At 66.6% G+C, this 115343-nt stretch carries 99 protein-coding genes and 1 tRNA gene (2 of these 100 cut by a window edge); 57 read left to right on the top strand and 43 right to left on the bottom strand.

Translation table 11 applies throughout. The annotated features are described in order from the left end of the window. Window positions 1–821, top strand: the 3' portion of a protein-coding gene (locus tag DIE22_RS00800) for a glycosyltransferase family 4 protein (RefSeq protein WP_124495643.1). It extends 304 nt beyond the left edge of the window; only the last 821 of its 1125 coding nucleotides appear in the window; its start codon lies beyond the left edge, outside the window; it ends in the stop codon at window positions 819–821. A 144-nt stretch (window positions 822–965) separates the two neighbouring features. Here the strand turns inward: DIE22_RS00800 and DIE22_RS00795 are convergent, their stop codons facing one another. Beyond that, window positions 966–2201: an MFS transporter gene (locus DIE22_RS00795; RefSeq protein ID WP_124495641.1), complete on the bottom strand. Its 1236-nt coding sequence runs from the start codon at window positions 2199–2201 to the stop codon at window positions 966–968. Window positions 2202–2352: 151 nt separating this feature from the next. Here DIE22_RS00795 and DIE22_RS00790 point away from each other — a divergent pair, with 151 nt between their 5' ends. Further along, window positions 2353–2823 carry a winged helix-turn-helix transcriptional regulator gene (locus DIE22_RS00790; RefSeq protein WP_124495639.1) on the top strand — a complete coding sequence of 157 codons (471 nt, stop codon included), beginning with the start codon at window positions 2353–2355 and terminating at the stop codon, window positions 2821–2823. Window positions 2824–3089: 266 nt separating this feature from the next. Here the strand turns inward: DIE22_RS00790 and DIE22_RS00785 are convergent, their stop codons facing one another. Together DIE22_RS00785 and DIE22_RS00780 are read right to left on the bottom strand one after the other, a co-directional pair. Further along, window positions 3090–3857 carry an AraC family transcriptional regulator gene (locus DIE22_RS00785; protein WP_124495637.1) on the bottom strand — a complete coding sequence of 256 codons (768 nt, stop codon included), beginning with the start codon at window positions 3855–3857 and terminating at the stop codon, window positions 3090–3092. A 25-nt stretch (window positions 3858–3882) separates the two neighbouring features. Next, on the bottom strand, window positions 3883–4224 hold the full coding sequence (locus tag DIE22_RS00780) for an FKBP-type peptidyl-prolyl cis-trans isomerase (protein ID WP_044846591.1): 342 nt from the start codon (window positions 4222–4224) through the stop codon (window positions 3883–3885). A 581-nt stretch (window positions 4225–4805) separates the two neighbouring features. Between DIE22_RS00780 and DIE22_RS00775 the strand changes: the two genes are divergently transcribed. The 3 genes from DIE22_RS00775 to DIE22_RS00765 all read left to right on the top strand — a co-directional run bounded on the left by DIE22_RS00775 (window position 4806) and on the right by DIE22_RS00765 (window position 8170). After that, window positions 4806–5723, top strand: a complete 918-nt coding sequence (locus tag DIE22_RS00775; RefSeq protein ID WP_124495635.1) for a metal-dependent hydrolase — start codon at window positions 4806–4808, stop codon at window positions 5721–5723. Window positions 5724–6162: 439 nt separating this feature from the next. Next, entirely contained in the window at window positions 6163–7635 is a 1473-nt protein-coding gene (locus DIE22_RS00770; RefSeq protein WP_124495633.1) for a sigma-54 dependent transcriptional regulator, read from the top strand. Between the two features lie 61 nt (window positions 7636–7696). Further along, window positions 7697–8170: a hypothetical protein gene (locus tag DIE22_RS00765; RefSeq protein ID WP_124495631.1), complete on the top strand. Its 474-nt coding sequence runs from the start codon at window positions 7697–7699 to the stop codon at window positions 8168–8170. Between the two features lie 442 nt (window positions 8171–8612). On the opposite strand, the gene DIE22_RS00755 is transcribed toward DIE22_RS00765, so the two are convergent. Then, on the bottom strand, window positions 8613–9395 hold the full coding sequence (locus DIE22_RS00755) for an ABC transporter substrate-binding protein (RefSeq protein ID WP_124495629.1): 783 nt from the start codon (window positions 9393–9395) through the stop codon (window positions 8613–8615). A 235-nt stretch (window positions 9396–9630) separates the two neighbouring features. Between DIE22_RS00755 and DIE22_RS00750 the strand changes: the two genes are divergently transcribed. Further along, window positions 9631–10050 carry an MbcA/ParS/Xre antitoxin family protein gene (locus DIE22_RS00750; RefSeq protein ID WP_124495627.1) on the top strand — a complete coding sequence of 140 codons (420 nt, stop codon included), beginning with the start codon at window positions 9631–9633 and terminating at the stop codon, window positions 10048–10050. Between the two features lie 2 nt (window positions 10051–10052). After that, window positions 10053–10748, top strand: coding sequence for an RES family NAD+ phosphorylase (locus DIE22_RS00745; protein WP_124495625.1), 696 nt, complete (start codon window positions 10053–10055; stop codon window positions 10746–10748). A gap of 60 nt (window positions 10749–10808) precedes the next feature. Here the strand turns inward: DIE22_RS00745 and DIE22_RS00740 are convergent, their stop codons facing one another. Further along, a complete protein-coding gene (locus DIE22_RS00740) occupies window positions 10809–11534 on the bottom strand; it encodes a metallophosphoesterase (RefSeq protein ID WP_124495623.1) in 726 nt (241 codons plus the stop codon). 136 nt (window positions 11535–11670) lie between these two features. Between DIE22_RS00740 and DIE22_RS00735 the strand changes: the two genes are divergently transcribed. Continuing rightward, window positions 11671–12324 (top strand): DUF1345 domain-containing protein, encoded by a 654-nt coding sequence (locus tag DIE22_RS00735; RefSeq protein WP_124495621.1) that lies wholly within the window; start codon window positions 11671–11673, stop codon window positions 12322–12324. Window positions 12325–12330: 6 nt separating this feature from the next. Here DIE22_RS00735 and DIE22_RS00730 read toward each other — a convergent pair whose 3' ends face one another. Both DIE22_RS00730 and DIE22_RS00725 read right to left on the bottom strand, forming a co-directional pair. Next, a complete protein-coding gene (locus DIE22_RS00730; protein ID WP_124604097.1) occupies window positions 12331–12999 on the bottom strand; it encodes a glutathione S-transferase family protein in 669 nt (222 codons plus the stop codon). A 133-nt stretch (window positions 13000–13132) separates the two neighbouring features. Next, a complete protein-coding gene (locus tag DIE22_RS00725; protein WP_124604095.1) occupies window positions 13133–13843 on the bottom strand; it encodes a class I SAM-dependent methyltransferase in 711 nt (236 codons plus the stop codon). Between the two features lie 295 nt (window positions 13844–14138). On the opposite strand from DIE22_RS00725, the gene DIE22_RS00720 reads away from it, so the two are divergent. Continuing rightward, the gene (locus DIE22_RS00720; protein WP_124495615.1) at window positions 14139–15788 is read left to right on the top strand and encodes a DUF3459 domain-containing protein; all 1650 of its coding nucleotides are present in this window, start codon (window positions 14139–14141) and stop codon (window positions 15786–15788) included. A 37-nt stretch (window positions 15789–15825) separates the two neighbouring features. Here the strand turns inward: DIE22_RS00720 and DIE22_RS00715 are convergent, their stop codons facing one another. From DIE22_RS00715 to DIE22_RS00695, 5 genes are all read right to left on the bottom strand, one after another. Continuing rightward, a complete protein-coding gene (locus tag DIE22_RS00715; RefSeq protein ID WP_124604093.1) occupies window positions 15826–16410 on the bottom strand; it encodes a thiamine phosphate synthase in 585 nt (194 codons plus the stop codon). Window positions 16411–16432: 22 nt separating this feature from the next. Continuing rightward, the gene (locus DIE22_RS00710) at window positions 16433–17776 is read right to left on the bottom strand and encodes a hemolysin family protein (protein ID WP_124495612.1); all 1344 of its coding nucleotides are present in this window, start codon (window positions 17774–17776) and stop codon (window positions 16433–16435) included. Between the two features lie 76 nt (window positions 17777–17852). Continuing rightward, complete coding sequence (locus tag DIE22_RS00705) at window positions 17853–18632, bottom strand: sensor histidine kinase (protein WP_124495610.1); 780 nt, start codon at window positions 18630–18632, stop codon at window positions 17853–17855. Between the two features lie 67 nt (window positions 18633–18699). Beyond that, the gene (locus DIE22_RS00700; protein WP_124495608.1) at window positions 18700–19623 is read right to left on the bottom strand and encodes a DMT family transporter; all 924 of its coding nucleotides are present in this window, start codon (window positions 19621–19623) and stop codon (window positions 18700–18702) included. 41 nt (window positions 19624–19664) lie between these two features. Continuing rightward, entirely contained in the window at window positions 19665–20522 is an 858-nt protein-coding gene (locus DIE22_RS00695; protein WP_124495606.1) for a LysR family transcriptional regulator, read from the bottom strand. A gap of 109 nt (window positions 20523–20631) precedes the next feature. Here DIE22_RS00695 and DIE22_RS00690 point away from each other — a divergent pair, with 109 nt between their 5' ends. The 3 genes from DIE22_RS00690 (at window position 20632) to DIE22_RS00680 (ending at window position 23675) form a co-directional block, all read left to right on the top strand. Further along, entirely contained in the window at window positions 20632–21015 is a 384-nt protein-coding gene (locus DIE22_RS00690; RefSeq protein ID WP_124604091.1) for a tautomerase family protein, read from the top strand. Between the two features lie 138 nt (window positions 21016–21153). Beyond that, window positions 21154–22779 (top strand): CHAD domain-containing protein, encoded by a 1626-nt coding sequence (locus DIE22_RS00685; RefSeq protein ID WP_124604089.1) that lies wholly within the window; start codon window positions 21154–21156, stop codon window positions 22777–22779. Window positions 22780–22835: 56 nt separating this feature from the next. Beyond that, window positions 22836–23675: a TOBE domain-containing protein gene (locus tag DIE22_RS00680; RefSeq protein ID WP_124495600.1), complete on the top strand. Its 840-nt coding sequence runs from the start codon at window positions 22836–22838 to the stop codon at window positions 23673–23675. A gap of 192 nt (window positions 23676–23867) precedes the next feature. Here DIE22_RS00680 and DIE22_RS00675 read toward each other — a convergent pair whose 3' ends face one another. The 4 genes from DIE22_RS00675 to DIE22_RS00660 form a co-directional block, all read right to left on the bottom strand. Then, window positions 23868–24569, bottom strand: a complete 702-nt coding sequence (locus DIE22_RS00675) for a sulfate/molybdate ABC transporter ATP-binding protein (RefSeq protein WP_124495598.1) — start codon at window positions 24567–24569, stop codon at window positions 23868–23870. Between the two features lie 106 nt (window positions 24570–24675). Further along, window positions 24676–25353, bottom strand: coding sequence for a molybdate ABC transporter permease subunit (modB, locus tag DIE22_RS00670; protein ID WP_124495949.1), 678 nt, complete (start codon window positions 25351–25353; stop codon window positions 24676–24678). Window positions 25354–25363: 10 nt separating this feature from the next. After that, complete coding sequence (gene modA / locus DIE22_RS00665; RefSeq protein ID WP_124495596.1) at window positions 25364–26161, bottom strand: molybdate ABC transporter substrate-binding protein; 798 nt, start codon at window positions 26159–26161, stop codon at window positions 25364–25366. A gap of 136 nt (window positions 26162–26297) precedes the next feature. Then, window positions 26298–26996 carry a phosphatase PAP2 family protein gene (locus DIE22_RS00660; RefSeq protein WP_124495594.1) on the bottom strand — a complete coding sequence of 233 codons (699 nt, stop codon included), beginning with the start codon at window positions 26994–26996 and terminating at the stop codon, window positions 26298–26300. Window positions 26997–27243: 247 nt separating this feature from the next. Here DIE22_RS00660 and DIE22_RS00655 point away from each other — a divergent pair, with 247 nt between their 5' ends. Further along, a complete protein-coding gene (locus tag DIE22_RS00655; protein WP_124495592.1) occupies window positions 27244–28353 on the top strand; it encodes a PHB depolymerase family esterase in 1110 nt (369 codons plus the stop codon). A gap of 81 nt (window positions 28354–28434) precedes the next feature. After that, entirely contained in the window at window positions 28435–28611 is a 177-nt protein-coding gene (locus DIE22_RS00650; protein ID WP_006753395.1) for a DUF3563 family protein, read from the top strand. A 118-nt stretch (window positions 28612–28729) separates the two neighbouring features. On the opposite strand, the gene DIE22_RS00645 is transcribed toward DIE22_RS00650, so the two are convergent. The 5 genes from DIE22_RS00645 to DIE22_RS00625 form a co-directional block, all read right to left on the bottom strand. Continuing rightward, complete coding sequence (locus tag DIE22_RS00645) at window positions 28730–29149, bottom strand: organic hydroperoxide resistance protein (protein ID WP_011658280.1); 420 nt, start codon at window positions 29147–29149, stop codon at window positions 28730–28732. 167 nt (window positions 29150–29316) lie between these two features. Beyond that, a complete protein-coding gene (locus DIE22_RS00640; RefSeq protein ID WP_124495590.1) occupies window positions 29317–29769 on the bottom strand; it encodes a MarR family winged helix-turn-helix transcriptional regulator in 453 nt (150 codons plus the stop codon). A gap of 180 nt (window positions 29770–29949) precedes the next feature. After that, window positions 29950–30759 carry a BPSS1780 family membrane protein gene (locus DIE22_RS00635; RefSeq protein WP_124604087.1) on the bottom strand — a complete coding sequence of 270 codons (810 nt, stop codon included), beginning with the start codon at window positions 30757–30759 and terminating at the stop codon, window positions 29950–29952. Further along, window positions 30750–31748 carry a homoserine kinase gene (locus tag DIE22_RS00630; RefSeq protein ID WP_124495586.1) on the bottom strand — a complete coding sequence of 333 codons (999 nt, stop codon included), beginning with the start codon at window positions 31746–31748 and terminating at the stop codon, window positions 30750–30752. The genes DIE22_RS00635 and DIE22_RS00630 overlap by 10 nt, the downstream gene beginning before the upstream one ends. A gap of 106 nt (window positions 31749–31854) precedes the next feature. Further along, window positions 31855–32262 (bottom strand): hypothetical protein, encoded by a 408-nt coding sequence (locus tag DIE22_RS00625; protein WP_124495584.1) that lies wholly within the window; start codon window positions 32260–32262, stop codon window positions 31855–31857. Window positions 32263–32402: 140 nt separating this feature from the next. Here DIE22_RS00625 and DIE22_RS00620 point away from each other — a divergent pair, with 140 nt between their 5' ends. Beyond that, the gene (locus tag DIE22_RS00620) at window positions 32403–33929 is read left to right on the top strand and encodes an AMP nucleosidase (protein WP_124495582.1); all 1527 of its coding nucleotides are present in this window, start codon (window positions 32403–32405) and stop codon (window positions 33927–33929) included. A 27-nt stretch (window positions 33930–33956) separates the two neighbouring features. On the opposite strand, the gene DIE22_RS00615 is transcribed toward DIE22_RS00620, so the two are convergent. The 4 genes from DIE22_RS00615 to DIE22_RS00600 all read right to left on the bottom strand — a co-directional run bounded on the left by DIE22_RS00615 (window position 33957) and on the right by DIE22_RS00600 (window position 37365). Continuing rightward, window positions 33957–34520, bottom strand: coding sequence for a tautomerase family protein (locus tag DIE22_RS00615; RefSeq protein ID WP_124604085.1), 564 nt, complete (start codon window positions 34518–34520; stop codon window positions 33957–33959). A gap of 148 nt (window positions 34521–34668) precedes the next feature. Beyond that, window positions 34669–35661 carry a GlxA family transcriptional regulator gene (locus DIE22_RS00610; RefSeq protein ID WP_124495578.1) on the bottom strand — a complete coding sequence of 331 codons (993 nt, stop codon included), beginning with the start codon at window positions 35659–35661 and terminating at the stop codon, window positions 34669–34671. 274 nt (window positions 35662–35935) lie between these two features. After that, the gene (locus tag DIE22_RS00605; protein WP_124495576.1) at window positions 35936–36232 is read right to left on the bottom strand and encodes a hypothetical protein; all 297 of its coding nucleotides are present in this window, start codon (window positions 36230–36232) and stop codon (window positions 35936–35938) included. Between the two features lie 374 nt (window positions 36233–36606). Continuing rightward, entirely contained in the window at window positions 36607–37365 is a 759-nt protein-coding gene (locus tag DIE22_RS00600) for a TIGR00730 family Rossman fold protein (protein WP_124495574.1), read from the bottom strand. Between the two features lies 1 nt (window position 37366). Between DIE22_RS00600 and polA the strand changes: the two genes are divergently transcribed. The 3 genes from polA (at window position 37367) to DIE22_RS00585 (ending at window position 43010) form a co-directional block, all read left to right on the top strand. Next, window positions 37367–40120: a DNA polymerase I gene (polA, locus tag DIE22_RS00595; RefSeq protein ID WP_124604083.1), complete on the top strand. Its 2754-nt coding sequence runs from the start codon at window positions 37367–37369 to the stop codon at window positions 40118–40120. 280 nt (window positions 40121–40400) lie between these two features. Further along, the gene (locus tag DIE22_RS00590; RefSeq protein WP_124495570.1) at window positions 40401–41735 is read left to right on the top strand and encodes an NAD(P)/FAD-dependent oxidoreductase; all 1335 of its coding nucleotides are present in this window, start codon (window positions 40401–40403) and stop codon (window positions 41733–41735) included. Between the two features lie 399 nt (window positions 41736–42134). Continuing rightward, the gene (locus DIE22_RS00585; RefSeq protein WP_124495568.1) at window positions 42135–43010 is read left to right on the top strand and encodes a dienelactone hydrolase family protein; all 876 of its coding nucleotides are present in this window, start codon (window positions 42135–42137) and stop codon (window positions 43008–43010) included. A gap of 52 nt (window positions 43011–43062) precedes the next feature. Here DIE22_RS00585 and DIE22_RS00580 read toward each other — a convergent pair whose 3' ends face one another. Both DIE22_RS00580 and DIE22_RS00575 read right to left on the bottom strand, forming a co-directional pair. Further along, window positions 43063–43932, bottom strand: coding sequence for a sulfurtransferase (locus DIE22_RS00580; RefSeq protein ID WP_124495566.1), 870 nt, complete (start codon window positions 43930–43932; stop codon window positions 43063–43065). A 115-nt stretch (window positions 43933–44047) separates the two neighbouring features. After that, complete coding sequence (locus DIE22_RS00575; protein ID WP_124495564.1) at window positions 44048–45154, bottom strand: aromatic ring-hydroxylating dioxygenase subunit alpha; 1107 nt, start codon at window positions 45152–45154, stop codon at window positions 44048–44050. A 271-nt stretch (window positions 45155–45425) separates the two neighbouring features. Between DIE22_RS00575 and DIE22_RS00570 the strand changes: the two genes are divergently transcribed. The 4 genes from DIE22_RS00570 to folE2 all read left to right on the top strand — a co-directional run bounded on the left by DIE22_RS00570 (window position 45426) and on the right by folE2 (window position 49549). Further along, window positions 45426–45719 (top strand): exodeoxyribonuclease VII small subunit, encoded by a 294-nt coding sequence (locus DIE22_RS00570; protein WP_040139363.1) that lies wholly within the window; start codon window positions 45426–45428, stop codon window positions 45717–45719. Beyond that, window positions 45716–46600 (top strand): polyprenyl synthetase family protein, encoded by an 885-nt coding sequence (locus DIE22_RS00565; protein WP_124495562.1) that lies wholly within the window; start codon window positions 45716–45718, stop codon window positions 46598–46600. The genes DIE22_RS00570 and DIE22_RS00565 overlap by 4 nt, the downstream gene beginning before the upstream one ends. An 80-nt stretch (window positions 46601–46680) precedes the next feature. Next, window positions 46681–48585 (top strand): 1-deoxy-D-xylulose-5-phosphate synthase, encoded by a 1905-nt coding sequence (gene dxs, locus DIE22_RS00560; protein ID WP_124495560.1) that lies wholly within the window; start codon window positions 46681–46683, stop codon window positions 48583–48585. 154 nt (window positions 48586–48739) lie between these two features. After that, window positions 48740–49549 carry a GTP cyclohydrolase FolE2 gene (gene folE2, locus DIE22_RS00555; RefSeq protein ID WP_124495558.1) on the top strand — a complete coding sequence of 270 codons (810 nt, stop codon included), beginning with the start codon at window positions 48740–48742 and terminating at the stop codon, window positions 49547–49549. Between the two features lie 109 nt (window positions 49550–49658). On the opposite strand, the gene tsaD is transcribed toward folE2, so the two are convergent. Beyond that, window positions 49659–50699, bottom strand: a complete 1041-nt coding sequence (gene tsaD / locus DIE22_RS00550; RefSeq protein ID WP_124495556.1) for a tRNA (adenosine(37)-N6)-threonylcarbamoyltransferase complex transferase subunit TsaD — start codon at window positions 50697–50699, stop codon at window positions 49659–49661. Between the two features lie 122 nt (window positions 50700–50821). Here tsaD and DIE22_RS00545 point away from each other — a divergent pair, with 122 nt between their 5' ends. From DIE22_RS00545 to DIE22_RS00500, 10 genes are all read left to right on the top strand, one after another. After that, window positions 50822–52051 carry an NAD(P)/FAD-dependent oxidoreductase gene (locus DIE22_RS00545; RefSeq protein WP_260426591.1) on the top strand — a complete coding sequence of 410 codons (1230 nt, stop codon included), beginning with the start codon at window positions 50822–50824 and terminating at the stop codon, window positions 52049–52051. A 105-nt stretch (window positions 52052–52156) separates the two neighbouring features. Then, on the top strand, window positions 52157–52369 hold the full coding sequence (gene rpsU / locus DIE22_RS00540) for a 30S ribosomal protein S21 (protein WP_006479415.1): 213 nt from the start codon (window positions 52157–52159) through the stop codon (window positions 52367–52369). Window positions 52370–52554: 185 nt separating this feature from the next. Then, window positions 52555–53001, top strand: a complete 447-nt coding sequence (locus tag DIE22_RS00535; protein ID WP_124495552.1) for a GatB/YqeY domain-containing protein — start codon at window positions 52555–52557, stop codon at window positions 52999–53001. Window positions 53002–53073: 72 nt separating this feature from the next. Continuing rightward, entirely contained in the window at window positions 53074–54936 is a 1863-nt protein-coding gene (dnaG, locus tag DIE22_RS00530; protein ID WP_124604081.1) for a DNA primase, read from the top strand. An 88-nt stretch (window positions 54937–55024) separates the two neighbouring features. Then, window positions 55025–57442, top strand: a complete 2418-nt coding sequence (gene rpoD, locus DIE22_RS00525) for an RNA polymerase sigma factor RpoD (RefSeq protein ID WP_124604079.1) — start codon at window positions 55025–55027, stop codon at window positions 57440–57442. Between the two features lie 138 nt (window positions 57443–57580). After that, window positions 57581–57659, top strand: a tRNA-Ile gene (locus DIE22_RS00520). A 319-nt stretch (window positions 57660–57978) separates the two neighbouring features. Beyond that, a complete protein-coding gene (locus DIE22_RS38010; RefSeq protein WP_185640518.1) occupies window positions 57979–58329 on the top strand; it encodes a hypothetical protein in 351 nt (116 codons plus the stop codon). 397 nt (window positions 58330–58726) lie between these two features. Continuing rightward, window positions 58727–65326: a DUF3320 domain-containing protein gene (locus DIE22_RS00510; protein ID WP_124495547.1), complete on the top strand. Its 6600-nt coding sequence runs from the start codon at window positions 58727–58729 to the stop codon at window positions 65324–65326. Window positions 65327–65632: 306 nt separating this feature from the next. Further along, a complete protein-coding gene (locus DIE22_RS00505) occupies window positions 65633–67345 on the top strand; it encodes a DUF4236 domain-containing protein (protein WP_124604077.1) in 1713 nt (570 codons plus the stop codon). 57 nt (window positions 67346–67402) lie between these two features. Then, complete coding sequence (locus DIE22_RS00500) at window positions 67403–68953, top strand: phospholipase D family protein (RefSeq protein ID WP_124604075.1); 1551 nt, start codon at window positions 67403–67405, stop codon at window positions 68951–68953. A 148-nt stretch (window positions 68954–69101) separates the two neighbouring features. Here DIE22_RS00500 and DIE22_RS00495 read toward each other — a convergent pair whose 3' ends face one another. The 5 genes from DIE22_RS00495 to DIE22_RS00475 all read right to left on the bottom strand — a co-directional run bounded on the left by DIE22_RS00495 (window position 69102) and on the right by DIE22_RS00475 (window position 75879). Next, window positions 69102–70934: a protease pro-enzyme activation domain-containing protein gene (locus DIE22_RS00495; RefSeq protein ID WP_124604073.1), complete on the bottom strand. Its 1833-nt coding sequence runs from the start codon at window positions 70932–70934 to the stop codon at window positions 69102–69104. Between the two features lie 267 nt (window positions 70935–71201). Then, entirely contained in the window at window positions 71202–71612 is a 411-nt protein-coding gene (locus DIE22_RS00490) for a hypothetical protein (RefSeq protein WP_124495541.1), read from the bottom strand. Window positions 71613–71680: 68 nt separating this feature from the next. After that, the gene (locus DIE22_RS00485; protein ID WP_124495539.1) at window positions 71681–73168 is read right to left on the bottom strand and encodes an efflux transporter outer membrane subunit; all 1488 of its coding nucleotides are present in this window, start codon (window positions 73166–73168) and stop codon (window positions 71681–71683) included. Between the two features lie 13 nt (window positions 73169–73181). Next, window positions 73182–74768 (bottom strand): DHA2 family efflux MFS transporter permease subunit, encoded by a 1587-nt coding sequence (locus tag DIE22_RS00480; protein WP_124495537.1) that lies wholly within the window; start codon window positions 74766–74768, stop codon window positions 73182–73184. Beyond that, complete coding sequence (locus DIE22_RS00475) at window positions 74761–75879, bottom strand: HlyD family secretion protein (RefSeq protein ID WP_124495535.1); 1119 nt, start codon at window positions 75877–75879, stop codon at window positions 74761–74763. The genes DIE22_RS00480 and DIE22_RS00475 overlap by 8 nt, the downstream gene beginning before the upstream one ends. Window positions 75880–75971: 92 nt before the next feature. On the opposite strand from DIE22_RS00475, the gene DIE22_RS00470 reads away from it, so the two are divergent. Then, window positions 75972–76769, top strand: a complete 798-nt coding sequence (locus DIE22_RS00470; protein ID WP_124495533.1) for a CerR family C-terminal domain-containing protein — start codon at window positions 75972–75974, stop codon at window positions 76767–76769. 78 nt (window positions 76770–76847) lie between these two features. On the opposite strand, the gene DIE22_RS00465 is transcribed toward DIE22_RS00470, so the two are convergent. Further along, window positions 76848–79310 carry a mechanosensitive ion channel family protein gene (locus DIE22_RS00465; protein WP_124604071.1) on the bottom strand — a complete coding sequence of 821 codons (2463 nt, stop codon included), beginning with the start codon at window positions 79308–79310 and terminating at the stop codon, window positions 76848–76850. A gap of 1451 nt (window positions 79311–80761) precedes the next feature. Between DIE22_RS00465 and DIE22_RS00455 the strand changes: the two genes are divergently transcribed. The 4 genes from DIE22_RS00455 to DIE22_RS00440 all read left to right on the top strand — a co-directional run bounded on the left by DIE22_RS00455 (window position 80762) and on the right by DIE22_RS00440 (window position 84351). After that, window positions 80762–81658, top strand: coding sequence for an NAD-dependent protein deacetylase (locus DIE22_RS00455; protein WP_124495529.1), 897 nt, complete (start codon window positions 80762–80764; stop codon window positions 81656–81658). After that, the gene (locus DIE22_RS00450; protein WP_124604069.1) at window positions 81655–82296 is read left to right on the top strand and encodes a DUF938 domain-containing protein; all 642 of its coding nucleotides are present in this window, start codon (window positions 81655–81657) and stop codon (window positions 82294–82296) included. Before DIE22_RS00455 ends, DIE22_RS00450 begins: the two co-directional genes overlap by 4 nt. A gap of 97 nt (window positions 82297–82393) precedes the next feature. Next, window positions 82394–83806, top strand: a complete 1413-nt coding sequence (gndA, locus tag DIE22_RS00445) for an NADP-dependent phosphogluconate dehydrogenase (protein WP_124495525.1) — start codon at window positions 82394–82396, stop codon at window positions 83804–83806. Window positions 83807–84006: 200 nt separating this feature from the next. Beyond that, the gene (locus tag DIE22_RS00440; protein ID WP_124495523.1) at window positions 84007–84351 is read left to right on the top strand and encodes a DUF4148 domain-containing protein; all 345 of its coding nucleotides are present in this window, start codon (window positions 84007–84009) and stop codon (window positions 84349–84351) included. A 114-nt stretch (window positions 84352–84465) separates the two neighbouring features. On the opposite strand, the gene DIE22_RS00435 is transcribed toward DIE22_RS00440, so the two are convergent. Continuing rightward, window positions 84466–84786: a hypothetical protein gene (locus DIE22_RS00435; RefSeq protein ID WP_006760526.1), complete on the bottom strand. Its 321-nt coding sequence runs from the start codon at window positions 84784–84786 to the stop codon at window positions 84466–84468. 395 nt (window positions 84787–85181) lie between these two features. Here DIE22_RS00435 and DIE22_RS00430 point away from each other — a divergent pair, with 395 nt between their 5' ends. Further along, the gene (locus tag DIE22_RS00430) at window positions 85182–85916 is read left to right on the top strand and encodes a peptidoglycan DD-metalloendopeptidase family protein (RefSeq protein ID WP_124495521.1); all 735 of its coding nucleotides are present in this window, start codon (window positions 85182–85184) and stop codon (window positions 85914–85916) included. Between the two features lie 48 nt (window positions 85917–85964). Here DIE22_RS00430 and DIE22_RS00425 read toward each other — a convergent pair whose 3' ends face one another. After that, window positions 85965–86603 (bottom strand): Pr6Pr family membrane protein, encoded by a 639-nt coding sequence (locus DIE22_RS00425; RefSeq protein WP_124495520.1) that lies wholly within the window; start codon window positions 86601–86603, stop codon window positions 85965–85967. 233 nt (window positions 86604–86836) lie between these two features. Here DIE22_RS00425 and DIE22_RS00420 point away from each other — a divergent pair, with 233 nt between their 5' ends. The 5 genes from DIE22_RS00420 (at window position 86837) to DIE22_RS00395 (ending at window position 92465) form a co-directional block, all read left to right on the top strand. Next, entirely contained in the window at window positions 86837–87373 is a 537-nt protein-coding gene (locus tag DIE22_RS00420; RefSeq protein ID WP_124495518.1) for a cytochrome b, read from the top strand. A gap of 153 nt (window positions 87374–87526) precedes the next feature. Continuing rightward, window positions 87527–87895 (top strand): DUF2946 domain-containing protein, encoded by a 369-nt coding sequence (locus DIE22_RS00415; protein WP_124495516.1) that lies wholly within the window; start codon window positions 87527–87529, stop codon window positions 87893–87895. An 83-nt stretch (window positions 87896–87978) separates the two neighbouring features. Further along, window positions 87979–90111, top strand: a complete 2133-nt coding sequence (locus tag DIE22_RS00405; RefSeq protein WP_124495514.1) for a TonB-dependent copper receptor — start codon at window positions 87979–87981, stop codon at window positions 90109–90111. A 221-nt stretch (window positions 90112–90332) separates the two neighbouring features. Continuing rightward, window positions 90333–91427, top strand: coding sequence for a triacylglycerol lipase (locus tag DIE22_RS00400; RefSeq protein WP_124495512.1), 1095 nt, complete (start codon window positions 90333–90335; stop codon window positions 91425–91427). Between the two features lie 3 nt (window positions 91428–91430). Then, a complete protein-coding gene (locus DIE22_RS00395) occupies window positions 91431–92465 on the top strand; it encodes a lipase secretion chaperone (protein ID WP_124495510.1) in 1035 nt (344 codons plus the stop codon). Window positions 92466–92474: 9 nt separating this feature from the next. Here the strand turns inward: DIE22_RS00395 and DIE22_RS00390 are convergent, their stop codons facing one another. Beyond that, window positions 92475–93992 (bottom strand): PLP-dependent aminotransferase family protein, encoded by a 1518-nt coding sequence (locus DIE22_RS00390; RefSeq protein ID WP_124495508.1) that lies wholly within the window; start codon window positions 93990–93992, stop codon window positions 92475–92477. A gap of 185 nt (window positions 93993–94177) precedes the next feature. Here DIE22_RS00390 and DIE22_RS00385 point away from each other — a divergent pair, with 185 nt between their 5' ends. From DIE22_RS00385 to DIE22_RS00370, 4 genes are all read left to right on the top strand, one after another. Beyond that, window positions 94178–95269, top strand: a complete 1092-nt coding sequence (locus tag DIE22_RS00385; RefSeq protein WP_124495506.1) for an ABC transporter ATP-binding protein — start codon at window positions 94178–94180, stop codon at window positions 95267–95269. Between the two features lie 77 nt (window positions 95270–95346). After that, entirely contained in the window at window positions 95347–96393 is a 1047-nt protein-coding gene (locus DIE22_RS00380; RefSeq protein ID WP_124495504.1) for an ABC transporter substrate-binding protein, read from the top strand. Between the two features lie 102 nt (window positions 96394–96495). Beyond that, entirely contained in the window at window positions 96496–97752 is a 1257-nt protein-coding gene (locus tag DIE22_RS00375) for an ABC transporter permease (protein WP_185640527.1), read from the top strand. Window positions 97753–97789: 37 nt separating this feature from the next. After that, window positions 97790–98626 carry an ABC transporter permease gene (locus DIE22_RS00370; RefSeq protein WP_040141016.1) on the top strand — a complete coding sequence of 279 codons (837 nt, stop codon included), beginning with the start codon at window positions 97790–97792 and terminating at the stop codon, window positions 98624–98626. 93 nt (window positions 98627–98719) lie between these two features. Here DIE22_RS00370 and DIE22_RS00365 read toward each other — a convergent pair whose 3' ends face one another. After that, on the bottom strand, window positions 98720–100459 hold the full coding sequence (locus DIE22_RS00365; RefSeq protein WP_124604065.1) for a protease pro-enzyme activation domain-containing protein: 1740 nt from the start codon (window positions 100457–100459) through the stop codon (window positions 98720–98722). Window positions 100460–101159: 700 nt separating this feature from the next. Here DIE22_RS00365 and DIE22_RS00350 point away from each other — a divergent pair. Genes DIE22_RS00350 through DIE22_RS00340 form a run of 3 tightly spaced genes read left to right on the top strand, consistent with a single transcriptional unit; the run spans window position 101160 to window position 102348 of the window. Continuing rightward, window positions 101160–101483 carry a helix-turn-helix transcriptional regulator gene (locus DIE22_RS00350; protein WP_124495496.1) on the top strand — a complete coding sequence of 108 codons (324 nt, stop codon included), beginning with the start codon at window positions 101160–101162 and terminating at the stop codon, window positions 101481–101483. Beyond that, window positions 101480–101911, top strand: coding sequence for an SRPBCC domain-containing protein (locus DIE22_RS00345; RefSeq protein WP_124604063.1), 432 nt, complete (start codon window positions 101480–101482; stop codon window positions 101909–101911). The genes DIE22_RS00350 and DIE22_RS00345 overlap by 4 nt, the downstream gene beginning before the upstream one ends. Next, the gene (locus DIE22_RS00340) at window positions 101908–102348 is read left to right on the top strand and encodes a DUF1801 domain-containing protein (RefSeq protein ID WP_124604061.1); all 441 of its coding nucleotides are present in this window, start codon (window positions 101908–101910) and stop codon (window positions 102346–102348) included. The genes DIE22_RS00345 and DIE22_RS00340 overlap by 4 nt, the downstream gene beginning before the upstream one ends. A 142-nt stretch (window positions 102349–102490) precedes the next feature. Here DIE22_RS00340 and acnA read toward each other — a convergent pair whose 3' ends face one another. From acnA to DIE22_RS00315, 5 genes are all read right to left on the bottom strand, one after another. Beyond that, entirely contained in the window at window positions 102491–105208 is a 2718-nt protein-coding gene (acnA, locus tag DIE22_RS00335; RefSeq protein WP_124495490.1) for an aconitate hydratase AcnA, read from the bottom strand. Window positions 105209–105260: 52 nt separating this feature from the next. Continuing rightward, on the bottom strand, window positions 105261–106712 hold the full coding sequence (locus DIE22_RS00330; protein ID WP_124495488.1) for a bifunctional 2-methylcitrate dehydratase/aconitate hydratase: 1452 nt from the start codon (window positions 106710–106712) through the stop codon (window positions 105261–105263). Between the two features lie 22 nt (window positions 106713–106734). Next, window positions 106735–107241 (bottom strand): hypothetical protein, encoded by a 507-nt coding sequence (locus DIE22_RS00325; RefSeq protein ID WP_124495486.1) that lies wholly within the window; start codon window positions 107239–107241, stop codon window positions 106735–106737. A 223-nt stretch (window positions 107242–107464) separates the two neighbouring features. After that, entirely contained in the window at window positions 107465–108472 is a 1008-nt protein-coding gene (locus DIE22_RS00320; RefSeq protein WP_124604059.1) for a CoA ester lyase, read from the bottom strand. 183 nt (window positions 108473–108655) lie between these two features. Then, complete coding sequence (locus tag DIE22_RS00315; protein ID WP_124495482.1) at window positions 108656–109642, bottom strand: malate dehydrogenase; 987 nt, start codon at window positions 109640–109642, stop codon at window positions 108656–108658. A 288-nt stretch (window positions 109643–109930) separates the two neighbouring features. Between DIE22_RS00315 and DIE22_RS00310 the strand changes: the two genes are divergently transcribed. The 7 genes from DIE22_RS00310 to gltA form a co-directional block, all read left to right on the top strand. Continuing rightward, on the top strand, window positions 109931–110755 hold the full coding sequence (locus DIE22_RS00310; RefSeq protein WP_124495945.1) for a GntR family transcriptional regulator: 825 nt from the start codon (window positions 109931–109933) through the stop codon (window positions 110753–110755). Between the two features lie 169 nt (window positions 110756–110924). After that, window positions 110925–111341, top strand: a complete 417-nt coding sequence (gene sdhC, locus DIE22_RS00305; protein ID WP_124495480.1) for a succinate dehydrogenase, cytochrome b556 subunit — start codon at window positions 110925–110927, stop codon at window positions 111339–111341. A gap of 4 nt (window positions 111342–111345) precedes the next feature. Continuing rightward, window positions 111346–111714 carry a succinate dehydrogenase, hydrophobic membrane anchor protein gene (sdhD, locus tag DIE22_RS00300; RefSeq protein ID WP_124495478.1) on the top strand — a complete coding sequence of 123 codons (369 nt, stop codon included), beginning with the start codon at window positions 111346–111348 and terminating at the stop codon, window positions 111712–111714. A 3-nt stretch (window positions 111715–111717) separates the two neighbouring features. Continuing rightward, window positions 111718–113493 carry a succinate dehydrogenase flavoprotein subunit gene (gene sdhA / locus DIE22_RS00295; protein WP_124495476.1) on the top strand — a complete coding sequence of 592 codons (1776 nt, stop codon included), beginning with the start codon at window positions 111718–111720 and terminating at the stop codon, window positions 113491–113493. Window positions 113494–113514: 21 nt separating this feature from the next. After that, window positions 113515–114216 carry a succinate dehydrogenase iron-sulfur subunit gene (locus tag DIE22_RS00290; protein ID WP_011658352.1) on the top strand — a complete coding sequence of 234 codons (702 nt, stop codon included), beginning with the start codon at window positions 113515–113517 and terminating at the stop codon, window positions 114214–114216. An 8-nt stretch (window positions 114217–114224) separates the two neighbouring features. Then, the gene (locus DIE22_RS00285; RefSeq protein WP_031400668.1) at window positions 114225–114497 is read left to right on the top strand and encodes a succinate dehydrogenase assembly factor 2; all 273 of its coding nucleotides are present in this window, start codon (window positions 114225–114227) and stop codon (window positions 114495–114497) included. A 53-nt stretch (window positions 114498–114550) separates the two neighbouring features. After that, window positions 114551–115343: the 5' portion of a citrate synthase gene (gene gltA, locus DIE22_RS00280; RefSeq protein WP_006754978.1), read on the top strand. The gene runs 509 nt beyond the window's last position; only the first 793 of its 1302 coding nucleotides appear in the window; it begins with the start codon at window positions 114551–114553; its stop codon lies beyond the right edge, outside the window.

Raw genomic sequence — 115343 nt, 5'->3', positions numbered from 1 at the left:
CGCACTTCCAGGGGCCGTGGGCCGACGAAAGCCAGGTCGAGGGCGCCGCGTCGCTCGGGCAGCGCGCGAAGCGCTATCTCGAACAGGCCGTGTATACGCGCTCGTCGCGGCTGATCGTGCTGTCGCAGGCGTTCGGCCAGATCCTGACGAACCGCTACGGGATCGATCCGTCGCGCGTGCGCGTGATTCCGGGCTGCGTCGACACCGCGCAGTTCGATACGCCGCTCACGCCGGGCGAGGCGCGGCACAAGCTGCAACTGCCGCAGGACCGGCCGATCGTGCTGGCCGTGCGCCGGCTCGTGCGGCGCATGGGGCTGGAGGATCTGATCGACGCGATCGGTCTCGTCAAGCACCGTCACCCGGACGTGCTGCTGCTGATCGCCGGCAAGGGCAAGATCGGCGAAGAGCTGCAGCAGCGCATCGACGCGGCCGGGCTGCAGGACAACGTGAAGCTGCTCGGTTTCGTGCCCGACAACCATCTCGCGGCACTGTACCGCGCGGCGACGGTGAGTGTCGTGCCGACGGTCGCGCTCGAGGGTTTCGGGCTGATCACGGTCGAGTCGCTCGCGTCCGGCACGCCGGTGCTGGTCACGCCGGTCGGCGGGCTGCCGGAGGCGGTCGCCGGGCTGTCCAGCGATCTCGTGCTGCCGTCGACCGGCGCGGATGCGATCGCGGAAGGGCTCGGCGCCGCGTTGTCCGGCGCGATCACGCTGCCGGACGAAGCCGCGTGCAAGCGCTATGCACGCGATCACTTCGACAACGCGGTGATCGCGCGACGCGTCGCCGGCGTGTACGAAGAGGCGATTCAGGCGGCGGGTTAAGCGAACGCGGCACGCCGCCGCCCGATTCGAGCCAGTGCACGCGTGAGCGTCCGGTTCGCGTGCCGGCCGCCCGATTCGGGCGAGCCGGCTTTTTGTCGTTCCGTGCCGGACTCGTCGCGATTCGCTCGCCGCTTCCGACATGCATCATGCACGCCCGAGCGTCGCGGCCCAAACGCCGAACGCGACCACGCTGACCGCCGCGCCGAGCCCGCAGACGCCGATCCATCCGGCGTGCGCATACATCGTCGTCGATGCAATCGCGCCAAGCCCGCTGCCGACCGAATAGAACAGCATGTAGCAGCCGACGAGGCGGGCATGCGCATCGGGCCGTGCGCCGAGGATCATGCTCTGGTTCACGACGTGGACGGCCTGCCCGCCGACGTCGAGCAGCACGATACCGGCGACCAGCAGCGCGATCGACGTGCCGGCGAACGCGAGCGGCAGCCACGAGAACGCGAGCAGGGCGAGCGCGGCGCCGGTCGTCGCTTCGCCGAGCCCGCGATCCGCGAGCCGGCCCGCGCGCGCGGCGGCGGCCGCGCCCAGTGCGCCGACGAGCCCGAATGCGCCGATCTGCGTATGCGACATCGCATGCGGGGGCGCGCTCAGCGGCAGCACGAGCGCGCTCCAGAAGATGCTGAACGCCGCGAACATCAGCAGCGCGATCGCCCCGCGCACGCGCAGTACGCGTTCGTTGCGCAGCAGCGTCGCCATCGAGCCGAGCAGCGCCGCGTAGCCGATGCGCTCGCGCGGCGCATCCGCATCGGGCAGCAGCCGCGCCAGCGCCACGAGCATCGCGATCGCAAGCGCGCCCGACACCAGATAAACCGCACGCCAGCCGGCGATATCCGTGACGACACCCGCGAGCGAACGCGCCGCCAGCAGGCCGATCACGACGCCGCCCTGTGCGGCGCCGACCACGCGGCCGCGCTCGCCGGCAGCGGCAAGCGCGGCCGAGCAGGCGATCAGCCCTTGCGTCATCGCGGTGCCGAGCAGCCCGACCGCGACCATGCCTGCCAGCAGCGCGATGCGCGTCGACGCGGCGGCCACGCCGACGCACGCCGCCGTCAGCAGCAGAAGTTGAACGGTGATCAGGCGCTTGCGGTTCAGCAGGTCGCCGAGCGGCACGACGAACAGCAGCGCGAGCGCGCAGCCGAGCTGCGTCGCGGTGATGACGCCGCCGACCGCCGCCTGCGATACGCCGAAGTCGTGGGCGATCGAATCGAGCAGCGGTTGCGCGTAGTAGACGTTCGCGACGCTTGCCGCACAGCAGGCCGCCAGCAGCGTGACGAGCGCCGCGGACACGCGTGCGCCGTCGGCCGGACGCGCGCTGCGCGATGTCGCGCTCGACGCGACGGTTCCTGAGCGACAAGACGATTCCATGGGTTTCCTCGCGTAAGTAGTTGCAATTTGAAACCAGTATGAGTGTAGGAAAAGTGGTTTTAAAATGCAACTTGTTGGGTGGCGGGCGACGGGCTCGCGCACGGATGGCCGGCGGCCCGGGAAGGCGGCCGGCACGGCAGTGGAGAGCAATATGGCCAGGCAGAAAAGTCTTGCGGATTCGCCGTGCCCGGTGGCGCGGGCGACCGATATCGTCGGCGATCGCTGGGCGTTGCTGATCGTGCGCGACGCGTTCGACGGCGTGCGGCGGTTCGGTGACTTCCGCGCGAGCCTCGGCGTCGCGAGCAACATCCTGGCGGACCGGCTCAGGATGCTGGTGGACGCCGGCGTGTTCGAAGTCGTGCCCGCGTCGGACGGCAGCGCGTATCAGGAGTACGCGTTGACGAAGAAGGGCGAGGGGCTGTTTCCGGTGATCGTGATGCTGCGGCAATGGGGCGAGGCGAACCTGTTCGGGCGCGGCGAGCCGCATTCGGTGCTGGTCGAGCGCAAGACGGGCCGCGCGATCCGCAAGGTCGCGCTGCGGCACGACGATGGCCGGCCACTGAGGGCGGCGGAGACGGTCGTGCGCAAAGTGGGTGACGAGGAAGGCGCGACGCGGGGATGAGTGGCGGATCGTCGCGCGATGCAAGGACTGCGCCGTTTCCGTTTCGCAGCATCGCCTGATCGGGCGCGGGCGGGAACGCGGGGGAGGAAGTGGCCGTGTCCCTCTCCGCATCGCGGGGCGCGACGCGCGGGCGATGTTTCAGGGCGGCGTGAAGCGTCAACACCGTCGCCGGCCGCGACGCCATGCGATCGCTTTGCGAGCGGGAAGGCGCTGCTCGTCTCGCCATGCGACTGCGTTAGGGCAGGCCGGGATCGTCCGGCGGAATCTCAGTGCCGTTCGCCGCGCCAGCGCCCCGGCGCGACGCCGAAGCGCTTCGTGAACGCGTGCGTGAAGGTGCTCTGGTCGGCGAAGCCGACCATGCCGGCGATGTCGACGAGCGGATGGCGGCCGTCGGCGAGCAGCACGACGGCGGCATCGAGCCGCAGCCGCTGCAGGTAGCGATGCGGGGTTTCGCCGAACGCGTCGACGAACAGTTGATGAAACCGGCGCATCCCGTAGCCGCAGTGCGCGGCGAGATCGGCGATGCGCAGCGGCTCCGCGAGCCGCGCGCGCAGCCAGCGGTCGATGCGTGCGAAATCGAGACCCGCCGCGGGGGCGGCGAAGCCGGCGTCGTCGAGCAATGCGCTGCACAGACGTGCGGCGGCCTGCCACTGGAAGCGATGCGCGTGCCGCGCGTCGCCGGCCGGCCCGTCGAGTTGCGCGGCGCCCGCCGCGACCTGCGCGACGAGCGACGCCAGCGCCGGGTCGATCGGCACGGCACGCGCGCTGTCGAACAGCCGCTGCGGCACCGCGAGCGACGCGGCGGGCAGGTCGAGCACGAGCTGGCGATTGTTGCCGAGGCCCGCGTAATCGTGGCGCGCGCCGGCCGGGATCAGCCAGGCCGCGTGCCGGTCGATGCGCTGGCCGACGCCGTCCACCGCCATCACCATCGCGCCGTCGACGCCGAGCACGACCTGGTGAAAGTCGTGCACGTCGGACGCTTCGCACGTGTCGTAACGGCGCAGCGCGATGGCGGGAGACGGGATGCGTTGCATCGGAGGGAGCCGGCCGGCGGCGTCGTCAGACGGCGAGCAGTTCGACTTCGAACACGAGCGTCGCGTTCGGCGGGATCACGCCGCCTGCGCCGCGCGGGCCGTAGCCGAGTTGCGGCGGGATCGTCAGGCGGCGCACGCCGCCGACCTTCATGCCCTGCACGCCTTCGTCCCAGCCCTTGATGACCATGCCGCCGCCGAGCACGAACGCGAACGGGTCGTTGCGGTCCTTGCTCGAGTCGAATTTCTGACCGTCGGTCAGCCAGCCCGTGTAGTGGACGCTGACGGTCTGGCCGGCTTGCGCTTCCGCGCCGGTGCCTTCGGTCAGCTCTTCGATTTTGAGGCCCGACGCGGTCGTGGTGACAGACATGACTTCTCCTGAAAGGGGTTGGGTAAAGCCGCTATTGTAGGCGAGCGCGCAGGGGGCCGCCGCACGCGGCGAAGGCCCGGCTGCGCGTCGATCTTGCGTCGGTCGCGACGGCGGTCACGCATCTCGCCCGACACGCGAATGGAACGCGCGTTTGAATTTTCCTCGGGCCGAAGCGACGCGGTTGCACCGCGCGAATGGGGGCGCGTATGAATCGGCGCTGTCCGGGCCGATCGGCGTCGCGTCGACGGCTGCCGCGCGATCCAGCGAGACGCCCGTCGCACGGGGCTTTCACGCCGGTTGCGGTTCGCGTGTTTGCCGCCCGCCTGCCGGTCGCGCGCCGGTGCGCGCGTTCGAATCCCGGCACGCGCGGACCCCGTTCGAACGTCGTCCTTTCCGCGCTGCCGACCGTGCCCCGTTTGGAAGTGCGCGTCTAACGCGCGGCTTGCGCACCGCGCCGCCCGGCGCCTATCTTTACAGTTATCGATGTCAAGATTGCGGCGTTGCGCGATGCGCCGCCCGGGCCCGCGCCGGCAAGGCCGCGACGGCTGCCGGGCCGCCCGAAGACAAGGAGAACGACGAACATGAAGTCAGCCGCTTCCGCCACCGCGGCCGAGGTGATGCCGGTGCGCCGCGACCTGCGCTTCGACCTGCCGGTCGAACGCGCGAAGGACTGGCACGGGCTCGGCCCGCACGTGACCCATTTCTTCAACGCGCTGTCGCTGCTGTTTCCGGCCGGCGAACGCTTTTTCATGGATTCGGTGCGCAACTATCGCGACCGGATCGACGATCCCGTGCTGAAACGCCAGGTGCTCGGCTTCATCGGCCAGGAGGCGATGCATACGCGCGAACACGTCGAATACAACGAGTTGATGCAGGCGAACCGGCTGCCCGCGCGCAAGCTCGACAAGCGCATGTGGGCGGTGCTCGGCTTCATGAAGCGCACGCTGCCGCGTTCGGTGCAGCTCGCGCACACGGTGGCGGCGGAGCACTACACGGCGATGCTCGCGGACTGGATCCTGAGCGACCCGACGCGTCTCGACGGCTCGGTCGAAGGCTACCGGCAGATGTGGGTATGGCATGCGCTCGAGGAAACCGAGCACAAGGCCGTGTCGTACGACGTGTGGAACGCCGTGATGAAGCCCGGCCTGCGCCGCTACCTGATCCGCGTCGGCGTGTATCTGCTGACGACGCTGACGTTCTGGCCGACCGTGTTCCTGATGCACGTGACGCTGTTGTCGCGCGATCGCGACGTCAAGCATCGCGTGCGCGGCATGTTGCGCATGATTGCCTTCCTGTACGGGCCGCGCCGCGGGCTGTTTCCTCGCATCGCGGGTGAATGGCTGAGCTTTTTCCGGCCCGGCTTCCATCCGTGGGACCACGACAACCGCCATCACCTCGCACGCGTCGATGGGCTCGTCGCCGCGTACGGCGAACACGACGGCGCGGCGGCCGGACGCGGCCGCGCCAACGCGCCCGCACCGCTCGCATCGGGGCGCTGACGCCGCCGCCGCGCCGTGCGGCGCGTGTTGCGTTCGTGCATCAAACCCGTTTCATCTGATGATTGACCGGCGTCAAGCGGAAAACGGTTGCGGGCGCGGGCGCCGGACGGCCCCCGGGCCGCGCCGGCGCGTGCGGCCGGTCCGGTCCCGCATGCCCGGCATCGCATGCCGGGCCGGCGCGCCCGCGCCGGCGCGGTTTCGCGCGCTCGCTACCCGGACGGCCGTATTGCGCGTCCGCCCCGCGCCACCGGGATAACACCCATCTAGCCGCGCGTCGGCGGCATCGATATACCGTTCATGAAAGGACCGGCCCGGCGCACGATTGTTGCCCGGGGGGATTTTATTCGGACGGAAATGCGGCCAATATGTCGGTTCGATCGAGGTCCGTCGGACCCGGCGGCGAGCCGGCGCACGATACCAACGCCAAGCGGGGAACAACATGGTTGCAAGGTCACCCGACGCAAGCGGGACGGCGGCGCCCGAAATGCCGCTCGTATCCGTTACTGCTCCCGAGGCCGGACGCAAGCTGTTCGTGATCATGCGTTCGCCGGACGAGCCGTTGCTGGCGCAACTGCGCGGGCTCGGCTGGGAGATCTCGGTCGCGAAGACGGCCGGTGCCGCGCAGAACATGACGTCCGGCGTGAACGTCGCGGCCGGGCTCGTCGATTTCTCGGGCTTCACGTCGCGCGACTATCCCGCGCTGAAGGCGTGCCTGAGCCAGCCGGCGATCGGCTGGATTTCCATCGCGCAGGCCGGCATCACGATCAGCACTGCCGTGCGCGAACTGATCCGCAGCTACTGTTTCGATTACGTGACGCTGCCGTTGCCGTACGAATGGATTTCGCACGTGCTCGGCCATGCACGCGGGATGGCCGCGCTCGATCGCGTCGACGGCGCGGCATACGCGGCGTCGATCGGCGAGCACGGGATGATCGGCAACTGCGAAGCGATGCAGCAGCTATTCAGCACGATTCGCAAGGTCGCGAAAACCGACGCGAGCGTGTTCATCTCCGGCGAGTCGGGCACCGGCAAGGAACTGACGGCGCTCGCGATCCACGAGCGCTCGGTGCGCGGCAAGGGGCCGTTCATCGCGATCAACTGCGGTGCGATTCCGCATCACCTGCTGCAGTCGGAACTGTTCGGCTACGAGCGCGGCGCATTCACCGGGGCGAACCAGCGGCGCGCGGGCCGGATCGAATCCGCGAACGGCGGCACGCTGTTTCTCGACGAAATCGGCGACATGCCGGTCGAAAGCCAGGCGAGCCTGTTGCGCTTCCTGCAGGAAGGGAAGATCGAGCGGCTCGGCGGCCAGGAATCGATTCCGGTCGACGTGCGGATCATCTCGGCGACGCACGTGGATCTCGACGGCGCGGTCGAGGCCGGACGCTTCCGCGCGGACCTCTATCACCGGCTCTGCGTGCTGCGCATTCACGAGCCGCCGCTGCGCGCGCGCGGCAAGGACATCGACATCCTCGCGCATTACGTGCTGCAGAAATACAAGGCCGACAGCGGACGCAAGATCAGCGGCTTCACGTCGGCGGCGCTCGACGCGATGCGCCGCTACGAGTGGCCCGGCAACGTGCGCGAGCTGATCAACCGGGTGCGCCGCGCGATCGTGATGGCGGAGAGCCGGCTGCTGACGCCGCACGATCTCGGGCTCGAGACGCCGGGCGAAACGGAACCCGTGACGCTCGAACAGGCGCGTTCGCTCGCCGAGCGCACCGCGATCGAGAACGCGCTGCTGCGCAACGATCACCGGATCAACAAGGCTGCCGCCGAACTCGGCATCTCGCGCGTGACGCTCTACCGGATGATGATCGAGCACGGGCTCAACGACCACGACAACAACGGCGATAACGGCGGGAAGGACGGCTCGCCGCCCGGCGACGCCGACCACCAGCGAGTCGGCTGAACGGCGGCAGGGAAGCGTCCGCGCCGGTCCGTGCGCGGGCGTCCGGCGGTATGTAAAGGACGTGAAACGTTTCCTGCCGGCAGCCGTGCGACTGGACCCGGCAAATGCGGGCGGCGGCGTGCCGCCCGCGCCGGGAAAATTTTCCGCATCGTCCGTGCGCCTTGTCCGGCAAGGCGTTGCCGCCGCGCGGCCGAGGCCGCCCGTGCGCGGCATGTTTCAGTTTTGCAACGTCCTGCATGTCCCGACCGAGCGGGCCGCAGGCTTGTCCGATGAAAGCCTTGTGCAGACGGCCGCGTACGAAGCTGGCCCGCTCCTTGCGGAGGTTGAGGTGCGAGAGTCGACGACGTGGCGTCCGGCCGGTCAGGCAGCGAACCCTGCAAGGGCCGGCAAGGACGCAGTCCGCGGGGATGATCGGCGGGACGGGCGGCACTGCCCCGTTCCGGCCGGCACGGGCCGTCGTCGTCGGATCGTCGGGGCACCGGCGATGTCCGGTTGCCGGCACAAGCAACGACTCGAATACGGGGTAGAAAAATGATGAACGATCACCACACGCCGCGGCCGGCAGGCCGCGATCGCAGTGATTCGACCCATCGCCGGTCGACCGCGCACCTTGCTGCCGGCCGGCATGCGTCGACAGGCCATCTCTCCGCGCCCGGTGCGAGGCGGATCCGGCTGATACCCGGTCATCCGCGCCGGGCCGGCGCTTTCCTGCTGGCCAACCCGCTCCGCATGGGGATGTGCACGCGGGCACCGGTACCCCGGCGCCCGATCTTCGCTTATTGACGTCGAGCGCCTGCGGTCGCCAGCGCAGGTGATCCGTCTGCAATGCGAATGATGTGCGGCATCCGGGTGCGCGACACGGACGATGAAACCGGTGTGACGGCAGATGTCAGGGAGGCGTCGCCGTCCGGCGAGCAGGGGAGGGGCGGTCGGACCGCGCGCGACGGGCATCTCACCCGTCCGCGCGCGGCGCCGCTTCAGCCGCCGTAGATGTCGAAGTCGAAGTACTTCGACGCGAGCCGCTTGTAGGTGCCGTCCTTGACCATGTCGAGGATCGCGCGGTCGATCTTCGCCTTCAAGTCGGCATCTTCCTTGCGCAGCCCGATGCCGGCGCCGATGCCGAGCACCTTCTCGTCGACGAGTTCGGGCCCGACGAACTGGTAGCCCGCGCCGCGCGGCGACTTCAGGAACCCGATCGCAGCCTGCACCTCGTCCTGCAGCGCGGCGTCGAGGCGTCCCGACGTGAGGTCCGCATACACGCCGTCCTGGTTCTGGTACGACACGACGTTCGCACCTTGCTTCGCCCAGTACGCCTTCGCATACGCTTCCTGCGTCGTGCCCTGCTCGACGCCGATCGACTTGCCCTTCAGCGATTCGGCCGTCGGCAGCAGCGGCGAACCCTTCTTCACGACGAGCCGCGTCGGCTGGTTGTAGATCTTCGTCGTGAAGCCGATCTGTTCCGCGCGTTGTGGCGTGATCGACATCGACGACAGGACCGCGTCGAACTTCTTCGCCTTCAGCGCGGGAATCATCCCGTCGAAATCGTTCTCGAGCCACACGCATTTGGCCTTCAACCGCGCGCAGATCTCGTTGCCGAGGTCGATGTCGAAGCCGACGAGCTTGCCGTCGGGCGCCTTCGATTCGAACGGCGCGTAGCTGGCGTCGGTGCCGAAGCGCAGCGTGGTCCAGTCCTTTGCGGCGGCGGGGCCTGCCGATACCGCGAGCAGGGCGATCGAAACGGCGGCAATCAGTCTCTTCATGATGGTGGTTCCTTGGCGTGGTCTATCCGGTTCGGGCGCCCCGGTTGCTGCGGACACGTACCGCATGCCGGTGCGCTGTCCGCACGGCCATTAACGCAGAAAATAAAATTGCAGTCCAGAATGGACAAAAAATATCGACTCGATGGGTGGGATGCCGGCATCGCGGGGGGCGACCCTTGCAAAAATACGAAAATGGACTAATCTTGTTAGTAGATTCATTTCGAGACTAACGATCATGTCACAGCCCGCCTTCGATCCGCATTCCGCCCCGCGGCAGGCTTCGGTCGCGCAGATGTCGGCGGCCGGCCTGCGTGCGTTCTTCAACATCGCGCGCGACTGGGCGCTGACGATCGACGAACAGATCGTGCTGCTCGGGTCGCCCGGCCGCTCGACGTTCTTCAAGTGGAAGGCATCGCCCGAATCGGCGCGCCTGCCGCGCGATACGCTCGAGCGGCTATCGCTGCTGCTCGGCATCTACAAGGCGCTGCAGATCCTGCTGCCGCAGCCGGCCGCGGCGGACGCGTGGGTCAAGCGGCCCAACGACGCGGCGCCGTTCGGCGGCAAGCGCGCGCTCGACCGGATGCTCGCCGGCAACGTCGGCGACCTGGTCGCCGTCCGGCAATATCTCGATGCGATGCGGGGTGGCTGGGCGTGACGATGCCGACCGAAACGCAACACTGGCCCACGATCGTCGTCGACTGGGCACCTGCCTATCGCGTGATTCCCACCCGTTTTCCAGCCATCAACCTGTTCGACCGCGTCGCGTCCGCCGAGGATTTCGATGCACTCTATGCGCTCGAATCGCTGACCAACGACCGCATTCGCAACGAAGTCGGCACGCTCGAACTCGTGCCGCCGGCCGAGCGCCGCTACGGCCCGGGCTGGGGGCCGATCATGGCCGCATTCACGCACCTGAATCCGCAGGGCAGCCGCTTTTCCGACGGCAGCTACGGCGTGTTCTACTGCGGGCGGTCGCGCGATACGGCGATCGCCGAAACGCGCTATCACAGCGGGCTGTTCCTGGCCGCGACGAAGGAGCCGCCGATGCGCCAGCAGATGCGGCTCTACACGGTGGTCGCGCAGGGCGATGTCGCGGACGTGCGCACCTGGCAGCAGCGCAGTCCGGGCTTGCTCGACCCGCTCGATTACAGCGCGGGGCAGGCGCTCGGCCGCGCGGTGCGCAATGCGGGCGGCGCGGGGATTGTCTATCCGTCGGTGCGCGACCCGCGCGGCGAGTGTCTCGCCGCGTTCCGCACGACGCTGCTGCGCGACTGTCATCACGCGGCGTATCTGGAATACAACTGGAACGGTGCGGCGATCGATGCGGTGTTCGAACTGAACCAGGTAGGCTAGCGGGGCCCGCGCGTGCAAACGCGTGCGCGTGGGCCCGTCATTAGCGAACAGACCCTGCACCTATGGCAGCGGCAGGTCGCCCGCGTGACGTGCGCGCGCGTCGGCCTGGGTGAGCGACCACGTCTCGCCCGTGCGAGGTTCGACGATCGTCAGCCGTCCGGACGGTGCGAACGCGCCCGTGTCGATGAACCATTGCGCGCCGATGCGCTGCGGCGCACGCACGGGCGTATGACCGGTGCAGGTGAGCGACAGGCCGGCCTGCCGGGCCGGGTCGACGAGCCCCTGGACCAGGTCGCGCCCCCAGATCAGCCGTTCGCGCACGTCGGGCGAATAGCTGCCCGCATCGAGCTCGGCATCGGAACCGAAGAATTCCGCATGCAGCACGTTGAAGCGCACGGCGCCGTCGCCGATCACGCGCACGAGCGGCAGCGCGTCGACGCGCGCCGCATGGGCGTGCAGCCGTTCCGGCGGCAGATCGGCGCCCCAGTCGCCGCCGATGCCGCGCCACGCATCGGGCGGCAGCTTGCCGCGCGACACGAGGCTCAGCACTTCTTCGTGATTGCCGCGCACGACGTGGCACCACGGGCGGTCGAGCAACTCGAGCGCGGTTTCGGACGCAGGGCCGCGGTCGACGAGATCGCCGACCGAGAACAGCCGGTCGTGAGCCGGGTCGAAGCCGATGTCGTGCAGCAGCGCGCGCAGCACATCCACGCAGCCATGCAGATCGCCGACGACGAAGTCGCGGCCGGCCGCGTTCACGGGGTGGTGGCAGAGGGCAGGTGTCATGCCGATATCTTAGGCGCTCACGCCCGTCGCAACGTCATGCAGGAATGGCGATAATCGGGGCGGTACCCGCCGGCGCGGCGCAGCGGGCCGTTTGCGCGCCGGTCGAACCCTTTCCATCCGCTTTCGGAATCACACGATGACCCTTTATCCGCAGGTATTACGCAACCGGCCGCGCATGGTCGCGGCCTTCGTCGCGGGCGTGCTGTGCGCGGGGCTGCTGCCGTTCCAGTTGAGGCCGACCGCGCGTGTGCTGATCGGCTGGGATTGCGCGGTCTGGCTGTATCTCGTGCTGATGTGGGTGCGCATGGTCACCGCCCATCATCACAAGGTGCGCGAAGTCGCGATCCGCGAGGACGAGAACGCGACGACCGTGCTGACCGTCGTGTGCCTCGCGACGGTCGCGAGCGTCGCCGCGATCGCGATCGAGCTCGCCACCGCGAAGAGCGTCGGCTTTCGCGCGGGGCTCGGCCATTACGCGGTCACGGGTGCGACGCTGTTCGGTGCATGGTTCCTGATTCCGACGATCTTCACGCTGCACTACGCGCGGCTCTATTACGGCTCGCCGAGCGGCGATCGCGCATTGCGTTTCCCCGACCGCAATCCCGAGCCCGACTACTGGGATTTCCTGTATTTCGCATTCACGCTCGCGGTCGCGTCGCAGACGGCCGACGTGTCGCTCGCGAACCGTTCCGCGCGCCGCTCGGTGCTCGCTCAGTCGATCCTGTCGTTCTACTTCAACATGGCCGTGCTCGGGCTGTCGATCAACGTCGCGGCGGGGTTGCTGAGCTGATGCGGGCTACCTGAGCAGTTCGTACGGACCGCCGCGCTCGAGTGCGCGGCGGTAGGCGGGCCGCGCGTGGATCGCGTCGAGAAAGCGCGCGATCGCCGGATGCTGGCCGCCGTCGCCGCGCGCCATCGCGGCTTCGAGCGGGAAGCTCATCTGGATGTCGGCCGCGCTGAAGCCGTCGCCGACGAACCAGCCCGTGCGCGTCAGCGCGTCGTCGACATGGCCGAGATGCAGCGCGATCTGCGGATCGACGAAGCCCGATTGCAGCGTCGCGGCGATCTTGCGCGCGATCGGCCGCGAGAAGAACGGCATCGGCGCATGCGCGATCCGCAACGCGACGAGCTTCAGCAGCAGCGGCGGCATCGCCGACCCTTCCGCGTAGTGCAGCCAGTACGTGTAGTCGTGCCGCTCGGGCGTGCCGCTCGGCGGCGCGAGCCGGCCGTTGCCGTAGCGTTCGACCAGGTACTCGATGATCGCGCCCGATTCCGCGATCGTGCGGCCGTCGTCGGTGACGACGGGCGACTTGCCGAGCGGATGGATCGCGCGCAGCGCGGGCGGCGCGAGCATCGTCTTTGGATCGCGCTCGTAGCGCACGATCTCGTACGGCACATCCAGTTCTTCGAGCAGCCAGAGCACGCGCTGCGAACGCGAGTTGTTCAGGTGATGGACGGTCAGCATGTCGAGGCCGGAAGAGGGGCGGGAACGACATCATACCGAGCGCGGATGACGCCGCGCCGGTCATGCCGCCGTGCGATTGCCTGGCAGCAGCCCGGCTCCCGGCGCAGCGTGTGCCGCCTGCCGTCACGCGTCGTCACGTGCTGCGCCGCACCGCGATCCACGCGCCCCAGAACAGGCTCGAGAAAAAGCGCAGCGGCGCATCGAAACCCGCGTCGTGCAGCAGTGCGGACACGGCTTCCTCCGACGCAGGCGGATCGGCGCCCTGCAGGATTTTCGCCAGCTGCGCACGCACGGCGTCGGGCGTCGCGCCCTTCATGCGCCAGCGCTGCTGCCACGCATCGAGCAGGCGAGGGTGGTCCGCGTAGCGGCGATGGTTGCCCGCCAGCACGAGCGGTGCGCCGGGCTTCAGGCGGCGCGCGATCGCGTCCAGCAGCGCGGCCTTCGCCGGGTCGCCGGGGACGTGATGCAGCACGCCGATCAGCGTCGCGCCGTCGAAGGCCGGTGCTTCGGGCAGCGCATCGACGCCGGCCTCGATGAAGTTCGTGCGCGCGGCGAAACCTGCCGCTTCGACGTTGGCACGCGCGAGCGCGAGCATCGGCGCGGACGGGTCGACGGCCGTGAACTGCCAGCCCGGTTCGAGCGCGGCGGGCACGCAGATTTCCTGCCCCGTGCCGCCCGCGCCCACCACGAGGATCCGCGCATCGGCCACGCCGATCGCCGACGCGAGCATGCACGCGGCGAGCTCGTGGCACGCTTCATAGCCGGCCAGCGCGATGCGGGATTGTTCGGCGTATTCGTGCGCGCGTGCCGGATCGAATTTCGCGGCGCCGGCGGTGAGCGACATGGCGGATTCCTCGGGTTCGGGCGCGGACGGCGTGTCCGCGCATCGAACCGAGCGTAAGCGCGGGCCGGCGGCGCAACAAGGCGAGCGGCCATTCCGGTATGCGCACTACCTGACTCGGCGTGCAGCGCGCAAACGTTGGCGGGGTCGATTCGCATTTAAAAATGTGAGGATTCGATGCGTTGCGATCATGAAACCGGCGCATACTTTTGTTCCCCCCCTGCCTGGCCGTCGCATGCCGGGCCCCGATGCGCCGCGCCGATCGCGCGGCCATGCCGCTCGGCACGAGGAGCGCATCATGTCAGATTGTCCGCACGATCCGTATGCGCAGCACTACATTCACTGCCTGCCGTCCGGCGCGCAGCCCTGCGGCGCGCTCGGTACGTCGCCGCGCACGCATTTCCGCGTGTGGGCGCCGGGCAGCACGCACGTTCAGCTCGAACTCGATACCGGTTACGGCCCGACGCTCGTCCCGATGACGGCCGCCGGCCCAAGCTGGTTCGAAGCGTTCGTCGAATGCGGTGCGGGCGCGCGTTACCGTTACCGGCTCGACGATGTCGCGTCGATTCCCGATCCCGCATCGCGTTCGCAACCCGACGGGCTCAACGGCCCGAGCGAGGTCGTCGATCCGCGCGCGTTCACCTGGCGCAACACGTTCTGGCGCGGCCGTCCGTGGGAAGACATCGCGCTGTACGCGATTCGTCCGCACGCGGTGGGCGGCTTCGACGGCGTGCGCCGCCGGCTGCCGAAGCTCGCGCGCCTCGGCGTGACCGCGCTCGAGCTGCTCGCGTCGCCACACGACAGCCTGCCGTTCGCGCCGCTCGCGGCCGAGGGCGGCCCCGACGCGCTGAAGGCGCTGATCGACGACGCGCACGGCTATGGTCTCGCGGTGCTGCTGGAGCTCGATTACGCGCGCTTCGGCAGCGGCACCGACGCGCTGCGCCATTACGCGGCGCCGTTCTTCCATACGCGCGACGATCCGCTGCAGGCGCCGCCGCTCGCGCTCGACCACCCGGAAGTCTGCGACTTCTTCTGCGACAACGCGCTGTACTGGATCGACGAATACCGTTGCGACGGGCTGCGGCTGCGCGAGGCCGACCGGATCGGCACGTCATGGCTGCGCGAGATCGCCGACCGCGTGCGCGCGGCCGTGCCGGCCGACCGGCTGATCCACCTCGTGCTCGGCAGCGAGCGTCATCCGGTGCATCTGGCCGACACCCATTTCGATGCGCAATGGAACGGTTGCGGCGAACGCGCGCTGCATCGGTTGACGGACCGCGACGCGGCCGCTCACGAGGGAATCTCGACACACCAGTCGATCCATACCCTCGCTCGCGCGCTGACCGCGGCCGGCACGGCGTTCCAGCCGGCCACGGCGGGCGACGGCCCATGCGCCCAAGGGTTGTCGCTGACGTCGCTGGTGCTGTCCGACGGTGCGTGGCGGGAGAGCGAGCATGGCGACGACGAACAGGCGCCGGGCCTCGCCGCGCTCGCGCTGTCGCTCCTGACGCCGCAGATCCCGCTGATCTTCGATGAAACCGCGCGCGATGCCGATCGTGCGCATTTCGTGCAATCGGCGCTCGCGGTGCGCGCGAAGCTGATTGCGCCGCGGCTGGCCGATTGCCGGCCGCAGGACGCGCATACGCTGAAGGCGGACGATAACGGCGAGGCCGACGCGCTGCTCGCGTCATGGCGGCTCGCCGATGACGAGACGCTGACCATCGCACTGAACCTGTCGCCCGACGCGGTGCCGTTCGACGCGCCGAGAGGGCAGGTCGTGTTCGAGACGCCGGCACGCGCACGCGACCGCGTCGACGAGGGATCGTTGCCGCCGTATTCGCTCGTCGCGTGGCTCACGGGCGACGTCAACCGGTACGCACTCACGCACGACGTGCGCCGGATCGACGACGGCGCGAGGCGCGGGATGCGCCCCGATCTGAACGCGTGATGCCGGGCAGGTCGGGCGCCGGTGCGCCCGGCCGCATTTACCAGAAGCTTCGAATACCCGCGACCCCGTACGCGCCGTGGCGGCGCGCGTCGTCGAGATGCGCGCGCGTCATGCCGCCGAGCGCATAGACCGGCATCACGGCCTGCGCGGCCAATGCCGCGAACTGTGTCCAGCCGAGCGTCGGCGCGCCGGGATGGCTGAGCGTCGGCAACACGGGCGACAGCGTGACGAAATCCACGCCCGCGCGCGCAGCCAGCACGAGATCGTCGGCCGTGTGGCATGCGGCCGACACGCGGCGCGCGGCCGGCAGCGGCCGCTGCGCGACGGCGCGCAGCGCGGCGCCGTCGAGATGCCAGCCCGCGCCGTCGAGCTGCATGACACCGGCCGCGTCGATCGGCCCGTTGACCATCAGTTGCGCGCCGGCCGCGTCGCAGCGCGCGAGCGCATCGGCGGCCAGCCGCGCGAACGCGGCCGGGTCGAACGACTTCACGCGCAACTGCACGAGCGTCTCGCCGCGCGCGAGCACGGCCGACAGGCGCTCGAGAAAGGCGTGGCAATCGGCGGCCGACGCGGATGCCGGCTCCGGCGTGATCACGCAGCAGCGCGGCAGCGTCGCGCTCATCGCGAGCGGCGAGCGGCGGCCGTCATTCGTCGGCCTCCTTCGCGATCTTCGGATAGACGCGCACCAGCACGATGCGCGGCCCGTTCATCTTTTTCACGACGACGTCGAAGCGATCGAACGACACGCGCTGTCCTTCGGTCGGCAAATCGCTCAAAGCCTGGATCACGAGGCCGCCGACCGACTCCGCGCGCCCTTCGTCGATGTCGATGCCGAGCGCCTGCTCGAGCGACACGACGGGCAGGCTGCCCTTGCCCATCAGGGTGCCGTCGTCGAGGCGGGTCCAGTCCGCGTCGCCCTGGCGGAACTCGTCGTGGATCTGGCCGACCAGCGCGCCGAGCAGGTTGTCGAGCGTCAGGAAGCCGATCGGCTTCTCGCCCTTGTTGCCGACCAGCGCGAAGTGCGGCGCACCCTTGCGGAAGCGGCGGAACAGCTCCAGCGCCGGCGTGTCGGGCTTCACGTACTGCACCGGGCGCACGTAGTCGGACAGGTCCTCGAGCGCCGCGCCCGCGTGACGCGCGAGCAGCAGGTCCTTCAGGTGGATCAGCCCGCTTACCTGTTCGCGCGCCGTATCCTCGAACAGCGGATAGCGGCTGAAGCGGTGGCGCGCGACGATTTCCATGTTGTCGGGCAGCGGCAGGTCGCGGCGCAGGCCGATCATTTCATGCGCCGGCCGCATCAGGTCCGACACCGTCATCGACGAGAAATCGAGCGAATGCGCGAGCGTGTTCCACTCGTCGTTGGTGTACGTGCCGCGCGCCGGCTGGGCCGTGTTGCCGGCCGTGCTGCGGCGGCTGCGCAGGATCAGCTTCAGCTCGTCGGTCGAGTAGTGCGCATCGCCGCCGTGGTCGGCCGACAGCCCCGCGAGCTTCAGCACCGCGTTCGCGCTGGTGTTGAGCACCCAGATCGCCGGGTACATCGCCCAGTAGAACGCGTACAGCGGCAGTGCGACCCACAGGCCGACCTTCTCCGACTGGCGGATCGCCATCGATTTCGGCGCGAGTTCGCCGACCACGATGTGCAGGAACGAGATCAGCGAGAACGCGAACACGAGCGAGATCAGGTGCACGATGCGTTCGGACTGCACGCCGATCAGGTCGAGCAGCGGGCCGATCAGTTCCGCGAACGCCGGCTCGCCGACCCAGCCGAGGCCGAGCGACGCGAGCGTGATGCCGAGCTGGCACGCGGACAGATACGCGTCGAGCCGGCCGTGCACGATGGCGAGGATGCGCCCGCGCAGGCCGTGCTTGCGGGCAAGTGTCTTGACGCGCGTCGCGCGCAGTTTGACGAGGCCGAATTCGGCTGCGACGAAGAACCCGTTCAGGGCCACCAGGAACAACGCGCCGATGAGCGCGAAGATCTGTAACAAGGAATCGCTCCAGTCATGACAGGCCCGACAGTATAGGGCCAGAAAGGAAAATGTAATGTGTCGGGCGGCCGGTTGCTTACACCGGCGCCTCGCAGGGGACGGAGAGCGAGAGGGTGACGGCGGCGCCGTCGGCGAACGGGGCGTGCGTGAAGGTGCCGGCGTGCGCGAGCGCGACACGCTGGCACAGCGCGAGCGTCCAGGCGACGCGCTTCGCGTCGCGCGGGCGCAGCATCTCGTGGCGTGCGAACGATTCGAAGGCGTGCGGCAGCGCCGGGTCGGCAAGGGCGCCGGCGCTCACGTCGCAGGTGACCTGCGCGGCGCACAGCGCGCCGTCGCGCGTGCACGCGAACGTCACGCGGCCGCCGGCGGCGCTGGCTTCGACGGCTGTCGTCAGCATCGTCCAGAGCGCCTGCGCGATGCGCTCGCGATCGGCGGTCAGTGACGGCTCGCCGTCGGGCAGCGTCGCATCGAGGCTCACCTGCCGTGCGTCGGCGAGCGCGAAGCGCACCAGGGCGAGCGTGTCGTCGAGCAGCGGGCGCAGCGCGAACGGCTGCGCGGTGATCGCGAGCGCGCGCGTTTGCGCGCGCGGCGCGTCGAGCACGTCGTCGATCAGCGCGACCTGCTGGTCGATCCCCGTGCGGATGCCCGCGAGCGCGCGCTGCAGGTTCGGGTCGGCGCTGGCGAGCTGGCGCTCGAGCACATACGCCCAGCTGTGCATTGCGTTCAGCGGGCTGCGCAGGTCGTGCGATGCGGTGGAAAGCGCCTGGTCGCGCAGGAACAGCGCGGCCTCGGCGGCATAGTGCGCTGCGCGTTCGCGCAGCAGGTCGGCGGCGGGATCGGCGGGAATGGACGTCACGGAGCTGGCCTGTCGGAAGCGGTTGGCATGAAAAACACGCGAACCGCCATTATAGGGATCGCGCATGTCACGCCGGCAGCGCGTCCTCGTCCTTTTTCCGGGCGTCGCCGTTCGGCAGCAACTGGCAGGCGAGCAGGCCGGCCAGCATCAGCGCGCAGCCGACCAGCGCGCGCAGCGTCAGCATCTCGCCGAGCGCGGCCCAGCCTGCGATGGCCGCGAACACGCCTTCCATGCTGAAGATCACGGCTGCATGCGCGGGCGCCGCATCGCGCTGAGCGACGACCTGCAGCGTATAGGCGACGCCGACCGACAGCAGCCCGCCGTACAGCAGTGTCGGCAGCGCGCTGCGCAGCATCGCGACGCTGATCGGCTCGATCACGAGGCCGGCCGCGAGACACAGCACGCCGCACGTGACGAACTGCAGAAAAGCGAGCACGAGCGGATCGTGCCGTTTCGCGAAATGGCCGACGGCCATCACGTGCGCGGCGATGACGACCGCGCCCGCGAGCTGGAACCAATCGCCGTAGAGCACCGAGAAATGCTCGTCGATGCTGAGGAAATACAGGCCGATCGCCGCGAGCAGCGCGCCGAACCACGTGCCGGCGCCGATCCGGTGGCGGACGAACACGCCCATCAGCGGCACGATCACGACGTACAGCGAGCTGATGAAGCCCGCGTTCGCGACCCGCGTGTACTGCAGGCCGAACTGCTGCAGCGAGATCGATACGGCGAGCAGCCCGCCAAGCGCGAGGCCAGGCACCAGCAGCGCCGGCTCGCGGCGAATCGCCGCCAACTGCGCGCGCGACGCCGCATTGAGCGCCAGCAGCGGGATCAGCACCAGCGCGCCGAGCAGGAAGCGCAGCCCCGTAAACAGGAACGGTCCGATCACGTCGAGGCTCAGCCGTTGCGCGACGAACGCCGAGCCCCAGATCGCGGCGGCGGCGAGCATCAGCAGGTTGGCGTGGAGGTGCTTGCGGGCTTCGGGCTTCATCGGCATTCGTCAGGAGATTGCGGGCGGCGAAACCGCTTAGTTTACGCCGAGATTGCAATGCTGTCGGAAAACCTGCGCAGTGCGGCCGCCGCGCGGGTGTCGCGCACGCGCGAATACAGCACGACCCGCGAGTGCGGCAGCGGCGGCAGGCCGAATTTCACGCCGACGTCGACCAGCGTGCGCGGTGCGACGCGCCGGGCCAGCGGACAGACCGCGAGCCCGGCCGCGGCGGCGGCCGTGACCGCGGCAACGCCGCCGCCCGTAAAGCGCTCGCGCCACGGCCGCCCTGCATGCTCGAGCGCCCGCAGCGCGGCGGCCCGCACGCCGCACGGCCCGGCCAGCACCGCGAGCGGCAGCGGTTCGCCTGCCCGTGGCGCCCAGTCGGGCGCGGCGAGCCATGCGAGCGGTTCGGTAAACAGCAGCGTGCAGTCGTCGCGCGGGGGATCCTCGCCCGGTTCGTGCCGCACGATCGCCGCGTCGAGCCGGCGTTCGTCGTACTGCACGAGCAGGCTCGACGACATCCCCAGATGCATCTCCAGCGACAGCCCGGGATCCTGCCGATGCAGGCTCGTCAGCACGGCCGGCAGGTCGGGCACCGCGACATGCTCGCTGACGCCGAGCGACAGGCGGTGCGTGCCGGCCGAAATCGCGCCGAGCGCCTGGTCGTGCGCGTCGAGCAGCGCCCGGGCGGCCGGCAGGAAGTTTTCGCCGTCCGCCGCCAGCTTGACGACGCGCGGCGTGCGCGCGAGCAGCGGCTTGCCGAGGTGCGCTTCGAGCCGCTTCAGTTTCAGGCTGACGGCCGACTGCGTGGTGCCGAGCGCGTCGGCCGCGCGCGTGAAGCTCGCGAGATCGGCGACCAGCACGAACGCGCGCACCGCATCGAGGTCGAGGACTTTCATTTCTATCGTAAATGAATGAAATATCGATTGATGACTGTTAATTATAGTCGTGCACGCCTAACCTGACGTCGCGTTCCCGTTTTTCAACGTCACCGAAAGGAGCAGGACCATGCCATTCACCCGGATCGCAGTGCGCGAAGGCAAACCGGCCGCCTACCGCGCGGCGCTCGTCGACGGCGTGCATCGCGCGCTGATGCACACGTTCAACGTGCCCGAGGACGACATCTTCATGGTCGTGACCGAGCACCCGGCCGAGAACTTCGTCTTCGGCCGCCATTACCTCGACATCGAACGCAGCGACGATCTCGTGATGATCCAGATCACCGCGAACAACACGCGCACGCTCGAGCAGAAACAGGCGCTGTACCGGACCATCGCCGAGAACCTCGCGCGGCAGCCCGGCGTGCGCCAGCAGGACGTATTCATCAGTCTTGTCGAAGTGCTGAAGGAAGACTGGTCGTTCGGCAACGGCATCGCGCAATACGTCGTCTGATACGTCGTTCGATGCGCGACGGCGTGGCAGGGCCGGATCGTCGCCCGCGCGCTTTTGCGCCGTGTACTATGGAAGCTGCTTCACGGGCGACGCTGGCACGCAGGATGCGCCGGCGATTCTTCATGTGCGGGAGCCTCCATGTCGCGTGTGCTTGAAGTCGTGTTGTGTCTGTCGCTGGAAGGTTGGCCGGTCAAGACGGGAAGCCGGGTTCGTGGCGAGCAGCGCGACTTCGGCGCTGAACTCGTCCGTGCGTGGCGGATCTGTCCGCAGGTGCGGATGCGGCGCGGCCACGAGCGTGTGACGATCGAGCCGTGCCAGGTCGAGGAGGCCGAGCCGAGCCCCGGCGAGTGCTGGTGGACGTGGATCGAGTCGAACGTGCAAGGGCGGCGTGTCGTTGCATCCCGCACGAAGCGATTCGCGCCCGGCGTCGTGGCGCGCGAGCTGTTCGACGCCGAGCATGCCGGCATCGCCGTGGCCACGCCGGCGCCCGCGGCGCAAGCGGATGCGGAATCGGCAGAGACGGCGGGCGAGGGCGTGACGCCCGGCCCCGTTGACGAAGCGGCGGTCGCCGCATCGTCCGGGCCGGCACCGCCGAGGCTCGTCAGCGAGCGGCGGCGCGGGCGATGGGCGGACGACAGCGGCGTGGTGGTCGAGATGACGCTCGACGACGTCACGCTGCACGGCGGCACCGAGTCGCCGCGCCGCCATGGCGAACTGCGCCTTGCGGCGCCCGACTGGGAAACCGTCGCCGCACGCACGGCCGCGCTGCGCGCGCTGTTCGCCGCCGCGCGCGAGCTCAGCGGCGCATGGCCCGCGTTCGTGCAACTGACCAGCGTGATCGATCGCGCGTGCGCGGGCGAGCCTGACGCCCCTCGGCCGGTCAAGGCGCAGCTCGTCGACCTGGCCGGCATCCGCACGCAGCGGGCCGCGCTGTTCGCGCTGTCTGGCGACATCGCGGCGCAATGGCTCGGCAACGAGAGCGGCGTGCTGGATCGCGACGATCCCGAATTCGTGCACCAGATGCGTGTCGCGCTGCGCCGGCTGCGCACGCTGGTGCGCTTCTTTCCGCGCTTCGCGGATGATCAGTGGACGGATACCTTCGGTGTCGACCTGCGCTGGCTCGCCTCGCTGCTCGGCACCGTGCGCGACTGGGATGTGTTCTCGACCGAAAGCCTGCCCGCGCTGATCGCGGCCGACGGCGGCAGCGCCGACTGGGACGGCACGCTCGACGCCGCGCGCGCGCAGGCGACGGCGGCGCGCGTCGAGTTGCGCCAGGCGCTGCATTCGGCGCGCTATGCGCGACTGACGCTCGGCTGGCTCGAATGGTTGAGCACGTTCGCGCTGCCGCCGGCTGCCGGCGACGACGACGCGCCGTCGCTGCGGCGTCACGCGACCAGGCGCGTGCGGCGGCTGTTCGGTCATCTGTATGCATCGCCGTCGCTCACGTCGCTCGATACGGCCGCGCGGCACCAGGTGCGGATCGACGCGAAGCGGCTGCGCTACGCGCTGGAATTCTTCGCGTCGCTGGCCTCGCGCCGCACGCGCACCGAAACGGTCAAGACGCTCGCGCGCGTGCAGAGCGTGCTCGGTGAGGCGAACGACACGATGGTCGCGCTGCATCATCTCGAGCACCTGGCGGCGCCCGCGTACCAGCGCGGTTTCGTGCGCGGCTACGGTGCCGCGCTCGAGCAACGCGCGGCGAGCGACGCCGAGGCGCTGCTCGCGAGCCTGCGCCCGCCGAAGCTCGACGGCAAGCCGCGGTGATGCGTTGAGCGGCGCGCGATCCCTATAATGGCCCCCCGTTTTCTTCAGACAGACCGATGAGCGACGCGACGCCTCCTTCCTCCTCCGCCGGACCGCTCGAACTGGCCGGCGAACTGTGGTTGCGCGCGGGCCAGCAGACGCTCGGCGGCGCCACCCGCATCGCGCTGCTCGCGGCGATCGGCGATACCGGGTCGATCACGCGTGCGGCAAAGGCCGTCGGCCTCAGCTACAAGGCCGCGTGGGATGCGATCGACACGATGAACAACCTGGCCGGCGAGCCGCTCGTGACGCGTTCGACGGGCGGCAAGGGCGGCGGCGGCACGACGCTGACGCCGCGTGCGACGTCGCTGATCGCCGCGTTCCGCACGATCGAGCGCGAGCATCGCCGCTTCATCGACGCCGCGAGCGCGGCGGTGTCCGGCTTCGACGTCGACTGGGCGCTGATCGGCCGGATCGGGATGAAGACGAGCGCGCGCAACCAGTGGTTCGGCAAGGTCGAGTCGATCGTGCGCGGCACGGTGAACGACGAGGTGACGCTCGTGCTGCCCGGCGGGCAGGTCATCGTCGCGGTGCTCACGCACGAAAGCGCCGACGCGCTCGGCCTGGAGCCGGGGGCGGATGCATGCGCGCTCGTGAAGGCGTCGTGGGTCGTGCTGGCGGTCGACGATGCAGCCGAAGCGACCTTGAAGGTATCCGCGCGCAACCAGCTGCACGGGACGGTCGAAACCGTCGCGGCGGGCGCGGTGAACAGTGAGGTGACGCTGGCGCTCGACGGCGGCGGGACGCTCACGGCCGTGGTGACGAACGACAGTGTCGGCGCGTTGCAACTCGACGCCGGCCGGCGCGCGATCGGGCTGTTCAAGGCATCGAGCGTGATTCTCGCGGTGACGGGCTGACCGCGCGCGGCGGCGCGCGCCCATTCAGGCGGCGGCCGCGCGCGGACGAGGCGAAACCGGCGCCGCGCATCGTGCACGAGGCGTCGGCTTCGATCCCCTTTTCAGCTTGTTCCAGCTGGTTCCAGCGTGTGCCGCCGGTGCGGCGTCTCTCAGGCTCCAACGTGGCCACGAGGGGCCACGGCCTTCGCGCGCTCAGGTGACGCGCGTCGGCCACTCGGCGTGCGGTGTTGCGGCCTGCACGCGTCCTTCGTTCAATTGCACGACCTGGTCGCCGAACGCGGCGACGTCGTCGGGGTCGTGCGAGATGAGCATCATCGGGATATCGAGCCGCGCCTGCAGTTCGGCGAGCTCGTGGCGCATGCGCTGGCGCATCGTGCTGTCGAGCGCCGCGAACGGCTCGTCGAGCAGCAGGATGCGCGGCTGGGCGACCAGCGCACGGGCCAGCGCGACGCGCTGCTTTTGTCCGCCCGACAACTGCGACGGGAATTGCCCGGCGAGCGTGTCGAGTTCGAACGCCTGCAGCCAGTACGCGACTTCGGGCAGCACCGTCTTCGCACGCGGGTTGCGCAGGCCGGGCGTGAGCCCGAACGCGATGTTCTGGCGCACGTTCAGGTGCGGAAACAGCGCGTAGTCCTGGAACAGGTACGCGACGCGGCGCGCACGGGTCGGCACGTCGATGCCGCGCGCGGAATCGAACAGCGGTTCGTCGTTCAGCGTGATCGTGCCTTCGTCGGGCGACAGCAGGCCGGCAATCGCCTGCAGCGTCATGCTCTTGCCCGCGCCGGAGGGCCCGAACAGCACGACGCGCTGCGTGGTGGCCGTGAACGACACGTCGAGCGTGAAGCGGCGCTCGGCGTTCGCGTAGGTCTTGCGGATATCGACGGCGACACTCATGCGGGCCTCCGTCGTGCCGCGCCGCGCGTGCGGGAAACCGCCCGCGCGACGGGAAGGCATTTTGCCGCGACCGGTGAGGCGCAGCGGCACGGATGCGGCGCGCGCGTCATGTCAGCTGGCTCCGCCCGGCGCGCGACGGCACGAGCCAGCCGGTCGCGAGCAGCACGAGCACGCAGGTGATCGACGTCACCAGCACGAGGAAGTTGGCCGTGTTGTCGTCGCCGGCCTGCACCGCCGCATAGATCGCGACCGACAGCGTCTGCGTGCGGCCGGGCAGGTTGCCGGCGATCATCAGCGTCGCGCCGAATTCGCCGAGCGCGCGCGCGAAGGCGAGCAACGCGCCGGCCAGGATGCCGCGCATGGCGAGCGGCAGCGTCACGCGGAAGAACACCGCGGCTTCGCCGAGCCCGAGCGTGCGTGCCGCGCGCTCGAGATGCGGATCGACGCTTTCGAACGCGGTGCGTGCCGACTTCAGGATCAGCGGGAACGCGACGACCATCGATGCGATCACCGCGCCCTGCCACGTGAAGACGAGTTCGATGCCGAGCGTGTCGAGCCACGCGCCGAATACGCCGCGCCGGCCGAGCAGCACGAGCAGGTAATAGCCGAGCACCGTCGGCGGCAGCACGAGCGGCAGCGTCAGCAGCGAATCGACCACGTCGCGCAGCGGGGAGCGCCAGCGCGCGAGCATGAAGGCGGCGGCGACGCCGAGCACGATGTCGAGCGCGGTCGCCCAGCCGGCGACCTTCAGCGACAACAGCAGCGGTACCCAGGCGTCCTGCATCATGTTGCGCTCACTTGCCCGCGGGCTTGAAGCCGAATGTCGACAGCACGGCCTGGCCCTGCGGTGACACGACGAAGTCGATGAACGACTGCGCCTGCGCGGCATGGCGGCTGTCCTTGACCACCGCGATCGGATAGGTGATGGCCGTCTGCGTCGGCACGGTCAGCGCGACCTTCACGCGGCCCGGCATGATCGCCGCGTCCGTGCCGAACACGAAGCCCGCGTCGACTTCGCCGCGCGCGACGTAATCGAGGCTCTGGCGCACGTTGGCGGCCAGCACGCCCTTTGCGCTGACGGCATCCCACACGCCTGCGGCGCGCAGCGCACCTTCCGTATAGCGGCCGACCGGCACCGACGCCGGGTCGCCGTACGCGATGCGCTTCACGCCGGGCGCCGTCAGGTCGTTCAGCGAGGCCGGCGCGGCCGCGTGGCTGTCCGCCGGCACGATCAGCACGAGCGAATTCGCCGCAAAGTCGCGACGCGTGCCGGGCACGATGACCTTTTCGCCGACCGCGCGATCCATCGCCTTCTGGTCGGCCGATGCGAACACATCGGCCGGCGCGCCCTTGGCGATCTGCTGCATCAGCACGTCGGACGCGCCGAAGTTGAACAGCACCTTGGCGTCCGGATGCTGCTTCTGGTACGCGTCGCCGACGGCCTTGAACGCGTTCGTCAGGCTCGCGGCCGCCGACACGACCAGCTCGTCGGCGGCGGAAGCCGGCGCGCTGAACGCGATGCCCGCTGCAAGCGTGGCGAGCGGCAACAGGCGGAGCAGGGTGCGGCGAAGCGGGCGGACGGTCGAGCGCATGGTCTGGTCGTTTGAATGGTTGAAAACCATAATCGTAATATAGGGCGGGTTATAACGCTCGACATACCGCTCATGCGACGGTGCGCATGAAACCTTTAGCCTTGAAAGGCGGCGGGAGCGGCGTGCGTGCGGCCCGTCACGCGTGCAGCGACGGCAGCAACGACCCGGTGCGGTGCAGCGACGCCGGCTGCGACGCCGGCCGGTAGTTCGGATTGGCTTTCCAGCGGGCGCGGACGAACGGCCGCTCGTGCCCCGACAGCTCCAGCGCGACCTTGGTGACCCACTGGTGCGACGGCACCGTGATGCCGTGCAGCGCGACGGTGACGAGCACGAGGCTCGCAACGACCGCCGCCACCGACCAGCGGTGCGGCACCGCGTGCCACGAGCCGGCGATGAACGCCAGCGCGGCGATCGCGCCGACGATGCAGCCGGTGATCGATTCGGACGGCGAATGCGCGTCGAGCGCGACGCGCGACACGCCGACCGCGATGCCGGCCGCGAGCCCGAGCGCGATGCCGGCGATTCGCACCGGCGTGCGCGTGCGGATCAGCGCGAGGAAGATCGCGACGGGATAGACCGACGTCGACAGCATCGCGTGGCCGCTGAACCCGGTGAAGTCCCACGAGCGGATGCCGATGCCCCAGCCGAGGAACGCGATCTTGGTGAGCGCGACGATCCCGATCGCGGCCGCGAGCACGCCGAGCCATGCGGCCGCGCGCTGCCACGAGTAGCCGAGCGCGAGCCACACGGCGATCGTGATCGCGAGCGGCAAGGTCAGGCCGGCGCCACCGAACGCGGTGATCGTGATCCACAGGTGAGACGACAGGTCGAACATCGGGAGGGGAACGGGCAGAGGCGGGACGAATGCTTAAATCAACGCGCGAGCCGGAAAGAACGACTACAACGGAAACAAGCGGCTAACCCCCAGTATAGCGCCGCGTGTGATCGAGGCCCGTTTTTGCGCCGCGGGGAACTATCCGCGTGCAGGAAAAATCCCAGAAACAATGTTATGGTGCATTGCACAAAGTCGAACGATGCACCCAGCATCGTGTCCCTATTTTTCCTGACTGCGAGCCCGATCGATGACCAAAAGTCTGACGAAAGTATGGCTGGGCGGCATGAAACGCATGCTGTCTCCGGCCGCCAAGCGTGCGACGCGCGATGCACAGCGGATCGCGCGCGACACGCTCGAAGCCGCAGCGTCGCCCGCCGGAACCGATCTGTCCCCGCTGCGCGAGTCGCGCGTGCGGCCACGCGCGGCCGCCTGGGCGGCCGGCGAATGGACGCGCGGCGAGCATCCGATGGCGCCCGCGCTCGGCCGCCTCGTCCAGCAGCTTGCATACGGGCTTTACGTTCCGCCTGGCCACCGGCGCGGCGCGATGCCGCTCGTCGTCATGCTGCACGGCTGCCAGCAATCGGTCGACGAGTTCGCGCAGGGCACCCGGATGAACCTGCTCGCCGACAAGCACGGCTTCGCGGTGCTGTATCCGGAGCAGTCGCAGCGCGCGCACGCGCACGGCTGCTGGCACTGGTATGAGGATACCGACCGCGCGGGGCGTGGCGAAGCGGGTGCGGTTGCATCGCTCGTCGATGCGCTCGTTGACGAGCACGGGTTCGACGCTTCGCGCGTCTACGTCGCGGGGTTGTCGGCTGGCGCGGGCCTGGCGACGCTGCTCGCGCTGCACCATCCGGACCGCTTCGCGGCGGTGGCGCTGCACTCGGGCCCCGCGCTCGGCGAGGCGAATTCCGGCATCAGCGCGATGGACGTGATGCGGCGCGGGCTGCGGCAGAACCCGGCGGCGGCCATCGACGCGCTGGTCGACGCCAGTGGGTATCCCGGCATGCCCGCGCTGATCGTGCAAGGCGACGGCGACCATGTCGTCGCGCCGAAGAATGCCGACCAGCTGACGGTGCAGTTCATGCGCCTGAACGGGCTCGCGGACAGCCGCGGCGCACTGCGCGGCGGCGAGCGCGTGGAGACGCGCGAGGCAGGCGCGCAGATCACCGACGTGCGCCGCGACGGCGAGTCGGTCGTGCGGCTTTGCCACGTCAAAGGGCTCGATCATGCATGGTCGGGCGGCGACGAAGCGGTGCCGTTTCATGCGGCGGTCGGCCCCGATGCGAGCACGATGATCTGGTCCTTTTTCGAAGAGAATCGTCGCACTGTGGCGACCGAACGACGCACCGTCTGATCGACGCTAGCCAGAAGCTAGCGTTTTCCCTATAATTCGGGAAAACCCTAGTCAAAGAACCTTTGGATTGCGAGATCGACCATGTACCTGCTGAGCCACCTCTTCCTGATGCTGACCAAGAACGCTGAAAAGGCCGCAAAAGAGCGCGCCGATGCGTACCTGTCCGAAGCAACCGACATCTACGATCTCGAATTCCGCATGCGCAAGATCGATCGCGAAGCCGCGATGAACCGTCCGTTCTCGTTCGGCTCGCGTTAAGCAGCGCAGCGCAGCGCAGCACGGGCCGGCTCGCCGGCCGGTCCGGCGAATCACGCAAAAGGGCGTGTGCGGCAGGCAGCCGCACACGCCCTTTTTGCATTCGGCGCCGCGCGTCGCGTCAGACGACCGTCAGGCGCACCGGCACGTTGTTGCGGGTCGCGTTCGAGTACGGGCACACGTGGTGCGCCTTGTCGACCAGTGCCTGTGCATCGGCCTTGTCGAGCCCCGGCAGCGACACGCGCAGTTCGATGTCGAGCCCGAAGCCGCCTGCGTCGTTCGGGCCGATGCCCACTTCCGCGGTCACTTGCGTGTCGGCCGGCAGCGTCTGCTTGTTCTGGCCGGCGACGAATTTCATCGCGCTCAGGAAACAGGCCGAGTAACCTGCGGCAAACAACTGCTCCGGATTCGTGCCTTCCGCGCCCGTGCCGCCGAGCTCGCGCGGCGCGGCCAGCTTCACTTCCAGCTTGTTGTCGGCGGAAACCGCGCGGCCGTCGCGGCCGCCCGTGCTCGTGGCGCTGGTCTTGTACAGAATGTTCATCGTGCAGCTCCTGTCGGAAGAAAGGGAGGAAAGCGGTCAAGCGGTCCGGTCGGACGGGATGTCGCCGGCCACGAGAGAAAATATAGAACACAAATGATTAGTGCGCAAATGAAATTTTAAAAAAAACGGGCCGGCAGTGCCGGACCCGTTTGCGATCGAGCGGTGCGTCAGCCTTCGTTGGCGGCCGACAGCGCGTCGCGCAGCTGCTGGAGATCCGCGCGCAGCCTGACCAGGAACTCGGGCGTTTGCTGCATTGCGCAAAAGAGATCGGCGGGTACCGAGCGCGCCTTGTCCTTCAGCGCGCGGCCTTCCGCCGTCACGCGCACGTTCACGACGCGCTCGTCGGTCGCGCTGCGCACGCGCTCGACGTAGCCGAGCGCCTCGAGCCGCTTCAGCAGCGGCGTGACGGTGGCCGGGTCGAGGTCGAGGCGGGCGGCGATGTCCTTCACCGCGATGTCGTCGCGTTCCCACAGGACGAGCATCGCCAGATATTGCGGGTAGGTCAGCGACAGCTTGTCGAGCAACGGCTTGTAGGCCTTCGTCATCGCATGCGAAGTCGCGTAGAGCGCGAAGCATAGTTGCTCGTCGAGCGTCTGGGGCAGCGGGGGCAGGCGGTCCATGATTCGGGTGGCGCGGCGGACGCGCTAACGATTTGCACACAAATTATTTTGCGCGCAAAAGATCCGGTTGAACAGGGCCGGGTGTGCGGGCATCGGGCGCGAGCGGGGACCGCGAGACTGGTGCCGGGCCGGCCGGGAGGAGGATGGACGGCCGGCGGCACGCGCCGGCCGAGGTCGGCCTCAGCGGCCCGACGTGGGCGTCGCGGCGCCCGGCTCCTGCACGCCGAAGCAACCGCGATAGGTTGCGTAGAACGAGCAGTACATCATCGTGACGATGATGATCGTCACCGGCATCATGATCGTCAGCCCATAGGCGCCGGCGCCGAGCGCCTGCAGCAGCAGCGACAGGCCGAACGACGTGCCGAGCGCGACGCCGAACCACAGCAGCCCGTACACGACGAACGCGCCGCGATTGCGCCAGCAACTGACGATGCTGAAGAACAGCGCCTTGGCGGGCGGGATGTCGTGCCACGCGGTGAGCACCGGCGCGAACCAGAACAGCATCGCGACCGGCGCGTAGAGCAGTGTCGCCAGCAGCAGCGCGCCGAGCGTGCCCTGCGTGACAAGCGCTTCCGGCGTCGGGCTCGCGTCGCTCGTCGCGCCCAGCATCATCTGGAGCAGCCCGCCGCCGTCCACGATGGACGACGCGGCGAACACCAGCACCATCAGCGCGACATAGACCACGCCCAGGAGGAGCAGCCGCTGCGTCGTCGTGGTGCCGTACGAGCGGAACCCGTCGATGAGGATCGTCGGCATCACCGGCTTGCCGGCGACCGTGTCGCGGCACGCGGCCATGAAGCCGACGGCGATGCCGGGAATGAACAGCAGCGGCAGCGCCGCGCCGATCACCGGCACCATCGACACCAGCGTGATCGCCAGCAGGTAGGTGAAGAACAGCGTGATGAACGCGAGCGGGTTCCGGCGGAACAGCCAGACGCCTTGACGGAACCAGACATAGCCCGCTTTCGCGGGCACTTCGATCAGTTGCATGCGGTATGGGTCTCGGGAAGCGCGGGCGTGTGGGCGATACGCTCACGCAGGATGCGTTCGAAATGACCGGGGTCGTGCGGTTTGAGCATTTCGGCCGCGCGCGGCAGGTAGAAGTCGTACAGGCGCGACACCCAGAAGCGGTACGCGCCCGCGCGCAGCATGTCGCTCCAGTGGCGGCGCTCCTCGGCCGTGAACGGCCGGACCGTCTGGTACGCACGCAGCAGTGCGTCGGCGCGCGCGACGTCGAGCACGCCCGTCGCGAGGTCGACGCACCAGTCGTTGACGGTCACCGCGACGTCGAACAGCCATTTGTCGCAGCCCGCGAAATAGAAATCGAAGAAACCGCCGAGCCGTACGTCATGACCGGTGCCGGGTGCCGCGTGCGCGAACAGCACGTTGTCGCGGAACAGGTCGCAGTGGCACGGGCCGCTCGGCAGCGCCGCGTAGTCGTCCGACGCGAAGAACGCGGCCTGGTGCGCGAGTTCGCCCTCGAGCAGCGTGCGCTGCGCGTCGGAGATGAACGGAACGATCGCCGGGACGTTCTCCCGCCACCACGGCAGGCTGCGCAGGTTCGGCTGATGGCGCGCATAGTCGCGCCCCGCGAGGTGCAGGCGGGCGAGCATCTGTCCGACTTCGATACAGTGTTCGACCCCCGGCGCGAGTTCGGCCGCGCCGTCGAGCTTCGTGACGATCGCCGCCGGCTTGCCGTGCAGCTCGCCGAACAGCGCGCCGTCGTCGCGCGGGATCGGGTCCGGCACCGGCACGCCGTGGCTCGCCAGATGGCGCATCAGGTCGAGGTAGAACGGCAGCTGTTCCGCCGTCAGCTTTTCGAAGATCGTCAGGACGTACTCGCCACGCGTCGTCGTCAGGAAGAAGTTGCTGTTTTCGATACCGGACGGAATACCGCGGAACGCCAGCACGTCGCCCAGTTCATAGTGGCGCATCCATTGCGCGAGATCGGAGTCGGAAACAGCGGTGAAAACGGCCATGCGAGATGCGTCTGGTCAGTTGTCGGCACGCGCGCGGCGTGCAGCGCGACAGGAGGTGAAGGGGGGCCCGCGCGCCGCGTCGGGACCGGCGCGGCGCGGCAGGAAATCAGTAGCGCAGGTTGACCGACGGCAGGCGCGTGATCGGGACGCCCGCGTCGTGCGGCTTCGGCGACGTGTCGGGCGTCGAGCTCATCTGGTAGCGCGTGCCGAAGTTCGACTTCACGTTGATCTCGACCGGCTTGCCGCGATCGCGATACTCGGTGACCTCGGTGCCGTTCCTGCTCTTTTCATGGAAGCTCGGCGTGCGGCGGATGTCGGCGAAGTCGACTTTCGACGTGACTTCGGCGCCCGGCCGGTTGATCTTGCGGAGATCGGGCAGGCCGGCGGCCTCGTTGGCCTCGGCCCGGGCCTGTGCGTCGGCGCCAGGCGTGCTGCCGGCGGCGTAGGCGGCGCCGGCAGCGGCAAACGTGCCAGCAAACGCGGCGGCAGCGGCGACGAGAATGAGCGGCTTCATGATGAGTCTCCAGTGAACCTTCCGATTTTAGCAAATACTGCGCGCTGCCCGGCCCTCGCGTGCAAGCGGCATGCAAGCGGGCGGCCATGAGCGTGACCGGGTTCCGTGGTAATGTCGTTCGATCAGACGAGGTGATGAAAATGAAGAACGATTTGAGCCGCCGGCACCGGGTGCTGACGCCCGAGAGCCCGCCCGTCGAAGCATTCGACGATTCCGTCGCAGCCGTCGCGCGGCTGTCGGCCATCTACGACACCAATACGGGCTTCCTGCGCGATGCGTTCGCGCGTTATCGCCGCCACGAACAGATCACCGAGCACGTGCGCGCGTGCTACCCGTTCGTGCGGATCCGTACCGACGTGAACACGCACGTCGATTCGCGCCGCTCGTACGGCTTCGTCGCGGGCCCCGGCGTGTTCGAGACGACGGTCACGCGTCCGGACCTGTTCGCGAACTACTATCGTGAGCAATTGCGCCTGCTGTCGAAGAACCACCATGTGAAGATCGAGATCGGCGTCTCGTCGCAGCCGATTCCGATTCACTTCGCGTTCCCCGAAGGCATCCACCTCGAAGGCGAGCTCGACCGCGACCGCCTGCTCGCGATGCGCGACATCTTCGACACGCCCGACCTGTCGTACCTCGACGACCGGATCGTCAACGGCACGTTCGAGCCGGCGCCGGGCGAGCCGCATCCGCTCGCGCTGTTCACGGCCGCGCGCGTCGACTTTTCGCTGCACCGGCTGCGCCACTACACGGCGACGTCGCCGACGCATTTCCAGAACTATGTGCTCTACACGAACTACCAGTTCTATATCGACGAATTCGTGAAGCTCGGCCGCACGCTGATGACGGAGAGCACCGATCCCGAGGAACGCAAGTACCGCAGCCAGTACAGCGCGTTCGTCGAGCCGGGCGATGTCGTCACGTACAACGCGAACCTCGGCAGCGAGCCGGGCGAGGGCGCCGCGCCGCCGCGCCTGCCGCAGATGCCCGCGTATCACCTGAAGCGCGCGGACGGCAGCGGGATCACGATGGTCAACATCGGCGTCGGTCCGTCGAACGCAAAGACGATCACCGACCACATCGCGGTGCTGCGTCCGCACGCGTGGGTGATGCTCGGCCACTGCGCGGGCCTGCGCAACACGCAGCGCCTCGGCGACTACGTGCTTGCGCACGGGTACGTGCGCGAGGATCACGTGCTCGACGCCGACCTGCCGCTGTGGGTGCCGATCCCGGCGCTCGCCGAAGTGCAGCTCGCGCTCGAGCGCGGGGTGGCCGAGGTCACGCGGCTCGAAGGCGCCGAACTGAAGCGCGTGATGCGCACGGGGACGGTCGCGAGCGTCGACAACCGCAACTGGGAACTGCGGGATCATCGCGAGCCGGTGCAGCGGCTGTCGCAGAGCCGCGCGATCGCGCTCGACATGGAAAGCGCGACGATCGCCGCGAACGGTTTCCGCTTCCGCGTGCCGTACGGCACGCTGCTGTGCGTATCGGACAAGCCGCTGCACGGCGAGCTGAAGCTGCCGGGCATGGCCGACACGTTCTATCGCGGGCAGGTCGACCAGCATCTGCAGATCGGCGTGAAGGCGATGGAGATCCTGCGCACGAACGGGCTCGACAAGCTGCATAGCCGCAAGCTGCGCAGCTTTGCGGAAGTGGCGTTCCAGTAAGCGCGATTTGCCGGCCGGCGCGCGCGGTCAGCGCGCAGGCTCGGCGGCGCGGTCGAGCGACAGGCCGCGATGCGTGTCACGTAGCGCCTCGAGCATCGCTTCCAGAATCCCGATCGCGTCCGCCCGCCGCTTGATCGCAAGGCGCCGTTCCCCGACGGCGCGCAACGGCGCTCCGCCGAAATAATCCATGATGTCCGGCAGGCGGCGTACGGCGCCGCGACTGCCCCAGCAGCCGTCGTCGATTTCCGTCGGCATGACCCACACGCGCGACGCGATGGCGTCGCGCGGCACGCCTTCCGCGCGTGCGACGGCGGCCGTCACGTCCGCGATCAGCCCGGCGCGCGCCGCGTCCGTGTACTGGCCTTCCGGCACGGTCGGCACGATCCGGTAGATCGGCGCGGACGCGAGCGCGCCGGATCGATACACGGCCGCAGGCCGATGGACGAAGATCCACGTGACGTCCCGCACGCGTGGATCGTCCGGATCGAGTCCTTCGTGGCGAATCAGAATCGTGGTCAGTTCGTTCATCAATTGCGCTTCGGCGTGCTGGGCGAGCGCGCCGGCGGGGATGGCGACGTCGATCATCGGCATGATGTTGTCCTGGTTCGGTTGAGCGGGCGTCGGCCCGGGAACGGGCGACGTGAACCCAGTGTAGGAAGCCGTTCCCCTTGCGCGAAGTGGCGAAACTGCCATTCGACAATGCCATTTACGACATCGCGATCGATGCGTGCGTCGCCGGCTATCGTGTGAAGCGGCGCCGATATTCGCCTGGCGCGATGCCGGTCTCGCGCTTGAAGAGCTGGCGAAACCCGCTGAGGTCGGTATAGCCGACGCGCTCGCACACCGCATCGATGCCGAGCTTCGTTTCCGCCAGCAGCTTTTTCGCCACCTCGATCCTGAGCGTCTGCAGGTAGCGGAGCGGCGGCGTGCCGACGGCATCCTTGAAACGGCGATGGAGCGTGCGTTCGCTCAGCGCGACGTGCGCGCCCAGCCGGGCGAGGCTGAATGGCTCGCGCAGATGGCGTTCCATCCAGCGCAGCGCGCGTGCGACGACCGGGTCGTCGTGCCCGGGGTGTTCCAGTTGCGCGAAATCGACGAACGAATCCTGCGAAACGCGCTGCAGGTCGATCAACATCAGTTTCGCGACGGACGCGGCGAGGCGGGCGTTCGCGAGTCTGTCGACGATGCGCAGCGCCAGATTCTGGTACGACGTGATCGCACCGCCGCACAGAATGCCGTCCTGTTCGGTCAGCACGTCCGACGCACGCAGCGCGACGTCCGGATAGCGGGCCTGGAAGCGCGCGGCCTTCGACCAGTGGGTAGTGGCGGCGCGGCCGTCGAGCAGTCCCGCTTCCGCCAGCAGGAACGCGCCCGTGCAGTAGGTCGCGATCAGCGTGCCGCGCGCGTGCTGACGGCGCAGCGCGCCGAGCAGCGGCGCAAGCCGGGTGGGGCGGGCGAGCAGCCGCTCGATGTCGGCGACGAACGGTGCGGTGAGCCAGATCGCGTCGGCGCCGCTGCTGCCGTCGATCGTCCCGTCGACCGGGACGCTCTGGCCGGATGCCGTGCGAACCGGCTTGCCGTCGATCGATTCGATGCGCCAGCGGAACGGGGTGTGGGGGTGGCCGGCGCGGCTCGACGGGGCGAGATGATTGGCTGCCGTGAGGATGTCGGTCGGGGCGGCGATGCCCGACGCGAGCGCATGGTCGACTGCCCAGATCCGGATGAGTGGCATGGCTGGCGGGAATGGCCTTGTACAGGGCCGATACTATCATCGGAGTTCAACGCTCGCGGCGGACGAATCGGCCAGCCGGACGAACCGTCGGCGTAAGCGCGGATCGGCCGGACGTTAATGGCCGGGCTAACGGCCGGGCGGTACCCGGGCGCGAGGTTTGCGCGCACGTGGCGGCGCATCGTTTCGCGACGCATGCTGCCGGTAAACGGCGAAGCCGCCCGGCGCCGAAGCGCGCGGGCGGCCTTGGTCGGTCAGGCGACGCGTGCCGTGTCGTTCAGCACTCGCCCTTCTTCGCGTGTCCCGGCGGGCAGTGGTATCCGCCGTGACCGCGATGGCGCTGATAATCGTCCCACTCGCGGCGCTCCCAGTAGCGGCGGCCGTCCCAGTAGCGGTCGCCGTGCCAGCCGACGATGATCGCGGGGGCCGGTGCGACCACGACGGGCACGGGGGCGGGGGCCACGACGACCGGCGCGGGCGTGCCGATGTTGACGTCGACGTTGACGGCGTGGGCGAGACCGGACAGCGAGAGGCCGAGGCCGGTGAAGGCGAGAGCGATCAGCGAGCGCTTCATGTTTTTTCCCTGATGTCGTTGTGAAGAGGTCGGCGCGACGCAGCGGAGCGATTTCGAACCGCGAACCGTTCCACCGGGGGATCGCCGACGCCGATTGATTGCAGTGTGCAGCGGCACGGCGGAAAAGGCGAGCCGCGTTTATTACGGTGAATTGACGTCTGGACGCGAGCGGAAGCGCCTGTCGCGCGACGCGATTTGACAATGGCGGGCCGCGGGTCGGGCCGTCGTGACGCGCGTCGCGGCGCCTGTCGCGCGGATTTGACGTTTGGCGGCGCGCGGCCGCGTGGGGGAATTAACAGCGTGTTACAAAGTGACGCGCGGCAGGCGGCGGAACCGCCGCGCCTGCCGCGCGAGAGGCGGGGTGCCGGAGCGAATTACAGGTAGAACATCCGGTCTTCCTCGGGCCGCGGCGGCTGCCCCTCGGCGTCCGCACCTTCCTCCTCGCCGCTGTCCTCGTAGAATGCGAGCACCGCGTCGAGCACCTGGTCGGGATCGTCGATCACCTGCATGAGATCCATGTCTTCCGCATTGATGAGCCCGTTCGGGATCAACTGGTCGCGGAACCATTGCAGCAGCCCCTTCCAGAACTCGCTGCCGACGAGGATGATCGGCACGAGGCGCGACTTCTTCGTCTGGATCAGCGTGAGCACCTCGGACAGCTCGTCGAGCGTGCCGAAACCGCCCGGCATCACGATCACCGCATCCGAGTTCTTCACGAACGTGACCTTGCGCGTGAAGAAGTGACGGAAGCGCAGCGAGATGTCCTGGTAGTGGTTGCCGGCCTGCTCGTGCGGCAGCTCGATGTTCAGGCCGACCGACGGCGCCTTGCCGGCATGCGCGCCCTTGTTCGCGGCTTCCATGATGCCGGGGCCGCCGCCGGAGATCACCGCGAAGCCGGCGTCGGACAGCTTGCGCGCGATCTGCACCGCGAGCTTGTAGTGCGGCGTGTCGGGCTTGAGACGGGCAGAACCGTAGATGCTGACGGCCGGGCGGATCTCCGACAGGTACTCGGTCGCCTCGATAAACTCTGCCATAATCGTGAACATCTGCCACGATGCGCGCGCCTTCTTGGCCGTCGCGCGTTCTTGATCTGCGAGCGAACGCAGACTCGGAATCACTTTTCTCTTGTTCATAATGCCTGAAGAACGAAATCTGGAAGGTAAGACCCTGCTATTGGTTGACGGTTCGAGCTATCTGTATCGGGCTTACCATGCGATGCCTGATTTGCGTGGCCCTGGCGGGGAGCCGACCGGAGCGCTCTACGGAATCATCAACATGCTGCGCCGTATGCGCAAGGAAGTCAGTGCAGAGTATAGCGCTTGCGTGTTCGATGCAAAGGGCAAGACGTTCCGCGACGACCTTTATGCCGACTATAAGGCAAACCGTCCGTCGATGCCGCCCGATCTCGCGTTGCAGGTCGAGCCGATCCACGGCGCGGTGCGTGCGCTCGGCTGGCCGCTGCTGATGGTCGAGGGCGTCGAAGCCGACGACGTGATCGGCACGCTCGCGCGCGAAGCCGGGCGGCACGGAATGAACGTGATCGTGTCGACGGGCGACAAGGACCTCGCGCAGCTCGTCACCGACCGCGTCACGCTCGTCAACACGATGACCAACGAGACGCTCGATCGCGATGGCGTGATCGCGAAGTTCGGCGTGCCGCCCGAGCGGATCATCGACTACCTCGCGCTGATCGGCGACACCGTCGACAACGTGCCGGGCGTCGAGAAGTGCGGGCCGAAGACGGCCGTGAAGTGGCTGTCGCAATACGACAGCCTCGACGGCGTGATCGAACACGCGGGCGAGATCAAGGGCGTGGTCGGCGACAACCTGCGCCGCGCGCTCGACTTCCTGCCGCTCGGCCGCACGCTCGTGACCGTCGAGACGGCCTGCGATCTCGCGCCGCATCTCGAATCGATCGAGGCGTCGCTGAAGACGGACGGCGAAGCACGCGACCTGCTGCGCGACATCTTTGCACGCTACGGCTTCAAGACGTGGCTGCGCGAAGTCGAGAGCGCGCCCGCCGAAGGCGGCGGCGCCGATGCGCCGGAAGGCGAGCCGGCAAAAGTGGTCGCGGCGGACATCGTCCGCGAATACGACACGATCCAGACCTGGGAACAGTTCGACGCATGGTTCGCGCGGATCGATGCGGCCGCACTGACCGCGTTCGACACCGAAACCACGTCGCTCGACCCGATGACCGCACGGCTCGTCGGGCTGTCGTTCTCGGTCGAGCCGGGCAAGGCCGCGTATCTTCCGGTCGCGCACCGCGGCCCCGACCTGCCCGAGCAATTGCCGATCGACGACGTGCTCGCGCGCCTGAAGCCGTGGCTCGAATCGGCCGATCGCAAGAAGGTCGGCCAGCACCTGAAGTACGACGCGCAGGTGCTCGCGAACTACGGCATCGCACTGAACGGCATCGAGCACGACACGCTGCTCGAATCGTACGTGCTCGAATCGCACCGCACGCACGACATGGACAGCCTCGCGCTGCGCCATCTGGGCGTCAAGACGATCAAGTACGAGGACGTGGCAGGCAAGGGCGCGAAGCAGATCGGCTTCGACGAAGTGGCGCTCGAGCAGGCCGCCGCGTATGCGGCCGAAGATGCGGACATCACGCTGCAGCTTCATCACGCGCTGTATCCGCAGATCGCGCGCGAAGCGGGCCTCGAGCGCGTGTATCGCGAGATCGAGATGCCGGTATCGCTCGTGCTGCGCAAGATGGAGCGCACCGGCGTGCTGATCGACGACGCACGCCTGCAGGCGCAAAGCAGCGAGATCGCGACGCGGCTCATCGAGCTCGAAGGGCAGGCGTACGAACTGGCCGGCGGCGAGTTCAATCTCGGCTCGCCGAAGCAGATCGGGCAGATCTTCTTCGAGAAGCTGCAGTTGCCGGTCGTGAAGAAGACGCCGAGCGGCGCACCGTCGACCGACGAAGAAGTGTTGCAGAAGCTGGCCGAGGATTACCCGCTGCCGAAGCTGCTGCTCGAGCATCGCGGGCTGTCGAAGCTGAAGTCGACCTACACCGACAAGCTGCCGCGCATGGTGAATCCGGAAACGGGCCGCGTGCACACCAACTATGCGCAGGCCGTCGCGGTCACGGGGCGCCTCGCGTCGAACGACCCCAATCTTCAGAACATTCCGGTGCGCACGGCCGAAGGCCGGCGGATCCGGGAGGCGTTCATCGCATCGCCCGGTCACCGGATCGTGTCGGCCGACTATTCGCAGATCGAACTGCGGATCATGGCGCACATTTCCGGCGACGCGTCGCTGCTGCGCGCGTTCTCGCAAGGCGAGGACATCCACCGCGCAACCGCGGCCGAAGTGTTCGGCGTGACACCGCTGGAGGTCAACTCCGACCAGCGCCGCATTGCGAAGGTGATCAACTTCGGGCTCATCTACGGGATGAGCGCGTTCGGCCTCGCGTCGAACCTCGGCATCACGCGCGATGCGGCGAAGCTCTATATCGACCGCTACTTCGCGCGCTACCCGGGTGTCGCGCAGTACATGGAAGACACGCGTGCGGTGGCGAAGGAGAAGGGCTACGTTGAAACCGTTTTCGGCCGCCGCCTGTGGCTGCCGGAGATCAACGGCGGCAACGGCCCGCGCCGCCAGGCCGCCGAGCGCGCGGCCATCAATGCACCGATGCAGGGCACGGCGGCCGACCTGATCAAGCTGTCGATGATCGCGGTGGACGACTGGCTCACGCGCGACCGGCTCGCATCGCGGATGATCATGCAGGTGCACGATGAACTGGTGCTCGAGGTGCCCGACGACGAACTGTCGCTCGTGCGCGAGAAACTGCCGGAAATGATGTGCGGTGTGGCGAAGCTGAAGGTGCCGCTGGTTGCTGAAGTGGGCGCCGGCGCGAACTGGGAAGAGGCACACTGACGCACCCCCGCGCGATTCCCGCTTCCCGCGGCATATTGTTGCAGGGATGCTGAATATCGAGATGGTTTGCTTGTCGTCAACGCGCAAGCTCCCGGACAATGCAGGTCAGTCGGGCGATTGTCGCGGGGGCGGCGCGCCCCGCATTCCGGGATCGGACGCATCGAAGTGTTTCGAACTGCACATCGACGATGTCCGAACCGGTTAATCCAACGGACGGCGCGACCACATCGCACCCGCATCGTCCGGCGGCAGCAGTTTCGAATCGCAAAGGGGGAATCGGATGCATCGGATCATCATCGTAGGTGGAGGCGCGGGCGGCCTGGAACTGGCGACGCGGCTCGGCGACCGTTACGGCGCGCGCGGCAATCGTCCCGCGCGTGCGCTCGTCACGCTCGTCGACCGCAATCCGACTCACATCTGGAAGCCATTGCTGCACGAGGTCGCGGCCGGCAGCATGGACCCGTTCACGCAGGAACTCGAATATGCAGCGCAGGCGCGCTGGCATGGTTTCGAGTTTCAGCAGGGCGAACTGACCACGCTCGATCGCGCCGCGAAGCGCATCACGCTGTCGCCCGTCAACGACAGCGACGGCGCGGAACTGCTGCCCGCGCGCGACCTGGAATACGACACGCTGGTGATCGCGATCGGCAGCACGACGCACTTCTTCGGCGTGCAAGGCGCCGCCGAAAATGCGATAGCGCTCGATACGGTCGGCGAGGCCGAGCGCTTCCGCAAGCGCTTGATCGCCGCGTGCATGCGCGCCGAGCATCAGGCGCCAGCGCAACCCGCGCCGGGCGCGGCGGCCGAGCCGCGCATCCAGGTCGTGATCGTCGGCGGCGGGGCAACGGGCGTCGAGTTGTCCGCCGAGCTGCGCAATACCGCGCAGGTGCTGTCCGTGTACGGGCTGCACAAGCTCGACCCGCGACACGACGTCGGCATCGTGCTGATCGAATCGGGGCCGCGGATTCTCCCGGCGCTGCAGGAGCGCGTGTCGACCGCAACGGCCGAGCTGCTCGAAAAGCTCGGCGTGCGATTGATGCTTGCCGAGCGCGTGACCGAGGTCGCGCCGGGTGTCGTGCACACCGCGAGCGGCAAGGCGGTGCGTGCGGATCTCACGGTCTGGGCGGCCGGCATCAAGGCGCCGTCCGTGCTGTCGCATCTCGACGGCCTGCAGGTCAACAAGCTCGGCCAGCTCGACGTGCGCCGCACGCTGCAGACCTTCACCGACGACAACGTCTTCGCGCTCGGCGACTGCGCGGCATGCGCATGGCCCGGCAACGAACGCAACGTGCCGCCGCGCGCGCAGGCCGCGCACCAGCAGGCGAGCTTCCTGCTGAAGGCGATCGGATGCCGGCTCGACGGGCGTGCGCTGCCCGAGTTCACGTATCGCGATTTCGGTTCGCTCGTGTCGCTCGGTCACTTCAGTGCGGTCGGCAACCTGATGGGCGGGCTGATCGGCGGCAACATGCTGATCGAGGGGCTGTTCGCACGGTTCATGTACATGTCGCTGTACCGGCTGCATATCGCGGCGCTGCACGGCTATCCGCGCATGATGCTCGATACGGTCGCGCACTGGCTGCGCCGCACGACGCTGCCGCGCGTCAAGCTGCACTGAGCGGGCGTTCGTGCACCAGGCGGGCAGGGGATGCGCAGCGAGCGCGTTTCCTGCCCGTTGTCTTTTCGGGCGCCGGATGACCGCGCAGGCGCGTGCCAGACCCGTGCGCCGCACGTCTTTTCGTTTCAATCCGAAAGCGTCCGATCGCGCGGCGACACTCGCTGCGTGCATGCCGCACATGGACTGGAGGGCCGGTCGACGGCCATCGACACCACGATCGATGCCGCCGGATTACACCGTCGTAACCGAGTCTTACACATCCGACAGTTGACGCGACAACGGATTATTGGGCATCTTGTCCGGGTTTCCGCTTGCGGCGTGGTGTCAACCGCCGCGACATCCGCGCCGTCAGGTCGAATCCGTGGCCATGACGGCGGCGCCCAATCGAGGAGTGCATTCATGTTGAAACCCGAAATCGACAGCCTGGTTCCCCACGTTCCGTTCTCGCGCCGCAAGTTCATGCAGGCCGCGCTGGGCGGCACCTTCGCGGCGGCCGTGCTGCCCGTGTCGGCGCAGACGGTCACGACCGACAGCGCCGGGCTGGACGTCGATACCATCGAGATCCGCTCGGGCGACGCGAGCATCCCCGCGTATCGCGCGCAGCCGGCTAACAAGACGAACCTGCCGGTCGTCATCGTGATCCACGAGACCTTCGGCGTGCATGCGCATATCGCCGATGTCTGCCGCCGCTTCGCGAAGCTCGGCTATCTGGCGATCGCCCCCGACCTGTTCGCGCGGCAGGGCAATGCGTCGAAGTATTCGACGATCAAGGAGCTTGACGAGCACATCGTCAGCAAGGTGCCCGACCGCCAGGTCACCGAGGATCTCGACGCGGCCGTCGCGTGGGCCGGCAAGAACGGCGGCGATCCGTCGCGTCTCGGCGTGACGGGGTTCTGCTGGGGCGGCCGGCAGGCCTGGCTGTATGCGGAGCACAATCCGCACGTGCTTGCGGCTGTCGCGTGGTACGGATTCGTCGAGGGCAAGACCGACGAGATGACACCGTTCAATCCGGTCGATCATGCGTCATCGCTGAAGGTCCCGGTGCTCGGCCTTTATGGCGAGAAGGACACGAACATCACGCAGGCGGCGCTCGCGGACATGCGCAAGGCGATCCAGGCGAGCGATTCGACGCTCGCGCGCCAGTCGGAGATCGTCGTGTACCCGGATGCGGGTCACGCGTTCTTCGCCGATTACCGGCCGAGTTACGTGAAGGGCGATGCCGAGGACGGCTGGAAGCGCGCGATCGAGTGGTTCCACAAGTACGGCGTGATGTAAACGCCGAAGCGGCGGCAAATGCCGCCGCTTCGTCCTGGCGCCGTGCCGGTGCTTACGGCGTCGGGCCGGTCGCGATCGGCCGCGACGGATCGGCGCTCCATTCGCTCCATGAGCCCGGATACAGCGACGCGCCATGCAGCCCCGCGATCTCGAGTGCGAGCGCATTGTGGCATGCGGTCACGCCGGATCCGCATTGCAGGATCACGCTGTTCGGCTCGGTGCCGGCCAGCAGCGTGCTGAACGTTTCGCGCAGCTCGTGGCCCGTCTTGAAGCGGCCGTCGGCGGCCAGGTTGTCCTTGAAGAACCGGTTGCGTGCGCCGGGAATGTGGCCGCCGACACGATCGATCGTTTCGTTTTCGCCGCGGTAGCGATCCGGCGCGCGCGCGTCGATCACGACGCGCTTGGCCGACGTCACGTTCGCGAGCACGGCCGCCGCGTCGACCGTCGATTCGAGCGGGGCTGCCGCACGGAAGTCGCCGGCGGCAGGGTGCGGCACGTCGGTGGCCAGCGGCTGGCCGGCCGCTTCCCATGCCTGCAGGCCGCCGTCGAGCACCGCGACGGAATCGTGCCCGAGCCAGCGCAGCAGCCACCACAGGCGCGCCGCATAGGCGCCGCCATGTGCGTCATAGGCCACGACCTGCTGGCCCTGCTTGACGCCGCGGCTGGCGATCAGCGTCGCGAGCGCGTCGCGGGTCGGCAGCGGATGACGGCCGTTGGTGCCGGTCTTGCGGCCGGACAGGTCGCGATCGAGATGAAGGTACTGCGCGCCCGGGATGTGCCCGGCCGCATAGGCGGCCTGGCCTGCGGCCGGATCGACGAGATCGAAGCGGCAGTCGAATACGGCAACGCTGCCCGGCGCCGCGGCCAGGCGCTCGGCGAGATTGGCTGCGGAGATGAGCGTGGTGTAGTGGGTATGTGGCATGACGGCTCCCTGGAGTGCAAACGGCCTGATACTCCAAGTCTAAACAAAAAAAGACGGGCCGAAACCCGTCTTTTCATATGCCGAATGCCGTGCGGCGCCCGAGCGCCGCGCAGGGTCAGAGATCGCCGAGGTGGCGGCGCAGGAACTCGTGGAAGTGCTGCATGCCGTCTTCCATCGGGCTCTGGTACGGGCCGACCTGCGATTCGCCGCGCGCCATCAGTGCACGGCGGCCGGCGTCCATCCGCATCGCGATTTCGTCATCCTCGACGGCCGTCTCCATATAGGCGGCGCGCTCGGCCTCGACGAACTCGCGCTCGAACAGGGCGATTTCCTCGGGGTAATAGAACTCGACGATGTTGGTCGTTTTCTGCGGGCCGCGCGGAATCAGCCACGACACGACGAGCACGTGCGGATACCACTCGATCATCAGGCCCGGGTAGTAGACCATCCAGATCGCGCCGAACTCCGGCGGCACGCCGTTGCGGAACTTGAGCACCTGCTCGTGCCACTTCTGGTAGGTCGCGCTGCCCGGTTTCGCGAGGGCGTTGTGCACGCCGACCGTCTGCACGCTGTACCAGTCGCCGAACTCCCACTTGAGATCGTCGCACGACACGAAGCTGCCGAGGCCCGGGTGGAACGGGACGACGTGGTAATCCTCGAGGTAGACCTCGATGAACGTCTTCCAGTTGTAATCGCACTCGTGCACTTCGACGTGATCGAACTGGTACTCGGAGAAGTCGAAGTGATGCTTCGTGCCGAGGTTCGCGAGATCGCGCGCGACGTTGCGGCCTTCGGCCTCGAACAGCAGCCCCTGCCAGTGCTGCAGCGGGCTCTTGCCGAGGTTCAGGCACGGCTTGTCGGGGAAGTGCGGCGCGCCGAGCAGCTGGCCTTCCAGGTCGTACGTCCAGCGGTGCAGCGGGCACACGATGTTCTGCGCATGCCCGCGCCCGTTGAGCATGATCGCCTGCCGGTGGCGGCACACGTTCGACAGCAGTTCGATCTCGTTCGCCGGGTTGCGGACCAGCACGCGGCCTTCCTGCTCGGACGGCAGCGCGAAATAGTCTCCCGCCTCGGGCACCATCAACTCGTGCCCGATGTAGCGAGGTCCTTTCTTGAAGAGGGTTTCGATCTCGCGCTCGAGTAGCGCCTCATCGAAATATGCAGTGACTGGAAGCTGGCTGTGAGCCGACTTCAACTGAAGCGCATCGCTCAGATTGGACATTCCCACTCCCGGTGTTAGCGTGAAAGCAGTGAACAACCCAACCATCGAAAAATCGATTTAGGGAAACGCGGAATTATACCCGGTTCGCCCCGCAAGGCTAGGATTAAGTGCCTGATTTGTGTCAATTTTTTGTCGGGCGGCGATCGGGTGGCGCACAATGTGTGTCGAAGAAGGGGCCCGAGTGCGTGCCCGGGTGCCCAAGTCGGCAGATCGGAGAATTCTCTTTTGCCGTAGAATGTCCGACTTGTTTTGAAATTTGACACCCTCGTCCATGGCGAAAACCGCATCCCCAGGCGCCACCCCGCCCGGCAATGGCACCGAACCGTTGCCGGACAATTACGAAACGGCGCTCGCGGAACTCGAGACGCTGGTTGCCCGGATGGAAGGCGGCGCGTTGAGCCTCGAGGATTCGCTCGCTGCGTATCGCCGCGGGGCGACCCTCGTTGCGTTTTGCCAACAGCAGCTCGAGAAAGTGGAACAGCAGGTTCGCGTGCTCGACGGCGCGACGCTGAAGCCGCTTTCGTCCGGAACGGCCGCCACGGACGGCGAAGACGACGATCTATGACATTCGAACAATGGATGCGGTCCGTGCTCGACCGCGTCGAGGACGCACTCGGCCGCTATTTGCCGGCTGAAAACGTGGTGCCCACGCAACTCCACGAAGCGATGCGCTACGCGGTCCTCGGCGGCGGCAAACGCGTTCGCCCGCTGCTGTGCCATGCAGCAGGCGAACTGACCGGCGCGACCGAAGCGGCGCGCAACGCGGCGGCGGCGGCGCTGGAGATGATCCACGTCTACTCGCTCGTGCATGACGACATGCCGTGCATGGACGACGACGCGCTGCGACGCGGCAAGCCGACCGTGCACGTGCAGTACGACGAGCCGACGGCGCTGCTGGTCGGCGACGCGCTGCAGTCGCAGGCCTTCGTCGCGCTGACCGATGCCGCGGCGCTGTCGCCGGTGCAGCAGGCCGCGCTCGTGCGCGAGCTGGCGCTGGCGAGCGGCTCGATCGGCATGGCCGGCGGGCAGGCGATCGACCTGGCGAGCGTCGGCCTCAAGCTGACGCGCGAGCAGCTCGAGACGATGCACCGGATGAAGACGGGCGCGCTGTTGCGCGCGGCCGTGCGGATGGGCGCGCTGGCCGGCGACACGCCGTCGGCGGAAGCGTTGGCCGCGCTCGACGTCTACGCGGGGGCCGTGGGTCTGGCCTTCCAGGTCGTCGACGACATCCTCGACGTCACGACCGATTCGGCGACGCTCGGCAAGACGGCCGGCAAGGATGCGGCGAACGACAAGCCGACCTACGTATCGATCCTCGGCCTCGATGCATCGCGCGAGCTCGCGGCGCAGTTGCGCGCCGAAGCGCATGATGCGCTGAAACCGTTCGGCGCACGCGCACAGCGTCTCGCCGAACTTGCCGACCTGGTGGTGAACCGGGTCAGCTGACGCGAAGCCCGCCGCTGCGCACACGCTACGGTGCGTGCAATAGAATGCGGGCGCGTTTGATTTCCTACAATGGAACGACGATGTACGACTTGCTGAAAACCATCGACGACCCGGCGGATCTGCGCCGCCTCGATCGTCGCCAACTCCACCCGCTCGCGGATGAACTGCGCGCGTTCGTGCTCGACAGCGTGTCGAAGACGGGCGGCCATCTGTCGTCCAACCTCGGGACGGTCGAGCTGACGATCGCGTTGCACTACGTGTTCAACACGCCGAACGACCGGATCGTCTGGGACGTGGGTCACCAGACCTACCCGCACAAGATCCTGACGGGCCGCCGCGACCAGATGCATTCGCTGCGCCAGTACGACGGCATCTCGGGTTTCCCGCGCCGCAGCGAGTCCCAATACGACACGTTCGGCACCGCGCACTCGAGCACGTCGATCTCGGCGGCGCTCGGCATGGCGATCGGCAGCCAGCTGAACGGCGACGACCGCTTCTCGATCGCGGTGATCGGCGACGGCGCGATGACGGCCGGCATGGCGTTCGAGGCGATGAACAATGCAGGCGTGTCGGAGGATGCGAAGCTGCTCGTGATCCTCAACGACAACGACATGTCGATTTCGCCGCCGGTCGGCGCGCTGAACCGCCATCTCGCCCGCCTGATGTCGGGCCGCTTCTATGCGGCCGCGCGTGCGGGCGTCGAGCGTGTGCTGAGCGTGGCGCCGCCGGTGCTCGAACTCGCGCGCAAGCTCGAGGAGCACGCGAAGGGCATGGTCGTGCCGGCCACGCTGTTCGAGGAGTTCGGCTTCAACTACATCGGCCCGATCGACGGTCACGATCTCGATTCGCTGATCCCGACGCTGCAGAACATCCGCGAACTGCGCGGTCCGCAATTCCTGCACGTGGTGACGAAGAAAGGCCAGGGCTACAAGCTCGCCGAAGCCGATCCCGTGCTCTATCACGGCCCCGGCAAGTTCAACCCGGCAGAAGGCATCAAGCCGTCGGCCACGCCCGCGAAGAAGACGTACACGCAGGTGTTCGGCGAATGGCTGTGCGATGAAGCCGAGCGCGATACGCGCGTCGTCGGCATCACGCCCGCGATGCGCGAAGGCTCGGGCATGGTCGAGTTCGAGAAGCGCTTCAAGGATCGCTACTACGATGTCGGCATCGCCGAGCAGCACGCGGTGACGTTCGCGGGCGGCCTTGCGACCGAAGGGCTGAAGCCCGTCGTCGCGATCTATTCGACGTTCCTGCAGCGTGCATACGACCAGCTGATCCACGACGTCGCGCTGCAGAACCTGCCGGTCGTGTTCGCGATCGACCGCGCGGGCCTCGTCGGCGCCGACGGCGCGACGCACGCGGGCGCGTACGATCTCGCGTTCATGCGCTGCATCCCGAACATGACGATCATGGCCGCGTCCGACGAGAACGAGTGCCGCCAGATGCTGCACACGGCGCTTCAGCAGCCGAACCCGACCGCGGTGCGTTACCCGCGCGGCGCGGGCACGGGCGTGGCGACGGTGAAGGAATTCACCGAGATCCCGCTTGGCAAGGGCGAAGTGCGCCGCCGTACGTCGCAGCCGGAAGGCAAGCGCGTCGCGATCCTCGCGTTCGGCACGATGGTCGCGCCGTCGCTCGTGGCGGCGGAGGAACTCGACGCCACGGTCGCGAACATGCGCTTCGTGAAGCCGGTCGATGCGGCGCTCGTGCGTGAGCTCGCCGAGACGCACGACTACCTCGTCACGGTCGAGGAAGGCTGCATGATGGGCGGTGCGGGTTCGGCGTGCGTCGAAGCCCTGATGGAGAGTGGGGTTATCCGACCCGTAATACAATTGGGTCTCCCTGACCAGTTCATCGATCACGGTGATCCCGCGAAGCTGCTGTCGCAATGCGGCCTCGACGGCGCGGGCATCGCGAAATCGATTCGTGAACGCTTCCTGAGCGCGGCGGCCGATGTCGCCGGCCAGGCGAAGCGCGTCGCATAAGCTGGCGCCGCCTGCGCGCGGCGTCGGTGCGACTGGCGCAACCGGTCTACATTGATGCGGAAAACATGGGCCTGCGGGCCCATGTTGCTTTTCCGGCTGCCGCGTGACGCGGCGTGCGCGTCGTCGAACGCGCGGCTTACAAGGATTGAACAAGATGAACCAGATGAATCCCGCCTTCGTGATGCCCGACGTGCAGAGCACGGTGGATACCCGCCAGATTCCGATTCAGCGCGTGGGCGTGAAGGCGGTCCGGCATCCGTTGACGGTGCGTACCGAAAGCGGCGACGTGCAGCCGACCGTCGGCGTCTGGAACCTCGACGTGCGCCTGCCCGCCGATCAGAAGGGCACGCACATGTCGCGCTTCGTCGCGCTGCTCGAGGAGAATCGTGCGCCGCTGACGGTCGAGCGCTTCCGCGCGATGCTCGCGTCGATGCTCGAGAAGCTGGAAGCCGAGGCCGGCCGCATCGAGGTCACGTTCCCGTACTTCGTGAACAAGACGGCGCCGGTGTCGGGCGTGCAGAGCCTGCTCGACTATGAAGTGACGCTCGCCGGCGAAAGCCGCAACGGCGAGGCGCGCCTGTTCCTGAAGGTGCTCGTGCCGGTGACGAGCCTGTGCCCGTGCTCGAAGAAGATCTCGCAGTACGGCGCGCACAACCAGCGCTCGCACGTGACGATCGACGCCGAGCTCGCGGCCGACCTGCCGGTCGAGGCGCTGATCCGCATCGCGGAAGAAGAGGCATCGTGCGAGCTGTGGGGCTTGCTGAAGCGTCCGGACGAGAAGTTCGTCACGGAGCGCGCGTACGAAAACCCGAAGTTCGTCGAGGATCTGGTGCGCGACGTCGCGCAGCGTCTCGATGCGGACGAGCGCGTGGTGGCCTACGTGCTCGAAGCCGAGAACTTCGAGTCGATCCACAATCACAGCGCGTATGCACTGATCGAGCGCGACAAGCGACACGCTGCGTAACGCCGCGTCGCCGCGTCGTTTTGCCGCTGCAACGAAACAAGGCCGCTCGATCGAGCGGCCTTGTTGTTTTCCGGTGTCTGCCGATGCGCGTTCCGGCGCGGCGCGCGGCTCAGCGTGCGAGCGACGCGAGATCCCAGCGCGGTTTCACCGTGAACGCGTAATCCGCATTCGCCTGCTCGGGCCAGCGGCCGAGCCGCAATGCGCCGGCGAGCGCGATCATTGCGCCGTTGTCGGTGCAGAGCGCGAGATCGGGATAGTGCACGTCGAAGCCGCGCTGGGCCGCGGCAGCCGACAGCGCCGCGCGCAACTGGCGGTTCGCGCCGACGCCGCCCGCGACCACGAGGCGCTTGAGCTTCGTCTTCTTGAGCGCGGCGAGCGACTTCGCGACGAGCACGTCGACGGCCGCGTCGACGAAGCCGCGCGCGAGATCGGCCTTCGCGCGCTCGAGCGCTTCGCCTTCCAGCTTCGCCGCCTCGAATTTCTTCATCTGCGTGAGCACCGCAGTTTTCAGGCCGCTGAAGCTGAAGTCGAGATCGCCCGAATGCAGCATCGGGCGCGGCAGCACGACCGCGCCCGGCGTGCCCGTTTCCGCGAGCTTCGACACTTCCGGACCGCCTGGATAGCCGAGGCCGATCAGCTTCGCCGTCTTGTCGAACGCTTCGCCGGCCGCGTCGTCGAGCGTCTCGCCGAGCGTCTCGTATACGCCCACGTCGGTCACACGCATCAGTTGCGTATGGCCGCCCGACACCAGCAGCGCGATGAACGGGAACGGCGGCGGCGCGTCGACGAGCAGCGGCGACAGCAGGTGGCCTTCGAGGTGATGGATGCCGACGGTCGGCTTGTTCCACGCCAGCGCCAGCGCATTCGCGATGCTCGCGCCGACCAGCAGCGCGCCGGCGAGGCCGGGACCTTGCGTGAACGCGATCGCGTCGATGTCGTCGCGGTGCGTGCCGCTTTGCGCCATCACTTCCTCGAGCAGCGGCAGCGCGCGGCGGATGTGGTCGCGCGACGCGAGCTCGGGCACGACGCCGCCGTATTCGCGGTGCATCGCGATCTGCGAATGGAGCGCGTGCGCGAGCAGGCCGCGCTGCGTGTCGTAGAGCGCGAGGCCGGTTTCGTCGCAGGAGCTTTCGATGCCGAGAACGAGCATGGGTAAGGGGTGGGGCGCGCTGTATCGAGCGCGCCGCAGGAAGGTCAACGTAACCGGAAATTATAGCAGGCGGGGGCCGGTCGCCGCCGCGGGCGGCCCGGGCCCGAGGCCGGGCAGGTACAATCCGCGCCATGGAAACTTATGACATCGCCGTGATCGGCGCGGGCGCCGCCGGGATGATGAGCGCCGCGGTCGCCGGGCAACTCGGTCGCCGCGTGGTGCTGATCGACCACGCGCCGCGGCTCGCCGAGAAAATCCGCATCTCGGGCGGCGGCCGCTGCAACTTCACGAATCTCCACGCGGGCCCCGACAACTACCTGTCGTCGAACCCGCATTTCGCCCGCTCGGCGCTTGCGCGCTACACGCCGCGCGACTTCCTCGTCCTGCTCAAGCGTCATCACGTCACCTGGCACGAAAAGCACAAGGGGCAGCTCTTCTGCGATCACGGCAGCGACGCGATCATCGACGCGCTGAAGCACGAATGCGACGCGGGCGGCATCGCCTGGCGCCGGCCGGTGGCCGTCGACGCCGTGCGCCACGCGCCGGCCGACGGCTTCACGCTCGACACGCAGCAGGCGGGGCCGATCCGCGCGCGCGCCTTGATTGTCGCGACGGGCGGCCTGTCGATCCCGAAGATCGGCGCGACCGACTTCGGCTACCGGCTCGCGAAGCAGTTCGGTCACAAGCTCGTCGATACGCGGCCCGCGCTCGTGCCGCTCACGTTCGCGCAACAGGACTGGGCGCCGTTCGCGGCGCTGTCCGGCGTGTCGCTCGAAGTGCGCGTGTCGACCGGCGACAAGAAGCGCGGCGGCGAATTCGTCGAGGACCTGCTGCTGACCCATCGCGGCCTGTCCGGCCCCGGCATCCTGCAGATCTCCAGTTACTGGCAGTCCGGCGACCCGATCCGCATCGACCTGCTGCCTCAGCGCGATGCGGTGGCCGACCTGCTCGACGCGAAGCACACGTCGAAGCGCCAGATCGGCTCGCTGCTCGCGGACTGGGTGCCGTCGCGCCTCGCGCACGTCTGGCTCGACACGCATCGCGTCGCGGCCGACGCGCGGCTTGCGGACCTGCCCGACAGGACGCTGCGCCAGATCGGCGACGCGCTGTCCGGCTGGACGCTGACGCCGAACGGCACCGAGGGCTACAAGAAGGCCGAGGTGACGAAGGGCGGTGTCGATACGCGCGAACTGTCGTCGGCGACGATGATGAGTGCGCGGGTGCCGGGGTTGTTCTTCATCGGCGAGGCGGTGGACGTGACGGGCTGGCTCGGCGGCTACAACTTCCAGTGGGCGTGGGCGTCAGGCACGGCGGCCGGGCAGGCGGCGGCGGAGTTCGCGCGCGGCGCCTGACACGGCCATGCGGGCCCGCGTTGAAGGGACCCGGCCCTTAGGTCTTTGTACGACGCTCTGCTATACTCGTAAATCTTCCCTGCAAACCTTTATTCGTGTCGGATCATGACGATCATTCGCGTTAAAGAAAACGAGCCGTTCGAAGTCGCCATGCGTCGCTTCAAGCGCACGATCGAGAAGAACGGTCTGCTGACCGAGCTTCGTGCGCGGGAGTTTTACGAGAAGCCGACCGCCGAGCGCAAGCGCAAGAAGGCTGCTGCAGTGAAGCGTCATTACAAGCGGATTCGCAGCCAGACGCTGCCGAAGAAGCTGTACTGAACGATTGAGCGCCGCGCGGTTCACTGAGCGGCGCACCGGCGAACTCCGCACGATCGGCCTCGATCTGGGGCCGCGAGTCGCCGATGCCGGATTCGAGCAACCCGCTTGAGACATAGTCCCAAGCGGGTTTTTGTGTTGACGTCCGTGCGCGGGCGTCGAAGTCACGTTTCCATCCCGGGTGCAAGATGAGTTTGAAAGAGCAGATCAGCGAAGACATGAAGGCCGCGATGCGCGCGAAGGAAAGCGAGCGTCTGGCGACGATTCGCCTGCTGCTGGCCGCGATCAAGCAGCGCGAGATCGACGATCGGGTGACCCTCGACGACGCGGGCATCACCGCCGTGATCGACAAGATGATCAAGCAGCGCAAGGACTCGATCAGCCAGTTCCAGGCCGCCGGCCGCGACGATCTCGTCGCGAAGGAGCAGGCCGAGCTGACCGTGCTGGGCGCCTACATGCCCACGCAACTGTCGGACGCCGAAGTGGCCGCCGAAGTCCAGGCCGCGGTCGCGGCGACGGGCGCGGCCGGCCCGCAGGACATGGGCAAGGTGATGGGCGTGCTGAAGGGCAAGCTCGCGGGCCGTGCCGACATGACCGCCGTTTCCGCGCAGGTCAAGGCCGCGCTGTCGAAGTAAAACCCGCTTCCCGGCGCGTCGCATGCGCGTGCGCCGGGGCGTCGTATCGTCTTTTTTTCGCTCGATCCCACGGTGATTCCGCATTCGTTCCTGCAGGATTTGCTGAACCGCGTCGATATCGTCGACGTGGTGGGCCGGTACGTGCAGCTCAAGAAGGGCGGCGCCAACTTCATGGGGTTGTGCCCGTTCCATAACGAGAAGAGCCCGTCGTTTACCGTCAGCCCGACCAAGCAGTTCTATCACTGCTTCGGCTGCGGCGCGCACGGCACGGCGATCGGCTTCCTGATGGAGCACGCGGGGCTCACGTTCCCGGAAGCCGTGCAGGAACTGGCGCAGTCGGTCGGGCTGACCGTGCCGCACGAGCCGTCGATGCGCGGCGGGGGCGGCGGCGACTATCCGGCGCCCGTGTCGAAATCGGTCGCGACCGCGCTGTCCGACGTGATGTCGGCTGCGTGCGACTACTATCGCAAGCAATTGCGCGGTGCGACCGTCGCGATCCAGTACCTGAAGAACCGGGGCCTGACCGGCGAGATCGCCGCGCGCTTCGGCCTCGGCTATGCGCCGGATGGCTGGCAGAACCTCGAAGCCGCGTTCCCGGATTACCGCGACGACTCGCTCGTCGAATCGGGGCTCGTGATCGTCAGCGAGAAAACCGACGCGCAAGGCGTCGCGCGACGCTACGACCGGTTCCGCGAGCGGATCATGTTCCCGATCCGCAACGTGAAGGGGCAGGTGATCGGGTTCGGCGGCCGCGTGCTCGGCAGCGGCGAGCCGAAGTATCTGAATTCGCCCGAAACGCCGCTGTTCAACAAGGGCAGCGAACTGTACGGGCTGTTCGAGGCGCGCCTCGCGATTCGCGAGCGCAAGTACGTGCTGGTCGTCGAAGGCTACATGGACGTCGTCGCGCTCGCGCAGCTCGGCTTCCCGAACGCGGTCGCGACGCTCGGCACGGCATGCACGCCGATCCACGTGCAGAAGCTGCTGCGCCAGACCGACACGGTCATTTTCAGCTTCGACGGCGACTCGGCCGGCCGGCGTGCGGCGCGCCGCGCGCTCGAGGCGTGCCTGCCGCATGCGGCGGACAACCGGACGATCCGATTCCTTTTCCTGCCGTCCGAACATGATCCGGACAGCTACGTACGCGAATTCGGCGCGGACGCGTTCTCCGGGCAGGTCGAACGCGCGATGCCGCTGTCGCAATTTCTGTTGAACGAAGCAATTGCCGGCAAGGCGCTCGATCAGCCGGAAGGCCGCGCGAAGGCGTTGTTCGACGCGAAGCCGCTGCTGCAGGCGCTGCCGGCGAACGCGTTGCGCGCGCAGATCATGCACATGTTCGCCGACCGCCTCGATATCCCGTTCGAGGAAGTCGCGGGGCTGTCGGACGTCGACACGCGCATCGCCGCGCCGGCGCGCCAGGCGCCCGCGCGCAGCGAGCGGCGGCGCGTGACGGACAGCGAAAAGCGGGCGTTGCGTACGCTCGTGATGCATCCGCGGATCGCGTCGCAGCTCGATGACGAACAGCTTGCGACCCTGCGCGCGCTGCCGCGCATCGGCGAGCTGTTCGCCGAAGTCGTCGAGCATGCGCGCGCGCTGGGCGACGGCGCGGAGTTCCGGCTGCTGTCGGACGTCCTGCGGACGTCCTCGAACGGGGCGACTTACGAGGAAATCTTCCGCGAAATTCTGGACTATGATGAAAACGTCCGTGACTTGCTGTTACAGAATCCGGAAGACGAGACGGTGCCCGAGCGGCAGCGTGAACAGGAACGGATCGCCGGGGAAGAACTGCAGGCGGCGGTGCTCAAGATGCGCTATGACGCTTGCTGCGACCGGCTCGATCGGCTGGCGCGGCAATCCACCTTCACACCCGAGGAATTGGCTGAATTGACGGAATTGAACCAGCAGCGAACCGACATGAAGCGTCGGCTCGGGCTGTAGGCGGCCGGGGCGCCAGGAGAGGGCTTCCCAGCGTGCTATAATATAAGGTTTCCAGCGGTTTGTTTTCTAAGCGGAGGCGAGATTCGCGATGGCAAAGACGACAGGCGGAAAGAAAGCAACAGGCAAGGGCTCGACGGAGCCGACCACCAAGGTCACAGCGGCCAAGTCTGCTTCTTTCGCCAGGACAACGTCTTCAGTCACGTCAGCCCCTGCAGGAAAAAAAGCCGCGGCCGGCACTGCTCAGGCTGCGCCGGCGTCGGCAGCCAGAACACGGGCTGCCGCCAGACCCGACTCCGGGCCGGCCAAGCCGGCGGCGAAGCGGGCAAGTGCGAAAAGCGCAAGGGACACGACTGCCGCCGCGGACGAAACGGCAGTACGTACTACTCATGCACCCACGGTTCAACCGGCTGTCGTCCAGCAGCCGCGAGTCGATATAGCCGGTACGGCGAACTCCATGACCAAAAAGCTGAACGAAGTATCCGTCGATGACGACGCAAATCAGAGCGACGGACAGCCCGCAGCCGCGGCTGCCCCGGGCAAATCCAAGGTGCGCGATCGTCGCGCCAAGGAAAAGGCGCTACTGAAGGAAGCGTTCGCGACGAGCACGCCCGGCACGGCCGAGGAGCTCGAGGAGCGCCGCGTGAAGCTGCGCGCGCTGATCAAGCTCGGCAAGGAGCGCGGCTTCCTCACGTATGCCGAAATCAACGACCACCTGCCGGACAACTTCACCGAGACCGAAGCCCTCGAAGGCATCATCGGCACGTTCAACGACATGGGCGTGGCGGTTTACGAGCAGGCGCCGGACGCGGAAACGCTGCTCCTGAACGACAACGCGCCGGCCGCGTCGTCGGACGATGAAGTCGAAGAGGAAGCTGAAGTCGCGCTGTCGACCGTCGATTCGGAATTCGGTCGCACGACCGATCCGGTCCGGATGTACATGCGCGAGATGGGCACGGTCGAGCTGCTCACGCGCGAAGGCGAAATCGAGATCGCGAAGCGGATCGAGGACGGCCTGCGCCACATGGTGATGGCAATTTCCGCGTGCCCGACGACGATCGCCGACATCCTCGCGATGGCCGAGCGCGTCGCGAACGAAGAGATCCGCGTCGACGAGCTCGTCGACGGCCTGCTCGATCCGAATGCTTCGGACTCCGCCGACACGGACGGTTTCTCCGCGAAGGAAGCGGAAGCGATCGAGAACGAGGACGAGGAAGCCGAAGAGGAAGAGGAAGAAGAGGAAGAGGAGGAAGATGACGGTGCCGCGCAGGCGTCGGCCAACGCCGCCCAGCTCGAAGCCCTCAAGCGTGCATCGCTCGACAAGTTCTCGCAGATCAGCGAGTGGTTCGACAAGATGCGCCGCGCGTTCGAGAAGGAAGGCTACAAGTCGAAGTCCTACCTGAAGGCGCAAGAAACGATCCAGACCGAGCTGATGACGATCCGCTTCACCGCGCGTACCGTCGAGCGTCTGTGCGATACGCTGCGTGCGCAAGTGGATGAAGTGCGTCAGGTCGAGCGTCAGATCCTGCACATCGTCGTCGACAAGTGCGGCATGCCGCGTTCGGAATTCATCGCGCGCTTCCCGGGCAGCGAGACGGATCTCGACTGGGCCGAGAAGATCACGGCCGAAGGCCATGCGTACAGCGCGGTCCTGTCGCGTAACGTTCCGGCGATCCGCGAACAGCAGCAGCGTCTGATCGACCTGCAGGCGCGCGTCGTGCTGCCGCTGAAGGACCTGAAGGAAACCAACCGCCAGATGGCGGCTGGCGAACTGAAGGCGCGTCAGGCGAAGCGTGAAATGACCGAGGCGAACCTGCGTCTCGTGATCTCGATCGCAAAGAAGTACACGAACCGCGGCCTGCAGTTCCTCGACCTGATCCAGGAAGGCAACATCGGCCTGATGAAGGCGGTGGACAAGTTCGAATACCGTCGCGGCTACAAGTTCTCGACCTACGCGACGTGGTGGATCCGCCAGGCCATCACGCGTTCGATCGCGGACCAGGCGCGCACGATCCGTATTCCGGTTCACATGATCGAAACGATCAACAAGATGAACCGCATCTCGCGGCAGATCCTGCAGGAAACCGGTCTCGAGCCGGATCCGGCAACGCTCGCCGAGAAGATGGAGATGCCGGAAGACAAGATCCGCAAGATCATGAAGATCGCGAAGGAGCCGATCTCGATGGAAACGCCGATCGGTGACGACGACGATTCCCATCTCGGCGACTTCATCGAGGACAACAACACGGTCGCGCCGGCGGATGCCGCGCTGCACGCAAGCATGCGCGACGTCGTGAAGGACGTGCTCGATTCGCTGACGCCGCGTGAGGCGAAGGTGCTGCGGATGCGCTTCGGCATCGAGATGAGCACCGATCACACGCTCGAGGAAGTCGGCAAGCAGTTCGACGTCACCCGCGAGCGGATCCGTCAGATCGAGGCCAAGGCGCTGCGCAAGTTGCGTCACCCGAGCCGTTCCGACAAGCTGAAGTCGTTCCTCGAAGGGAACTGATTTCCAGCGTCTCACTTGCGAACGCCGCCGGTATCCACGTGATGCCGGTGGCGTTTGTCCTCTTCGTCGTCTTTGTTGTTACAATGCCGGCCCGGCTTCGTTGCCGGAGCGGCGTGTAGCACGCTTTGCTTCTCGTCTGGGCCCCTAGCTCATGCTTGGTTAGAGCAGCGAACTCATAATTCGTTGGTGCCGGGTTCGACTCCCGGGGGGCCCACCAGATTCTCTTCCACGGTCATTCGAGGAAGTCTGTGCCGTTAAGCATAAAGTGTCCAGTTGGACACGTTATGCTTGATTCCCCGATGGGACGCATTGCGCTCTATCGGGAACGGGTGGTAGCGTGGAAAGCTTTGTTCGCGGTGTACAGCCGCGAATGGGCGTGAAAAAGCCGGCGCGCAGGCCGGCTTTTTCGCTGTGAAGGGGCGCGCGTCGGCTAGCTCGCGCCGGGCGCTTCCTTGACCACCTAGCGCACGTCTATGACGCCGCGGATGCTGCCAAGACCTCCTCGGCTACGCGAGCATTAAGCCCCCCGCAGGTTGATGGAGTTGCCGTCGGCGATGATGTCCCGGCATGCCGCCATCGATGATGGTGCGAGCATCGACCATGCCCTGTTCTTTCCGGCGCTGAATATATTGCCTCCAGCGTTTGGCGAGGACGCGCGCTTCCTTATTCGCATTCTGGTACAGCGCCTAGTATCGACGTCGAGTCTGCGCGCCGCCTCCGCGACGTTGATGATTGATGGCAGTTTGCTGAACGAATGCAGTGAAATCAAGAAACCCTCGCCTCAAGTTGATGCTGCAACGTTTTGTAACCTAGATGGCGGTGTGTTTTTCAAGCTCGGGGATGAATTCCATTGCGCGCACAAGATTGGCGACCGTTGTACATTGTGATGGGTCAATAGTCACATATCCCTAGTAATAATTGCCTGCTTCGGAGAAACACGGACAAGGTCAGGGACTAGGTTAGCGATGAAGCAAGATAACGGCTGGACCAACACCGCTCCACGCAGTCATCGGATAAGCTCAGCGTCGATTTTATTGCTTTCAGCATTCTGGTGACATTTATTGTCCTTGAAATGCATCTTGCCGCTGGTATCCTAATTTCCCCACTGCTGTTCGCATCTGAAGCATGTTTGTTGTTCGACGCGCGGGTGGGTTCGCCAAGCGGAAGCTTCTGGACCGCTTGAACGGGGATTAGAAAGTACGGTTGGCACGGATGTTTCCGGGGGAAGCGAGCATTCGTGGCAGCACATCTAGACGAATGGCTAGTTGTCGTTGGAGACCATTGATGAATACCGGGGTTGTTGAGCCGACGGATGAATCGGCAATGCCTTATTGCGTTCAGATTCAGGCGGCCGTCGCTGGACGGGTCAATCTGGCGGACTTCCAGAACGCGGTGCCCGTGGTTCGGGAGCTTTCCATAGTTAACGAAACGGAAGACGCATTCCGGGACCTGAAGCTCACTGCGATTTCTGACCCACCATTCCTCAAGCCCAAGACGTGGCACCTAGACCATCTGGCGGCAGGGCAGACCCTGCGTATCACGGACCTTGATTTGTCTCTCGACGGTCCGCTGCTCGGCCGCCTGACTGAGTCGGAAAAGTCGGTGGTCACACTCACACTCACTGCGCCAAACCGCGAGTCAGCCGAGGTCGCAGTTTCCGAGCAGACAGTCGAGCTTCTTCCAAGGAATCAGTGGGGCGGTTTGTCGTCGTTGCCGGACATGATTGCGGCCTTCGTTCAGCCGAACGAGCAGGCAGTCGAACGTGTGCTCAAGCAGGCTGCGGAGGTGCTACGCAAAGCAGGGAAGCCCGGCAGCATCAATGGCTACCAGGAAGGTGCAAAGCGCGCATGGGAACTCGCTTCTGCTATCTGGAATGCAATTGGTGCGATGGGACTCGACTATGCCGTGCCTCCCGCGAGCTTCGAGCGGGAAGGCCAGAAGGTGCGCGGGCCCAGCCAGATTGCGGAATCTGGGCTCGCTACCTGTCTCGACCTGGCTTTGTTCGTCTGCGCCGCACTGGAGCAGGCGGGCCTGAATCCAGTTCTCGTCTTCCAGCAGGGGCATGCTTTTCCCGGCGTCTGGCTGAAGCCCGAAGAGTTCTCGACCACTGTCATCGACGACATCACCGCTCTGCGGAAGCGGGTGAAGCTCAAAGAGATGGTCCTGTTCGAGTCGACCCTCCTTGCACAGAGGCCTCTGCCGACTTTCAGTTTCACTACGGCCAAAGGTGAGGAACACATCTCTGAAGACGAAGAGCCGAAGTTCGAGCTGGCAATTGATATTCGACGCGCACGGATGCAGCGCATCAAACCGCTTGCTAGCGAACACGCTGTAGTTCGTGACACAGCTGGCACCGAGGTGACCGAGGACCTAACTCCGCGGTGGGAGGATGCCCCTGAGTTTTTGGAGGAGCTCGAAGACGCGCATTCAGACGACGGGCAGGAGCGGCCGGAGGACCGTCTCACACGCTGGCAGCGAAGGCTCCTCGACCTGTCACTCAGGAACAATCTGCTGAGCTTCAAGTCGGGAAAGAAGTCCCTGAAGCTCGACGCGCCTGAGCCAGGACTGCTTGAGGATGTTCTGGCGGAGGGACATGCGCTAAAGCTGCTGACCCGTCCGGACCTCATGGACGGTTCGGACCCACGCAGCCAGGCTATCCATGAGGCGCGCGAGCGCGAACACATTCGCCGCCAGCACGCTCTCGACGCGTTGACGCGCAAGGAAGTGTTTATCGGGTTACCGCAGGACGAGATGGATTCGCGCCTGACTGAACTGTTCCGGAATTCCCGGACCACCTTGCAGGAGGGAGGTTCGAATACACTGTACCTCGCGCTCGGCTTCCTATCGTGGACGCGCGACGACAAAGAAGACAAGAAATATCGCGCACCTCTCATCCTCGTACCTGTCACCCTCGAGCGTCGCAGTGCGCGCTCTGGTTTCAGTCTGAAGCTGTACGATGAGGAGGCCCGATTCAATCCGACGCTCATTGAAATGTTGCGTCAGGACTTCGAGCTCGAACTCGGTGTGAACGACGTCGAACTGCCCAAGGATGATTCAGGCCTCGATGTCGCCGGAATCTGGAAAACAGTGTCTCATGCCATCAAGGACATCAAGGGCTGGGAGGTCGTGGAAGAAGTCGTTCTGGCCTCTTTCTCGTTCGCCAAATACCTTATGTGGCGAGACCTCACCGAACGTACTGAGCAGCTCAAACAGAACGCGGTGGTCCGTCACCTCATTGATACTCCGCGCGATTCGTATCAGAGTACGGTGGGGTTCCCTGATGTCCGGCGACTGGATGTTGAGCTTCCTGTGAAGGACACGTTCTGCCCGTTGCCAGCAGACTCGTCGCAGCTTTCTGCAGTGGTTGCAGGCAGCAAGGGCAAGGATTTTGTTCTGATTGGCCCGCCGGGTACTGGGAAGAGCCAGACGATCGCAAATCTCGTTGCTCAGTGCCTCGCCGAGCGTAAGCGCGTTCTTTTCGTTTCCGAGAAGATGGCCGCTCTGGATGTCGTCTACCGGCGCCTCGCGGACGTTGGCCTTGGAAATTTCTGTCTCGAGCTCCACTCCAGCAAGGCGCGGAAGACTGATGTTCTCGAACAGTTGAAAACATCATGGGATGCGTCCGCTGCCCTCGCGCCTGAGCAGTGGCACGCCGAAGCGGCCCGACTTGAAGCGCTGAGGTCCCAGCTAAATGGATATGTTGAACGACTCCATCGTCGGTATTCGAATGGCCTGAGCGTCTATGAGGCAATCGGTCGAGTCGTCGGCGGTCATGACCTGCCAGCGTTCCGGCTGACATGGTCGTCTACCCAGGCGCATGACATGGAAGCGATGCGGGGCCTTCGCGAAACCGTCGAACTGCTCGATGTCAATGCCAAGGCATTCGGTGAAGAGAAGTTGACGTCAACCCCGCTGGCGCATGTGGCTCAGACCGAGTGGTCGCCTCTCTGGGCGGCCGCGCTGGACGACGCTGCCCGTGCGGTACCAGACGTTGCGGTGCGCTTCGAGAAAGCAGCGGCTGACCTGCGTCAGGCTATAGGGCTGCCGGACCTGCCGTTGGACCCCCGAGTACGCGATGGTCTGCGGATGCTCGCCGCGGTCCTGCCGTCCGCGTCTGGTTACGACTGGCGTTTCGCGCTACGTCCGGATGCAAAGGCTATTGCGGATGGATTGCGCCAGGCAACACCATTGTTGCAGCGGTACCGGGAACTGCTTGGCACGCTGTCGACGCCTTGCTCGAATCAGACACTCGAGGATCTGCGACTCGGTATTAGCCATTTGCAACGCGATTCGGAATTGCATGCAGCTCTTTCCGTGCCTTGGAGCGAAACACTGCGCGCTCGCCTCGCCAAAGGTATCGAACTGCTGCGCACCCGGCTTGACGTTCTCGGCCAGCTTTCGATTCCATACAAGGAAGGCATCCAGACAAGGACAATTGCCGAGTTGCAGTCTGACCTGCGTGAGCTCAAGGACTCGAACTGGCCGATGAGCATGATGCGCAAACGGTCCTTGACGAAGAAGCTCAGGGAGCTTGCAGGTGGAAACGGTGGCGAACCGAACATCGACGGTGATATCGAGTGTCTTGCGCGAATTGACGCCATCGATAACGAAATCAAGGAATACAGTGACCTGTTCTCGCTCACTTCGAGCGTATGGACGGGGCTCAAAACCGACCTTGATGTAGTTTGTGCACTCCTGTCATTCCAGACGGCCCTCGAGCGTGCTCGTGAACGCTCGAACTGGGACGACGTGGGCCTTGACCCAGTCAGCCGAGGGCAATGTGGCGATGCTGCTCAAGATGACCTGCAGCGGATGCGTGAGCTGCGGAAAATCGAGCAGGTTATTGCGAGTCTCGCTCATCTGGAAATCGAGACGGGCAATGTCTGGGCCGGTTACAAAACTGATGTTGTAGTCGCGAAGGCATACGTGCCTTTTCAAGGAGCGCTCTCTGCTGCACGAGCAGAAACCCACTGGGTGGATGACGGATATACGGTAATCGAGTCTGGACGCGCCGGCCCAACCGCGGCCACCGACATACGAAACATGCGCGAGTTGGTTTCGTTGCATGCCCGAATTCAGGAGTTCGCAGACCTGCCAGGCAAGACGTCCGGTCTGTGGAGCGGTCTGCAAACCAAGATTGATGGCATTGAGCCGGCCCTCAAGTTTTTCGAGTCTCTCTCGGCCGCACTGGCTAACCTCGCGAATACACCTGAACTGCTTGCAGCGGTCAAAGCCCCGGTCGCCCTTCTGCTTGGCGACGGCAATATTCTGCTTGAACCGTCAGGCATTGTTGCTGGTACGGGGTGCACCTATGCCGAAGCGCTGCAGTCGTTTAATGAAGTTGTCGCTCAATTTGCTACGGCCGGCGGGCTGGTATCTTCGGAACACGCGACTCTTCATTCGCTTCTCCCCGGACAAGTAGCGGAACGCGCTAGGCAGGTGGTGCAGAATGCTAACCGGCTGAAACTCTGGTGCGCCTGGCGGAAAGTCCGTCAGCATGCGCTTTCGGTGGGATTGGCCCCATTGGTTTCAGGTATCGAAGACGGCAATATTCAGCGTGGGCAGGTGAAGGCGGTCTTTGAGACTAACTACTGCCGCTGGTGGTTGAATGCGGTCGTGGATGGCGACGAGGTTCTGCGTAACTTTGTGTCCGCCGAGCACGAAAAACGCATCCAGGATTTCCGCGAGCTTGATGAGCAGTTCGTCGCTCTGACTCGGGCCTGGGTCAGAGCGCAACTTTCGTCCGGTCTTCCTTCGCCGGCGAGGGTCGCACTGGGCTCCGAGTGGGGGCTCCTGCGTTATGAGATGCAGAAGAAGACCCGACATCTTCCGTTGCGCGAACTTATGTCGAAGGCTTCTGGTGCAATTCTTAGATTGACCCCTTGTCTGCTCATGAGCCCGCTGTCGATTGCCCAGTATCTACCGGCCGAAACCTCTGACTTTGATGTCGTGGTCTTCGACGAAGCTTCTCAGATTCCGGTCTGGGATGCGATTGGTGCAATGGCGCGGGCGCGGCAAGTCATCATGGTCGGTGACCCGAAGCAGCTCCCGCCGACCAGCTTCTTCGACCGTGCGGAATCCGACGTCGACGATACGGATGTCGAGGCGGAACTCGAGAGCATTCTGGAGGAATGTATCGGAGCGAACCTGCCGACGATGAAACTGTCGTGGCACTACCGCAGCCGGCACGAGAGCCTTATTGCCTTCTCGAACTACCGGTACTACAGCGGCGACCTGGTTACATTCCCGAGTCCCGTCACCAACGACAGGGCTGTCAGCTTCAATCTCGTGACCGACGGCCAGTACGAGCGCGGTGGAGCCCGTACCAACAAACCAGAGGCGAAGGCGCTTGTGGCCGACTTGGTCGGCAGATTGAAGTCCCCGGGATTCATCGACAGTAGGATGACGGTCGGTGTCGTCACGTTCAACACCGAGCAGCAGCGCCTGATTGAAGACCTCCTTGACGAGGAGCGTCGCAAGGACCCGTCAATCGAGCCGCACTTTGCCGAGTCAGCGCTTGAGCCGGTGTTCGTCAAGAATTTGGAAAGCGTTCAAGGTGACGAGCGGGACATTATGTACTTCTCGATTACTTATGGCCCTGGCATTGATGGCACGATGCCGATGAACTTCGGTCCGATGAACCAGCAAGGTGGGGAGCGGCGCCTCAATGTTGCTATCACGCGTGCCCGCCAGGAACTGCGTGTGTTTGGCAGCTTCAAGCCGGAGAAGATGGACCTGTCCCGAACGCAGGCGCTGGGTGTTCGAGACTTGAAGCACTTCCTCGAGTTTGCCGAGCGAGGAGCTCGCGCTTTGGGTGAAGCCGTTGCCGGCAGCATTGGCGACTTCGATAGCCCGTTTGAGAAGGCAGTGTGCGTGGCACTGGCGGAGAGGGGCTGGACGGTTCATCCTCAGGTGGGCGTATCGGCGTTCCGTATCGACCTTGGCGTGGTGGACCCCGATGCTCCTGGCCGCTATCTGGCAGGCGTTGAATGTGATGGCGCGACCTACCATCGCTCAGCGACGGCTCGTGACCGCGATAAGCTGCGCGAGCAGGTTCTGAGAGGACTTGGTTGGGAAATCGTCCGAATCTGGTCAACAGACTGGTGGGTTGACATGCCGGGAACCCTCGAGAAGGTGGATAGTCAACTGCGAGCTTTGCTTGCCGTCAGACGAGAAGCGGAGGCAGCGGAGATGCAGAGCGCTGCAGCAATCGCGGAAGAGGTCCTCGCCGCCGCAAAATCGGGTTCAGGTAGCGGATTCAGCAACGCAGATGCAGTAGAAGATGTTGCGCCGAAGCTGGTATCGAAGGCTGCAGTCTCCGAAGATGAAGCGCTGGTCATGTACGCTCGCGCCGCGTCAACGCCGATATCCGTTGAGCGCGAGGAGGCGATATTCGTTGAAGTTGACTTGACGATTTCCGACCACGAGCGTGACCCGGAGCTGTTCTTCGCTCACTCTTACGACGAGCGTCTGCTCGCGATGATTACAGCAGTCGTCAACGTCGAGGGACCCGTGCGCGACGAGGTTCTGGCAAGACGTATTGCTCGCGCGCATGGATGGTCCCGAACCGGCTCTCGCATTCTGAATCGCGTGATCGACCTCGCGTCGAAGCACTTCGATGCAGAGACTGAAGATGTTGGCCTGTTTATCTGGCCTAAGACTGTCGGTAATAAGGCATCTTTAGCGTTCAGAAGTCCGCTGCCCGGAGCTACACGACCGGTAGATGAGGTTTCAATCTCAGAACTGAGAATGCTTGCGACGAAACTGCAAGCCGAGGGACATGACGAAGAGTCAGGGCTCAACGCCATGAGTCGAGAGCTGGGCCTTCTTCGGCTGCGCGGCGCGAGCAGGGAGCGTTTGGAGCAAGCATGGCGATGTGAATAACGTGGAGTTCAGACGGGCCGCCGATAGCACCGCACGCTCTGTTGACGAATCTCGCTAGGCGACCTCAAGGCGCTTGCTATAGAAATGCTGCTGGTCGGCCATGGTAACGAGTCGGGTGTTATCGCGACGGTACGCGATTGGTCTGAGCAAGGTCTCGGCAGTGAGTAAGGCTCGCCTGGCGAGAGTCTGGTCGAACGTCGTGGGAGGGACTTCACTGGAGGCCCACCAACGCGCTCGTCTTTACAAGCAGGGGCTTGATGGGTAGCACCAGCTGACGAAACGAATTGAGACAATACGGGGCTAAAAATGGGCTGGGGTTTCAGGAAGAGCATAAAGATTGCGCCTGGCGTTCGTCTGAACGTCAGCAAGAGCGGTGTCAGTACGTCGATTGGTGGCAAAGGATTCACGTACAATTCTCGCGGCCGTGTGACTGCTAGTATTCCTGGCACGGGTATTCGCTTTACCCAGAACACCCACGCAACACGTACATCGAATCCAGTGCGCTCCGTGGTTGCCGGGAGTGGTCGCATCGATTCTGCGAGCACTGAACGTCTCTCGAAACGGGAGCAGGCAGCTCGAGACTTCGTGGTCCAGGTGCAGGAGCGCACGGCGAATGCGCTGTTGCTGTACTTCATGTCGCACGGTGTCTACGTTCGACGAGAGGATTTGGCGGATGCAGTAACGCTCGCGGAGCATCAAGGATTCGTCGAGACGCTGGCCCTCGAGTTTGAAGCTACGACCAAGGCGATTAAGTTAGCCGTCGACATCGGCTCGATATCGCTCGCTGAGAAAGAGAAGGCGATGCTTGCGGTCTATGAAGTCGAGCGCAAGTGTTCAGAAAACCTCGGCGATAGAGGGCAACTGGCGAACGAAGCCGCCACCCTTGCAAGCGTGGTGCGCTCGTGGCCCGTGGCACCCACGTTAAAGGCCCCGTTGGTTGTGGGGCTCATAGCAGCGTTTCTCCTGTTCATGGGTGGCATTGTCGCTGGCCTTATTCTGCTCCTGGTCGCGTTTGCGTTTGGGGGCTTCAGCCTCGTATCGTTCAGCAAGAAAAAAACTGCTGTTGCAAACACGATTGCGGATGCCAACGAGCGGTTCGACGCGTTGTTGGCTGTTGAGGTGTCCGGGCGCCCGGCACTTGGTGCGGTTCGGGACAACACGCATGTCAAGGCAATCGGCTTCGGCATTCTGCTTGTAGCCGTTTCTGCGATTGCGTGGTCGTATCGAACACCGAATGCGTATCAGCCAGCGACGATGACGCAAGGTGCCGAGAAAGCTGTGTCAGCGGCGTCGAGCGTCGCCGCTGACACAGTACGAGGGGGCGGAAAGCAACTCGACTTCGGTTGGATGGTCGGAAAGCTACCGGCCGACGTGGTTACCGATAAGCGGTTTCGCGCGCCCTTCAACCACGCTTCCAAGGCAGACTGGAAGCGATTCGTTGACCGGCTCGCGGTTGCGAATTCCAGAGGCATCGAGTTGCGAGACGGCTTTTTAGTAGGGCAAGGATGCAAGGCAGGTGCTTGTGGGTCGGATGCAGCCGCGTTTGCAATTGATGCATCTACGGGCAAGGGTGATTTTGTGTTTCGGGAAACTGTCGACGCCTCATCCGGTAAGGCCATCACCAAAAGGGTGACATGGAAGGACCTGCCGCTGGATTCAACTCCGCTCGCCGAGTGGGTGCACTCGACGGAGACCACCGTGGCTTCAGACACAGCCGCACTCGCTCCGGCACAATCGACCCTTCGGACAAGCTACGATTGCAGCAAGGCGCATTCGGTAGCTGAACACCTTATTTGCACCGATGCCCAGTTGGCTGCGGCTGACGTCGAGCTGGCTGCCGTATATGCCAAAGCAAAGGCGGCTGTCACGGACCAGGTAGCTTTCAAGACGCGAACCCTGGAGCAGTGGAACTACCGCGAGAAAACCTGCCATGACCGCGAATGTCTGGCAAGGTGGTATGCAGACCAAAGAATCGTGCTTCTGCATATCGCCGAGACAGGCAATGCGACGGCCGAATAGTTTCTGTGCTGGGACGCAGCCGTGGGGGGCACCGCTTGTGTGGCCTATAGAGTAGGCATGACCATGCTGCGTTCGTGGGGTGCGATTCTCTCGTTGCTGATGCTTGCCGCGTGCGCCAGCCTGCCGCCGCAGGTCGACCGCGCGCCGACGCATGCATACACCGATACCGGAAACACTCGCCTCGGTACGGCATTTCGTCAACAGGCTGCCGCCCATCCAGGGCAGGACGCGTTTCACCTGCTGCGCGATCCCGTCGATGCCCTCGATGCGCGCGTGCTGCTTGCCGATCGCGCGGACCGCTCCCTGGACCTCCAGTACTACATCTGGCACGACGACCTGACCGGACACGAACTCGCGGACGCGATCATCCGCGCGGCCGATCGCGGCGTACGCGTGCGCGCGCTGCTCGACGATCTCGGCACGAACGCGGACGACCGCAAGCTGCTCGAGATCAGTTCGCATCCGAACATCGAGATCCGGCTCTTCAATCCGGTTGCCACGCGCCACTTCAAGAAGATCGGCACGGTGCTCGAGTTCTCGCGCGTCAATCGGCGCATGCACAACAAGGCGATGATCGCGGACAACCAGGCGGCGATCGTCGGCGGCCGCAACATCGGCGACGAGTACTTCGGCGCGTCGTCGATGCTGGAGTTCGGCGACCTCGACGTGGTCGTGCACGGTCCCGTCGTGAACGACATCTCGACCGAGTTCGACACGTTCTGGAATTCACCCTATGCGTTTTCGATCAATGCGCTGGTCGGGCATGACGCGGCGCCGGGCGGCCTCGATCGGGAGCGCGAACGGCTGCGCGATTACCTGCGCGCGATGGAGGACAATCCGTACGTGCTCGAGGCGCGCCACCGGCTCGACCAGATCGTGCATGGCCAGGGCACGGAGCTGTCTTGGGGGCATGCGACGGTCCTGTACGACGATCCGGCGAAGATCGCCCGGGCCCCGAAGGACAGCGAAGGGCACCTGATGCCGCAACTGCGTGCGCTCGCGTTGCGGCCCGAGCACGAACTGCTGATCGTGTCGCCGTATTTCGTGCCGGGCAAGGACATGGTCGAACGGCTGCGTGCGCTCACGGCGCGCGGCGTGAGCGTGACGATCCTGACCAACTCGCTCGCGTCGACCGACGTGGCGGCCGTGCATGCGGGCTACCGGCGCTATCGCCGCGATCTGGTGGAAGCCGGCGTGCGGCTTTACGAGCGGCGGCCATCCGGCGACAAGAGCATCTCGAAGCAGGTGATCATCGGCTCGTCGCGTGCGTCGCTGCACGCGAAGACGTATGTGTTCGATCGCAAGAACATCTTCATCGGGTCGATGAATCTCGATCCGCGCTCGCTGAATCTCAACACCGAGATCGGCGTTTATTGCGAAAGTCCGGCCATTGCGTCCGAAGTGGTGACGGACCTGGAGCCGCGGCTCGATCGAATCGCATGGCGAGTCGAATCGAGGACCGACCCGGCCGGGAAGGGGCGGCTCAAGTGGCTTCAGACCGACGCGGACGGGACGGTGACCGAGCTCGATCATGAGCCGGAAGTGTCGGCTGCGCGGCGCATGGAAGTGTGGTTTCTCGGCTTGTTTCCGATCGAATCGCAGCTGTGATCGTGATCCGCGTGCCCGCGACAACCGCGGGGCGGCATACGCGGGCGCGCATCATCGATCCGGCCGCGACACGCGGATCGCCGTACCCCCGGTTCCGGGCGGGTGTGCGAAACCACCCGCGCCCGGAACCGCGCCGCTCATCGCGCGATCAGCGCGCGAAATCCGACGTGCTCTGGATGAACGTGTTCAGCTTCGAGATGTTCACGCTGCCGAAGCCCGTCGTCGCGTCCCAGCCGGCCTTCGCCTTGTAGCCGTACGTGCCGCTGCCGTTGTTGCCGGACGTCACGTCGTGCAGCAGGGCCGCGTTGGTCGGGAAGTACTTGTAGATGCTCGACGCCGGGAAGCCGAGCGCGTTGTTGTTCGCCGATTGCAGCCGTGCCCAGATGCCGGTGAAGATCGGCGCGGCGAGACTCGTGCCGCCTTCGTTGTTCAGGTAGCCCGAACCCCACAGCGTGTCGGACGTCTGGCCGTTCACCACGAGGATCGCGCCGGTGCGCAGGTCGGCGTCGAAGCCGACGTCCGGCAGCGCGCGCTTGGTCGACCCGGTGAGGCTCGACGATTGCCACGACGGTGCGGTTTCGTACTTGCTGTAGCCGCCGCCCGTCGACCACACGGTGCCCGGCTGCCAGCTCGGATCGTTCCACACGATTTCGCTGTTGTACGCGTTGGTCGACGTATTGGTGAACAGCGTCGTGCCGCCCACCGCGATCACGTACGGCGACGTCGCGGGTTCGCTCACCGTGTAGGTCGAGCGCGACGGCTTGCCGCTCGCGCATTCGTACGCGCCGTGGTCGCCGGCCGACACGGAGAAGGTCTGCCCCTGCGCGACGGCCTGCTTGAAGATGGCGTCGTCGGTCGCCTGCGAGCCAGTGCTGTACGCGGACGATTCGCACACGCCGAGCGAGACGTTGATGACTTTCGCGACGTTGTCGCTCACCGCCTTGTTGTACGCGGCGGTGATCGCCGTGAGCGTCATCGACGGTGCCGCGTAGAACACGACCTGTTTCACGCTGCCGCCGGCGGCGCCGACGATCGACTGGCTGTCGAGGTTCCATTCGACGGTGCCGGATGTATCGGTGTACGAACTGCCTGCCGGACCCGTCTGCACGACGCTGCTGCTGATCGTACCGAGGCCGTTGTTCGCGGCGAACGTATTGAGGTCGCTGACCGTCTGCGACAGGTCGCCTTCGGAGATGATCCCGACCGTGGTCTGTGAGGCCGTCGGCGTGCCGTCGCCGCCGTAGAGCGACGAGAATTCCGTCGGGTTGTGCGGCACCGCGGACGCGCCCGCCGGGATCGTCAGGTTGCTGGTGTTGCCTTGCGGCTTGCTGCCCGCACCGGTATGCATGAGTTCGACGTTCTGCAGGCCGAGCACGGCGCCGACGATGCCGCCGATCGCGTTCGGCACCTGCGCGGCATCGGTGTTCGCATAGACGCTGCGGCCGTCGCGCGTGAAGCGCTTGAGCGCCGTGCGGAAGGCAGACTTGATCGTTGCCGCCGTGCCGGAGGCGGACACGAGCAGGCGGTTCGGCGCGACCACGATGTTGACGAAGCCTGCCTTGCGCAGGTGCGCGACGACGGACGCGACCTGCTGGTCGGTCGGTGCATACTGCGCGGCGAACTGCGCCGGCGTGAGGAACTGCTTGTAGTGCGGCGAGCCGGGCGTATGCAGGTCGCGCAGGTACTGGTCGAGTTGGGCTTCGTTGCGCAGGTTCAGCCCGAGCACGATGTCGACCGATTCGCCGGGCGCCATCTCGGTTGCAGCCGCGGCAGCGGCGGCGGTGCTGGCCGCCGGCGCGCCGGCGGTACTGCTGCTTTCACCCTGCTGGACGAGCGGCAGGAATCCCTTGGTGCGCGTTTCCGTCCAGCCGGCGGCCGGTGCGGCATGGACGGCCGTCATGCCGAACGAAGCGGCTGCGGCGGCGAAGGAGAGCTTGACGATGCGGATGCGCTTTTGATTCTTGTCTGCAACGTGATTCATTTTGAATTACCCCTCCGGTTGAACATCGAACGGCACGAACAACAACGGTCGACAGCGGCGCGGATCGTGCGCCGCCGATATCCGCCGCGCTCGCGCGGATGGCGCGGACGCGACGGGGCCTTTCGCCCGATCCGGAAGGGTGGTGTTCCTCCGGGGGCGAAATGCTGGAATGCTCGGTAACGGAGGCGCTGCGCCGCGATGCGAGTCGGCCGCGCCAGCAGGCTTGAGGCGGGCGGGATGGCTAAAGCAACAGTTTCGGTGTCCTGCTCATTCGGTTCGGTCCTTCGGCCCGCTGCCGGACGGCAGCTGCCCAATGAAATGCATCGGGATGTTGCATGCGCCGACGGAAGAAGCGACGATCGGCGGCGAGAACTTCGGTGCAGCGGAAGCGAAATGCGTCGAGCGGAATCGATTGCGTGGTTTGCAATTCGTCAGATTGCTTGCATCGGACGGTATCAAGAACGAAAGTTCGATGTCAAACTTTTTCTGATTATATGAAACAAAATTAAATGGAATAAGCTGAAATGCTTTTGAAAAGATCGGCGGTGTTTTGTAATTTTCGAAGCCTGATCTGGTTGTAATGGCAGCTTCGTCGGCGGGATAATCCGCGGTTCGTTTCGTAATGGGCGAACCGTCGTCGAGGAGTCCTTCGAGTTGCCGGTGCCGGTCGTTCGTCACGCCATGTGCCGGGTGTCATGACGTCCGGCGCCATCGACGAACTTCGCCGGACGAGCATCCGATGCGCGTCAACCCGCGTTCGTCTGCCACCCGAGCCCGAGGCTCTTCTGCAGCGACACGTAGTCCTTGATGAGTTCGGCCTGCCCGGCGATCACGTTCTGCTCCGCAGCGAGCGCCTCGCGCTGCGTATCGAGCAGATCGATCATCGTTGCGACACCCGCGCGATGACGCTGGTCCATCAGCGTGGCCGAATGCGTGGCCGACGTCTGCACCTTGGAGAGCGCGACGACGTGTTCGCGCTGGTGTCCGTAGCGCTGCAGCGCCGTGTTCGCGTCCTGCAATGCGCCGAGCACCGCTTTCCGGTAATTCGCTTCCGCTTCGTCGCGCGACGCTTCGGCCGCCCGCACCGCACCGCGCGTGCGGCCGAAGTCGAGAATGTTCCATTGCAGGTACGGCGCGCCGAGCCATGTGAAGTTCTGCTTGCGGAACAGGTGGCCGGGGTCCGTCGCGCTGAAGCCGAGATCGCCGAGCAGCGTCACCTTCGGGAAATAGTCGGCCATGTGCTCGCCGATCTGCGCATTGCTCGACGCGAGCCGGCGTTCGGCCGCACGGACGTCGGGGCGCTGCTTCAGCAGCGCGGCCGGATCGCCGACCGGCACGCTGCCGGGCAGTGTCGGCAGCGGCGTGCCCGGTGCCGACAGCGCGGCGTCGAGTACACCGGGCGGGCGCCCGGTCAGGATCGCCAGCCGGTCGAGCGATTCCGTCACCTGCGCATCGAGCGGGATCAACGATGCGCGCGTGTTCTCGACCTGAGTCGTCAGGCGTTCGAGGTCCGCATCGGCCGCCACGCCGCGCGCGCGGCGCTGCCGCGTGAGTTCGAGCATCTGCTGTTGCAGTTCGGCCGTGCGCTGCGACAGCGCGAGCCGTTGCTGCCGGTCGCGCAGGTCGACGTACGCGGTCGCCACCTCGGCCGCGATCGACACCTGCGTGTCGGCGAGGTCGGCGTCGACGGCTTCCGCCTGCGCGGATGCCGCCTCGACCGCGCGGCGCGTGCCGCCGAACAGGTCGATTTCCCAGGTCGCATCGAAGCCGGCCGAATAGAGCTGCAGCGGACCGGAGCCACCCAGCGACGGCGATGACCCGCCCGACTGGTTCGAGTTGCCTGAAGGCAGCAGCGAGCCGAGCGCGCTGACGTCCGGCTCGCGCATGCGGATCGCGGCGACGGTGGCCGACGATTTCGGCAACTGCGCCGCGCGCTGTTGCGCCAGCTGCGCGCGCGATGCGCGCAACCGTGCCTGCGCGGCGTGCAGATCGGGGTTGTGCGCGAGCGCGGCGACGATCAGGTCGTCGAGCTGGCGATCGTTGAGCGCATGCCACCACGCACTCGGCGCGGGGGCGGCGGGGTCGACGCCGGCTGCGGGCGCGCGCACGAAGATCGGTGCGTCGGGCGTCGCGGGTGCGCCGCGGTAGTCGGGGCCGACCGTACAGCCGGCGAGCAGGCACGCGGTTGCGCACAGCGTGAGCGCAGGGCGGCGGGGCAGGGAGAAGGGCTTCATCGCGTAAGGCGGTTCAATGGCCGGACGACATCGGCTGCGGGCCACGTGGCGTCTTCAGCAGCAGCGCGAGCGGCACGCACGCGAGCAGCGCGAGCCCCAGCAGGTAGAAGGTTTCGGAATAGGTCATCACGACGGCCTGGACCTGGATCTGCTGCGCGAGCTGGCCGAGCGCGCGCAGATTCGAATACGCGAGGTCGCCCGTGTGCGCGAACCAGTTCGCCGCATAGGCCGACAGCCGTTCCTGTCCGATCAGCGAATTGGCGCTGACCGATTCGCGCAGCGCGGCGGCATGGAAGGTCGTGCGCCGGTCGATCACGGTGCCGATGATCGCGAGCCCGATCGAGCCGCCGAGGTTGCGCGCCATGTTGTAGAGTCCGGCCGCGTCACCCGAGTCCTCGCGAGCGACGGCGGCCATCGACGCCTGGTTCAGCGGCATCATCGCGAGCATCTGCGCGACGCCGCGAATCAGTTGCGACCACACGAAATCATGGCCGACGCTCTGCGCGGTCAGGCTGATGTCGAGCATGCAGCTCAGGCAGAACAGCAGCAGCCCCGAGATCACGAGAACGCGAAAGTCGACCTTGCCGAGCAGGCGCGGCAGGATCGGCATCACGAGAAACGCGGGCAGGCCCGACAGCAGCATGATCGCGCCCGCCTGCTCGGCGTTGTAGCCCGCGACGATCGCGAGGAACTGCGGCAGCAGGTACGACACGCCGTACAGCCCGGCGCCCACCGCGGACACGATCACGATCACGCTCGCATAGCGCGGATTGCGCATCAGGGACAGGCGCATGATCGGCCGCTTCGAGAAGCGCTGCGACAACGCGATCAGGATCATTCCGGCAAGCGACACGTAGCTCAGCGTGACGATCATCTGCGACTCGAACCAGCGCTCGCGCTGGCCTTCCTCGAGCACGACGGTCAGCGAGCTCAGCCCGATCGCGAGGCCCGCGATCCCGAGCCAGTCCGCGTTGAAGAACGTGTCCCATTGCGGCCGGTCGGACGGCAGCCCGAACACCAGCAGCGCCATCAGCAGCAGGCACACCGGCAGGTTCAGGAAGAAGCACCAGCCCCAGCTGACGTTCTCCGCGAGCCAGCCGCCGAGCACGGGACCGAACAGCGGCCCGAGCAGCACGATCAACCCGAACAGGGTCATTCCGACCGGCAACTGCGACAGCGGCAGCCGCGTGCGGATGATGGTTTGCGCGGTGGGGATCAGCGCGCCGCCCGTGAAGCCCTGGCCGATGCGCCCGGCGATCATCATCGCGAGCGAATGCGACCAGCCGCACATCATCGAGAACGCGATGAACAGCGCGGCATTCGTCAGCAGGAAGTTGCGCAGCCCGAACACGCGCGTGAGCCACGCGGCGAGCGGGATCATCACGATTTCCGACATCAGGTAGCCGGTCGAGATCCACGTGCCCTCGGTGCCGGTCGCGCCGATCTCACCCTGGATCTGCGGCAGCGCGGAGTTCGTGATCGAGATGTCGAGCGTCGCCATCAGCGCGCCGAGCGCGCCGGCAGCGACGGCGATCCAGTCGGTGACGCTCGCGCGGCCTTCGTGCGGCGGCGCGGGCGGGGTGGCGGCGGTATCAGCCATGGCGTTTCTCGTTGCCGTCCGAGCGCGTGTCGACGTCGACAGTCACGGACAGCCCGGGCAACAGCATGCGTTGCGCGCGTGCGTTTGCGGCGAGGCGGATGCGCACCGGCACGCGCTGCACGATCTTCGTGAAGTTGCCGGTCGCGTTTTCGGGCGGCAGCAGCGCGAATTGCGCGCCGGTGCCCGGTGCGAAGCTGTCGACGGTGCCGGTGAGCGTGTCGTCCGGCAGCGCGTCGACGTGCAGCTCGACGGGCTGGCCGATGCGCATCCGGCCGATCTGCGTTTCCTTGAAGTTCGCGACGAGGTAGATCGCGTCCACCGGCACGACGGTCAGCAGGCGCGTGCCGGGCTGCACGTACTGGCCGACGCGCACCGTGCGGTCGCCGACGCGGCCGTCGAGCGTGCTGCGCACGATCGTGTTGTCGAGGTCGAGCTGCGCCTGCGCGGCGCTCGCCTGGGCCGCTTCGAGCTGCGCGCGCGCCTGCTGCAACTGCGCGGTGAACGATGCGATCTGCGTGCGCGCGGCCGCGCTCGACGCATTGTTCGCGGCGAGCGTCGCGGCAGCCTGGTCGCGCGTGCTCTTCAGGTCGGCCACGCGCTCGTGCGTCTCGGCGCCGGTTGCTGCGAGCGGCGCGTAGCGCGCGTATTCGTCGCTCGCGTGCCGCGCATTGATCTGCGACACCTTCGCCTGTGCTTCGGCCTGGTCGAGGTTCGCGCGCTGCTGGTTGATGTCGGCTTCGGCACGCGCGATGTCGGCGCGGCGCGCGTCGGCGGTCGCGTTCGACTGTGCGAGCGCCACCTGGTACTGGCGGACGTCGAGCCGCACGAGCGGGTCGCCCGCCTTGACGACCTGGTTGTCGCGCACGTAGACGTCGGTCACGTAGCCGGCGACCTTCGGCGCGGCCGTCATGTTGTCGGCCTGCAGATACGCATCGCTGGTGCTTTCGATGAAGCGGCCGACCGTCCACCAGCGGCCGAGCCAGACCGCGCCGCCGATGGCCGCGAGCACGGCAACGGCGAGCAGGACGCGCCGCCTCGAGCGGCCGTTGCGCGGCGGTTTCGCGGGTTCCTGACGATCTGCTTTCGATGGCGGATCTTGCGGCGTCGACATGAGGGCATCCAATTTATTCCAGGCGGACAAATTATTCCAGTCGGAAAAATTCTGTCAAGTAGAATGTCGTTCGATCGACTGACGAGGGATGCATGAACGAAGCGAAGAAGCTGCGGCGCACGTCGACGAGCGGCTATGCACGCGGCGACGAGACGCGCCAGCGGATCGTCGACGCGGCGATCGAGCTGTTCGGCGAACACGGGTTCGCAGGCGCGTCGACACGCGACATCGCGGCGAAGGCCGGCGTGAATGCGCCGGCGCTCCAGTACTACTTCGAGAACAAGGAAGGCGTTTACCGCGCATGCGTCGAGGCGATGGCCGAGCTCGGCTGGAGCGTGCTGGGTCCGGCGGTCGAACACGCGCGTGCGGTGCTCGACGCGGACGCGGACGTCGATGCGCTGATAGACGCATTCATCGGCATCCTTCGTACGCTGGCCGACCGGATGTTCACGGTGCCGAAGACGATGGGGCAGCGGATGTTCTTTGCGCGCGAGCAGATCGGGCAGGAGCCGGCAAGCGCGACCGAAATTCTGATGAAGCGCGTGCGCAAGCCGCTCAACGACGTGAGTGCCGAACTGATCGGGCGGATCTCGGGGCGGCCGGCGGACGATCCCGTCACGCGGCTGCGCGCGATGAGCCTGTTCGGGCAGTTGACGGTGTTCCACCTCGTGCCGCGCTCCGTGCTGCAACTGCTCGACTGGGACAGTTTCGACGGTGAAGGCGGCGCGCTGCTGATGGCGACCATTGCCGACCAGACGCGCGTGCTGCTCGAACACTGGCATGTGCAGCGCGGCACATCGGGCGGCGAGCAGGCCGCCGGCGTGAAGTCGGCCGCGCCGGCGAGTGCGGCGAAGCGCGTTCAGCGCGTGAAGAAGTCCGCCGCGCGCTGAGCGCGGCCATCAGTCGTTTGGTGGCGCGGTCGCGGCGCGGCTCGACGCACGGTGGCCCGGCCACCGGCGCCAGCACGATCAGTCCGACTTGTGCTCCGACGCAGCGGGCGGCGGCGAGTCGGCGCCCGGCGTGCCGGCGGCATGCCCGTCGTTTTCTGGCGCGACGGGCCGCACACCTTGGTCATACGCGACGACGCTGCGCTGCGGATTCGCGATCCGGATCCCGCGTTCGCGGAACATCACCGCGATCCGCCGGTTGAATTCGCGCTGCACGCCCCAGCGTGCCGAGTCCTTGCACTGGATCTGTCCCGCCAGCGCGATCGTCGCGCCGTCGACCTGGTCGATGCCCCAGTAGCTGAAATCCGACAGGATGCCGTCCGTGTAATTCGGGTCGTCGCGCAACGCGGCGCCGATCTCCTTCAGCGTCGCGATCGCGCGATCGATGTCCTGGCCGTAGGCGATGCTGACCTTCACGGCCGCGTTGCCGAGCCCGCGATTCGTGTTGTTGACGGTCGTCACCGAGCTGAACGGGATCGTGTACAGCGACCCGTCGCCCGCGCGCAGCCGCACGGTGCGGATCGACAGGTATTCGACCGTGCCCGACACGCCGGCGAGCGTGACCCAGTCGCCCACCTGCATCGCGTTCTCCATCAGCAGGAAGATCCCGGTGATGAAATCCTGCACGAGCTTTTGCGAGCCGAAGCCGAGCGCGACGCCGAAGATGCTGGCACCGGCGAGCAGCGGACCGATGTTCACGCCGATTTCGCTGAGGCCCGTCAGCACGACGACGAGCGCGATCATGATGAAGAGCAGCGAACGCAGCATCGGCAGCAGCGTGCGCAACCGCGCCGCGCGCACGAGGTTGCCTTCGCGCGTCCACTGCTGCAGGCGGCGCTCGATCGCGATGTTCGCCGTTTCCCATACGATCAGCGCGACGACCGCCGCGATCGCGATCGTGATCAGCGCCGACGCGAGCCGATGGCCGATCGTGCCGGTCTCGAACGCATGGAAGATCGGCACGCCCCAGGTCTGCAGCAGCAGCACGACGGTCACGACGGCGATCACCGCCGACACGATCTGGCGCACCAACGGGTAGTAGCGGTACGCGTGCAGGTGGACGAGCGTGCGATCGTCGTCGCGGCGCTGGAACAGCCGCGCGAGCGCGCCGAACACGACGATGGACACGATCCGCATGCCGATCATCACGGCGATCGAGCGGCCGCCGAGCGTGATCAGCACGCGGTAGCCGTTGTGGACGTCGAGCGCCCACACGAACCACAACGCCATCACGACGAACACCGATACGGGCGCCCACGCGTCCGCGAGCGCATTGCCGATCATCGCGAAGGCCGGCCGCTCTTCGCCGGCCGCGCGGATGCGCGCGGCGACCGGCTGGCGGCACCGCAGGATCAGCGCCGAGATCATCAGGTGGCCGACGAGCGCGACGGCCTTCAGCAGCGCGACGTGACCGGCGTCGCTGAGGCCGAAGCGCGCGGCGCTCTCGACCGCGGCCGTGCAGATGCCGACGACGATCACGATCCGCGCGATCGAGCGCTGCGCCAACGCGGCCCATGCGTCGCTGATGTGCAGCAGCCGCAGCTGCCGCGCATCGGGCTGGAAGAACAGCCGGCTGACGATCGTCACGAGGCGGCAGATCACGTAGATGTCGATCAGCGATTCGAGTGCGGTTTCGGTCAGCGTGCCGGCGGCGTCGAGCACCGACATCGTCAGGCTCGCGACGCCGACGAACACCAGCAGCGGCACCGCCCGCAGCGCGAGGCTGACCAGCGCACGCGGCATCCGGCGCAGCAGCGTGGTGTGGCGCCGCGCATGGCCGCGGCCCTGCGACGACGTATCGCGCGTGTCGGTGCCGTCCGCCTTGGCGGCGGAGCCGGCCGGCGATGCTGCCGGCAGCGTGTCGTCGTCCGGCTCGGGCGGCTCGGACGCGGATGATTCGGCTTCGGCCCGGCGCGACGATTCGGCGCGCCGCGCGCTCAGGGCGGCCAGCGCGCGCCGCAACAGCCGTTTCGCGAACCATTCGACGGCGAACGCGGGCACGAGCACGGCAAGGATGATCCAGATCGCGTGCGTGAGGGCCGCGCGTTCGTCGGCGCGTGCCAGCCGTTCGTGCCACCAACTGCCGACCGAGCCGAGATCGAGCAGCGAGCGCAGCGATTCGTTCAGCGCGCCGCCGACTTCGCCGGCCCAGCGCGATCCCTGCCGGACGAGCATCGACGCGAGGCCGTTCGTCGTCAGCGCGGCGGGGGCGGCGGCGGCCGATGCGGCGCTGGCGGGCGCCGCGCCGCTCGCCGGGAGCGCGGGCGTGCTCAGCACGCCGACGGCCGCGATCGCGCGCAACGTCGTTTCGACCTGTTCGCGCGCGCGCGGGTTTTGCAGGACGGAGAGGGCCTGCTGCGCCTGTTGCGGCGTCAACGCGGGCGCGGCGCCGGAGGCGGCCGATGCGGCGGCCGGGGCGGGGGCGGCCGCGTGGGCGGCCGATACGATGGCGGCGAGCAGCCAGCCGAGCAGGATATGTCGCATGAGTAGGCGTGCGGGCGCGGATCGAAGCGTGGCCCGCCGGTCTGGACGAGGGACGGAAATTAACATGATCGCGATCGGAGCCGAATAGTTCCGTCGATGACTATTCGAATCGGGCATGCGGCAAGCGGGGCGGGCGTTTGCGTACTGTCGGGCGGCCTGTTTCGCGTGGCGCTGGCGTTCGGCCCGGGCTGTTCCCGAGCCGCCATTCGGGCCGGTCGTTCCGGTCGGATCGCCGGGCGATGACGCGGCGGCCTGGCGACAGCCGTGCCGGGAACGAGACGTGCGCGCAGGCGAATCCATCCGGTGCAAGCCACATCGTTGGCCGCATGCGTGGAATTTGGATTCCTGATGAATCGGCTTTGCTCGTCGTGAAGGATCGGCAGCCCGTGCTCGGCGATTGCCTCGATGACCTCGCGCACGGGCGGCAACGCATGGACGAGACCGACGTTCCAGTGTGCGACGGCCGCGCGCAGCGCGCGCGGGATCGACGAGCGCGTCCGGTCATGGGTGCTGGCGCGGCCAGGGTCGGGTAACCGTAAGCGAATCGTCGGCATCGCACAGGCGCGAACGCACGGCCGGCGCACGCGTTCCACTCCTGCAACACCGGCCGTCGGGGCTGGCCGCCGTCGATCGCGCGGGCCGTTTCCCGTCGTTTCACTTTCGAAACATTCACGCCAGTCTTCCGCCGCGCGATTCGGGTCAGGGCCGTTTCCCCGCCCGTGCGGCCTTGTCCTGCGACGCATGGTGCGCTCCTTGCATGTCTGTATGCGCCGTGAGCGCGATCGCCGGCGCAGCAGGGGCCCGGCGATCGCTTCAGTGGGTCGGACGCATAGAAGACGGGGACAAGAGAATGAGAACAGACCGAATCGCAACGTGGCGTGTTGCAAACGTGAATCGCCGACCTGCCCGTGAATTCGCTTCGCCGTTGATTGCGGTGACGTGAGCGCGCGGCTTTCCGTTCCATCCGGACAAATCGGGTTGGTTCCGAACGACGACGTGCATGCGTGACGCACGGGGCCGACCGGTGCCGGTCGGCCGTCGGGGATGAACTGCCGGTGCACGCAGACGGGTGACCATGACTTCCGGATCGTCATATCGACGCGCGACACGCAAGTGCGCCGCACGCGCCGCATGCGCATGCGTGCAGCACGCGGTGCAGCGCGGCGATTCGCGCAACCTCAGGAAATCGAAGGTGTAGTTCCGGGGAAAGGTCCGCCGGCCGCGCTGCGGCGGATCCGATGACATTGTGCTGTCAGTTGATCCACAACCCCGATGGATCAATTGTTGAAGCGCCCATCGCCATGTGGTCGATGGGCGTCTTTTTTTTTGCTGCGCGGGTGTCCTGCGCGGGCCGCCGGCCCGATCGCGCGGCGTTCTGTATCATGTGCTGGCGCGCTGGCCGCCCGTGCGGCCGCACGACCTGCCACCGCGCCCGATCACGCGCCGCCGACATGAACGACACCGCCTTGCACGACCTCTCATCCGCCAGCATCGATCCGGCCGCGCTCGATGCGCTGCACACGTTCGTCGAGCGCCATCCGCGGCTGCTCGTGCTGACCGGTGCGGGCATCAGCACGGATTCCGGCATTCCCGGCTATCGCGACCGCAACGGTCGATGGACGCGCTCGCCGCCGATCCAACTGCACGAATTCCTCGGTTCCGACGCGGCACGCCGACGCTACTGGGCGCGCAGCATGATCGGCTGGCCCGTGGTCGGGCACGCGCAGCCGAACCGCTCGCACGTCGCGCTCGCGCGGCTCGGCGGCACGGGCCGGATCGAGCGCCTCGTCACGCAAAACGTCGACGGCCTGCATCAGCGCGCGGGCAGCGGCGATGTGATCGAACTGCATGGCGGCATCAACGGCGTCACGTGCCTCGATTGCGGCGCCCATCACGCGCGCGCGACGATCCAGGTCGTGCTTGAAACGGATAACCCCGAGCTGCTGGGCGCGCAGGCGGAGCCCGCCGCCGACGGCGACGCACACCTCGAATGGGCCGCGCTCGACACGTTCCGCATTCCGGCCTGCCCGGCCTGCGGCGGGCTGCTCAAGCCGGCGGTGGTGTTCTTCGGCGAGAACGTGCCGCGCGAACGCGTCGCGCTGGCGTCGCAGGCACTCGATGCGGCCGATGCGCTGCTCGTCGTCGGCTCGTCGCTGATGGTGTATTCCGGTTACCGGTTCTGCGTGTGGGCCCAGGCGCAGAACAAGCCCGTCGCCGCGTTGAACCTTGGTCACACGCGCGCTGATCCGATGCTGACGCTGAAGGTCGAGGCGCGTTGCGCGCCTGCGCTCGACGCGCTGAACGCACGGCTGGGCGTTCCCGGCAGCGCGCCGGAGCATGCATCGTGACCGGGCCGACGTCGTCGCCCGATCCGTCCGCGCGGCTGTCGGCGCCGGCGGCCGAGCGCAATCGAGGGCCGATCCTCGACGTGCTGCGCCGCGTGCTGCCGGCCAGCGGCAGCGTGCTCGAGATCGCGAGCGGCACCGGGCAGCATGTGGTCCATTTCGCGCAGGCGCTGCCGGGGCTGCACTGGCAGCCGAGCGATCCCGACGCGCACGCGCGCCGCTCGATCGCCGCGTGGGTCGCGCATGCCGGCCTCGCGAACCTGGCCGAGCCGCTGGCGTTCGACGTGCGCGACGCGTCGTGGCCGGCCGCGGCGCTCGACGCGATCGTCTGCATCAACATGATTCACATCTCGCCGTGGGCCTGCACCGACGCGTTGTTCGCCGGGGCATCGCGCGTGCTGCGCCCGGGCGGCGTGCTGTTCCTGTACGGCCCGTATCGCCGCGAAGGCCGTCACACGGCGCCGTCCAACGAAGCGTTCGACCAGCAGTTGCGCAGCCGCGACCCGTCGTGGGGCGTGCGCGATCTCGAGGCGGTCGTCGCGCTCGGCCTCGACCGCGGGCTCGACTGCATCGAGGTCGTCGAGATGCCGGCGAACAACCTGAGCGTCGTGTTCCGGCGCCTCCCACACGCGGAGCAATGACACGCAAGCGCGCATCGCGGGCGGGTTTCCACTATCCTTTCGCCTGTGCGCGCGGCCCGGATCGGGTCGCGCCCCGTTTTTTCCGGAGAATTGACTAATGGGCAAACAAGCAATCGGTGTGATCGGGCTCGCGGTGATGGGCCGCAATCTCGCACTCAATATCGAGAGCCGCGGTTACGCGGTGTCGGTGTACAACCGCAGCCGCGAGAAAACCGACGAACTGATCGCCGAATTCCCCGGCCGCAATCTGGTGCCGACCCATACGCTCGAGGCGTTCGTCGCGTCGCTCGAAACGCCGCGCCGGATCCTGATGATGGTGAAGGCCGGCGAAGCGACCGATGCGACGATCGCATCGCTCAAGCCGCTGCTCGAGAAGGGCGACGTGCTGATCGACGGCGGCAATACGCACTTCACCGACACGATTCGCCGCAACCAGGAACTCGCTCAATCGGGCCTGCACTTCATCGGCACCGGCGTGTCGGGCGGCGAAGAGGGCGCGCTGCGCGGCCCGTCGATCATGCCCGGCGGCCAGCGCGACGCGTACGACCTGGTCGAGCCGATCCTCAAGCAGATCGCCGCGAAGGCACCGTCGGACGGCGAACCGTGCGTCGCGTACATGGGCCCGGACGGTGCGGGCCACTACGTGAAGATGGTCCACAACGGGATCGAATACGGCGACATGCAGCTGATCGCCGAAAGCTATGCGGTGCTGAAGGACGTCGCGGGCCTGACCAACGACGAGCTCGGCGCGGTGTACACCGAGTGGAACCAGGGCGAACTCGACAGCTACCTGATCGAGATCACGTCGAAGATCTTCGGCAAGAAGGACGACGAAACCGGCAAGCACCTCGTCGACGTGATCCTCGATCGCGCCGCGCAGAAGGGCACCGGCAAGTGGACGAGCCAGAACGCGCTGGATCTGGGCGTGCCGCTGCCGCTCATCACCGAGTCGGTGTTCGCACGCGTGCTGTCGTCGCTGAAGACCGAGCGCGTCGCGGCCAGCGAGATCCTGTCGGGCCCGGCCGCCGCGCCGTTCGACGGCGACCGGGCGGCGTTCATCGAAGCGGTGCGCCGCGCGCTGTACCTGAGCAAGGTGATCTCGTACGCACAGGGCTTCGCGCAGTTGCGCACGGCGTCCGGAGAGTACGGCTGGAATCTCGACCTCGGGACGATCGCGAAGATCTTCCGCGCGGGCTGCATCATCCGCGCGCGCTTCCTGCAGAAGATCACGGACGCGTACGCGAAGGATCCGGCGCTCGCGAACCTGCTGCTCGATCCGTACTTCAAGGACATCGCCGCGAACTACCAGGCGTCGCTGCGCGACGTCGTGGTGGCCGCGGTGAAGGCCGGCGTGCCGGTGCCGGCGTTCGCGTCGGCGGTCGCGTACTTCGACAGCTACCGTTCCGAGCGGCTGCCGGCGAACCTCGTGCAGGCGCAGCGCGACTTCTTCGGTGCGCACACGTTCGAGCGTACCGACAAGCCGGGCAGCTTCCACGCGAACTGGTCGTAACCGGCAGGCGAGGACGGTATTGTTGCGAAAATCTATTCTTTGAGTAGGGTTTTTCGTTCCCGGATTCCGGAATTGTTGGCTCCGAGGAAACAGTGTTTTCGTTCTTTCATGGTTTTCCCTAAGTGATCTCGGGACTAAACTTTGTTCAATCGCTGCAGACATGGTGTGTGCGGCGAAGCAAAAAAATCCCGGAGGTAATCATGAAATCGCTGATCGCAACGTTCGCTGCAGCTGCCGTCCTCGCCGTTCCCGCCGTGTCGTTTGCCCAACAGAACGCGCCCGTCACCCGTGCGCAGGTGAAGGCCGAACTGGCCGAGCTGCAACAGGCCGGCTACAAGCTGGGCAGCGACCGCACCGACTACCCGGCAAGCATCCAGGCAGCTGAAGCACGTCTGAACCCGCAACAGAACGTCGCCGCCGCCGACACGAGCGGTTACGGCGCGCAACCGGCCGCCCAGCAAGAGTCGGGCGCTCCGGCAGCCGCCAAGACCGGCTGGCAAGTGAAGCGCGTGTCGGATGGCGCACCGGTCTACAAGGGTCGTTGATCGTCTTCGATCGCGGGCCGCATGCGCGGCCTGATCCGACCCAGCGCAGTGCACGCAGCCCGTCGTTCCGCATCACGGAACGACGGGCTGTTTTCATTGGCGGCGCCCGCCGCGTCAATGCAGCGGCCGCGGGCCGCGGCCGATGTCCCGGAACAGTGCGTCGGCCGGTTCCAGCGCCTGCAGCCACGCTTCGTCGTAGCCGCTCAGCGTGTCGAGCGCATCGCGCAGCCGCTCGATCGCGAGCACCGGCAGCTCGACGCTGTGCCGGGTGGCGCCGCTCAGATGCGCGACGCTTGCCAGCTGGACGAGTGCGTCCGCGGCTTCGGCGACGTCCGTCGCGAACAGCAGGTGCCGGTTGAGCAATTCGACGAGGCCGCTGGAACCGGCGAAATCCTCGGCGTTGAGCTGCACGGACAGAAACGTCGCATTGTTCATGTTTATCTCCTCGTTATCGCTGGATCGTGCGGTGCATCTCCGAGTATAGGAGGAGGCGGCCGGCTGCCGCGGTACGGCCGGCCGGAAGCGCGCCGGACACCTCGCGCGGCGCGGCTTGCGGCCCGCCGGCACCCGTTCGCGGCGCCGCAAGATTGTGGCCGGATCGGGCGCCTGTCGCGGTCCTGACCGCGACAAATGGTATCTTTGACGATCGGGACGACGTGAAAAAGGTGCGAAAAAGGGGCCGGTGAGCCCATTCGCATCGACGTTCCGCGATGGAAACTGACGGCCGCGAGAGCGGTCGGATACTGGTTGGTCCGGCCGTTCGGCCGGACATCGTGCGTCGCGCGCCGGAGGGCGGTGGGCGGCGCAACGACGCAAATCCGGGAGGACTCTTGAGAAAAACGATTCCGATCCACGAGGCGCTCGCGCGCTGGTTGCCGCAGGCGGCGTTCGTCGTCGCGGCCGCCGCGCTGACGGGCTGTACGATGACGCCGTGGACCGACAGCTGGCAGCCGGTGCGGCCGTCGACGCCGACTTCGGCCGCCACGCCGGGCGTGATCGCCGGCTATTACCGCGTGAATCCCGGCGACACGCTCGCCGGCGTCGCCGCCGCATACGGGCAGCGCGTGCAGGACGTGGCCAGCTGGAACCACATGTCGCCCAATGACGCCGTGTCGCCCGGCCAGGTGCTGCGGGTCGCGCCGCCGCCTGCCGCGACGTCGCTCGGACAGCCGTCCGCCGCGGCCGCGCAACCGGGCTCGCTGGCATGGCCGGCGACGGGTATCGTCGCGACGTCGTTCTCGGCCGGCAGGACGCGCGGCATCGTGATCGCCGCGTCGGGGCCCGATCATTCGGTGCGGGCCGCGGCAAACGGGCGGGTGGTCTACGCAGGGTCCGGCGTCAAGGCGTACGGCCCGCTCGTGATCCTGAAGCACGACAACGGGCTCATCACGGCGTATGGACACAACGGCAAGCTGCTCGTCAACGAAGGCGACGCGGTCCGCGGGGGCCAGCCGGTCGCCGAGATGGGCACTGACGCGAGCGGCCGCGCGACGTTCGAGTTCGAAGTCCGGCAGAACGGCAAGGTCGTCGATCCGATGAACTTCCTGCCGCGCAACGGCGGCTGACGCGCCGCGTCACGACGTGTGCGCCAGGTGGCGCACACGTTCGCGCCTTCATCCTTCCTTGAGCTCCGCGGTGCCGGACTGCCTCGCATGATTGCCGAGCCAGCGAATGCCCAGCGCGAGTCCCGCCGCGCCGAGCGCGATCAGCGAACACTGGATCGCGACCGGCAGATAGCCGTTCGGCCGCGGATCGACGAACGGGTAGGGATACCAGTTCTCCAGCGCGCCGCGCACGAGCGTATAGCCGAGATAGACGACCGGAAAACCGAGCCACGCGAGCGCGCTGCGCCACGGGATCGGCGAGCGCGGCTCGACATACAGCCAGTCGCACAGCACCACGAACGGCACGATCCGGTGCAGGACCCAGTTGTTGAGGGCCGGCGTGATGTGACGCAGCGCATCGAGCCGTGCGAGCAGCAGTTCGTAGACGATCGCGGTGATCAGCACATAGAGCACGGCGGCGCCGCGCATCGATTCGTAGCGGGCCGAGCCGGGGCGCGTGACGCGCGACAGCCCCGCAACGAGCATCGCCGCTGCATAAAGGCTGCTCAGTTGCGTGAAGTAGCTGAGGTAGTTGCCGAGGTGAAAGGTCGGCATGCCCCAGTAGTCGGCGACGCTGTGCAGCGTGGTGGACACCGCGAGCAATGCGGCGATCAGCCGGTAGGCCGCAACGAAGAACACTTTGCTCATGATGCCCGCACAACGCCGCACCAAAACTTCATCGTGCCACAGCCGCGGGCGCGCGCGATGCGGATTTTCCATATGACGGCGCCGTGGCGCGGGGCCGTGCGGATTCCTCGGATATTTGATCCGGTCGCACAATGCCGGCTGCCCGCGAGGCTACAATCGGGGCAGCCGCCGGGCACCGGCCAGCCGCGGCATGTGCCTGCCCCGCATACCACACGAGAAACACGAGACAAAGCATGAAAAACATCCTCGCGAAACAGACGCGCTACAGCTCGCCCTCGATCTTCTTCCACTGGGTCATCTTCCTGCTGGTGGCGCTGGCCTATCTGGCCATCGAGATTCGCGGGCCGAAAGGCAGCGACAGTCGCGCGTTCTGGATGAACGTGCATCTGATGGCTGGCACGTTCGTGCTCGTGCTGTCCGTGCTGCGGGTGCTGTGGCGGGTGATCAGCCGCGTGCCGGAGCCCATCCCGCAGGCGACGCTGCTGAAGTGGCTGTCGAAGCTCGCGCATCTCGCGCTGTACGTATTCATCATCGCCCAGCCGCTGCTCGGCATCATGATGATCAACATGGGCGGCAAGCCCGTGTCGCTCGACTGGATCGGCGTGTCGTTCACGCTGTTCGGCCCCGACAAGGCACTGCGTCCGACGATCAAGGAGGCGCACGAACTGATCGGCAACGCGTTCTACTTCGTGATCGGCCTGCATGCGCTGGCCGCGCTTTACCACCACTTCGTCCGGCGCGACGGCGTGCTGCGACGCATGGCGCCGTGATCGCCGCGCGCTGAAGCCGCGCCCCAACGGGGGGCATGGTTGTGTTGACAACCATGCCCCCCGATCCGTTTACCGCGATCCGCGACTGGCCATCGAGGCGAACATTCTGTAACATCTCGGCTGTTTTTACATTCCGCTTACGCGTCACCGCGCATGCTGCACCGACATCGTCACCTGACCGCCTGGCTCGGCGTGTTCGCGATCTGGCTCGCGATCGCGGCGCCGCTGGTGTCGCAGTGGCGCATCGCGCAGGCGGCAACCCCCGACGCGATTGTCTGCAGTACCGAGCATGGTGCGCATCGCGCGCCCGATGCAGGCCACGCGCGCGATCATGCACTGCATCTCGATGCGTGCGGCTATTGCGGCTTCTTCGCGCACAGTCCCGCGATCGGCGGCGCGGCCGCCGCATCGTTCTCCTCCGTCCCCGCCCATGCCGTTTCCGTCGCCGCGCCGCATGCCGTCGCGGCGCGCGCCGACCGCTATCCGCGCGCGTATCCACGCGCCCCGCCCGAGCGCGCCTGACGCGCTGTCTTCCGTTCCATTCATCGCCGATATCCGTGCGGTCCGTCGAGGCCGTGTGGAGGGCGTCACTCGGGCTTTCGATCATGACCATCCTTTCCTTGCGCGCGCCGAGGGCGTCGCGCCATTCCGGTGCGCGGCGCGTGCCGCGCATGCTGAAACTCACCGTTCCCGCGCTGGCCGTCGGCGCGATGACCGCGGCGGCGGCCGCGACCGAATCCGCGCGTGCGGCCGGCGCGCCGACGGACGACGCAGCCGTGCTGCTGCCGCCCGTCGAAGTCGTCGCGTCGCCGCTGACGACGCCGCTCGTCGTCGTCACGGATCCGAAGACGCCGCGCCAGCCGCTGCCGGCGAGCGACGGCGCCGACTACCTGAAGACGATTCCCGGCTTCACGTCGATCCGCAGCGGCGGGACCAACGGCGACCCCGTGCTGCGCGGCATGTTCGGGTCGCGGCTGAACATTCTCGCGAACGGGATGCCGACGCTCGGCGCATGCCCGAACCGGATGGATGCGCCGACCTCGTATATCGCGCCGGAGAGCTATGACAAGGTCACGGTCGTGAAGGGCCCGCAGACCGTGCTGTACGGCCCCGGCGCATCGGCCGGCACCGTGCTGTTCGAACGCGCGACGCCGCGTTTCGAGCGCCCCGGCACGCGTTTCGACGGCAGCCTGGTCGGCGGGTCGTTCGGCCGCAACGACCAGAACGTCGACGTGACGGCCGGCACGCCGGACGTCTACGGCCGCGTGATCGCGAACCACGCGCACGCGCAGGACTACCAGGACGGCAACGGCAACACCGTGCCGTCGCAATGGGACAAGTGGAATGCGGACGCGGCGCTCGGCTGGACGCCCGACGAGCACACGCGCGTCGAACTGACGGCGGGCACCGGTGACGGTTATGCGCGCTACGCGGGGCGCGGGATGGACGGCGCGCATTTCCGCCGCGAGACGTTCGGCCTGTCGCTCGACAAGCGGCATCTCGGCGACGTGCTCGACCGGATCGAGGCGCGCGTGTACTACAACGAAGCCGATCACGTGATGGACAACACCACGCTGCGGCGGCCCGACCCGACCGGCAGCATGCCGATGCCGATGGCCTCCGAGGTACGGCGCCGCACGCTTGGCGCGCGGGCCGCGGCGACGTTCCGCTTCGGCGACGACTTCAAGCTCGTGACCGGCGTCGACGCGCAGTCGAACCGGCTCGACGCGCGCTCGGCGATGGGGCGGCAGAACTATGGCGACCAGCCGTGGAACGCGCAGGCGACGATGTGGAACGCGGGCGCGTTCGGCGAGCTGACGTGGTACGCGAGCGATGCGTCGCGCGTGATGGGCGGCGCGCGGGTCGACTACGCGAGCGCGCGCGACAAGCGTGCGACGACGCGCACGATGATGGCGAGCAAGCCGAATCCGACCTTCGACGACGATCGCGCGCGCGTGCTGCCGAGCGGCTTCGTGCGCTACGAGCGCGATCTCGCGTCGCTGCCGGTCACCTGGTACGCGGGGATCGGCCACGCGCAACGCTATCCCGACTACTGGGAGCTGTTCTCCGCGAAGCGCGGGCCGGCCGGTTCGGTCAATGCGTTCTCGGCGGTGCAGCCGGAGAAGACCACGCAGCTCGACATCGGCGCGCAGTACAAGAGCGACCGTTTCGATGCTTGGGTGTCGGCTTACGCGGGCTATGTGCAGGACTACATCCTGTTCCACTACGCAGCCGGGATGATGGGGCCGACCACGCAGGCGACCAACGTCAACGCGCAGATCATGGGCGGCGAAGCCGGCGTGTCGTGGCGGCCGGTCGGACCGCTGCGCGTCGAGACGTCGCTTGCGTATGCATGGGGGCGCAACGCGACGAGCGGCGATCCGTTGCCGCAGATGCCGCCGCTCGAGGCACGCTTCGGGCTCGAGTACACGCGCGGCGCATGGTCGGCCGGCGGTTTGTGGCGGATCGTTGCGCCGCAGCATCGCTATGCCCTGAACGAGGGCAACGTGGTCGGCAAGGACTTCGGTCCGAGCGCCGGATTCGGCGTGCTGTCGCTGCATGCGCAGTACAACGTCAGCAAGAAGGTGCAGATCTCGGTCGGCGTCGACAACGTGCTGGACAAGGCCTATGCGGAGCACCTGAACCTCGCCGGCAACGCGGGCTTCGGCTATCCGGCGAACGCGCCGGTGATGGAGCCGGGGCGCACGGCATGGCTGCGCGTGAGCGCGAAGCTGTAGCGCGCAACGGGCGTGTGCGATGCAGCATGCGCGCGCATGAATGCGGCCCCGCCCGAACGGGCGGGGCGCGTCAACCGATTAGAGAACCGTATCTAGTCAGGGCGCAAACGTTCGCGACTCGTGATTCACTCCCGCATTCGACGTCCACGGTGCCAGCGGCGCAGCGTGCGCGTCGATCCGATCTCATTCGCACCGGCAGCACAATAATCAGGAGAACATGCATGGCCAGATCGATGCGTTCCAGGGTGGTGGCAGGGGCAGTGGCATGCGCGATGAGCGTCGCGCCGTTCGCGGGGACGACCGCGCTGATGACGCTCGCGACGACGCACGCGGCGCTGGCGGCAACCGCGCCGGCGGACAACTACACGGCGACGCGTTATCCGATCATCCTCGTGCACGGGCTCACCGGCACCGACAAGTACGCGGGCGTGCTCGAGTACTGGTATGGCATCCAGGAGGACCTGCAGCAGCACGGCGCGACCGTCTACGTCGCGAACCTGTCGGGGTTCCAGAGCGACGACGGGCCGGACGGGCGCGGCGAACAGCTGCTCGCTTACGTGAAGACGGTGCTCGCCGCGAGCGGCGCGACCAAGGTGAACCTGGTCGGTCACAGCCAGGGCGGCCTCACGTCGCGCTATGTCGCGGCCGTCGCACCCGAACTCGTCGCGTCGGTGACGACGATCGGCACGCCGCATCGCGGCTCGGAGTTCGCCGATTTCGTGCAGAGCGTGCTCGCCTACGATCCGACCGGACTGTCGTCGTCGGTGATCGCTGCGTTCGTCAATGTATTCGGCATCCTGACGAGCAGCAGCAACAACACGAACCAGGACGCGCTCGCCGCGCTGAAGACGCTGACGACTTCCCAGGCCGCCACGTACAACCAGAACTATCCGAGCGCCGGCCTCGGCGCGCCGGGAAGTTGCCAGACGGGCGCGCCGACCGAAACCGTCGGCGGCAATACGCACCTGCTGTATTCGTGGGCCGGCACGGCGATCCAGCCAACCATATCCGCATTCGGTGTCACGGGCGCGACGGACACCAGCACGATTCCGCTGATCGATCCGGCGAACGCGCTCGACCTGTCGACGCTTGCGTTGTTCGGCACTGGCACGGTGATGATCAATCGCGGCTCGGGCCAGAACGACGGGCTCGTGTCGAAGTGCAGCGCGCTGTACGGGCAGGTGCTGGGCACGAGCTACAAGTGGAACCATCTCGACGAAATCAATCAATTGCTCGGCGTGCGTGGTGCATATGCGGAAGATCCGGTCGCGGTGATCCGCACGCATGCGAACCGGCTGCAGCTCGCGGGCGTGTGATCGATGACGGCACGTGAAGGACGCGCGCCGCTCGCGCGGCGCGTTGCGGTCTACGGCACGGTGGGGCTGGCGGCGATCGCCGGCGTCGCGATCTGGAGCGGCGCGGCATCGCATCGCGGTGCCGACGCGGTGCGCACGTCGGCCGATGCCGCGCCGCTCGGCGGTGCAACCGCTGCGCCGCCGCAGGCCGCGGTGCCGGCGAGCGCGGGCCTGCCGCCGCCGCTCGCCGGTTCCAGTGCGCCGCGGCTGCCGCTCGATGCCGGTGGCCATCTCGCGAAGTCGCGCGCGGTGCGCGATTTCTTCGACTACTGCCTGACCGCGCGGAGCGACCTGAGCGCGACGGCGCTCGATGCGCTCGTCGTGCGCGAGATCGCCGCGCAGCTCGACGGCACGGTGGCACAGCCCGAAGCGCTGGACGTCTGGCATCGCTATCGCGCGTATCTCGACGCGCTCGCAAAGCTGTCCGAGGCGGGCGCGGTCGACAAGTCCGACCTCGGTGCGCTGCAGCGCGCGCTCGACCAGCGTGCGTCGATTGCACACCGGACGCTCGGCGACTGGAGCCAGCAGTTCTTCGGTGCCGAGCAGTGGCGGCAGCGCTACGATCTCGCACGGCTGAAGATTGCGCAGGACCGCACGCTGACGGACGCGCAGAAGGCGGAGCAGCTCGCGGCGCTCGCGCAGCAGATGCCGGCCGACGAACGCGCGGCACGGCAGAAGGCCGACCGGCAGCAGGCGGCGATCGACCAGATCGCGCAATTGCAGAAGAGCGGGGCGACACCCGACGCGATGCGTGCGCAACTCACGCAGACGCTCGGCCCCGAGGCCGCCGCGCGCGTCGCGCAGATGCAGCAGGACGACGCGTCGTGGCAGAGCCGCTACGCCGACTATGCGGCGCAGCGCGCGCAGATCGATGCGGCCGGGCTGTCGCCGCAGGATCGCGACACGCAGATCGCCGCGCTGCGGCGCCGCATGTTCACGAAGCCCGGCGAAGCGGTGCGCGCGGCGTCGCTCGACCGCGGCGCGGTTGCCGCGCAATGACGCACGCGGTCATGCCGCGCGCGTGAAGTGCCGCGGCAGATGCCGCTCGATGGTTGCCGCGAGCGTGTCGAACGCGGGGCCGATGCCTTCGTGCGCGACGCATGCATAGCCGAGCAGCAGCCCGCGCCGCGCGGTGTCCAGCCGGCTGTAGTAGCTGGTCAGCGGGCGCACGATCACGCCTGCGTCGAATGCGCTTTGCGTGACCGCGCGATCGTCGCACGTGTCGGGCAGGCCGAGCACCAGATGCAGGCCGGCCTCGTCGCCCATCACGGGCAGCACGTCGCCGAAACGCGCATGGATCGCATCGATCAGCAATTGCCGGCGTTCGCCGTACAGCGTGCGCATCCGTCTGACGTGCGAAGTCAGGTGCCCGTCCATGATGAATTCGGCGAGCACGGCCTGCTGCATCAGCTGGCCCTCGCGATACAGCTCCGACAGCCCGGTCCGGAACGTGTCGACCAGATGCTCGGGCACGACCATGTAGCCCATCCGCAGGCCCGGGAACAGCATCTTGCCGAGACTGCCGACGTAGATCACGCGGCCGCCGTCGTCGAGCCCCTGCAGCGACGCGAGCGGGCGGCTGCCGTAGCGGAATTCGCTGTCGTAGTCGTCCTCGATGATCCAGCAGCGGTGCTGGCGTGCGTATTCGAGCAGCATCCGGCGTCGCGCAAGGCTCATCACCATCCCGAGCGGATACTGGTGCGACGGCGTGACGAGCACGAGCCGCGGCGGATGCTGCATGTCGCCCGCGCTCGGATCGATGCCTTCCTGGTCGACCGGCACCGGCGTGAGCGTGAGGCCGGTGGCCTGCAGCACGCTGCGCACGCCCCAGTAGCATGGCTCCTCGACCCACGCGCGATCGCCGATGTCGGACAGCAGCCGCACCGCGAGGTCGATCGACTGGTGGATGCCGGTCGTGATGATCACCTGGTCCGGCGAGCATTTGACCGAGCGCGCGACGCGCAGGTAGTCGGCGAGCGCGCGGCGCAGCGGCCGGTAGCCGCCGCCCGGCGCATAGGTCAGCAACTCGGGATTCGCTTCCTTCCACAGTCGCGCCTGCAGGCGGCTCCAGGTGCGGCTCGGGAATTCCGACACATCCGGCACGCCCGGCATGAACGCGCCCCACTGGCGCCGTGACACGCCCGCATGCTCGATCAGCTGCCGTCCGCGCATTGACAGGCCGCCCTGCGCGTCCGGCAGCGGCGCCGCACCGGCAGGCGGTGGCGCGGCCCCCGGCACGCGGATCGCGGCAGTGTCCGGGCGCGTGTCGGCCACGTAGGTGCCGCTGCCCGTCGTCGTCAGCACATAGCCTTCGGCCGTCAGCTGGTCGTACACGTGCAGCACGGTATTGCGCGCGATCGACAGGTCGGCCGCCAGCGTGCGCGAACTCGGAAGTTTTGTACCTGGCCCTAATTCACCGGTCAGGATGGCCTGCTGCATCTGTTGCAGCAGTTGCCGGTACATCGGCTCGGACGAACTGCGGTCGAGACGGGCGGAGAGCCAGTCGGCGAGGATCACGGTATCCAAAGTGGTCCTACTAGGAATATTGAAATGGTTCCCTAGTATAGAACCGTGAGCACCGTATAGTGACTCGCATCTCAAGAAAACGCCGGGCCGCCCCAAGTTTTCTTGACCCCCTTGGGGGGCCTGTCGCGTAGCGACAGGTTTGGGGGCATTCACAACGTTTGTCGCGCAGGAAGGGGACAGCCACGATGAAGTCCGATGATGTGATCGTCAGCTTTCGCGGCGTGCGGAAGACCTATGACGGCGAGACGCTGGTCGTCAAATCGCTCGACCTCGATATCCACCGAGGGGAATTCCTGACGCTGCTCGGGCCGTCCGGCTCGGGCAAGACCACCTGCCTGATGATGCTGGCGGGCTTCGAGTTCCCGACGGGCGGCGAGATCCGCCTCGACGGCGAGCTGCTGAATACCGTGCCGCCGCACAAGCGCAATATCGGCATGGTGTTCCAGAACTACGCGCTGTTTCCGCACCTGACGGTCGAGCAGAACGTCGCGTATCCGCTGACGGTGCGCAAGCTGTCGGCAGCCGAGCGCGCGGAGCGCGTCGCGCATGCACTGAAGATGGTGCAGATGGAACGCTTCGCCAAGCGCTATCCGGCGCAATTGTCGGGTGGCCAGCAGCAGCGCATCGCGCTCGCGCGTGCACTCGTGTTCGAGCCGAAGCTCGTGCTGATGGACGAGCCGCTCGGCGCGCTCGACAAGCAGTTGCGCGAACACATGCAATACGAACTCAAGGCGCTGCACGAGAAGCTCGGCGTGACCTTCGTCTACGTGACGCACGACCAGGGCGAGGCGCTGACGATGTCCGATCGCGTCGCCGTGTTCGACAAGGGCATCGTGCAGCAGCTCGATACCGTCGACCGCCTGTACGAATCGCCGTGCAACGAATTCGTCGCGAACTTCATCGGCGACAGCAACCGGCTGCGCGGCACCATCGCGCGCGTCGACGGCGAATTCTGCGAATTCCGGCTCGACGACGGCACGCAGCTCGTCGGGCGCCGCATCGGCGACGCGTCCGAAGGCGCGCAGGCCGTCGCCTGCATCCGCCCCGAACGCATGAGCCTTGCGAACGGTCACGCGAACGGCACCGCCAACCGCGTGACCGGCGAGGCGCGCAGCCTGATCTATTTCGGCGATCACGTGCGCATGCGCTGCGCGCTGCCGGGCCAGGACGAATGCTTCGTGAAGGTGCCGCTCGGCACGGGTGCGCTCGACGCGTTCTCGCCCGGTGCGCCGGTATCGCTCGCATTCGCGCCCGAGCACCTGCGCGTGTTCGCGTGACGCAGGTTTTCCCGATTTTCCGCAGCACGTCGTCAACAACAACTGCCCACTTCCACCACGAGAGGAGAGGAACCACCATGAACGGAACAAGCTCTACCGCGCGTCGCACCGCGCTCGCACTGGCGCTCGCCGTCGTCGGCGCATCGGCCGCGGCGGCCGAACTCACGGTCGTCAACTTCGGCGGCGCGAACGGCGATGCGCAGAAGGCCGCGTTCAACCAGCCGTTCGAGAAGGCGACCGGCAACAAGGTCACGGCCGTCGAGTACAACGGCGAGCAGGCGAAAGTGAAGGCGATGGTCGAGGCGAAGCACGTCAACTGGGACGTGGTCGAAGTCGAATCGGGCGACCTGAACCGCGGCTGCGACGAAGGGCTGTACGAGAAGCTCGACTGGTCGAAGATCGCGAAGAAGTCCGACCTGATTCCGGAAGCGCCGCAAGTGTGCGGCGTCGGCTTCTTCGTGTGGTCGACCGCGCTGTCCTACAACGCGGACAAGCTGAAGAGCGCGCCGACCGGCTGGGCCGATTTCTGGAACGTGAAGAAATTCCCCGGCAAGCGCGGGATGCGCAAGGGCGCGCGCTACAACCTCGAGTTCGCGCTGATGGCCGACGGCGTCCCGACCAAGGACGTGTACAAGGTGCTCGGCACGAAGGCCGGCCAGGACCGCGCGTTCAAGAAGCTCGACGAGCTGAAGCCGTACATCCAGTGGTGGGAGGCGGGCGCGCAGCCGCCGCAGTTCCTGGTGGCCGGCGACGTCGTGATGTCGACCGCGTATAACGGCCGCATCGACGCCGCGCAGAAGGAAGGCAAGAACCTGAAGGTCGTGTGGAACGGCAGCATCTACGACCTCGACTACTGGGCGATTCCGAAGGGCTCGCCGAACAAGGCGCTGGCCGAGCAATACATTGCGTATTCGCTGACGCCGAAGCCGCAGCAGGCGTATGCACAGCACATCGCGTACGGCCCCGCGAACGTCGCGGCGATCAAGTCGCTCGACGCAAAGACGCTCGCGAACCTGCCGAACTCGCCGGCCAACGGCAAGAACGCGGTGCTGGAGGACATCGGCTTCTGGACCGACCACAGCGACGAACTCGAGCAGCGCTTCGCCGCGTGGGCGACGAAGTAACAGCCGTTCAGGTGTCCTGATGCAACCTGCCGCGCGGCGCGCCGAACGCGTCGCGCGGCATTCCGCCGGATCGAGCCCGGCCGGAGAGAACCGTTGAACACGATGACGATCGCTCCTTCCTCGCCGTCGACAGCCGCGCTCAAGCGCGAGCTGAAGGCCGCCGAGGCCCGCAAGCGGACGATGGCGTTGCTGCTGGTCGCGCCGCTCGCGATCTTCCTGCTGCTCATCTTCGTCGTGCCGATCGGCACGCTGCTCACGCGCGCGGTGCAGAACCCCGAGATCGCGACCGCGCTGCCGAATACGGTCGCCGCGCTGTCGGGCTGGGACCGCAAGGCACCGCCGGCCGACGCCGCGTATGTCGCGCTCGCGGCCGACATGGCGAAGGTCGCCGACAGCGAGGCGATGGGCGCGCTCGCGCGACGCCTGAACACCGAAATTCCCGGCTACCGCTCGCTCGTCGCGAAGACGGCGCGTGCGATGCCGCTGAAGGGCGACAACGATGCCGCGCCGACGCCTGCCCAGACGCGCACGAAACTGATCGACCTCGATTCGCGCTGGGGCGACGTCGCGTACTGGCAGGCGATCGCGAAGAACGGCAGCCAGGTGTCGCCGTTCTACCTGCTCGCCGCGCTCGATCACAAGCAGGACGGCTTCGGCCAGATCGTGCAGGCCGATCCCGACCAGTCGATCTATCTCGCGATCTTCGGCCGCACGTTCGTGATCGGCGTCGCGGTCACGCTGTTCGCGCTGTTGCTCGGCTATCCACTCGCGTACTGGATCTCGACGCTGTCGGAGCGCCGCGCGAACCTCGTGATGATCCTCGTGCTGATTCCGTTCTGGACCTCGGTGCTGGTGCGCGTCGCCGCATGGATCGTGCTGTTGCAGAGCGAAGGGCTCGTGAACAAGGCGCTGATCGGCAGCGGGCTGATCTCGCATCCGCTGACGCTGCTGTTCAACCGCGTCGGCGTGTACATCTCGATGACGCACATCCTGCTGCCGTTCATGATCCTGCCGCTCTACAGTGTGATGAAGTCGATCCCGTCGACCTACCAGCGCGCGGCCGTGTCGCTCGGCAGCCATCCGTTCGCCGCGTTCTGGCGCGTGTACGTGCCGCAGACCTATCCGGGCGTCGGCGCGGGTGCGCTGCTCGTGTTCATCCTCGCGATCGGCTACTACATCACGCCCGCGCTGCTCGGCGGGCCGAACGACCAGATGGTCAGCTACTACGTCGCGTACTTCACGAACGTGACGATCAACTGGGGCATGGCGTGCGCGCTCGGCGGGCTGCTGCTCGCGGCGACGCTCGTGCTCTATGCGGTGTACGGGCGCTTCACGCGCACCAACGTGAGCCTCGGCTGAGCGCCGGGCACAGGGAAACGGGAAGGGGATTCGGACCATGAAACTCGCCAGGCCGCTGTTCGCGCCGCACATGTCGTTCGTCGAGCGCGCGTGGTATGTCGCGCTGCGCGTGCTCGTCGTGCTGACGCTGCTGTACCTGATCCTGCCGGTGCTCGCGATCGTGCCGCTGTCGTTTTCGTCGAGCACGTTCCTCGTCTATCCGATCCCGGGCTTCTCGACGCGCTGGTACGAGAACCTGATTGCGTCGGACGAGTGGCGGATGGCCGCGAAGAACAGCTTCATCGTCGCGCCGTCGGCGACCGTCGTCGCGACCGTGCTCGGCACGCTCGCCGCGATCGGCCTGACGAAGGCGGACTTCCGCGGCAAGGGGCTGCTGATGGCCGTGCTGCTGTCGCCGATGATCGTGCCCGTCGTCGTGGTCGGCGTCGGCATGTACCTGTTCTTCGCGCCGCTCGGGCTCGCGAACACCTATACCGGGCTGATCGCCGCGCACGCGGCGCTCGGCGTGCCGTTCGTCGTGACGACGGTCGCCGCGACGCTGCAGGGCTTCAACCAGAACCTGGTGCGTGCGAGCCTGTCGCTCGGTGCGAATCCCGTCACGACGTTCTTCCGCGTGACGCTGCCGGTGATCGCGCCGGGCGTGATGTCGGGTGCGCTGTTCGCATTCGCGACGTCGTTCGACGAAGTCGTCGTCACGCTGTTCCTCGCGGGCGCGGACCAGACGACGCTGCCGCGCCAGATGTTCACCGGGATCCGCGAGAACATCAGCCCGACGATCGCCGCGCTCGCGACGATCCTGATCATTTTCTCGACGAGCCTGCTGCTTGCGCTCGAATGGCTGCGCGGACGCAACGCGCGGCGTGCGGTGTCGTGACGCGGCACGGGGCGGGACCGTCGCGCGTGCGGTATACGATTCGCAAGCCGGCGCGCGAGGCCGTTGCCGCGCGCGCCGGCTTGCTCGTCACGCTCAGAAGCCGCCCGTCTGGATCAGCTTGTTGAGGTTCGCGATGTTCAGGCTGCCGAAGCCGGTCGTCAGATCCCGGCCGGTGCCTGCGTTGTAGCCGTACCCCTGATAGCCGTTGTTCCCCGATACGACGTCATAGCGCACGAGCGACGGGTTTGCCGGAATATCCGCATAGAAGTTGCCGGCCGGGAAACCGAGGCCCGTGCCGTTCGCCGCGAGCAGACGCGCCCAGAAGCCGGTGAAGATCGGTGCGGCGAGGCTCGTGCCGCCGATCTGCTGCAACTGGCCGTAGTTGTAGATGTACGCCCCCGTGCTTTGAGCGGCATCGAACGACACGTCGGGCAACTGGCGGTTGCTGCCCGACTGCCATGATGGCGCCGGCAGGATCGTGCTGACGCCGCCGCCCGTCGCCCACAGCTTGCCGTTGCCGTCGAGGCCCTCGTTCCATACGGTTTCGTTCGAGAACGCACCCGCCGACGTGGTGTACAGCGTCGTGCCGCCGATCGCGAGCACGTGCGGCGACGCGGCCGGCCACGACACCGTGTAGTTCGCGCCGTCCGGATAGCCGCGGTTGTTGCACTCGTACACGCCTTCGTCGCCCGACGACACCGAGAAGGTCTGGCCTTGCGCGGCGGCGGTCGTGAAGATCTGCTCTTCGGCGTCGAGCGTGCCGTCCGCGTTCGCATCGGTCTCGCACCAGCCGAGCGACACGTTGATCACCTTCGCGGTGTTGTCCGACACCGCGCGGTTGAACGCCTGCGTGAGCCCCGTGTTGCCGGCGGCGTTCAGGTCCGCCATGTAGAACACGAGCTTGCCGACCTGGCCGCCGGCCGAGCCGACAATCGACTGGCTGTCCAGATCCCATTCGCCCTGGCCGTCCTGGTCGTCGCTGTAGCTGCCGGTCGTGCCGGTGCCGTTGGTCTTCACGGTCTGGGTCGCGACCGTGCCGTAACCATTGCTCGACGTGAACTGCTTCAGGTCCTGCAGCGTCTGCGACACGCCGCCGATCGTGATGATCCCGACCGTCACGCCGGCCGCGGTCGGCACGCCGGTCGCGTTGTAGAGGCCCGGGAATTCCTTCGGATAGTGGCCGGTGGCCGTGCCGGCCGCCAGCGCCTGCGGTTTCGCGACGTTGCCGATGCGCAGCATCGGCCGTGCGCGCGCGACGTTCTGCAGCCCGAGCACCGAGCCGACGACGTCGCCGAGCGCACGCGGCACTTGCGCGGTCGACGCGTTCGCGAAGCCCGCGCGGCCCGCGTACTGGAAATGCACGAGCGACGTGTTGAACGCGGTCTTCACCGTACCGGCCGTGCCGCGCGCGGACACCAGCAGCCGGTTCGGCGCGACCTCGATGTTCACGAAGCCGCTCTTGCGCAGATAGTCGACGACCGGCTTTACCTGCGCCTCGGTCGGCGCATAGCCGGCGAGGAACTGTTCGTGCGTGAGGTACTGGCGGTAATGCGCATTGCCGGGCCGGTTCACGTCGTGCGCGAACTGCTTGAGCTGCGCGGCGTTGCGCAGCTTCAGGCTGACGACGATGTCCGCCGTCTCGCCGGCCGCGAGTTCGAGCGACGGCGCCGCGCTGCGCGCCATCAACTGCGGGCCGGTCAGAAAGGCCTTCGTGTGGGTGTCGACCCAGTCCGTTGTCGCATGTGCCGCAGCGGCGGCGAACACGAGCGGTACCGCGCACGCAAGGCGGCGGAGCGACGGAAGGGGCAGGGCAAACCAGGCGTTCCTTTTCATCGGGAGTCCTTTTGAGGAGAGACGACGTTGCTGGAACTCCCGGCCCTTGTGGGGCCGCGAGCGGTGACGAGCGTAGGGCGTCGATGCCGTTCAGGTAGCTGCCAGTTTCCATAGCTGTCAGTTCTGACATCGGTGTGCTCGCGCGCATGCGCTGCGCCGTTCTTGCATGCAGCAGCGATCCCGGCAAAGGGAACCGGTTCGCGGCGCGCTCGCGCGACGGTCGACGACGTTTGCACGCACGACTCGTTCGTTGCGGTAGCGGAATGCGCGCGACGGCGGAGCGAAGCGCCGCGCGAGCGCATTGCCGGCGATCGGGTGTGGACGCGCCGCGCGTTGCACTATGTGGTCAAGCGTTGCCGCGGCGTCGACGAGACGGCGTCCGGATGCACGGATGCACAAAAACGGGGCCAGTCGACCGCGAGCGTTTCCCGAACTGTGGAACAGCGCGTTGCCGAGTCTTGCAGCGTGCTTTCGGTTCGCAGGCCGACCGAGCGAATTAGAGGAAAGGCTCGAATTCATGCGATGACGCCGACCCGGGCGCGCTCGAGGTCCGTCGCAAGCCGGTTCGCCGGCGTTCGGCCCGCGCCGCCGAGCGGGACATGCCGCGGGATCGAACGACGTCACCCGCGAAATTCCTCCTTGACGCGCGTCGATCCGGCGATATCCTTCAATTCATAACCATCGGGTTATGGATTCAAACATGCAAAACGTTCACGACATGCTGTTCAGGACGCTTGCCGATCCGACGCGCCGCGCGCTCTTCGAGCGGCTGTGCGAGGAGGGCGAGCTGACGGTTGCCGCGTTGACGGCCCATGCAGGCGTGTCGCAGCCGGCGGTATCGAAGCATCTGGGCGTACTGAAGCAGGCCGGGCTCGTGAGCGACCGTCACGAAGGCCGGCAGACGCACTACAGCGCGCAGCCGCAGGCGCTGACTCCGTTGCTCGACTGGACCAGCCAGATGGCCGGCTTCTGGCAGAACCGGTTCGACGCTCTCGAAGATCTGCTCAAGAGGATGGATCAATGAACCAGGCCACCACCGAAACGCGTACCGTCGTCGTCGAACGGGAACTGTCGCATCCGCCGGAGAAGATCTGGCGCGCGCTCACGCAACCGCACCTGATCGAGGCGTGGCTGATGAAGAGCGATTTCGAGCCCGTCGCGGGCCGCGCATTCAGTTTTCGCGCGGACTGGGGATCGGTCGACTGCACGGTGCTGACGATCGAGCCGCAGCGCGTGCTGTCCTATACGTGGGCCGCTTATGGCCTCGAAAGCGTCGTCACATGGACGCTCGCGCCGACGCCGCGCGGCACGCTGTTGCGCATGGAGCAGGCCGGATTCCGCGCGGATCAGGAGCAGGCATATCGTGGTGCGCAGCACGGGTGGGCGCAATTCTTCGCATCGCTCGAACAGGTGCTGGCGCGTCCCGATGAAGACCAGGAGACCCGCACATGAGCGCATCCGACCCGGCGCTGGCGCCATCGGCCCGTATCGACGCACTGATCGCCGGAATCGCCGACTGGCGCGGCAAGACGTTCGCCGAACTGCGCGCGACGATCCTCGCCGCCGACGACGGCATCGTCGAGGAATGGAAATGGATGGGCAGCCCGGTGTGGGAATGCGACGGGATGATCGCGGTCGCGAACGCGCACAAGGGCAAGGTGAAGCTCACGTTCATGCATGGCGCGCACCTGCCCGATCCCGACGGGCTGTTCAATGCGGGTCTCGAAGGCAATGCGCGACGCGCAATCGATTTCCTCGAAGGCGACAAGGTCGACAAGCGGGCGCTGAAGCGCCTCGTTCGCGCGGCGCTCGACTACAACCGAGCGCACCTGAAGAAGAACGCGCGGGCCGGCGCGGGTACGAAGACGCGCGGCGACAAGGCCGCATAACGTACGGGCGCGCCGGCACGCCACCCGGCTGGCGGCCTGCCGCCACCGGCCAGCAGGCAAAAAAATGCCCGACACGAGGTCGGGCATCCAAATCGGCCGCAACCGCCGCGAGGCGGCTGCGGCACCTGCAAAAGCAGGGCGCTTACGCTGCGAGCAGCGAGCGCAGCACGAACGGCAGGATCCCGCCGTGCTTGTAGTAGTCGACTTCGATCGGCGTATCGATGCGCAGCAGCACCGGCACGCGGGTCGTTTCGCCGTTGTTGCGGTGGATCACGAGCGTGACGTCCTGCTGCGGCTTGAAGTCGTCGCCGAGGCCTTCGATGTCGTAGGTCTCTTCACCGGTGATGCCGAGCGACTGGATGCTGTCCGCGCCCTTGAACTGCAGCGGCAGCACGCCCATGCCGACCAGGTTCGAACGGTGGATCCGCTCGAAGCTGCGTGCGATCACGGCCTTCACGCCGAGCAGCTGCGTGCCCTTCGCGGCCCAGTCGCGCGACGAGCCCGTGCCGTACTCTTCGCCCGCGAACACGACGGTCGGCGTGTCGGCCGCGACGTACTGCATGGCCGCATCATAGATCGACTGCTGTTCGCCGCTCGGCTGGTGGATCGTCAGGCCGCCTTCGACGCGCGTGCCGTCTGCCTTCGCCGGGATCATCAGGTTCTTGATCCGGACGTTCGCGAACGTGCCGCGCATCATCACGTCGTGGTTGCCGCGGCGCGAGCCGTAGCTGTTGAAGTCGGCCTTCTGCACGCCGTTCTCCTTCAGCCACTTGCCTGCCGGCGAGTCTTCCTTGATCGAGCCGGCCGGGCTGATGTGGTCGGTCGTGACCGAGTCACCGAAGATGCCCAGTGCGCGCGCGCCCTTGACCGTCGGGATCGAGGCGGCCGGCTCCATCGAGAAGTCGTTGCCGAAGAACGGCGGCTCGGCGATGTAGGTCGACTTCGGCCAGTCGTAGACCTGGCCCGTTTCGCCCTCGATCTTGCTCCAGAGGTCGCCCTTCTTGGTCAGCTTCGCGTAGTTGTCCTCGAACTTCTTCGGGTCCAGCGCGAACTTCAGCAGCGCGTGGATTTCCTCGCTCGTCGGCCAGATGTCGCCGAGGTAGATGTCGTAACCGTCCTTGCCCTTGCCGACCGGCTCGGTCATCAGGTCGCGCGTGATGTTGCCGGCGATCGCGTAGGCGACGACGAGCGGCGGCGACGCGAGGAAGTTCGCGCGGATGTTCGGGTGGATACGCGCTTCGAAGTTGCGGTTGCCCGACAGCACGGCTGCCGCGACGATGTCGTTCTTCGTGATCGCTTCGTTCAGTTCCGGCGTCAGGTCGCCCGCGTTGCCGATACAGGTCGTGCAACCGTAGGCGGCGACTTCGAAGCCGAGCTTCGCGAGGTAGGGCAAGAGGCCCGTCTTCGTCAGGTACTCGGTGACGATGCGCGATCCCGGCGCGAGCGACGTCTTGATGTGCGGCGCGACGGTGAGGCCGGCTTCGACGGCCTTCTTCGCGAGCAGGCCGGCGGCCAGCAGCACGCTCGGGTTCGACGTGTTCGTGCACGACGTGATCGCGGCGATCAGCACGTCGCCGTTCTTCACGTCGACGCCGTTGCTCGTCGTGTACTGCGTGTTCAGGTCGTCCGCCTTCTTCGCGAAGCCGTTTTCCGCGACCGGCTTCGAGAACAGGTCGGTGAACGTCGACTTGACGTTGCCGATCTCGATGCGGTCCTGCGGGCGCTTCGGGCCGGCCAGCGACGGGGCGACCGTTGCCAGGTCGAGCGTCACCGTCTTCGTGTAGTCGATGTCGCCGGCCTTCGGAATGCCGAACAGCTTCTGTGCCTTGAAGTAGTTCTCGAATGCGGCGATTTCCGCCTTCGTGCGGCCCGTGCCCTCGAAGTAGTCGATGGTCTTTTCGTCGACCGGGAAGAAGCCCATCGTCGCGCCGTATTCCGGCGCCATGTTGCCGATCGTCGCGCGGTCCGGCAGCGACAGCGACTTCGTGCCTTCGCCAAAGAACTCGACGAACTTGCCGACGACCTTCTCCTTGCGCAGCATTTCGGTGATCGTCAGCACCAGGTCGGTGGCCGTCACGCCTTCGCGCAGCTTGCCCTTCAGCTCGACGCCGACGACGTCCGGCGTCAGGAAGTACACCGGCTGGCCGAGCATGCCGGCTTCAGCCTCGATGCCGCCCACGCCCCAGCCGACCACGCCGATGCCGTTGATCATCGTCGTGTGGCTGTCCGTGCCGACGAGCGTGTCCGGGTAGTACACGGCGTCGCCGCCGTCCGCCTTCTGGTGGACGCCGCGCGCGAGATACTCGAGGTTCACCTGGTGGACGATGCCGACGCCCGGCGGCACGACCTTGAACGTGTCGAACGCCTGCATGCCCCACTTCATGAACTGGTAGCGCTCGTTGTTGCGCTGGAATTCCAGCTTCATGTTCAGGTCGAGCGCGTCCTTCTGGCGGAAGTAGTCGATCTGGACCGAGTGGTCGACGACGAGATCGACCGGGACCAGCGGCTCGATCTTCTTCGGATTCTTGCCCGAACGCTCCGCGACACCGCGCATGGCCGCGATGTCGGCGAGCAGCGGCACGCCCGTGAAGTCCTGCAGCACGACGCGCGACACCACGAACGGAATCTCGTCGACGCGCTTCGCGGTCGGCTTCCAGTTCGCCAGCTGCTCGATGTGCTCTTCGGTGATCTTCTTGCCGTCGTAGTTGCGCAGCACGGACTCGAGCACGATGCGGATCGACACCGGGAGGCGCTCGATCTTCGTCTTCAGTTCCTTGCCGAGCTGCGGCAGCGAGTAGAACTTGCCTTTGCCGGAACCGCTGTCGAATTCCTTGAGGGTCTTGTGGAGATTGTGGGCCATGGTGATTTTCCTGGGTTTAAGGCAAGGAAACAACGTGTCCTGTAGATGACGGCTATATCACATACAGATCGACGTACTGATCGACCGGCATCGCTTCGAGCTTTGCCTGGTCCAGCGACACGTCGAGAATCGCTTGTTGCTGCTTGGCCGGAAAGCGGCGGGCGAGGTTGGTCCGGAACTTGTCGACCAGGAGCGGGATGCCGTCCGCGCGGCGTCGCTGATGGCCGATCGGGTATTCGACCGCCACTTCGGCAAGCTTCGATCCGTCCGCGAACTCGATCGTCAGCGCATTCGCGATCGATCGCCTGGCCGGGTCATGGTAATCCTTCGTGAACTGCGGATCCTCGACGCACGCGGTTTTCGCGCGCAGCGCGTCGATGCGCGGATCGGCGGCGACCGCGTCTTCGTAATCGGCCGCGGTCAGCCGGCCGAACAGCAGCGGCACGGCGACCATGTACTGGATGCAATGGTCGCGGTCGGCCGGATTGGCGAGCGGGCCCTGCTTGTCGATGATGCGGATCGCGGCCGCGTGCGTGCGGATCGTGATCCGGCTGATCTCGTCGGTCGTGCGGCCCGCCGCGGCGAGCTGGGCGTGCAACTGCAGCGCGGCCTCGGCGGCCGTCTGCGCATGGAATTCGGCGGGGAACGCGATCTTGAACAGCACGTTCTCCATCACGTACGTGCCGTACGGGCGCTGGAAGCGGAACGGCTGGCCGTCGAACAGCACGTCGTAGAAGCCCCAGGTTTTCGCGGTGAGCGCCGACGGGTAGCCCATTTCACCCGTTTTCGCGATCAGCGCGAGGCGCACCGCGCGGGACGTCGCGTCGCCCGCCGCCCACGACTTGCGCGAACCGGTGTTCGGCGCGTGGCGGTAGGTGCGCAGCGCCTGGCCGTCGACGAACGCGTTGGACACCGCGTTGATCAGCTCGTCGCGCGTGAGCCCGAGCAGGCGGCCGACGACAGCCGTCGACGCGACCTTCACGAGCAGCACATGGTCGAGCCCGACCGCGTTGAATGAATTCTCGAGTGCGAGGCAGCCCTGGATCTCGTGGGCCTGGATCATCGCGACGAGCACGTCGCGCATGACAAGCGGCTTCCTGCCGGCCGCGACGGCCGTGCGGGACAGCCAGTCGGCCGTCGCCAGGATCCCGCCGAGGTTGTCGGACGGGTGACCCCATTCGGCGGCGAGCCAGGTGTCGTTGAAGTCCAGCCAGCGGATCATCGCGCCGATGTCGAAGGCGGCCTGGACGGGATCGAGCTGGAAGGACGTGCCGGGCACCTTCGCGCCGTTCGGCACGATCGTGCCGGGCACGACGGGGCCGAGCAGCTTGGTGCAGGCAGGGTAGGACAGCGCCTCGAGTCCACATCCGAGCGTGTCGATCAGGCAATGACGCGCCGTCTCCAGCGCGAGCGCGCTGTCGATGCCGGGGTTCAGCACGTAGTCGACGATATCGACGAGTACCGAATCCGGAGCGGGGCGGACGTTGGAGACCGAGGCGGACATCGAGGGGCCTGGGAGAACGCGCTTAGTTCGTTGCCGGCTTCAGTTCGTTCGATTGCGTCGGCGCTGCGCCGCCTTGCGCCATTTCCGGCGTCACGCATTCGTCGGCGAGACGCTCGCCGCCGTTCGCATCGCTGAACAGCATCGCCTTGCTCGGGATCACGACCAGCTTGAAGCCGGCGGCCGGATCGTAGAACGTGTCGGCGCCCGTCGTCGTGGTCTGGCGCGGCAGCTTGTAGTTCTTCTTCGCCCAGTGAACCGTGACCAACTGGTCGCGCTTCATGTCGCCGGCGAGGTCGAACGACAGGCCGTCCTTGCACGCCCACTTGACCGCGCCGTCCGGCACCGGATCGACCTTGGCCGCGGCACGTGCCTGGGCCTTCTTGCTGCGCGGAACGATGCGCTTGGCCGGCGCCGGGCGCTTGGCCGTCTTCTTCGCAGTCGCCGTATCCTGGGCGAACGCGCTCGGAGCCGACACCAGCATCGTGGCGGACAACGCGCCGATGGCGGTAGCGATCAGGAGTTTCTTCATGGAGTCAGAACCTTTCGAAAATCAGTTGACAAGGGCCGGCAACTGACGCCGCCGGCCGGTTTGAAACTGCACGCGCCCCGGAAGCGCGCAGCGGCCGCTATTTTCACCTATTTGGCCGCGCATATTTCAGGTTTTCAGGCTCCGTTACGTTTTTTGTCGTTTCGCAAACCTGTCTCGGGTTCACGCTCCGGTGATTCGATGAAATGCGTGTGTCGGCGCGCGCTCACAGCGCGTCTCCGGCGGCGGCCGGGCCGAACAGCGGCGCGGCCTCGGCCGGCACCGGCTGGCCGGTTGCCCGGGCGCGGCGCAGCACCGACCAGTAATAGCGGTAGCTCGCGCGGTCATGCAGTGTATCGCCGTGGCGCGTCGGGCCCCAGTCGGCGGCCTGCGCGGCCAGCAGGATCTCGGCGGCCAGTGCGACTTCATCGGTGCGCGGCGCGAATGCGTCGACGATCGGGCGGATCTGCGCGGGATGGATGCTCCACATCCGCGTGAACGCGAACTCGTCGCGCGCGCGGCGTGCGTCGCCGGCGACGACCGCCATGTCGCGCACCTCGGTCGTCACGTTGTGCGACGGCGTCTTGCCGTGCGCGTGGCAGGCCGCGGCGATTTCCAGCTTCGCGCGGCGCACGAGCGGGTGGTCGAACTGGCCGGGCGAACGCATCGCCGCATCGGGAATCGCGCCGTGATGCGCGGACACGAAATCCATCAGCCCGAAGCTCAGCGTGCCGACCAGCGGCAGCGCGGCGAGGGCGGCCGCCTGCGCGAGCGCGCCGTGCGTCTCGACCAGCACGTCGACCGGGATCGGCTGCGCGAGGCCGAGCTCGCGGCGCGTGCCCTCGATGAATGCGACCATTTCGGCCGCGTCGGCGGCGCTCGCGATCTTCGGCAGCGTGACGTAGGCCGGTGCGCGCGCGGCGCGCAGCACGATGCGCACGTCGTCGCGCCAGTGGGGATGGGAAAAGTCGTGGATGCGGACGCCGACCCGCCCGAAGCGGTTCTCGGCGCTGCCGAGGCATTCGGCGACGAGTTGCGCGTGCACGGCTTCCTGGCCGACGGCCGCGCCGTCCTCGCAGTCGAGCGTGATGTCGAACACGGGGCCGAGTTCGGCCTGGAGCGCGAGCGACTTGCGCATCAGCTTCTCGCTGCCCGCGTAGTGATCGCAGGAGGGCAGGATCGCGGGCGGGGACGCCCCGTCGTACAGCACTTGTGCAGGAGTGAGCGCGGACATCTCTTCTACGTCAAGGAGGCGGCAACGTGGAGAAAATCGGATTCGGGCACGTTCTGGGCCGGCGCGCGGGGCGCCTGGAGCGGCAAAACGTGCGCGGATCGGATCGGGCGGCGGGGCCGGCTGCCGGCCCGCCGCCCGTGCCGTGACCGGCCCGCCCGGAGGCGGTCCGGCCATGCGGCCTGCTTAGTTCTTCAGCAGGTGGGCGACGCCGTCGCGCTCTTCGAGCAGCTCGGCCAGCGTGCCGTCCATCTTCTCGCGCGAGAACGCGTCGATTTCCAGGCCTTCGATGCGCGTGTACTCGCCGTTTTCGCACACGACGGGCACGCCGTAGATGATGTCTTCGGGGATGCCGTACGAGCCGTCCGACGGGATGCCCATCGTGACCCACTTGCCGTTCGTGCCGAGAACCCAGTCACGCACGTGGTCGATCGCCGCGTTGGCTGCCGACGCCGCCGACGACAGGCCGCGCGCTTCGATGATCGCCGCGCCGCGCTTGCCGACGGTCGGGATGAACGTGTCGCGGTTCCACACGTCGTCGTTGATCAGCGTCAGCAGCGACTCGCCTTCGGCGGTCGCGAAGCGGAAGTCGGGGTACATCGTCGGCGAGTGGTTGCCCCACACGGCGAGCTTCTCGATCGATGCGACCGGCTTGCCCGACTTCGCTGCGAGCTGCGACAGCGCGCGGTTGTGGTCGAGGCGCAGCATCGCCGTGAAGTTCTTCTTCGGCAGGTCCGGTGCCGACTTCATCGCGATGTACGCGTTGGTGTTCGCCGGGTTGCCGACGACCAGCACCTTCACGTCGCGGCTCGCGACTTCGTTCAGCGCGGCGCCCTGGACCGTGAAGATCTCGGCGTTCGCCGACAGCAGGTCCTTGCGCTCCATGCCCTTCGAGCGCGGACGTGCACCGACCAGCAGCGCGACGTCTGCATCCTTGAATGCAACCTTCGGATCGTCGGTGATCACGACGCCCGCGAGCAGCGGGAACGCGCAATCGTCGAGTTCCATCACGACGCCTTTGACGGCGGCTTGGGCTTGCGGGAGGTCGAGCAGCTGCAGGATGACCGGCTGGTCCTTGCCGAGCAGGTCGCCGTTCGCGATGCGGAACAGCAGGGAGTAAGCGATTTGACCTGCGGCGCCGGTGACGGCAACGCGCTTTGCGGGCTTAGCCATTGAAAATCTCCAGGACGGGTGAAGCGGTGGACGCTAGGCAAAACGCCATTCTATGCGCGTTACGCGTAGCGTTGCATTGAAGCAGGGCGGAGGACTCGCGAAAGGCAGACGCGGTGAACCTGGAGACGGCCGTGGCACGTAGCCGGGGACGCGTTTTGCACCCGCGAACCCTTGCTCGCCCCGGAGTGTAGGAGCCGTTTGGCCCAAAGTCAAACGGTATCATATGTCTTATATAAGACAGATGTTTTGCGGAATTTGAGTGGACGGAAAAGCGCGGTTTGTGATGAAATGCGCGCCATGACATCGAACCAGGCGAACAACGCGAATCCGACCGGCGCAGGCGGCCCAGGGCAGCCGGGCGCGGGCGATGCCGCGCCGGCGCCTGCCGCGTCGCCGTCACCGACCTTCAGTCCGTTATACCAGCAGATCAAGTCATTGATCACGCAGAGTCTCGAATCCGGTGAATGGAAGCCGGGCGAGATCATTCCGAGCGAAGTGGAGCTCGCGGCCCGTTACAAGGTCAGCCAGGGCACCGTTCGCAAGGCGATCGACGAGCTGGCCGCCGAAAACCTCGTGGTCCGGCGGCAGGGCAAGGGTACGTTTGTTGCAACGCACAATGAAGATCGCGCGCAGTTCCGCTTCCTGCGCCTGCTGGCCGACGACGGTGCCGAGCACCCGCACGTGAGCCGCCTGCTCGAATGCCGGCGCCTGCGCGCGCCGGCCGAGATCGCGCGGCAGCTCGACCTGAAGCCGGCCGATCCGGTCGTGCAGGTGCGCCGGCTGCTGGAGTTCGAGAACGAAGCGACGGTGCTGGACGAGATCTGGCTGCCGGGCGCGATGTTCCGCGGGCTCACGTTCGAGCGGCTGAGCGAGTACAAGGGGCCGCTCTACGCGATGTTCGAGACGGAGTTCGGCACGCGGATGATCCGCGCGACGGAGAAGATCCGCGCGGTCGCGGCGGAGCCGGCGGTGGCCGACCTGCTGCATGTGCCGGCGGGTTTTCCATTGCTGTCGGTCGAGCGCGTGTCCTATACATACGGAGACCGGCCGGTGGAAGTGCGGCGCGGCTGGTATGTCACAACCGGGTATTACTATCAGAATGACTTGAGCTGACGACGTATCGGCACAAGCAGCGTGCATGCGCGTCACCACGTTCGCGTAGCACGTTTCGGGCCGCCTTTATTCCCGTTCGCGTAACGATCCAGCGCAGACTTTCGCTGCAGCGCGATATAAAAAGGCGCTAAAATCGCGGATTAGTGTGACAACATAGTAGGGGTCTAGCATGACTGATGCAGTAAGAAAACCGAGGCCGGAATACCGGAACATCGGACTCGCCGACATCACGATGAAGTATCGCATGCCGCTGGCGGCGACTTTGTCGATTCTCCATCGAGTCAGCGGCGCGCTGCTGTTCCTGTTCCTGCCGTTTCTGCTGTTCCTCTTCGACCAGAGCCTGACCTCCGAGCTCAGCTTCGAAGTCTTCAAGCAATTCCTCTCCAACATCTTCGTCAAGCTGATCGTCCTCGCGCTGTCCTGGGCGTTCCTCCACCATTTCTGCGCCGGCATTCGCCACCTGCTGATGGACGTCAACCACGACGCCGTCACGAAGGAAGGCGGCAAGCGCACGGCCGTCGTCGTCTTCGTCGTCTCGATCGCGCTGACGATCGTCATGGCACTCAAACTGTTCGGAGCATTCTAAGAAAATGGCAGCCAACAACCGAATCGGCTCGAAGCGCCTCGTCGTCGGCGCTCACTACGGCCTGCGCGACTGGCTCGCGCAGCGCGTCACCGCCACGATCATGGCGGTCTACACGGTCATTCTGCTCGTCCTGTTCTTCGGCGCGCATGACTTCTCGTACGAAGGCTGGGCATCGATCTTCGCCGCGCAATGGATGAAGCTCGCGACCTTCGTGACGCTGCTTTCCCTCTTCTACCACGCATGGGTCGGCGTGCGCGACATCTGGATGGACTACGTGAAGCCCGTCGGTGTGCGCCTGCTGCTGCAATCGCTGACCATCGTCTGGCTGCTCGCATGTGCGGGCTACGCCGCGCAGATTCTCTGGAGAGTGTAAAGAATGGCTGCAATCAAAACTTCCCTGCCGCGCCGCAAGTTCGACGTGGTGATCGTCGGCGCGGGCGGCTCGGGCTTGCGCGCAGCGCTGCAACTGTCGCGCGCGGGCCTGTCGGTCGGCGTGCTGTCGAAGGTGTTCCCGACCCGTTCGCACACGGTGGCCGCACAGGGCGGCATCGGCGCGTCGCTCGGCAACATGAGCGAAGACAACTGGCACTTCCACTTCTACGACACGATCAAGGGTTCCGACTGGCTCGGCGACCAGGACGCGATCGAGTTCATGTGCCGCGAAGCACCGAACGTCGTGTACGAACTCGAACACTTCGGCATGCCGTTCGACCGTAACGCGGACGGCACGATCTACCAGCGTCCGTTCGGCGGGCACACCGCGAACTACGGCGAGAAGCCGGTCCAGCGCGCTTGCGCGGCGGCCGACCGTACCGGTCACGCGCTGCTGCACACGCTGTACCAGCAGAACGTCGAGGCGAAGACGCAGTTCTTCGTCGAATGGATGGCGCTCGACCTGATCCGCGACGCGGACGGCGACGTGCTCGGCGTGACGGCCCTCGAGATGGAGACGGGCGACGTCTACATCATGGAAGGCAAGACGACGCTGTTCGCGACGGGCGGCGCAGGCCGGATCTTCGCGGCGTCGACCAACGCGTTCATCAACACCGGCGACGGCCTCGGCATGGCAGCGCGCTCGGGCATCGCGCTGCAGGACATGGAGTTCTGGCAGTTCCACCCGACCGGCGTGGCCGGCGCGGGCGTGCTGATCACCGAAGGCGTGCGCGGCGAAGGCGGTATCCTGCGCAACGCGAACGGCGAGCGCTTCATGGAACGCTACGCACCGACGCTGAAGGACCTGGCGCCGCGTGACTTCGTGTCGCGTTCGATGGACCAGGAAATCAAGGAAGGCCGCGGCGTCGGTCCGAACAAGGACCACGTGCTGCTCGACCTGTCGCACATCGGCGCCGAGACGATCATGAAGCGTCTGCCGTCGATCCGCGAAATCGCGCTGAAGTTCGCGAACGTCGATGCGATCAAGGAACCGATCCCGGTCGTCCCGACGATCCACTACCAGATGGGCGGCATCCCGACCAACATCCACGGTCAGGTCGTCGGCACGTCGCGCGGTCACAAGGATCCGGTCAACGGCTTCTACGCAGTGGGCGAATGCTCGTGCGTGTCCGTGCACGGCGCGAACCGCCTCGGCACGAACTCGCTGCTGGACCTCGTGGTGTTCGGCCGTGCGGCCGGCAACCACATCGTCGAGCACGTGAAGAACCAGAAGGAACACAAGCCGCTGCCGGCCGACGCAGGCGAATTCTCGCTGGCGCGCCTGGCGAAGCTCGACAAGTCGACCTCGGGCGAGTACACGCAGGACATCGCGAACGACATCCGCGCGACGATGCAGAAGCACGCAGGCGTGTTCCGCACGTCGGCACTGCTGAAGGAAGGCGTCGACCAGATGGCCGGCCTGGCGGCACGCGTGGAAAACATCCACCTGAAGGACAAGTCGAAGGTGTTCAACACCGCGCGCGTCGAAGCGCTCGAGCTGGAGAACCTGATCGAAGTGGCCCGCGCAACGATGGTGTCGGCGGAAGCGCGCAAGGAAAGCCGTGGCGCGCACGCGCACAGCGATTACGAGCACCGCGACGACGACAACTGGCTGCGCCACACGCTGTGGTACAGCGAAGGCGATCGCCTCGACTACAAGCCGGTTCAAATGAAGCCGCTGACGGTCGACTCCGTGCCGCCGAAGCCGCGCACGTTCTAAGCCGAGTCAAAGGAATCCGAAATGGCAAAACGCATTTTTGAAGTCTACCGCTACGATCCGGACAAGGACGCGGCACCGCGCATGCAGACGTACGAGCTCGAGATCCAGCATGAGCGCATGCTGCTCGACGCACTGGTCAAGCTGAAGGCCGTGGACGAGACGCTGTCGTTCCGCCGTTCGTGCCGTGAAGGCGTGTGCGGTTCGGACGCGATGAACATCAACGGCAAGAACGGTCTCGCGTGCCTGACGAACCTGAACGACCTGCCGCAGAAGATCGTGCTGCGCCCGCTGCCGGGCCTGCCCGTCGTGCGCGACCTGATCGTCGACATGACGCACTTCTTCAACCAGTATCACTCGATCAAGCCGTACCTGATCAACGACGCGCCGCCGCCGGAGAAGGAACGCCTCCAGTCGCCGGAAGAGCGCGACGAGCTCGACGGCGTGTACGAGTGCATTCTGTGCGCGAGCTGCTCGACGTCGTGCCCGAGCTTCTGGTGGAACCCGGACAAGTTCGTCGGCCCGGCCGGCCTGCTGCAGGCTTACCGCTTCATCGCGGATAGCCGCGACACCGCCACCGGCGAGCGTCTCGACAACCTGGAAGACCCGTACCGTCTGTTCCGTTGCCACACGATCATGAACTGCGTCGACGTTTGCCCGAAGGGCCTGAACCCGACGAAGGCGATCGGCAAGATCAAGGAACTGATGGTCCGCCGCGCGGTTTAAAGTTTGTGATGAGCGACGATTCGCACCAATCCGACCCGCACCGCCGCGCGCGCCTTCGCTGGCGCGCGCGGCGGGGTCTGCTGGAAAACGACATCATCTTCGAGCGTTTCTTCGGCAGATACGAGCATGACCTCACCGATGCTGACGTAGGCGCGTTGTCGCGCCTGCTCGATCTGAGCGACAACGACCTGATGGACTTGCTCCTCGCGCGCAAGGAACCAGAGGGCGACCTAGACAGCCCGGATATTCACCGGCTGTTGGAGATGCTGCGCAACGTGTAACGCGTTACGCCCGTTATCGAATCCCGTTTCTTTATTTCGATTGAGGATGTGCCATGACTCCGTCTGATGTTAAAGCCACGCTATCGTTCAGCGACAATTCGCCGAGCGTCGAAATGCCGATCTACAAGGGGACGATGGGCCCGGACGTGATCGACATCCGCAAGCTGTACGGCCAGACCGGCAAGTTCACTTACGACCCGGGCTTCATGTCGACGGCGGCTTGTAATTCGGCGATCACGTACATCGACGGCGACAAGGGCGAACTGCTGTACCGCGGCTACCCGATCGACAACCTCGCGCAGAACGCCGACTTCCTCGAGTCCTGCTACCTGCTGCTGAAGGGCGAGCTGCCGAACGCGGCGCAAAAGAAGGAATTCGTCGACACCGTCACGAAGCACACGATGGTGCACGAGCAGATGCACTTCTTCTTCCGCGGCTTCCGCCGCGACGCGCACCCGATGGCGGTGCTGGTGGCGGCCGTCGGCGCGCTGTCGGCGTTCTATCACGACTCGCTCGACATCAACGATCCGCGTCACCGCGAAGTGTCGGCGATCCGCATGATCGCGAAGCTGCCGACGCTCGTCGCGATGGCGTACAAGTTCAGCATCGGTCAGCCGTTCGTTTACCCGAAGAACGAACTGTCGTACAGCGCGAACTTCATGCACATGATGTTCTCGAACCCGTGCGAGGAGTACAAGGTCAACGACGTGCTCGTCCGCGCACTCGACCGCATCCTGATCCTGCACGCCGATCACGAGCAGAACGCATCGACGTCGACGGTCCGCCTGGCCGGCTCGTCGGGCGCGAACCCGTTCGCGTGTATCGCGGCCGGTATCGCGTGTCTGT

Source organism: Burkholderia sp. Bp9142, from assembly GCF_003853415.1.
Taxonomy (GTDB): Bacteria; Pseudomonadota; Gammaproteobacteria; order Burkholderiales; family Burkholderiaceae; genus Burkholderia.
The sequence above is the reverse complement of the archived record's forward strand: the minus strand, read 5'-3'. Positions and strand labels throughout refer to the sequence as shown.

Bases quoted from the DNA above. Each gene is read 5' to 3' on its own strand.
- DIE22_RS00795 (WP_124495641.1), bottom strand. From the start codon at position 2,201: ATGGAATCGTCTTGTCGCTCAGGAACCGTCGCGTCGAGCGCGACATCG.
- DIE22_RS00790 (WP_124495639.1), top strand. From the start codon at position 2,353: ATGGCCAGGCAGAAAAGTCTTGCGGATTCGCCGTGCCCGGTGGCGCGG.
- DIE22_RS00785 (WP_124495637.1), bottom strand. From the start codon at position 3,857: ATGCAACGCATCCCGTCTCCCGCCATCGCGCTGCGCCGTTACGACACG.
- DIE22_RS00780 (WP_044846591.1), bottom strand. From the start codon at position 4,224: ATGTCTGTCACCACGACCGCGTCGGGCCTCAAAATCGAAGAGCTGACC.
- DIE22_RS00775 (WP_124495635.1), top strand. From the start codon at position 4,806: ATGAAGTCAGCCGCTTCCGCCACCGCGGCCGAGGTGATGCCGGTGCGC.
- DIE22_RS00770 (WP_124495633.1), top strand. From the start codon at position 6,163: ATGGTTGCAAGGTCACCCGACGCAAGCGGGACGGCGGCGCCCGAAATG.
- DIE22_RS00755 (WP_124495629.1), bottom strand. From the start codon at position 9,395: ATGAAGAGACTGATTGCCGCCGTTTCGATCGCCCTGCTCGCGGTATCG.
- DIE22_RS00750 (WP_124495627.1), top strand. From the start codon at position 9,631: ATGTCACAGCCCGCCTTCGATCCGCATTCCGCCCCGCGGCAGGCTTCG.
- DIE22_RS00745 (WP_124495625.1), top strand. From the start codon at position 10,053: ATGCCGACCGAAACGCAACACTGGCCCACGATCGTCGTCGACTGGGCA.
- DIE22_RS00740 (WP_124495623.1), bottom strand. From the start codon at position 11,534: ATGACACCTGCCCTCTGCCACCACCCCGTGAACGCGGCCGGCCGCGAC.
- DIE22_RS00735 (WP_124495621.1), top strand. From the start codon at position 11,671: ATGACCCTTTATCCGCAGGTATTACGCAACCGGCCGCGCATGGTCGCG.
- DIE22_RS00730 (WP_124604097.1), bottom strand. From the start codon at position 12,999: ATGCTGACCGTCCATCACCTGAACAACTCGCGTTCGCAGCGCGTGCTC.
- DIE22_RS00725 (WP_124604095.1), bottom strand. From the start codon at position 13,843: ATGTCGCTCACCGCCGGCGCCGCGAAATTCGATCCGGCACGCGCGCAC.
- DIE22_RS00720 (WP_124495615.1), top strand. From the start codon at position 14,139: ATGTCAGATTGTCCGCACGATCCGTATGCGCAGCACTACATTCACTGC.
- DIE22_RS00715 (WP_124604093.1), bottom strand. From the start codon at position 16,410: ATGAGCGCGACGCTGCCGCGCTGCTGCGTGATCACGCCGGAGCCGGCA.
- DIE22_RS00700 (WP_124495608.1), bottom strand. From the start codon at position 19,623: ATGAAGCCCGAAGCCCGCAAGCACCTCCACGCCAACCTGCTGATGCTC.
- DIE22_RS00695 (WP_124495606.1), bottom strand. From the start codon at position 20,522: ATGAAAGTCCTCGACCTCGATGCGGTGCGCGCGTTCGTGCTGGTCGCC.
- DIE22_RS00690 (WP_124604091.1), top strand. From the start codon at position 20,632: ATGCCATTCACCCGGATCGCAGTGCGCGAAGGCAAACCGGCCGCCTAC.
- DIE22_RS00685 (WP_124604089.1), top strand. From the start codon at position 21,154: ATGTCGCGTGTGCTTGAAGTCGTGTTGTGTCTGTCGCTGGAAGGTTGG.
- DIE22_RS00680 (WP_124495600.1), top strand. From the start codon at position 22,836: ATGAGCGACGCGACGCCTCCTTCCTCCTCCGCCGGACCGCTCGAACTG.
- DIE22_RS00675 (WP_124495598.1), bottom strand. From the start codon at position 24,569: ATGAGTGTCGCCGTCGATATCCGCAAGACCTACGCGAACGCCGAGCGC.
- modB (WP_124495949.1), bottom strand. From the start codon at position 25,353: ATGCAGGACGCCTGGGTACCGCTGCTGTTGTCGCTGAAGGTCGCCGGC.
- modA (WP_124495596.1), bottom strand. From the start codon at position 26,161: ATGCGCTCGACCGTCCGCCCGCTTCGCCGCACCCTGCTCCGCCTGTTG.
- DIE22_RS00660 (WP_124495594.1), bottom strand. From the start codon at position 26,996: ATGTTCGACCTGTCGTCTCACCTGTGGATCACGATCACCGCGTTCGGT.
- DIE22_RS00655 (WP_124495592.1), top strand. From the start codon at position 27,244: ATGACCAAAAGTCTGACGAAAGTATGGCTGGGCGGCATGAAACGCATG.
- DIE22_RS00650 (WP_006753395.1), top strand. From the start codon at position 28,435: ATGTACCTGCTGAGCCACCTCTTCCTGATGCTGACCAAGAACGCTGAA.
- DIE22_RS00645 (WP_011658280.1), bottom strand. From the start codon at position 29,149: ATGAACATTCTGTACAAGACCAGCGCCACGAGCACGGGCGGCCGCGAC.
- DIE22_RS00640 (WP_124495590.1), bottom strand. From the start codon at position 29,769: ATGGACCGCCTGCCCCCGCTGCCCCAGACGCTCGACGAGCAACTATGC.
- DIE22_RS00635 (WP_124604087.1), bottom strand. From the start codon at position 30,759: ATGCAACTGATCGAAGTGCCCGCGAAAGCGGGCTATGTCTGGTTCCGT.
- DIE22_RS00630 (WP_124495586.1), bottom strand. From the start codon at position 31,748: ATGGCCGTTTTCACCGCTGTTTCCGACTCCGATCTCGCGCAATGGATG.
- DIE22_RS00625 (WP_124495584.1), bottom strand. From the start codon at position 32,262: ATGAAGCCGCTCATTCTCGTCGCCGCTGCCGCCGCGTTTGCTGGCACG.
- DIE22_RS00620 (WP_124495582.1), top strand. From the start codon at position 32,403: ATGAAGAACGATTTGAGCCGCCGGCACCGGGTGCTGACGCCCGAGAGC.
- DIE22_RS00615 (WP_124604085.1), bottom strand. From the start codon at position 34,520: ATGCCGATGATCGACGTCGCCATCCCCGCCGGCGCGCTCGCCCAGCAC.
- DIE22_RS00610 (WP_124495578.1), bottom strand. From the start codon at position 35,661: ATGCCACTCATCCGGATCTGGGCAGTCGACCATGCGCTCGCGTCGGGC.
- DIE22_RS00605 (WP_124495576.1), bottom strand. From the start codon at position 36,232: ATGAAGCGCTCGCTGATCGCTCTCGCCTTCACCGGCCTCGGCCTCTCG.
- DIE22_RS00600 (WP_124495574.1), bottom strand. From the start codon at position 37,365: ATGAACAAGAGAAAAGTGATTCCGAGTCTGCGTTCGCTCGCAGATCAA.
- polA (WP_124604083.1), top strand. From the start codon at position 37,367: ATGCCTGAAGAACGAAATCTGGAAGGTAAGACCCTGCTATTGGTTGAC.
- DIE22_RS00590 (WP_124495570.1), top strand. From the start codon at position 40,401: ATGCATCGGATCATCATCGTAGGTGGAGGCGCGGGCGGCCTGGAACTG.
- DIE22_RS00585 (WP_124495568.1), top strand. From the start codon at position 42,135: ATGTTGAAACCCGAAATCGACAGCCTGGTTCCCCACGTTCCGTTCTCG.
- DIE22_RS00580 (WP_124495566.1), bottom strand. From the start codon at position 43,932: ATGCCACATACCCACTACACCACGCTCATCTCCGCAGCCAATCTCGCC.
- DIE22_RS00575 (WP_124495564.1), bottom strand. From the start codon at position 45,154: ATGTCCAATCTGAGCGATGCGCTTCAGTTGAAGTCGGCTCACAGCCAG.
- DIE22_RS00570 (WP_040139363.1), top strand. From the start codon at position 45,426: ATGGCGAAAACCGCATCCCCAGGCGCCACCCCGCCCGGCAATGGCACC.
- DIE22_RS00565 (WP_124495562.1), top strand. From the start codon at position 45,716: ATGACATTCGAACAATGGATGCGGTCCGTGCTCGACCGCGTCGAGGAC.
- dxs (WP_124495560.1), top strand. From the start codon at position 46,681: ATGTACGACTTGCTGAAAACCATCGACGACCCGGCGGATCTGCGCCGC.
- folE2 (WP_124495558.1), top strand. From the start codon at position 48,740: ATGAACCAGATGAATCCCGCCTTCGTGATGCCCGACGTGCAGAGCACG.
- tsaD (WP_124495556.1), bottom strand. From the start codon at position 50,699: ATGCTCGTTCTCGGCATCGAAAGCTCCTGCGACGAAACCGGCCTCGCG.
- rpsU (WP_006479415.1), top strand. From the start codon at position 52,157: ATGACGATCATTCGCGTTAAAGAAAACGAGCCGTTCGAAGTCGCCATG.
- DIE22_RS00535 (WP_124495552.1), top strand. From the start codon at position 52,555: ATGAGTTTGAAAGAGCAGATCAGCGAAGACATGAAGGCCGCGATGCGC.
- rpoD (WP_124604079.1), top strand. From the start codon at position 55,025: ATGGCAAAGACGACAGGCGGAAAGAAAGCAACAGGCAAGGGCTCGACG.
- DIE22_RS38010 (WP_185640518.1), top strand. From the start codon at position 57,979: ATGGAGTTGCCGTCGGCGATGATGTCCCGGCATGCCGCCATCGATGAT.
- DIE22_RS00510 (WP_124495547.1), top strand. From the start codon at position 58,727: ATGAATACCGGGGTTGTTGAGCCGACGGATGAATCGGCAATGCCTTAT.
- DIE22_RS00505 (WP_124604077.1), top strand. From the start codon at position 65,633: ATGGGCTGGGGTTTCAGGAAGAGCATAAAGATTGCGCCTGGCGTTCGT.
- DIE22_RS00500 (WP_124604075.1), top strand. From the start codon at position 67,403: ATGACCATGCTGCGTTCGTGGGGTGCGATTCTCTCGTTGCTGATGCTT.
- DIE22_RS00495 (WP_124604073.1), bottom strand. From the start codon at position 70,934: ATGAATCACGTTGCAGACAAGAATCAAAAGCGCATCCGCATCGTCAAG.
- DIE22_RS00485 (WP_124495539.1), bottom strand. From the start codon at position 73,168: ATGAAGCCCTTCTCCCTGCCCCGCCGCCCTGCGCTCACGCTGTGCGCA.
- DIE22_RS00480 (WP_124495537.1), bottom strand. From the start codon at position 74,768: ATGGCTGATACCGCCGCCACCCCGCCCGCGCCGCCGCACGAAGGCCGC.
- DIE22_RS00475 (WP_124495535.1), bottom strand. From the start codon at position 75,879: ATGTCGACGCCGCAAGATCCGCCATCGAAAGCAGATCGTCAGGAACCC.
- DIE22_RS00470 (WP_124495533.1), top strand. From the start codon at position 75,972: ATGAACGAAGCGAAGAAGCTGCGGCGCACGTCGACGAGCGGCTATGCA.
- DIE22_RS00465 (WP_124604071.1), bottom strand. From the start codon at position 79,310: ATGCGACATATCCTGCTCGGCTGGCTGCTCGCCGCCATCGTATCGGCC.
- DIE22_RS00455 (WP_124495529.1), top strand. From the start codon at position 80,762: ATGAACGACACCGCCTTGCACGACCTCTCATCCGCCAGCATCGATCCG.
- gndA (WP_124495525.1), top strand. From the start codon at position 82,394: ATGGGCAAACAAGCAATCGGTGTGATCGGGCTCGCGGTGATGGGCCGC.
- DIE22_RS00440 (WP_124495523.1), top strand. From the start codon at position 84,007: ATGAAATCGCTGATCGCAACGTTCGCTGCAGCTGCCGTCCTCGCCGTT.
- DIE22_RS00435 (WP_006760526.1), bottom strand. From the start codon at position 84,786: ATGAACAATGCGACGTTTCTGTCCGTGCAGCTCAACGCCGAGGATTTC.
- DIE22_RS00425 (WP_124495520.1), bottom strand. From the start codon at position 86,603: ATGAGCAAAGTGTTCTTCGTTGCGGCCTACCGGCTGATCGCCGCATTG.
- DIE22_RS00420 (WP_124495518.1), top strand. From the start codon at position 86,837: ATGAAAAACATCCTCGCGAAACAGACGCGCTACAGCTCGCCCTCGATC.
- DIE22_RS00415 (WP_124495516.1), top strand. From the start codon at position 87,527: ATGCTGCACCGACATCGTCACCTGACCGCCTGGCTCGGCGTGTTCGCG.
- DIE22_RS00405 (WP_124495514.1), top strand. From the start codon at position 87,979: ATGACCATCCTTTCCTTGCGCGCGCCGAGGGCGTCGCGCCATTCCGGT.
- DIE22_RS00400 (WP_124495512.1), top strand. From the start codon at position 90,333: ATGGCCAGATCGATGCGTTCCAGGGTGGTGGCAGGGGCAGTGGCATGC.
- DIE22_RS00395 (WP_124495510.1), top strand. From the start codon at position 91,431: ATGACGGCACGTGAAGGACGCGCGCCGCTCGCGCGGCGCGTTGCGGTC.
- DIE22_RS00385 (WP_124495506.1), top strand. From the start codon at position 94,178: ATGAAGTCCGATGATGTGATCGTCAGCTTTCGCGGCGTGCGGAAGACC.
- DIE22_RS00380 (WP_124495504.1), top strand. From the start codon at position 95,347: ATGAACGGAACAAGCTCTACCGCGCGTCGCACCGCGCTCGCACTGGCG.
- DIE22_RS00375 (WP_185640527.1), top strand. From the start codon at position 96,496: ATGACGATCGCTCCTTCCTCGCCGTCGACAGCCGCGCTCAAGCGCGAG.
- DIE22_RS00370 (WP_040141016.1), top strand. From the start codon at position 97,790: ATGAAACTCGCCAGGCCGCTGTTCGCGCCGCACATGTCGTTCGTCGAG.
- DIE22_RS00365 (WP_124604065.1), bottom strand. From the start codon at position 100,459: ATGAAAAGGAACGCCTGGTTTGCCCTGCCCCTTCCGTCGCTCCGCCGC.
- DIE22_RS00350 (WP_124495496.1), top strand. From the start codon at position 101,160: ATGCAAAACGTTCACGACATGCTGTTCAGGACGCTTGCCGATCCGACG.
- DIE22_RS00345 (WP_124604063.1), top strand. From the start codon at position 101,480: ATGAACCAGGCCACCACCGAAACGCGTACCGTCGTCGTCGAACGGGAA.
- DIE22_RS00340 (WP_124604061.1), top strand. From the start codon at position 101,908: ATGAGCGCATCCGACCCGGCGCTGGCGCCATCGGCCCGTATCGACGCA.
- acnA (WP_124495490.1), bottom strand. From the start codon at position 105,208: ATGGCCCACAATCTCCACAAGACCCTCAAGGAATTCGACAGCGGTTCC.
- DIE22_RS00330 (WP_124495488.1), bottom strand. From the start codon at position 106,712: ATGTCCGCCTCGGTCTCCAACGTCCGCCCCGCTCCGGATTCGGTACTC.
- DIE22_RS00325 (WP_124495486.1), bottom strand. From the start codon at position 107,241: ATGAAGAAACTCCTGATCGCTACCGCCATCGGCGCGTTGTCCGCCACG.
- DIE22_RS00320 (WP_124604059.1), bottom strand. From the start codon at position 108,472: ATGTCCGCGCTCACTCCTGCACAAGTGCTGTACGACGGGGCGTCCCCG.
- DIE22_RS00315 (WP_124495482.1), bottom strand. From the start codon at position 109,642: ATGGCTAAGCCCGCAAAGCGCGTTGCCGTCACCGGCGCCGCAGGTCAA.
- DIE22_RS00310 (WP_124495945.1), top strand. From the start codon at position 109,931: ATGCGCGCCATGACATCGAACCAGGCGAACAACGCGAATCCGACCGGC.
- sdhC (WP_124495480.1), top strand. From the start codon at position 110,925: ATGACTGATGCAGTAAGAAAACCGAGGCCGGAATACCGGAACATCGGA.
- sdhD (WP_124495478.1), top strand. From the start codon at position 111,346: ATGGCAGCCAACAACCGAATCGGCTCGAAGCGCCTCGTCGTCGGCGCT.
- sdhA (WP_124495476.1), top strand. From the start codon at position 111,718: ATGGCTGCAATCAAAACTTCCCTGCCGCGCCGCAAGTTCGACGTGGTG.
- DIE22_RS00290 (WP_011658352.1), top strand. From the start codon at position 113,515: ATGGCAAAACGCATTTTTGAAGTCTACCGCTACGATCCGGACAAGGAC.
- DIE22_RS00285 (WP_031400668.1), top strand. From the start codon at position 114,225: ATGAGCGACGATTCGCACCAATCCGACCCGCACCGCCGCGCGCGCCTT.